105 protein-coding genes and 1 pseudogene (1 of these 106 cut by a window edge) are annotated in these 115,343 nt (G+C 38.5%); 69 read left to right on the top strand and 37 right to left on the bottom strand.

All coding sequences use genetic code 11. The annotated features are described in order from the left end of the window. The 3 genes from C7J88_RS10655 to C7J88_RS10430 form a co-directional block, all read left to right on the top strand. Nucleotides 1–12, top strand: partial view of a hypothetical protein gene (locus C7J88_RS10655; protein WP_268233732.1) — the 3' end only. Its footprint begins 117 nt before the window's first position; only the last 12 of its 129 coding nucleotides appear in the window; its start codon lies off the left edge, out of view; it ends in the stop codon at nucleotides 10–12. Between the two features lie 120 nt (nucleotides 13–132). Further along, nucleotides 133–519 (top strand): hypothetical protein, encoded by a 387-nt coding sequence (locus tag C7J88_RS06645; protein ID WP_095117983.1) that lies wholly within the window; start codon nucleotides 133–135, stop codon nucleotides 517–519. Nucleotides 520–614: 95 nt separating this feature from the next. Continuing rightward, nucleotides 615–761, top strand: coding sequence for a hypothetical protein (locus C7J88_RS10430; protein WP_157728711.1), 147 nt, complete (start codon nucleotides 615–617; stop codon nucleotides 759–761). A gap of 47 nt (nucleotides 762–808) precedes the next feature. On the opposite strand, the gene C7J88_RS06640 is transcribed toward C7J88_RS10430, so the two are convergent. Next, complete coding sequence (locus tag C7J88_RS06640) at nucleotides 809–2,818, bottom strand: glucosaminidase domain-containing protein (RefSeq protein ID WP_095117982.1); 2,010 nt, start codon at nucleotides 2,816–2,818, stop codon at nucleotides 809–811. A gap of 193 nt (nucleotides 2,819–3,011) precedes the next feature. Between C7J88_RS06640 and C7J88_RS06635 the strand changes: the two genes are divergently transcribed. Beyond that, nucleotides 3,012–6,140 (top strand): YhgE/Pip domain-containing protein, encoded by a 3,129-nt coding sequence (locus C7J88_RS06635; protein WP_095117981.1) that lies wholly within the window; start codon nucleotides 3,012–3,014, stop codon nucleotides 6,138–6,140. A 51-nt stretch (nucleotides 6,141–6,191) separates the two neighbouring features. Here the strand turns inward: C7J88_RS06635 and C7J88_RS06630 are convergent, their stop codons facing one another. Beyond that, entirely contained in the window at nucleotides 6,192–6,707 is a 516-nt protein-coding gene (locus C7J88_RS06630; RefSeq protein ID WP_095117980.1) for a hypothetical protein, read from the bottom strand. Between the two features lie 154 nt (nucleotides 6,708–6,861). Here C7J88_RS06630 and C7J88_RS06625 point away from each other — a divergent pair, with 154 nt between their 5' ends. Further along, nucleotides 6,862–7,080: a YozE family protein gene (locus tag C7J88_RS06625; RefSeq protein ID WP_095117979.1), complete on the top strand. Its 219-nt coding sequence runs from the start codon at nucleotides 6,862–6,864 to the stop codon at nucleotides 7,078–7,080. A gap of 113 nt (nucleotides 7,081–7,193) precedes the next feature. After that, nucleotides 7,194–7,934 carry an epoxyqueuosine reductase QueH gene (locus C7J88_RS06620; protein ID WP_095117978.1) on the top strand — a complete coding sequence of 247 codons (741 nt, stop codon included), beginning with the start codon at nucleotides 7,194–7,196 and terminating at the stop codon, nucleotides 7,932–7,934. A gap of 47 nt (nucleotides 7,935–7,981) precedes the next feature. Here the strand turns inward: C7J88_RS06620 and C7J88_RS06615 are convergent, their stop codons facing one another. Beyond that, a complete protein-coding gene (locus C7J88_RS06615; RefSeq protein ID WP_095117977.1) occupies nucleotides 7,982–8,419 on the bottom strand; it encodes an Rrf2 family transcriptional regulator in 438 nt (145 codons plus the stop codon). A 169-nt stretch (nucleotides 8,420–8,588) separates the two neighbouring features. Here C7J88_RS06615 and C7J88_RS06610 point away from each other — a divergent pair, with 169 nt between their 5' ends. Then, nucleotides 8,589–9,227 (top strand): NAD(P)-dependent oxidoreductase, encoded by a 639-nt coding sequence (locus C7J88_RS06610; protein ID WP_095117976.1) that lies wholly within the window; start codon nucleotides 8,589–8,591, stop codon nucleotides 9,225–9,227. A gap of 263 nt (nucleotides 9,228–9,490) precedes the next feature. Next, complete coding sequence (locus C7J88_RS06605) at nucleotides 9,491–10,414, top strand: NAD-dependent epimerase/dehydratase family protein (protein ID WP_095117975.1); 924 nt, start codon at nucleotides 9,491–9,493, stop codon at nucleotides 10,412–10,414. 784 nt (nucleotides 10,415–11,198) lie between these two features. Here the strand turns inward: C7J88_RS06605 and C7J88_RS06600 are convergent. From C7J88_RS06600 to C7J88_RS06580, 5 genes are all read right to left on the bottom strand, one after another. After that, nucleotides 11,199–12,509: an ISL3 family transposase gene (locus tag C7J88_RS06600; protein ID WP_059108181.1), complete on the bottom strand. Its 1,311-nt coding sequence runs from the start codon at nucleotides 12,507–12,509 to the stop codon at nucleotides 11,199–11,201. 268 nt (nucleotides 12,510–12,777) lie between these two features. Further along, the gene (locus C7J88_RS06595; RefSeq protein WP_095117974.1) at nucleotides 12,778–14,421 is read right to left on the bottom strand and encodes a phospho-sugar mutase; all 1,644 of its coding nucleotides are present in this window, start codon (nucleotides 14,419–14,421) and stop codon (nucleotides 12,778–12,780) included. 17 nt (nucleotides 14,422–14,438) lie between these two features. After that, the gene (gene galU, locus C7J88_RS06590) at nucleotides 14,439–15,302 is read right to left on the bottom strand and encodes a UTP--glucose-1-phosphate uridylyltransferase GalU (RefSeq protein WP_095117973.1); all 864 of its coding nucleotides are present in this window, start codon (nucleotides 15,300–15,302) and stop codon (nucleotides 14,439–14,441) included. Between the two features lie 156 nt (nucleotides 15,303–15,458). Further along, nucleotides 15,459–16,919 carry an N-acetylglucosamine-specific PTS transporter subunit IIBC gene (nagE, locus tag C7J88_RS06585; protein ID WP_095117970.1) on the bottom strand — a complete coding sequence of 487 codons (1,461 nt, stop codon included), beginning with the start codon at nucleotides 16,917–16,919 and terminating at the stop codon, nucleotides 15,459–15,461. A 155-nt stretch (nucleotides 16,920–17,074) separates the two neighbouring features. Beyond that, nucleotides 17,075–17,260, bottom strand: a complete 186-nt coding sequence (locus C7J88_RS06580) for a VraH family peptide resistance protein (protein ID WP_095117968.1) — start codon at nucleotides 17,258–17,260, stop codon at nucleotides 17,075–17,077. 210 nt (nucleotides 17,261–17,470) lie between these two features. Here C7J88_RS06580 and lip point away from each other — a divergent pair, with 210 nt between their 5' ends. Then, nucleotides 17,471–19,270 carry a YSIRK-targeted triacylglycerol lipase gene (gene lip, locus C7J88_RS06575; RefSeq protein WP_095117966.1) on the top strand — a complete coding sequence of 600 codons (1,800 nt, stop codon included), beginning with the start codon at nucleotides 17,471–17,473 and terminating at the stop codon, nucleotides 19,268–19,270. A gap of 126 nt (nucleotides 19,271–19,396) precedes the next feature. On the opposite strand, the gene C7J88_RS06570 is transcribed toward lip, so the two are convergent. Then, nucleotides 19,397–20,059: an NAD(P)H-dependent oxidoreductase gene (locus tag C7J88_RS06570; RefSeq protein WP_095117963.1), complete on the bottom strand. Its 663-nt coding sequence runs from the start codon at nucleotides 20,057–20,059 to the stop codon at nucleotides 19,397–19,399. Nucleotides 20,060–20,188: 129 nt separating this feature from the next. Between C7J88_RS06570 and C7J88_RS06565 the strand changes: the two genes are divergently transcribed. Further along, nucleotides 20,189–21,046, top strand: a complete 858-nt coding sequence (locus tag C7J88_RS06565) for a fructosamine kinase family protein (protein WP_095117960.1) — start codon at nucleotides 20,189–20,191, stop codon at nucleotides 21,044–21,046. Then, entirely contained in the window at nucleotides 21,039–21,491 is a 453-nt protein-coding gene (locus tag C7J88_RS06560; RefSeq protein WP_095117958.1) for a DUF1648 domain-containing protein, read from the top strand. The genes C7J88_RS06565 and C7J88_RS06560 overlap by 8 nt, the downstream gene beginning before the upstream one ends. Before the next feature lie 124 nt (nucleotides 21,492–21,615). Here C7J88_RS06560 and C7J88_RS06555 read toward each other — a convergent pair whose 3' ends face one another. Beyond that, nucleotides 21,616–22,227: a YIP1 family protein gene (locus C7J88_RS06555; protein ID WP_095117956.1), complete on the bottom strand. Its 612-nt coding sequence runs from the start codon at nucleotides 22,225–22,227 to the stop codon at nucleotides 21,616–21,618. A gap of 171 nt (nucleotides 22,228–22,398) precedes the next feature. On the opposite strand from C7J88_RS06555, the gene C7J88_RS06550 reads away from it, so the two are divergent. The 5 genes from C7J88_RS06550 to C7J88_RS06530 all read left to right on the top strand — a co-directional run bounded on the left by C7J88_RS06550 (nucleotide 22,399) and on the right by C7J88_RS06530 (nucleotide 26,992). After that, nucleotides 22,399–23,457, top strand: a complete 1,059-nt coding sequence (locus tag C7J88_RS06550) for an efflux RND transporter periplasmic adaptor subunit (RefSeq protein ID WP_095117954.1) — start codon at nucleotides 22,399–22,401, stop codon at nucleotides 23,455–23,457. Beyond that, nucleotides 23,454–24,140 carry an ABC transporter ATP-binding protein gene (locus tag C7J88_RS06545; RefSeq protein ID WP_095117952.1) on the top strand — a complete coding sequence of 229 codons (687 nt, stop codon included), beginning with the start codon at nucleotides 23,454–23,456 and terminating at the stop codon, nucleotides 24,138–24,140. Before C7J88_RS06550 ends, C7J88_RS06545 begins: the two co-directional genes overlap by 4 nt. Continuing rightward, nucleotides 24,133–25,308, top strand: a complete 1,176-nt coding sequence (locus C7J88_RS06540; protein ID WP_095117950.1) for an ABC transporter permease — start codon at nucleotides 24,133–24,135, stop codon at nucleotides 25,306–25,308. The genes C7J88_RS06545 and C7J88_RS06540 overlap by 8 nt, the downstream gene beginning before the upstream one ends. A gap of 130 nt (nucleotides 25,309–25,438) precedes the next feature. After that, nucleotides 25,439–26,377 carry a cation diffusion facilitator family transporter gene (locus C7J88_RS06535; protein ID WP_095117948.1) on the top strand — a complete coding sequence of 313 codons (939 nt, stop codon included), beginning with the start codon at nucleotides 25,439–25,441 and terminating at the stop codon, nucleotides 26,375–26,377. A gap of 192 nt (nucleotides 26,378–26,569) precedes the next feature. Then, entirely contained in the window at nucleotides 26,570–26,992 is a 423-nt protein-coding gene (locus C7J88_RS06530; protein WP_095117946.1) for a universal stress protein, read from the top strand. A gap of 44 nt (nucleotides 26,993–27,036) precedes the next feature. Here C7J88_RS06530 and C7J88_RS06525 read toward each other — a convergent pair whose 3' ends face one another. Continuing rightward, the gene (locus tag C7J88_RS06525) at nucleotides 27,037–27,411 is read right to left on the bottom strand and encodes a DUF488 domain-containing protein (protein WP_095117945.1); all 375 of its coding nucleotides are present in this window, start codon (nucleotides 27,409–27,411) and stop codon (nucleotides 27,037–27,039) included. Nucleotides 27,412–27,505: 94 nt separating this feature from the next. Here C7J88_RS06525 and cidR point away from each other — a divergent pair, with 94 nt between their 5' ends. From cidR to C7J88_RS06475, 11 genes are all read left to right on the top strand, one after another. Further along, on the top strand, nucleotides 27,506–28,420 hold the full coding sequence (gene cidR / locus C7J88_RS06520; protein ID WP_095117943.1) for a cidABC operon transcriptional activator CidR: 915 nt from the start codon (nucleotides 27,506–27,508) through the stop codon (nucleotides 28,418–28,420). A 93-nt stretch (nucleotides 28,421–28,513) separates the two neighbouring features. Further along, nucleotides 28,514–28,906 (top strand): CidA/LrgA family protein, encoded by a 393-nt coding sequence (locus C7J88_RS06515; RefSeq protein WP_095117941.1) that lies wholly within the window; start codon nucleotides 28,514–28,516, stop codon nucleotides 28,904–28,906. Continuing rightward, a complete protein-coding gene (locus tag C7J88_RS06510; protein WP_095117939.1) occupies nucleotides 28,903–29,589 on the top strand; it encodes an LrgB family protein in 687 nt (228 codons plus the stop codon). Before C7J88_RS06515 ends, C7J88_RS06510 begins: the two co-directional genes overlap by 4 nt. A 223-nt stretch (nucleotides 29,590–29,812) precedes the next feature. After that, complete coding sequence (locus C7J88_RS10425) at nucleotides 29,813–29,980, top strand: hypothetical protein (protein WP_157728709.1); 168 nt, start codon at nucleotides 29,813–29,815, stop codon at nucleotides 29,978–29,980. A 266-nt stretch (nucleotides 29,981–30,246) separates the two neighbouring features. Beyond that, nucleotides 30,247–31,215 carry an ABC transporter permease gene (locus C7J88_RS06505; protein WP_095117936.1) on the top strand — a complete coding sequence of 323 codons (969 nt, stop codon included), beginning with the start codon at nucleotides 30,247–30,249 and terminating at the stop codon, nucleotides 31,213–31,215. Continuing rightward, nucleotides 31,205–32,164 (top strand): iron chelate uptake ABC transporter family permease subunit, encoded by a 960-nt coding sequence (locus tag C7J88_RS06500; RefSeq protein ID WP_095117934.1) that lies wholly within the window; start codon nucleotides 31,205–31,207, stop codon nucleotides 32,162–32,164. The genes C7J88_RS06505 and C7J88_RS06500 overlap by 11 nt, the downstream gene beginning before the upstream one ends. Further along, nucleotides 32,161–32,982: an iron ABC transporter ATP-binding protein gene (locus C7J88_RS06495; protein ID WP_095117931.1), complete on the top strand. Its 822-nt coding sequence runs from the start codon at nucleotides 32,161–32,163 to the stop codon at nucleotides 32,980–32,982. The genes C7J88_RS06500 and C7J88_RS06495 overlap by 4 nt, the downstream gene beginning before the upstream one ends. After that, nucleotides 32,982–34,022 (top strand): ferrated catecholamine ABC transporter substrate-binding lipoprotein SstD, encoded by a 1,041-nt coding sequence (locus C7J88_RS06490; protein WP_095117929.1) that lies wholly within the window; start codon nucleotides 32,982–32,984, stop codon nucleotides 34,020–34,022. Before C7J88_RS06495 ends, C7J88_RS06490 begins: the two co-directional genes overlap by 1 nt. A gap of 134 nt (nucleotides 34,023–34,156) precedes the next feature. Beyond that, nucleotides 34,157–35,041 (top strand): hypothetical protein, encoded by an 885-nt coding sequence (locus tag C7J88_RS06485; RefSeq protein ID WP_095117926.1) that lies wholly within the window; start codon nucleotides 34,157–34,159, stop codon nucleotides 35,039–35,041. Between the two features lie 133 nt (nucleotides 35,042–35,174). After that, entirely contained in the window at nucleotides 35,175–35,804 is a 630-nt protein-coding gene (locus tag C7J88_RS06480; protein ID WP_095117924.1) for a nitroreductase family protein, read from the top strand. A gap of 129 nt (nucleotides 35,805–35,933) precedes the next feature. Continuing rightward, entirely contained in the window at nucleotides 35,934–36,638 is a 705-nt protein-coding gene (locus C7J88_RS06475; protein ID WP_095117921.1) for a GTP pyrophosphokinase, read from the top strand. Between the two features lie 48 nt (nucleotides 36,639–36,686). Here C7J88_RS06475 and C7J88_RS06470 read toward each other — a convergent pair whose 3' ends face one another. The 3 genes from C7J88_RS06470 to C7J88_RS06460 form a co-directional block, all read right to left on the bottom strand. After that, on the bottom strand, nucleotides 36,687–37,247 hold the full coding sequence (locus tag C7J88_RS06470) for a M23 family metallopeptidase (protein WP_095117918.1): 561 nt from the start codon (nucleotides 37,245–37,247) through the stop codon (nucleotides 36,687–36,689). Between the two features lie 159 nt (nucleotides 37,248–37,406). Next, nucleotides 37,407–38,252, bottom strand: a complete 846-nt coding sequence (locus C7J88_RS06465) for a CHAP domain-containing protein (RefSeq protein WP_095117916.1) — start codon at nucleotides 38,250–38,252, stop codon at nucleotides 37,407–37,409. 346 nt (nucleotides 38,253–38,598) lie between these two features. Beyond that, the gene (locus tag C7J88_RS06460; RefSeq protein WP_095117914.1) at nucleotides 38,599–39,309 is read right to left on the bottom strand and encodes a transglycosylase SLT domain-containing protein; all 711 of its coding nucleotides are present in this window, start codon (nucleotides 39,307–39,309) and stop codon (nucleotides 38,599–38,601) included. Nucleotides 39,310–39,805: 496 nt separating this feature from the next. Here C7J88_RS06460 and C7J88_RS06455 point away from each other — a divergent pair, with 496 nt between their 5' ends. The 8 genes from C7J88_RS06455 (at nucleotide 39,806) to C7J88_RS06420 (ending at nucleotide 48,862) form a co-directional block, all read left to right on the top strand. After that, nucleotides 39,806–41,224, top strand: a complete 1,419-nt coding sequence (locus C7J88_RS06455; RefSeq protein ID WP_095117912.1) for a phosphate--AMP phosphotransferase — start codon at nucleotides 39,806–39,808, stop codon at nucleotides 41,222–41,224. Nucleotides 41,225–41,330: 106 nt separating this feature from the next. Next, complete coding sequence (locus C7J88_RS06450) at nucleotides 41,331–42,206, top strand: alpha/beta fold hydrolase (protein WP_095117910.1); 876 nt, start codon at nucleotides 41,331–41,333, stop codon at nucleotides 42,204–42,206. Nucleotides 42,207–42,472: 266 nt separating this feature from the next. Continuing rightward, on the top strand, nucleotides 42,473–43,087 hold the full coding sequence (locus C7J88_RS06445; RefSeq protein ID WP_095117908.1) for a cyclase family protein: 615 nt from the start codon (nucleotides 42,473–42,475) through the stop codon (nucleotides 43,085–43,087). A 32-nt stretch (nucleotides 43,088–43,119) separates the two neighbouring features. Beyond that, nucleotides 43,120–44,334 carry a Bcr/CflA family efflux MFS transporter gene (locus tag C7J88_RS06440; RefSeq protein ID WP_095117906.1) on the top strand — a complete coding sequence of 405 codons (1,215 nt, stop codon included), beginning with the start codon at nucleotides 43,120–43,122 and terminating at the stop codon, nucleotides 44,332–44,334. Between the two features lie 645 nt (nucleotides 44,335–44,979). Further along, on the top strand, nucleotides 44,980–46,128 hold the full coding sequence (locus tag C7J88_RS06435) for a dicarboxylate/amino acid:cation symporter (protein WP_106904259.1): 1,149 nt from the start codon (nucleotides 44,980–44,982) through the stop codon (nucleotides 46,126–46,128). A gap of 94 nt (nucleotides 46,129–46,222) precedes the next feature. Beyond that, on the top strand, nucleotides 46,223–47,104 hold the full coding sequence (locus C7J88_RS06430) for an SDR family oxidoreductase (protein ID WP_095117902.1): 882 nt from the start codon (nucleotides 46,223–46,225) through the stop codon (nucleotides 47,102–47,104). Nucleotides 47,105–47,261: 157 nt separating this feature from the next. Further along, entirely contained in the window at nucleotides 47,262–48,419 is a 1,158-nt protein-coding gene (locus C7J88_RS06425; RefSeq protein WP_229709439.1) for an FAD/NAD(P)-binding protein, read from the top strand. A 56-nt stretch (nucleotides 48,420–48,475) separates the two neighbouring features. Beyond that, nucleotides 48,476–48,862 carry an NUDIX domain-containing protein gene (locus tag C7J88_RS06420; protein ID WP_095117898.1) on the top strand — a complete coding sequence of 129 codons (387 nt, stop codon included), beginning with the start codon at nucleotides 48,476–48,478 and terminating at the stop codon, nucleotides 48,860–48,862. 58 nt (nucleotides 48,863–48,920) lie between these two features. Here C7J88_RS06420 and C7J88_RS06415 read toward each other — a convergent pair whose 3' ends face one another. Then, the gene (locus C7J88_RS06415) at nucleotides 48,921–49,322 is read right to left on the bottom strand and encodes a hypothetical protein (protein ID WP_095117896.1); all 402 of its coding nucleotides are present in this window, start codon (nucleotides 49,320–49,322) and stop codon (nucleotides 48,921–48,923) included. A gap of 22 nt (nucleotides 49,323–49,344) precedes the next feature. Further along, nucleotides 49,345–50,091, bottom strand: a complete 747-nt coding sequence (locus tag C7J88_RS06410; protein WP_095117894.1) for a sugar diacid recognition domain-containing protein — start codon at nucleotides 50,089–50,091, stop codon at nucleotides 49,345–49,347. Nucleotides 50,092–50,542: 451 nt separating this feature from the next. Here C7J88_RS06410 and C7J88_RS10775 point away from each other — a divergent pair. Both C7J88_RS10775 and C7J88_RS06400 read left to right on the top strand, forming a co-directional pair. After that, nucleotides 50,543–50,654: pseudogene (locus C7J88_RS10775) on the top strand (YSIRK-type signal peptide-containing protein); the annotation flags it as partial. A 1,280-nt stretch (nucleotides 50,655–51,934) separates the two neighbouring features. Continuing rightward, nucleotides 51,935–56,074, top strand: coding sequence for a Rib/alpha-like domain-containing protein (locus C7J88_RS06400; protein WP_095117890.1), 4,140 nt, complete (start codon nucleotides 51,935–51,937; stop codon nucleotides 56,072–56,074). 115 nt (nucleotides 56,075–56,189) lie between these two features. Here C7J88_RS06400 and C7J88_RS06395 read toward each other — a convergent pair whose 3' ends face one another. Beyond that, nucleotides 56,190–57,170: a YeiH family protein gene (locus C7J88_RS06395; protein ID WP_095117888.1), complete on the bottom strand. Its 981-nt coding sequence runs from the start codon at nucleotides 57,168–57,170 to the stop codon at nucleotides 56,190–56,192. A gap of 597 nt (nucleotides 57,171–57,767) precedes the next feature. Here C7J88_RS06395 and C7J88_RS06390 point away from each other — a divergent pair. Genes C7J88_RS06390 through trpA form a run of 7 tightly spaced genes read left to right on the top strand, consistent with a single transcriptional unit; the run spans nucleotide 57,768 to nucleotide 64,093 of the window. After that, a complete protein-coding gene (locus C7J88_RS06390; protein ID WP_095117886.1) occupies nucleotides 57,768–59,171 on the top strand; it encodes an anthranilate synthase component I in 1,404 nt (467 codons plus the stop codon). Next, nucleotides 59,168–59,722, top strand: a complete 555-nt coding sequence (locus C7J88_RS06385; protein WP_095117884.1) for an anthranilate synthase component II — start codon at nucleotides 59,168–59,170, stop codon at nucleotides 59,720–59,722. The genes C7J88_RS06390 and C7J88_RS06385 overlap by 4 nt, the downstream gene beginning before the upstream one ends. A gap of 13 nt (nucleotides 59,723–59,735) precedes the next feature. Next, on the top strand, nucleotides 59,736–60,740 hold the full coding sequence (gene trpD, locus C7J88_RS06380; protein ID WP_095117882.1) for an anthranilate phosphoribosyltransferase: 1,005 nt from the start codon (nucleotides 59,736–59,738) through the stop codon (nucleotides 60,738–60,740). Next, nucleotides 60,737–61,519, top strand: coding sequence for an indole-3-glycerol phosphate synthase TrpC (gene trpC / locus C7J88_RS06375; RefSeq protein WP_095117880.1), 783 nt, complete (start codon nucleotides 60,737–60,739; stop codon nucleotides 61,517–61,519). Before trpD ends, trpC begins: the two co-directional genes overlap by 4 nt. Continuing rightward, on the top strand, nucleotides 61,520–62,149 hold the full coding sequence (gene trpF, locus C7J88_RS06370; RefSeq protein ID WP_095117878.1) for a phosphoribosylanthranilate isomerase: 630 nt from the start codon (nucleotides 61,520–61,522) through the stop codon (nucleotides 62,147–62,149). Then, nucleotides 62,149–63,366 (top strand): tryptophan synthase subunit beta, encoded by a 1,218-nt coding sequence (trpB, locus tag C7J88_RS06365; RefSeq protein ID WP_095118155.1) that lies wholly within the window; start codon nucleotides 62,149–62,151, stop codon nucleotides 63,364–63,366. The genes trpF and trpB overlap by 1 nt, the downstream gene beginning before the upstream one ends. Beyond that, entirely contained in the window at nucleotides 63,359–64,093 is a 735-nt protein-coding gene (gene trpA, locus C7J88_RS06360; RefSeq protein ID WP_095117875.1) for a tryptophan synthase subunit alpha, read from the top strand. Before trpB ends, trpA begins: the two co-directional genes overlap by 8 nt. 45 nt (nucleotides 64,094–64,138) lie before the next feature. Here trpA and C7J88_RS06355 read toward each other — a convergent pair whose 3' ends face one another. After that, nucleotides 64,139–64,564, bottom strand: a complete 426-nt coding sequence (locus tag C7J88_RS06355; protein WP_095117873.1) for a 6-pyruvoyl trahydropterin synthase family protein — start codon at nucleotides 64,562–64,564, stop codon at nucleotides 64,139–64,141. A 214-nt stretch (nucleotides 64,565–64,778) separates the two neighbouring features. Here C7J88_RS06355 and C7J88_RS06350 point away from each other — a divergent pair, with 214 nt between their 5' ends. Further along, on the top strand, nucleotides 64,779–66,569 hold the full coding sequence (locus tag C7J88_RS06350; protein ID WP_095117871.1) for an ABC transporter ATP-binding protein: 1,791 nt from the start codon (nucleotides 64,779–64,781) through the stop codon (nucleotides 66,567–66,569). Next, nucleotides 66,553–68,340, top strand: coding sequence for an ABC transporter ATP-binding protein (locus C7J88_RS06345; protein WP_095117869.1), 1,788 nt, complete (start codon nucleotides 66,553–66,555; stop codon nucleotides 68,338–68,340). The genes C7J88_RS06350 and C7J88_RS06345 overlap by 17 nt, the downstream gene beginning before the upstream one ends. 53 nt (nucleotides 68,341–68,393) lie before the next feature. Here C7J88_RS06345 and C7J88_RS06340 read toward each other — a convergent pair whose 3' ends face one another. Together C7J88_RS06340 and C7J88_RS06335 are read right to left on the bottom strand one after the other, a co-directional pair. Then, nucleotides 68,394–69,779: an alanine/glycine:cation symporter family protein gene (locus C7J88_RS06340; protein ID WP_095117867.1), complete on the bottom strand. Its 1,386-nt coding sequence runs from the start codon at nucleotides 69,777–69,779 to the stop codon at nucleotides 68,394–68,396. Nucleotides 69,780–70,204: 425 nt separating this feature from the next. Beyond that, on the bottom strand, nucleotides 70,205–72,160 hold the full coding sequence (locus tag C7J88_RS06335) for a fructose-1,6-bisphosphatase (RefSeq protein ID WP_095117865.1): 1,956 nt from the start codon (nucleotides 72,158–72,160) through the stop codon (nucleotides 70,205–70,207). Nucleotides 72,161–72,607: 447 nt separating this feature from the next. Between C7J88_RS06335 and C7J88_RS06330 the strand changes: the two genes are divergently transcribed. From C7J88_RS06330 to C7J88_RS06310, 5 genes are all read left to right on the top strand, one after another. Beyond that, a complete protein-coding gene (locus tag C7J88_RS06330) occupies nucleotides 72,608–73,879 on the top strand; it encodes a pyruvate MFS transporter (RefSeq protein WP_095117863.1) in 1,272 nt (423 codons plus the stop codon). 142 nt (nucleotides 73,880–74,021) lie between these two features. Beyond that, nucleotides 74,022–75,215 carry an MFS transporter gene (locus tag C7J88_RS06325; RefSeq protein ID WP_095117861.1) on the top strand — a complete coding sequence of 398 codons (1,194 nt, stop codon included), beginning with the start codon at nucleotides 74,022–74,024 and terminating at the stop codon, nucleotides 75,213–75,215. A gap of 90 nt (nucleotides 75,216–75,305) precedes the next feature. Beyond that, nucleotides 75,306–75,893 (top strand): class A sortase SrtA, encoded by a 588-nt coding sequence (srtA, locus tag C7J88_RS06320; RefSeq protein WP_095117859.1) that lies wholly within the window; start codon nucleotides 75,306–75,308, stop codon nucleotides 75,891–75,893. 130 nt (nucleotides 75,894–76,023) lie between these two features. Then, entirely contained in the window at nucleotides 76,024–77,172 is a 1,149-nt protein-coding gene (locus C7J88_RS06315) for a glycerate kinase family protein (RefSeq protein ID WP_095117857.1), read from the top strand. A gap of 14 nt (nucleotides 77,173–77,186) precedes the next feature. Then, a complete protein-coding gene (locus C7J88_RS06310) occupies nucleotides 77,187–77,741 on the top strand; it encodes a tubby C-terminal domain-like protein (RefSeq protein ID WP_095117855.1) in 555 nt (184 codons plus the stop codon). 56 nt (nucleotides 77,742–77,797) lie between these two features. On the opposite strand, the gene scdA is transcribed toward C7J88_RS06310, so the two are convergent. The 5 genes from scdA to C7J88_RS06285 all read right to left on the bottom strand — a co-directional run bounded on the left by scdA (nucleotide 77,798) and on the right by C7J88_RS06285 (nucleotide 81,741). Beyond that, the gene (gene scdA / locus C7J88_RS06305; protein ID WP_095117852.1) at nucleotides 77,798–78,472 is read right to left on the bottom strand and encodes an iron-sulfur cluster repair di-iron protein ScdA; all 675 of its coding nucleotides are present in this window, start codon (nucleotides 78,470–78,472) and stop codon (nucleotides 77,798–77,800) included. 295 nt (nucleotides 78,473–78,767) lie between these two features. Then, entirely contained in the window at nucleotides 78,768–79,457 is a 690-nt protein-coding gene (locus tag C7J88_RS06300; RefSeq protein WP_095117849.1) for an amino acid ABC transporter permease, read from the bottom strand. 13 nt (nucleotides 79,458–79,470) lie between these two features. Further along, complete coding sequence (locus C7J88_RS06295) at nucleotides 79,471–80,151, bottom strand: amino acid ABC transporter permease (protein ID WP_095117847.1); 681 nt, start codon at nucleotides 80,149–80,151, stop codon at nucleotides 79,471–79,473. A 1-nt stretch (nucleotide 80,152) separates the two neighbouring features. Further along, complete coding sequence (locus tag C7J88_RS06290) at nucleotides 80,153–80,995, bottom strand: transporter substrate-binding domain-containing protein (protein WP_095117845.1); 843 nt, start codon at nucleotides 80,993–80,995, stop codon at nucleotides 80,153–80,155. Beyond that, nucleotides 80,992–81,741: an amino acid ABC transporter ATP-binding protein gene (locus tag C7J88_RS06285; protein ID WP_095117843.1), complete on the bottom strand. Its 750-nt coding sequence runs from the start codon at nucleotides 81,739–81,741 to the stop codon at nucleotides 80,992–80,994. The genes C7J88_RS06290 and C7J88_RS06285 overlap by 4 nt, the downstream gene beginning before the upstream one ends. A gap of 167 nt (nucleotides 81,742–81,908) precedes the next feature. Here C7J88_RS06285 and C7J88_RS06280 point away from each other — a divergent pair, with 167 nt between their 5' ends. Continuing rightward, the gene (locus C7J88_RS06280; RefSeq protein WP_095117841.1) at nucleotides 81,909–82,979 is read left to right on the top strand and encodes a PTS sugar transporter subunit IIC; all 1,071 of its coding nucleotides are present in this window, start codon (nucleotides 81,909–81,911) and stop codon (nucleotides 82,977–82,979) included. A 103-nt stretch (nucleotides 82,980–83,082) separates the two neighbouring features. Here C7J88_RS06280 and pflA read toward each other — a convergent pair whose 3' ends face one another. After that, on the bottom strand, nucleotides 83,083–83,844 hold the full coding sequence (pflA, locus tag C7J88_RS06275; protein WP_095117838.1) for a pyruvate formate-lyase-activating protein: 762 nt from the start codon (nucleotides 83,842–83,844) through the stop codon (nucleotides 83,083–83,085). A 108-nt stretch (nucleotides 83,845–83,952) separates the two neighbouring features. Beyond that, nucleotides 83,953–86,202: a formate C-acetyltransferase gene (gene pflB / locus C7J88_RS06270; protein WP_095117835.1), complete on the bottom strand. Its 2,250-nt coding sequence runs from the start codon at nucleotides 86,200–86,202 to the stop codon at nucleotides 83,953–83,955. 352 nt (nucleotides 86,203–86,554) lie between these two features. Between pflB and C7J88_RS06265 the strand changes: the two genes are divergently transcribed. Beyond that, complete coding sequence (locus tag C7J88_RS06265) at nucleotides 86,555–87,676, top strand: hypothetical protein (protein ID WP_159031408.1); 1,122 nt, start codon at nucleotides 86,555–86,557, stop codon at nucleotides 87,674–87,676. Between the two features lie 117 nt (nucleotides 87,677–87,793). Here C7J88_RS06265 and C7J88_RS06260 read toward each other — a convergent pair whose 3' ends face one another. The 4 genes from C7J88_RS06260 to C7J88_RS06245 form a co-directional block, all read right to left on the bottom strand. After that, on the bottom strand, nucleotides 87,794–88,051 hold the full coding sequence (locus C7J88_RS06260) for a hypothetical protein (RefSeq protein WP_095117829.1): 258 nt from the start codon (nucleotides 88,049–88,051) through the stop codon (nucleotides 87,794–87,796). Nucleotides 88,052–88,260: 209 nt separating this feature from the next. After that, nucleotides 88,261–89,160: an L-serine ammonia-lyase, iron-sulfur-dependent, subunit alpha gene (sdaAA, locus tag C7J88_RS06255; RefSeq protein WP_095117827.1), complete on the bottom strand. Its 900-nt coding sequence runs from the start codon at nucleotides 89,158–89,160 to the stop codon at nucleotides 88,261–88,263. Between the two features lie 18 nt (nucleotides 89,161–89,178). Further along, nucleotides 89,179–89,856 (bottom strand): L-serine ammonia-lyase, iron-sulfur-dependent subunit beta, encoded by a 678-nt coding sequence (sdaAB, locus tag C7J88_RS06250; RefSeq protein WP_095117825.1) that lies wholly within the window; start codon nucleotides 89,854–89,856, stop codon nucleotides 89,179–89,181. 14 nt (nucleotides 89,857–89,870) lie between these two features. After that, nucleotides 89,871–90,902 (bottom strand): PTS sugar transporter subunit IIC, encoded by a 1,032-nt coding sequence (locus tag C7J88_RS06245; protein WP_095117822.1) that lies wholly within the window; start codon nucleotides 90,900–90,902, stop codon nucleotides 89,871–89,873. Nucleotides 90,903–91,305: 403 nt separating this feature from the next. Here C7J88_RS06245 and C7J88_RS06235 point away from each other — a divergent pair, with 403 nt between their 5' ends. Continuing rightward, nucleotides 91,306–91,485 carry a hypothetical protein gene (locus C7J88_RS06235; RefSeq protein ID WP_095117817.1) on the top strand — a complete coding sequence of 60 codons (180 nt, stop codon included), beginning with the start codon at nucleotides 91,306–91,308 and terminating at the stop codon, nucleotides 91,483–91,485. Nucleotides 91,486–91,946: 461 nt separating this feature from the next. Here the strand turns inward: C7J88_RS06235 and C7J88_RS06230 are convergent, their stop codons facing one another. Continuing rightward, nucleotides 91,947–93,473 (bottom strand): SLC13 family permease, encoded by a 1,527-nt coding sequence (locus C7J88_RS06230; protein ID WP_095117814.1) that lies wholly within the window; start codon nucleotides 93,471–93,473, stop codon nucleotides 91,947–91,949. A 305-nt stretch (nucleotides 93,474–93,778) separates the two neighbouring features. Here C7J88_RS06230 and C7J88_RS06225 point away from each other — a divergent pair, with 305 nt between their 5' ends. Continuing rightward, on the top strand, nucleotides 93,779–93,961 hold the full coding sequence (locus tag C7J88_RS06225; protein WP_095117812.1) for a hypothetical protein: 183 nt from the start codon (nucleotides 93,779–93,781) through the stop codon (nucleotides 93,959–93,961). 62 nt (nucleotides 93,962–94,023) lie between these two features. On the opposite strand, the gene C7J88_RS06220 is transcribed toward C7J88_RS06225, so the two are convergent. Further along, nucleotides 94,024–94,842 (bottom strand): formate/nitrite transporter family protein, encoded by an 819-nt coding sequence (locus C7J88_RS06220; RefSeq protein ID WP_095117809.1) that lies wholly within the window; start codon nucleotides 94,840–94,842, stop codon nucleotides 94,024–94,026. Nucleotides 94,843–95,004: 162 nt separating this feature from the next. On the opposite strand from C7J88_RS06220, the gene C7J88_RS06215 reads away from it, so the two are divergent. The 14 genes from C7J88_RS06215 (at nucleotide 95,005) to nreC (ending at nucleotide 111,872) form a co-directional block, all read left to right on the top strand. Next, nucleotides 95,005–95,550 (top strand): GNAT family N-acetyltransferase, encoded by a 546-nt coding sequence (locus tag C7J88_RS06215; protein ID WP_095117806.1) that lies wholly within the window; start codon nucleotides 95,005–95,007, stop codon nucleotides 95,548–95,550. A gap of 172 nt (nucleotides 95,551–95,722) precedes the next feature. Then, on the top strand, nucleotides 95,723–96,472 hold the full coding sequence (locus C7J88_RS06210; protein WP_106904258.1) for a sirohydrochlorin chelatase: 750 nt from the start codon (nucleotides 95,723–95,725) through the stop codon (nucleotides 96,470–96,472). Continuing rightward, nucleotides 96,444–96,905, top strand: coding sequence for a precorrin-2 dehydrogenase/sirohydrochlorin ferrochelatase family protein (locus C7J88_RS06205; RefSeq protein ID WP_095117804.1), 462 nt, complete (start codon nucleotides 96,444–96,446; stop codon nucleotides 96,903–96,905). The genes C7J88_RS06210 and C7J88_RS06205 overlap by 29 nt, the downstream gene beginning before the upstream one ends. Next, nucleotides 96,898–99,303, top strand: coding sequence for a nitrite reductase large subunit NirB (gene nirB / locus C7J88_RS06200; RefSeq protein WP_095117802.1), 2,406 nt, complete (start codon nucleotides 96,898–96,900; stop codon nucleotides 99,301–99,303). Before C7J88_RS06205 ends, nirB begins: the two co-directional genes overlap by 8 nt. 5 nt (nucleotides 99,304–99,308) lie before the next feature. Then, nucleotides 99,309–99,617 carry a nitrite reductase small subunit NirD gene (gene nirD, locus C7J88_RS06195; RefSeq protein ID WP_095117799.1) on the top strand — a complete coding sequence of 103 codons (309 nt, stop codon included), beginning with the start codon at nucleotides 99,309–99,311 and terminating at the stop codon, nucleotides 99,615–99,617. Beyond that, nucleotides 99,608–100,552 (top strand): uroporphyrinogen-III C-methyltransferase, encoded by a 945-nt coding sequence (gene cobA, locus C7J88_RS06190; protein WP_095117796.1) that lies wholly within the window; start codon nucleotides 99,608–99,610, stop codon nucleotides 100,550–100,552. Before nirD ends, cobA begins: the two co-directional genes overlap by 10 nt. A gap of 172 nt (nucleotides 100,553–100,724) precedes the next feature. Further along, nucleotides 100,725–102,968 (top strand): 5'-nucleotidase C-terminal domain-containing protein, encoded by a 2,244-nt coding sequence (locus tag C7J88_RS06185; RefSeq protein ID WP_095117794.1) that lies wholly within the window; start codon nucleotides 100,725–100,727, stop codon nucleotides 102,966–102,968. 260 nt (nucleotides 102,969–103,228) lie between these two features. After that, entirely contained in the window at nucleotides 103,229–106,900 is a 3,672-nt protein-coding gene (locus C7J88_RS06180) for a nitrate reductase subunit alpha (RefSeq protein WP_095117791.1), read from the top strand. Then, a complete protein-coding gene (gene narH / locus C7J88_RS06175; RefSeq protein ID WP_095117789.1) occupies nucleotides 106,890–108,446 on the top strand; it encodes a nitrate reductase subunit beta in 1,557 nt (518 codons plus the stop codon). Before C7J88_RS06180 ends, narH begins: the two co-directional genes overlap by 11 nt. Further along, nucleotides 108,439–109,014 carry a nitrate reductase molybdenum cofactor assembly chaperone gene (gene narJ / locus C7J88_RS06170; protein ID WP_095117786.1) on the top strand — a complete coding sequence of 192 codons (576 nt, stop codon included), beginning with the start codon at nucleotides 108,439–108,441 and terminating at the stop codon, nucleotides 109,012–109,014. Before narH ends, narJ begins: the two co-directional genes overlap by 8 nt. Next, nucleotides 109,007–109,684: a respiratory nitrate reductase subunit gamma gene (gene narI / locus C7J88_RS06165; protein WP_095117784.1), complete on the top strand. Its 678-nt coding sequence runs from the start codon at nucleotides 109,007–109,009 to the stop codon at nucleotides 109,682–109,684. The genes narJ and narI overlap by 8 nt, the downstream gene beginning before the upstream one ends. Before the next feature lie 15 nt (nucleotides 109,685–109,699). Beyond that, nucleotides 109,700–110,164 (top strand): nitrate respiration regulation accessory nitrate sensor NreA, encoded by a 465-nt coding sequence (nreA, locus tag C7J88_RS06160; RefSeq protein WP_095117781.1) that lies wholly within the window; start codon nucleotides 109,700–109,702, stop codon nucleotides 110,162–110,164. Next, entirely contained in the window at nucleotides 110,161–111,210 is a 1,050-nt protein-coding gene (locus C7J88_RS06155) for a sensor histidine kinase (RefSeq protein WP_095117779.1), read from the top strand. Before nreA ends, C7J88_RS06155 begins: the two co-directional genes overlap by 4 nt. 11 nt (nucleotides 111,211–111,221) lie before the next feature. Next, a complete protein-coding gene (nreC, locus tag C7J88_RS06150; protein ID WP_095117776.1) occupies nucleotides 111,222–111,872 on the top strand; it encodes a nitrate respiration regulation response regulator NreC in 651 nt (216 codons plus the stop codon). Between the two features lie 127 nt (nucleotides 111,873–111,999). Here nreC and C7J88_RS06145 read toward each other — a convergent pair whose 3' ends face one another. The 4 genes from C7J88_RS06145 to C7J88_RS06130 are packed head-to-tail and all read right to left on the bottom strand — an operon-like array spanning nucleotide 112,000 to nucleotide 114,952. Further along, the gene (locus tag C7J88_RS06145) at nucleotides 112,000–112,458 is read right to left on the bottom strand and encodes an LPXTG cell wall anchor domain-containing protein (RefSeq protein WP_095117774.1); all 459 of its coding nucleotides are present in this window, start codon (nucleotides 112,456–112,458) and stop codon (nucleotides 112,000–112,002) included. A gap of 31 nt (nucleotides 112,459–112,489) precedes the next feature. Continuing rightward, nucleotides 112,490–113,050, bottom strand: a complete 561-nt coding sequence (locus tag C7J88_RS06140) for a hypothetical protein (RefSeq protein WP_095117772.1) — start codon at nucleotides 113,048–113,050, stop codon at nucleotides 112,490–112,492. Between the two features lie 31 nt (nucleotides 113,051–113,081). Next, complete coding sequence (locus C7J88_RS06135) at nucleotides 113,082–113,651, bottom strand: hypothetical protein (RefSeq protein ID WP_095117770.1); 570 nt, start codon at nucleotides 113,649–113,651, stop codon at nucleotides 113,082–113,084. 14 nt (nucleotides 113,652–113,665) lie between these two features. After that, nucleotides 113,666–114,952, bottom strand: a complete 1,287-nt coding sequence (locus C7J88_RS06130; RefSeq protein WP_157728707.1) for a trypsin-like serine peptidase — start codon at nucleotides 114,950–114,952, stop codon at nucleotides 113,666–113,668. Nucleotides 114,953–115,343 lie beyond the last annotated feature (391 nt).

The raw sequence follows: 115,343 nt of genomic DNA, 5'->3' as shown, positions 1-115,343 counted from the left end.
GTTCCAAAGTAAAGTGAATCAACAGAAAAAATTAATGATGAAGCACACGAATCAGCACAAGATAATCAACAAAAAGAAGAACAAGATAAAATACCAAGTTTTGAACAGTTAAATGAACGTGAGCGTGTCGCATTGCTCTTTTTTGCAGATGATATTGGAGACAAGTCTGTCACAGCAGAAGATATCATTAAAGGCCAATATCAATTTGAAGGATTTAAAACTGAAATACGTGACTTAAATCAAGTAACAGTAAAACCCATTGCTGATATGATGAACCAGCCAGAAGGTATGAAATTTTACACACTTGAAACACCAAAAAGTAACTTTGTGACAGTGGTGGGCATATCTGATGAAAAAGGTATGGTTGGTGGTACACAAGGTGCATTGATGGATTACAAAGAGTTAGCAGAAACGTCTGTTGAATTTGAGTTGGCACCTATTTATGAAGAACAGAAAAAGAGTGAAGATTTTCGAACAGTCATGAAAAAGCTGAAATTCCAATCGGATCATAGTCAATAAGGTGAAAAAACCACGTATATGACACGCTATCGTTCACAAATCTATGATGAAATTAATAAATTCGAAGGACAACCAATTGATACGGAAAATTACGATTGGGATCCCTCATTGCAAGTGGAAAAAGATGGACGATTACATTTCGTGATAAACAAACAGGGGATGTTGCCGGTTACTATACAGTAAAAGACGGCAATGTCGTAAAATTAGATTCACGTGGTATGCAAATAAAACCAGCACAATAACAATAAGGGTTGGAAGTAACGACTTCCAACCCTTATTTATAAGATTTCTAGCGTACGATATAGTCTAAAGATTGTGCACTTGTCGCATCAATGGTGCGGTATGAAATCACGCCAAGCCCTTTTACGTTAGATTCTGAAATGACAACTGAACCATCATCACGTACTTGTTCTACAAAGGCAACGTGTCCATAATAATTGTTTGCGCCTAGTTGACCAGGGTGGAAAACAACAGCGCTATGTTTCGTCGGTTGGCTAGTCACTTTGTACCCTTTTGCATGTGCAGTGCTTGTCCATTCTCCAGCGTTCCCCATGTTACCTGCAATCGATTTGCCAAATTGTGCCATGCGATGGTACACATACCATGTACATTGTCCTTGTGGATACGGAGAGCGGCCTGATGTGTAAAATGTTTTGAAGCCATTGCCGCTAACATCTTTGCCATTTGAGACAATACTAGATTCTAACAGTCTAGGCATTTTTTTCTGATCAAAGCGTGTTAAGTCATACGTTTGAATGAGTTGTTTTAGCTTCGTATCATAGTTTGGATCTGTTGCATAAGTTCCAACAAGTTCTGTCACAGCTGTACGATAGCTACTACTTTCACTTTTCCAGACACCTTTATATATCGTTGGATTTCCATCTATACCCCCTTTGATCAATCGCGCATAGTCTTCAAGAGAGGCTTTTTTATTTGGATATTTACGGAAATCTGCCTGAATTTGATACATATTGTGTCCATTTGATTCCAGTGTGTTAAAACCTGCTTTTTGTCCGTGATAAGCCCCTTTAATCCCAAATAAATTGTGGTTTGGTGACTGAGCTAAGGCACTTCGTCCAGAATCCGACTCTAAGATAGCTTGTGCAATCATAATGGAAGCATACAAATCTTCTTCTTGACCGATGCGATGTGCATCTTCAGCAATATCATTAATAAATTCACGTGTAGATTGATTCGGTGCTACACGAATGTCTGAAATTGTGCCAGTATCCGCTCCACGTTTCGCAGGTGAATACTCTTGGAACCAAGTTGTTTGTCTTGCTGGTGAACGCTTCGGCAAATCATCAAATGTTTGAGCCGGTGCTTGTTGACGTGAGCCAGTGTAAGTATCTTTCGACGGGATTTGTGGATTGTGCGTATCCTGCTTGTTACTTTGTGTCTGTTGCTGCTTGGCTTGTGTCTTCTCAGCTTTGTCACTATATTCATCTAACAAAGCTTCGATCATAACATCATCCTTCTTAGATGTCTCGCCTTTCTGAGTCACCGCATTCGTATCATCAGTTGGCACATCTGTTATATCGTTCTTATCGTCAGATTCGGTATCATCGTTTGTTATGTTATTCGAATCATCTGAATGTGCGTTATCATCAGTTGTTTCACCTTCATCAGTTGTTTCACCTTCATCAGTAGGGGTTTCATCCACGTCATCCGTTTCATTCTCTTGCGTTGTGTCTGTCTCATCGTCGACGATGTCTGTTTCTGTCGTATCATCGTCTGTTTGCATGTCGTCTACCATGTTATCATCTTCGGAAATGATATCGTCAAATGGCGTTTCTTCATTCAAAATGGTGTTGAGATTATCGAAAAAGTCACGTTCATCCGTAGAAAGTCCCTCAGTTGGTGCAGGTGAGCCACTTATCGAGGATGCATGTTCTGTGTCTACGTCAATATTTTGTGGTGATGCATGTTGTATATCTGAGTTGTCTGTGTTACTTGTAGATGAACTTGGGCTACCTATTGCTGTTTGATAGAGCCATTGATCAAAAGCATCCATCATGAGTGACGAATCTATCGTGTTGTCGTCTTGTGTCACAGATGACTTTTCTCGTTTAGACATTTTAGAGTCTTGATCTTCTTTTTCGTGTGATGTGTCATTATTGTCGTCATCCGGTACCATATCTAAAGGAGAGTCTGTCGGTGCGTCGTCTAAACGCTGTGTCTCATCTTGTTCAACTGCTGTTTGCGCCTTTTGCGTCACAGCTTCTGCAAGACCACTTGTTGTAGGAGTTGCAACAAGTGCTGTCGATAATAAAGCGGTACACAATGCTTTGCCTTTCATATATAACTGCCTCCTAAATTGAACTACTTCTCATTATATTTTAAAAATGGTCTGAGTGTACAAATGAGATGTGAAATTGTATACTATGTAAGGTTACCTAGTTAGTTGATAAGTGTCAACTAAAAATCACTATAAAAAGAGACGTATTTTTAGAATAGGTGATAAGATGAATGTTGAATAGAGGTGTCAGAAGATGAAACAAGCATTCAAGCTGTTTTTAACGGATTTAAAAGGAATTGGAAAAGCGCCGGGTGCATTGATATTGTTAGCAGGACTTGCTATTTTACCTTCATTTTATGCATGGTTTAACCTTGAAGCAACATGGGATCCATATTCTAACACAGACAATATTAAAATTGCGGTCGTCAATGAAGATGAAGGGGATATGGTACGCAACGAGAAGATTAATGTAGGGAATAAAATTGAAGAAACTTTGCATAAAGATGATCATTTCGATTGGCAGTTTGTCAGTCGTGAAGAAGCGGATAAAGGGCTATATAAAGGGAAGTATTATGCCGCACTCTACATTCCTAAACAATTTTCTCATCAGATTACAGGTACATTAAGAAAAGACCCCCAACAAGCAAAGGTCACGTATAAAGTGAATCAAAAGCTGAACGCGATTGCACCTAAGATGACAGATGCAGGAACGAGTGAAATTGTTAAAAAGGCAAATGAAAGCTTTGACAAGGTTGTCACGAAAGTATTATTAGAAGAAGCGAATCGACTAGGCATCAAACTTGAAGAACAAGTGCCAACGTATGAAAAAATTCGGGACGGCGTCGATACGGCATATCAAGCACTACCTAAAATTGAAAAGTTCCGTAAAGCCATTATATATATTGATGAAAACCAAGATAAGATTGACCAATATGCCGATCAATTTCGACATCTAGGCAGTTATAAAGATGAAGCAATGACTGCTGCGGAGAAACTCAACCAGTTGAATGCAAGTATCCCTGCAATTAACGAGCGTGCCAAGTTGATATTGAAACTCAACGAATATATGCCGGAAATCGAGCGAGTGTTACAAGTTGCGAGTGGTGTGCCAGATCATTTTCCACAGATCAATCAAGGTGTCGACACAGCGATTACCGGTACAGAAAAAGGCATGCAAACATTGGATACAGCGAGTCAATTGTTGCCGACGATTGAGCAAAGAGTCAATGTCTATGAAGAAGGTATTGATCAGGCAAGAACAATTAATCAAGACTTCGCAGACAACTTGACGCAACGCCAAGAACAGGATGTACAAGGAAACGTACCGTCAAGTGGGGGTAACCTTCAAAACTTTGGAGATAATTTTACCCGTAATCAAGGACAAGGAAACCAAGGTGCGGCACAGAGAAATGATTCTAACAACCAGACATCTACACAACCACACAGACAAACGAATTCAACAGCACCTCAGCCAAATACAAATCAACAAGAGAGCGGTCAGACATCTTCATCAGCACCATCATCAAACGAAAATAGTTCGGGTGCTGAAACGCAGCCAGCAGAAAATAGTGAAACGAATGAAACGGGGCATGTCGAAACGGCACAACAAAGTGCAAAAGGGACACGTTATGATACGCTTCAGACGAGTACACAAACGGAGCAAGATGTCACGCCGTTACCAGACGGTCAAGTGATAACACAAGATGAAGCACACCAAATGGGGAACGACTATGGGCATGCATTGAATGGTGTCAATGACACGATTGCTTCACAATTAGAAGCGACACAACAAGATCTTGATGCGGCGAAAAATATAAGTTACGGTATTTTAGGTAGTAATCAACCGGATACCTTTGAACAACCGTTGGCACACTTGATAGCACGTATGAATCATGCGAGCAAGACATTGCGTGATTATCGTGATTGGCTAACAGAGATTGAACAGTCGGAAGGCATTGATTTAACAAATGAACAAGAGAAGTTGAAAAATACGCAACAAGAGATTAAAGCGATGACGAAGCGTTTGAATGACTTACAAGATGCGATTACTTCTGGGAATACAGGTAAGGCAGAAGCGCAAGATGTGATTGATGCGTTGGATGCTTTGCGACAACGTTTAGCTGATGCGAATACAACGGTTAAAAATGATATTACACAAGCATTGCTGGAAGTTTCAAAACGTGTAGATGCTTCACTTGAACAAGGTGCTGCAACAATAGATACAGTACAAGAAAAGTTGCAGACAACGAAAGATATCGTACGCAAAGGACAAGTTATTTTGTCTGATGCGAATGCAAGATTGACGAAGTTACGAGACGTATTGCCTACTGTCGAAGCGAAATACAATAAAGCAATGTCTATTGCGCAGGCATATTTCCCTGAATTTAAACAAAGCGTTGCACGTGCATCTGATTTTATTAGAAATGACTTGCCAGAATTAGAAGCTAACATTGCGAAAGCAACAGACACAGTGAACGCTAAGCTGCCAGAAGCCTTCGAGAAATATGATACATTGAATGCACTGTTGGATCGTAACCAACCGAAAGCGAAACGTGCGTTGTCGAACTTAGCAGACTTCGCACGCAATGATTTGCCAACGGTGGAACAAGATTTAATTAAAGCAGAAAAAGTTTTTAAAGAGTTAGATGAAGAAAATACGCTAGAAGACTTGATTAATTTATTACGTAACGACTTGAAGAAACAAGCCGGTGTCATTGCACATCCAATTGAAATTGATCAACACAATGTTTTCCCAGTGAAAGATTACGGATCTGCAAGTACACCGTTCTATACAGCACTTGCAATATGGGTTGGAACATTGTTACTCGTTAGTTTGTTAACCGTACACAACAAACATGAAGAACTAAAACCATATTTAACCATTCGTGAAACATATCTCGGTAAAATGGGACTCTTCATGATGATGAATATGATTCAGGCCTTCATCGTTTCGGTGGGAGATATTGTGATACTCAAAGCATCTGTTGAATCTGTATCACTGTTCATTGCAGTGAGTGTTTATTCGGCGATGATTTTTACAACAATTGTTTACACACTTGTATCTGTATTAGGAAATCCAGGTAAAGCTTTAGCTATTGTTATTTTAGTACTACAAATTGCAGGGGGTGGTGGAACATTCCCAATTGAAGTGACACCTGAATTTTTCCAAAAGATACATCCATTTCTGCCGTTCTCATATAGTATTGATGCATTGAGAGAAGCGGTAGGTGGACCTGTACCAGAAATACTCATGCATAAATTAACGATGCTGACAGTCTTTGGTATTGTGTTCTTCTTAATTGGTATCATTGGTAAGCCATATTTAAATCCAGTGGTACATAAATTGGCGGAAAGAGCAGAGAAAAGTAATCTGTTTGAATAGTATTAGGATAAAAGCCCTATTGGATCGACGTCCAATAGGGCTTTTATCATGTTATGGTGTGGTTGTATCATTTTGATCATCACTTGATTCGGATGCATCGGATGTCGCATCCGTTTGTTGTTCATTTTTCGTGTCATTAGCATCATTTTGTGATGGTTGCGATTGGGAAGGTGCACGATATTGTGGTGCGGTGTAAGTAGGTGCCTGTTCAACAGGTTGTGCATATGATGTATCTGGTTGTTGAACATTTTGTACTGATTGTTGTGATGAATCTGTCACATCTTCAGTAGGTACCGCATATGATTGTGTTGTATAAGGGTCTTCTTGTGTTGCCCCAGTATCATATACCGGTGTTTCATCTACCACTGTTTCTTCGTTGTTCGTTTTTTTAGGTTTTTCTTTTTTCTCTTTATCCTTATCAGAATTTGCCTTTTTCTCTTCTTTTGTTTTTGATTGAGACTGTTCTTTTTTAGGTTCCGAATCATTATTGGTAATTGCTTTGGCTCCGAAAAAAACCATGCCAATCAAAATGAGCAGGATGACAAGGATGTTGATTAATTTTTGCATATTGAGCACCTCTTGCTAGTATGGTTTAACCATAGTATAGCGTTTTGTCGGCTAAATACAAGTGGTAGTCGATATGTGAACCTAAAAAATAATAAGTCAAAGATTATGATTGTGATATAATATTGATTAGCTCGTGAATGAGGTGAAGTTTAACTTGAGCTTTTATGAATATATGCAAATTTACATTGGTGATGATACCCCATTAGGTGATTTGGCGAGATGCATTCATGTAGATTCTCAATTTCCTAAGGAGCTTCATAATTCCGATGAGATATTAGCGTGGTTTCGTGAAGGCTCTCGTCTCGGTCAATTGAATTTAGCGGACATTAAACGAGCAATTGCGATTTATACGCAATTTGGTGCCGCTAAGTGACGACCCAGCATAATCACATAAGTGAACATGTGTCACCTGTATAAGGCGTCTCCTACTACTCAAGTTGGGGGGCGTCGTATTTTAATATGATTTTGTTAATAGGTAGGGATATGATGATTCAAGCAGATACAATATTAGAGAAAATGAAGAATCAAAAGATTAACTATGATAAAGTTTTGCGCAAAATGATTGTGAACTGGACACGCAACGAAGAACGACCTAGTATTTTATTACATAGTTGCTGTGCACCATGCAGTACATATACATTAGAGTTTTTAACAGAGCATGCAGATGTAGCAATATACTTTGCCAATCCAAATATCCATCCGAAAAATGAATATTTACGTCGTGCGCGTGTTCAAGAGCAATTTGTGAGAGACTTCAATGAACGCACAGGAGTAGATGTGAAGTATATAGAAGCGCCTTATAAGCCGCATGAATTTATGAAAATGGCAAAAACACGAGGCCTTACAGATGCACCTGAAGGCGGAGAACGTTGCTCGGCATGTTTTGGTATGCGCCTAGAGATGGTAGCAGAAGCCGCTGTTGAATTAGGCTATGATTATTTCGGCAGTGCCATCACGTTGTCACCGAAGAAAAACGCACAGCTCATCAATGAAATTGGGCTCGATGTACAACAACTTTATGATGTGAATTACTTGCCTAGTGACTTTAAAAAGAACAAAGGTTATGAGCGTTCAATCACGATGTGCAATGACTATAACATTTTCCGTCAATGCTACTGTGGTTGTGTATTTGCAGCACAACAACAAGGTATCGACTTTAAAGAAGTGAACCAACAAGCGAAGGCATTTTTGGATGCATTAGCAGAAAAAGACAACGTGCAATCGTAAACAAAACCACCTCTTTCGTCAGTGTGACAAGAGGTGGTTTTTAGCGCTTAATTTAACTGTTTTTCACGTGCTTGGATATCTTTGACAATCGCATCAATTGTGACGTTCTCAAGCACTTGTTCTAACGCATTTTGCGCTAGGTGAAAGATAGGTTCAATGGTCGCTTGAATATTTCGCCCAACATGACAATTTGGACTAGGGTTGTCGTGTATATTGAATAATGCATCATCTTTGACTACACTCACTGCCTTGTATACATCTAACAAAGTAACCTCCGTTAAATCCTTCGCCAGTCGTGCACCGGCAACACCTGGACGCACATCAATCAGTTCAGCCTTTTTCAACATCCCCATAATTTTGCGTATCATTGCTGGATTGGCATTAACACTGCCAGCGATATATTCAGATGAGATGACTTCATCTTTAGTTGTTTCAATCAATGTTAAGATATGAATTCCGATAGAAAAGCGACTACTAATAGACATCATGAACCTCCTTCCATTTTTAGACATGTAATATTATTAGTTACAAGTACAGTATAACGTAAAAAGTTTTAATAACAAATCATCAATATTATTGACAAGTACCTTTCCTGTAACTATAATGATTACAAGTAAATGGATTGGTTACAAGTTGGATAAGGAGGCTTTAATGATGAAGCTAGGAATTATTGGTGCAAGTGGAAAATTAGGTCAGTTGATCACAAAAGAAGCGATAGATAGAGGGCATGAAGTCACAGCGATTGTACGTAATAAAGCGAAAGTGACTAACGATAACATTGCAGTGATTGAGAAAGATATTTTTGATTTAACACAGAATGACTTTAAAGACTTTGATGTTGTTGTAAATGCATTTGGTGCGCCATTAGGTGAAGAACAAATTCACGTAGATGCAGGGAATGTCTTGATTGAAGCAGCAAAAGGTATAGATACACGATTGATTGTTGTTGGTGGTGCGGGGAGTCTGTTTGTAGATGAAGCAAAAACGACACGCTTACTCGAAACACCCGAGTTCCCAGAAGTATTCAAACCAACAGCAGTCGGTTCATTGCGTAACTTAGAAATTTTAGAAAAAACGACTGGCCTGACATGGACATTTTTAAGTCCTGCTGCTGACTTTGACTATGAAGGGAAGCGTACAGGTACGTATCAATTAGGCAAAGACAACGTGATTGTGAATGCAAAAGGAGATAGTTACATTAGTTATGCAGACTATGCGATTGCACTTGTAGATGAAGCAGAATATGGGCGATTTATCAATACACGCTTTACAGTTGTTGGTGAAGCGGAATAAGATATTTATACACTTTTAGACATGAAACTACTTATTTTTCAAATAGAGAATAGGTAGTTTTTATTATTTTTAAAATGAAAATTAATGGTAAAATGAAATATATACTCTTCAATAAGTATGCGTAGTATGGCGGTTAAACGGATTGTATCACGTATCATTGAGTGATATGATGTTACTAACCGTGACGTCGTAATAATCAGTGTTATATAGGAAAGCTATATGGCATTTAGAAATAAAAAATATAGTTAAAGGATTGAGACAACATGAAATTATTAATAACTGGAGGAGCCGGATTTATCGGTTCACATATTGCAGATCATTATCATGCAAAATCACATGAGGTATTTGTATTAGATAATTTAGCGAGTGGTCATAGAGAAAACATCCCATTTATCGATGAAGATCACTTTTTTGAAGTGGATGTGTGTGATACAGAAAAAGTCACTGACATTATTAAATTACATCAATTCGATGTTGTAATTCATCTTGCAGCAGTCGTGAGTGTTGTTGATACTGTTAATCAACCTGTGAAGTCGAACAAAGTGAATATCGATGCGACACTTAATTTATTAGAAACGAACCGTGAACATAATCCACAACTTAAAAAATTTGTTTTTGCTTCTTCTGCAGCAGTATATGGTAATAACCCACAATTACCAAAGACAACGCAAAGTATTGTACAACCAGAATCACCATATGCGGTGCAAAAATATGCTGGAGAACAATACACGAAAATGTATCATCATCTTTATGATTTACCAACTACTGCACTACGTTTCTTTAATATTTATGGTCCGAAACAAGATCCAAACTCACAATATTCAGGTGTTATTTCTATTATGAAACGCAAATTTGACAACGATGAAACATTTACGTTCTTTGGTGATGGTGAACAAACGAGAGATTTTGTTTACGTAAAAGACTTAGTCAATGCGATTGCACTTGTCGTTGAAAATTCTGAGACGAATGGTGAAGTATTAAATGTTGGTACTGGTAATCAAACATCATTGAAAGATATCTTTAGTGCTTTTGAATCAAGCTATCAAAAGACAGTAGATTATCAGTTTGAACCTGCTAGAAAAGGTGATGTAAAGCATTCAGTTGCAGATGTTACACCACTGAAAGAGATTGGATATGAACCACAGTATACAATTAATACTGGCTTAGAAGAATATCTAAATAGTTAATAGAATATATAAAGTTGAGCTGGCTTGTTTTGAGAAGAGGGAACGATCTTAACAAAGTGATGAAGTACACCGCATATTTCAAAAGAAACAGATAGAGCTAACTTATATTATATATCAATCAACAGGTAACCAACGCAGCCTTTAACTTTAGAAAGGATCATACAGGTTGATTTATCCATGCATATATTGTTGTTGAAGGAACTTCTTTCTTCTCAAAACATTGTTACTTATATGTATACACCATTACTGATGCAGGAGACCGATGTTTCTTTCCCATAAGTTAATCGGTCCAAGAAATAAATAAAGTGTGAATGTTTCCTTTATAAAGTTGACCTAGTAATGAAAAATAAATGTGCGTCGCATTTTTCATAATTAATTGCTTGTGTTGCACGTCTTAATTCATGCGATTTTTTTGTTTACACGTGACTTAGTTGATTACAAATTACACTTTTCTATTATATTTAATAAAGGATGTCCATCTTTTGTGGTGGGCAGATAATTAAAAGTAACTAATTTTATATTTAACTTAATCATAACACGTAGTAATCACTACATTCATTTAAGCGTACAGTTATTCATTAATTGTACGCTTTTTGAGTACTATCATTTCTTTAATACTCACTTGCCAAGGCGCCTCACTTCAACTAATTTTGGCTTTATTGAATAAGTGAAGCCAAAATGGATTTTCAGTTCGGCTTGTTGCCTTAGGCGTCTCGTATTAGAAATGATTTTACACCATACAGTTATATGAGCGTTTGTGACATGTTAAGTTACGAGGTAATCTTTATGCAACACAGCTTAATAGCTCTTGCTTTTTAGAACGTTGATACAGCTTAAAAATGATGAGTATTCTCGCTTTAAAGTTATTAAAGTTGCGATAGCCATATGATACACGTTTAATAAGCTTAATTTTATTATTGATACCTTCAATCGCTCCATTGTTAAACTTCGGGTACTTGATTGTTGAGTAAAGGACATACTCGTATTTCTTATAGAATCGAATGATACGCCAAACACCACGTGATACATGCTTCTTTTCGACACCCATTAAAGTTTCTTTGAAACGTAACCAGTCACATTGTTTCAATGCTTCACGAAGTTGATGAACTAACATATAAGTGTCATAGAGCTGCTGATCAAGACTTAGTAGATATGTTAAAACATCTCTTGATGTTGTGTACGTTTTGAAAGACTTCGACCAAAAGTATTCATAACTATTAATATCCTGCCTGTCAGAAAGAAAGAGTTTCCAGTGCTTTTTCATTTTCGTGTAATCTGTTGATGATCGATAGCGATAAGCATTCATTACAGAAATACGTTGCTTATTTAATTCACGATTAAGGTGCTGAACAATGTGAAAGCGATCAAAGATCAAAATCGCATTTGGAAATACTTCATGAATGAAGTTGATGTATGGTTCATACATATCAGCAGTTACAGTTTTAACAGCTAATCGTTCACGTCGATCAAAGCGATAGAAGTACTCTTTGAGTTTATGAATACGTCTATCTTCTAAGATATCAATAATCTGATTCGTTTCATTATCTATAAACAAAAAACTCATCGCTGTTGTCACGTTCTTAACGCTTTTAAACTCATCTATGGAGATATGTTTTGGCAATCCAGATGAAGGTTTGACTATTAATGATTGTGAGAGTTGATGAATACATCTTTTAACTGTACTCGGTGAAACACTACAATCATGAGCGATATCTATCTCACACTGTACACGTGTGAGTTTATCCTGAATCGCTAATTTCACACGGTTGGTAATAAAGCAGTTACTATCAACAATGTTTGTTTGAGCCGTAAAAGTCTTTAAACAATGTAGACACTTAAAGCGTTCTTTCGCTAAATTAAGATAAACATTGGATTCTTGAGATTTTAATAGTGTTAAACGCGAAACGCGTTTACCATGCTTATGGATTTGCCCATCATTGACACAACCACACTTCATACAAGCTTTGGGTGTATAAGAAAGTGTTCCATAAACAACCGTAGAAAGCCGACCACGCACTTCTACATCTTCTTCCACCTTAAGAACTTGAATATTTTCATCTTTTATTTTTAGTAGTTTTAATATATCATTACACATAGGCGCATCATGTCTCCTCTTTATTTTTTTGTTTAGTCACTTAAAATTATAGAGGCGTGAGCGCTTTTTTTGTATCCAAATGATTTAAAACATAAAAAAGGCGGGATAGCATTTCATGCCATCCCACCACAAAAGATTAAGACCCTTAATAAAGACCACTAAAATTCTTAGAATGAATTTTAGTGGTCTTTGGCTTGTGAAATTACAGAGATTTGAGATTTATACAGATAGGTTATTAATTTGACATGTAAATCACAAATAAATAATACTACAAATCAAATTGTTTACAGAATGTATTAATCACATACTCTAAATCAGGGACATTAAGTGAAAAGTAAAGTTTCATTTTGGGTTCTGTACCTGATGGTCGAACAGCAATAAATCCTTCTTTAAAAATAAATTTGATAAGATCTGTTTTTGGTAAATGAATGGTAGTTTTTTCATTTGTATTTAAATCAAGTGATTCTAATGTATCATAATTTTCGATGTACAAAGGTGTAAGATTGGCTATTTCAACCGATGTTATTTGTTTGAAATGTGCCATAAGTTGTTCTATTTTTTTACGACCTTCTGCACCCGCAAAAGTTGGTGAGAGCGTTCTGTCTTGATAGTGCCCATGTTGCTGATAAATATCGGTTAGAACATCTTTTAATGTTTGGTTATCTTGTGCCAATTGTTCTTTATATTTGATGAGTAAGGCAGCAATATGGATGGCATCTTTGTCTCTTGAAATATCTTGGACTAAGTAACCGTGACTTTCTTCATAGGCAAGCACAAGTTGAGATGGTTGTTCGGACATGTCTTTGAGTAGTGCTGAGATATATTTAAAACCTGTTAGTACATTCATGACGTCTATATTAAGAGATGTTGCTAATCGATCACTTAATGCACTTGTAACAACTGATTTGAGCATGTATAAGTCTTCTGTTGTATTGAGTTGTTGATATCTTAACTTGAGTAATAGTAAGCCGATTTCATTGCCATTAAAGTATCTTGTTGAACCATCTTCATATCTTTCAACAATACCGATTCTGTCTGCGTCAGGGTCTGTTGCGATGATAAGTTGTGCTGATTCTTGAGCAGCCAATTGTTTTCCTAAATCAAATGTATCTTCCACTTCTGGATTGGCGATGCCTACTGTTGGAAAGTCGCCATCTGGAATAGATTGTTTTTGTTCAATGACATAATTGGTATATGAAAGTTCTGTTAAAATATCAGACAAAAGTGGAAGACTCGTCCCATGTAAACTTGTTAGGACTGTTTTTGTTTTGGCTGTGTGTATCGGACCTACTAATGCTTTAACAGCTTGTTTATACGCATGGGTTACTGTTTTTGCTAACGGTAAGATTAAATGTTGTTCTTGCAATGTATCAAAATCTAATGTTGGAATGTTTAACGGGTCTTTTATAGCTTCGATACATTCACTCAACGCTATGGATGGTGCAGTTAATAATTGGCCACCATCAGCACCATAGACTTTGATTCCGTTATAATTTTTAGGGTTATGACTGGCTGTAATCATAATGCCTGCTGTTGTTTTTAAGTGACGGACTGCGAAAGATAGTTCAGGCGTCGACTTGAATGTGTCAGGTAATACGACTTGTACTTGGTTTGTCGCTAATACTTTAGCAACTTCTGTGGCAAATTCTTTAGATAAATGCCTTGTGTCATAATGGATGACAACAGTTGGATTCTCTGTACTAGCAAGTAAATAGTTGGAGAAACCTTGTGCAAATTGTTGTACTGTAAATTTATTTAAACGACCAGGTCCTAGCCCAAAAGTACTTCTGATACCAGCTGTACCAAAAGATAAGGAGTCTGAAAATCCTTCGTCAATTTCTGCTTGTGTCTGCATATTATAAAACGGTTCGATAAGACTTTCAGAAAGTTTTTGTTCCCATTGTACTTTCAAAATGTGTGCCTCCTTATCTATAAATCTAAAGACTGAATATATTTTTTGATTTCTTCTTGCATTTCTTGATCTTTTAATGCGTATTCTATCGTTGTTTTGACAAAACCAATTTTTTCTCCTACATCATAGCGCAATCCTTCAAAATCATAAGCAAAAACCTTGTCATCTTGATTCAATCGTTCGATGGCATCTGTAAGTTGAATCTCACCACCGCTACCTTCTTTTTGTGTTGCTAAATAATCAAAAATCTTAGGTGACAAGACATAGCGCCCCATAATAGCAAGGTTAGACGGTGCAGTTCCCTGTGCAGGTTTTTCGACAAATTTAGCAACATCGTATAAACGACCATTGTTCGATTGAGGCGCAATGACACCATATCGATGTGTTTCTGAATCAGGAACAGTTTGTACACCGATTACGGATTTTCCAGTTGTTTCGTATTGCTGAATTAATTGTTGAATGGCAGGTGTTTCTGAATCCACAATGTCATCACCTAATAATACCGCGAATGGTTCGTCGCCTATAAATTGCTTGGCTGTATAAATGGCGTGACCTAGTCCTTTTTGCTCTTTCTGTCTAACGTAAAAAATATTTGTCAAATCTGTTGGATATTGTACTTTGTCTAGTAAGTCTAATTTTCCTTTTTCATAAAGGATTGTTTCGAGTTCTTTTTGTGTATCGAAGTGGTCTTCGATTGCGCGTTTATGCTTCCCAGTAACGATAATAATATCTTCAATACCTGCTTTAGCAGCTTCTTCAACAATATATTGAATGGTTGGTTTATCTAATATCGGCAACATTTCTTTTGGCATTGCTTTTGTAGCGGGTAAAAATCGCGTTCCTAACCCTGCTGCAGGTATAATTGCTTTTCGTATTGTCATTTTATTCACCTTTCTAAAACAAGTTACTACTTAAAATAATTGTATATGGTGTTTGGAATGTATGTGGAAAGAGATGAGTGTTCAGTTTCTATACCACATATAAAGTTTGATTCAAACATTGATATACTCTCTTGGTTTATTATAAAAAATTTTAATTTACTCTTCCAATTGACGTTCCATTTCGTCTGCTACTTGTTGCACATGCGTTCCAATGATAATTTGTGCAGCGTGTTGTCCATTTTTAATGACACCTGCAGCCCCCGCAGATTTAATTTGTGCTTCGTTTAACTTTGTATTGTCTGCCACTTCTAAGCGTAAACGTGTTGCGCAATTTGTAAGAGACGTAATATTCTCTTTTCCGCCAAGCCCTTCGATAATCGTTGTTGCTGTTTGTGTGTACTTACTTACTGATGTTGATTCAGTTGTTGAGGCTGTATCTGTAACTTGTGATGTTGGAATATTCGTTCCACGTCCAGGTGTGTTTAAGTTTAACTTAACAATAAGGAAGCGGAAAATCACATAATACAGTACAAAGAATACAAGTCCTTGAACGATAAGCATAAATGGATGATTGGCAAACGGATTGATCAATGATAAGACAAAGTCAATCAATCCGGCACTGAATGCAAACCCTGCAGTCCAGTGGAACAATGCAGCGATAAACAGTGACAATCCTGTCAACAATGCATGTACAACATACAATAATGGTGCAACAAACATGAAGACAAATTCGATTGGTTCAGTAATCCCTACAATGAATGCAGAGATGGCACCTGCAAACATAATACTACCAATTTGTTTTTGGTATTTTGTTTGTGCAGTATGATACATCGCAAGTGCAGCTGCTGGGATACCGAACATCATGATTGGGAAGAATCCAGCCATGTAGCGTCCTGTGATGCCTTTTGTACCCGTTTGTGATTGGAAGTTTGCAACGTCATTGATGCCTGCAATATCGAACCAGAATACGGCGTTAAGCGCATGGTGAAGACCGAGTGGAATGAGCAGACGGTTCGCAACACCATAAATTCCAGCGCCAATTGCACCTAAGTCAATGATACTCTTACCGAATGAAACAAGTGCGCTGTAAACGAAAGGCCAGATGAAAAGTAATAAGAATGCAAAGATAACTGAGAACAATGCGGTCATAATTGGAACGAGACGTTTGCCACTGAAAAAGGCAAAGGCATCTGGTAATTCGACAGATGAGAACTTGTTATAAGAATGTGCTGCAATTAGACCAACAGCGATTCCAACGAAGACGTTACCAAAGCCGATATTTGCAAATCCAGGGTTGACTGCTTTTTCACTTATCCCTAAATAGACTGCAATATTGGCTGGATCTAACAGCTTATCAACGACTAAAAAGCCAACGATTGCTGCGAGTGCTGTGGCGCCATCATTTTTCTTCGCCATACCAATTGCGACACCAATTGCAAAGAGCAGACCTAGATTTTCAAGAACACCCATTCCTGCATTGAAGAAAAAGGCATAAGCTGCGTTTTGTCCGATTGTTGCATCAATGATATTGGCAATTGCAACAAGGATTGCTGCAGCAGGTAAAACAGCAACAGGCAACATGAGTGATCGTCCGATGCGTTGTAAGTAATTAAGCATAAGAAAACTCCTTTTCGTATAATATTTATAGTTTGTATTATTGTGCAATAACATCATATATCATTATATAATACTTTGTAAGAGCTTACAGCCTTTTGTAAAAAAATAAAACCTACAAGAACTTGATTATTTAAGTTCTTGTAGGTTTTATGTCATCAATCATTTAATTTATTTTCAATAAGCCAACCAGAGCATAAAAGGCCGACTGGAATGCCTAAAAATGGTGTCATAACTGAGCTTGCAAAGAACGTAATAACCCCAGTGATGATAAGGTTTTTAGCATTAACTTTCATGTTTAAAAAGTCATCAAAAGCATTTTGAATTACATGTTTCAAACGCATGTGAAGCACTCCTTTATCAAATTGATCTTAATTTCAGTATAAAAGAATGAGTTAAGTATGTCATCCAACTGCAGGCGTAACTTTATATATCAGTTGAATCTGCGACAGTTAGGCACTGAAAACGAACAGTTACGATATGGTGCACGCATTTAAGAGCGTATTTGCTATATTAGGAGTAAACGATTAATCCAAAAGTTGGGAGATGAATTTATGAAAAAACAAGATAATCGCTTTTCCATTAGAAAGTCTGTGTATGGCGCAGTATCTGTTGTTGTCGCAACGTGTTTCTTTGTCATTGGCGCACCTCAAGTCCAGGCTGAAGAAACAGTACAAGCAGATGCATTGTCACAACACGTACAGGTGGAAAATGTTTCACAACAAGATCAAACGCAACAGACACAAGAGCAAGTGGCATCACCTGTCTTAGAAAATAAGGCATCGATAGAAGAAAGTCCATCTGAAGAACAACTAAGTCAAAAGAATATAGAAGAAACGTCGCAACATAACAATGTTGTATTGTTAAAAGAAAACAAGCAAACATCAGATAAGAATGTTCAGCAATCTGATAGTGAAGTTGTACCTAGTCTTGAGAACAAAGAGAAACAATCAGTAGTTGATCATAAACCAGAACCTATTCCAGCGCCAGTGGATAATTCAGCAGATATACATAAAGAGACACAAGCAAAAAATACTGAGACCGATGTATCACGATTGGAAGATAAGGATCAAGAGAAAGTAACTTCTTTGGATGCGGTAGAGACATCAGAAGCTAAAGAAAATACTAAGCAAATGGATCAAGCACGTGTATTAAGCAAAGCAGAAACACCTGTTCAAACAGCAAATCCAGAACAACCACAAAACCAACACCCATTTGTCTTTGTACATGGATTTATGGGATTGGTCGGAGATGTCGCACCTAAAGGAATGAACTATTGGGGTGGGACAAAAGCAAACTTACAAGAGTACTTGCGTAACAAAGGCTATGAAACATATGAGGCGAGTGTGAGTGCCTTGGCAAGTAATCATGAACGTGTGGTTGATCTGTATCACTATATTGTAGGTGGGCGTGCAGATTATGGTGCAGCACATGCGGAGAAATATGGACATGAACGTTATGGTAAGACGTACAAAGGCATTCTACCTAACTGGCAACCTGGTCATCCGATTCATTTAGTGGGTCATAGTATGGGTGGACAAACTATTCGCTTATTAGAACATTATTTGCGTAATGGTAATCAAGATGAAATGGCGTATCAACAGCAACATGGTGGTACATTAAGCCCACTATATCAAGGTGGTCATGAAGATATGATTACATCCATTACAACAATCGCCACACCGCATAATGGCACACATGCTGCAGATCAACTTGGAAATACACCATTCATTCGTCATTTGTTATATGGCTTTACCCGTACATTTGGGAATCATTTAGGCGAACTTGATTTAGGAATGTATCATTGGGGATTTAAACAGCGTGAAGGCGAGTCGCTGATTGATTACGGAAAACGTGTTGCTAAAAGCAACCTTTGGGATTCCGAGGATACAGCACTTTATGATCTGACAACGACAGGTGCTGAAAAGTTGAATCAACAAACAACGGTCAATCCAGATATTTACTACAAAACATTTAACGGTCAAGCGACACATAAAACGCTATCTGGCAAGCACATGATTGATTTTGGTATGGCTTTTGCCCACGTGCTGACAGGGAATTTAATTGGCTCAGTGAAGGATAATATGTGGCGACCGAATGATGGTTTAGTATCAGTTGTTTCAGCACAACATCCAACAGGAGAGGCGCATGTTGATGTGACTGCGACTTCACCAATAAGAAAAGGAATCTGGCAGGTCATGCCAACAATGATGGGATGGGATCATAGTGATTTTACAGGCAATGATGCCATTGATACAAAGCATACTACGAAACAATTAACTGATTTTTATGATGAGATTACGACGTATCTTATGCGTATTGAAGCGGAAGAATCCAAAGCTCAAACAGCTTAAATAGCTATAAAAATAACCCCATTCATGTATAGAATCGCTTCTAAGTATGAATGGGGAACATTGTTTTGATGGTTAAAAAGGCTTAGGTTCTGCTCAAGTCCTAGCTGATTCTTCACAATCTTGTTATTAGATCCATTGTACGACGTCTTCAGCTGGGCGACGTGTTTTTGCATGCTTTGGCTCTGCGTCACGATAGCCAAATGCGACCATGACAGATGGCCAGAATTCGTCTGTATCAAGGTAGCCTTTGTCAGCTAACACCTTAGCAACATCTTCATATTGGAAACCTTCAATTGGACATGAGTCGATGCCTAAGAATGCTGCGGCAGTCATCATGTTGCCAAGTGGGATATATGTTTGTTTGCTCGCCCAGTCCCATAACGCGCGATCGCTCTCATAAAGATGAAGATTGTCTCGCTGGAAGTTGGCTGTTTTTTCAACCATAGCAGACACCATTTCTTCCGACATATGTCTAATTTCACGGACGTGATATTGGAAGTAAGGTGACTCAGGGCGAACATTTTTACGTGCTAATAGTATGACGAAGTGGCTTGCTGTATCCAGTTGCCCTTGAGCACCCCAGCTGATCGGTTTTAATGCTTGACGTAACTCAGGGTCCTGTACAACAAGGAACTTCCAAGGCTCTAAGCCGAGTGAACTTGGTGACAGACGACCTGTTTCTAAGATAGTTTCAAAGTCTTTATCGTCAATTTTTTTGTTAGGATCAAAGCGTTTTGATGCGAAACGATAGTTGAATGTGTCTAATAATTGTTGACGTTTATTTGTCATAATAGCGCACTCCTTTACGATATTTGATACAAAATAAGTATAGCGAATTGACTAGGCGTTTCAAACCAATATGATTGTTTAGTTAGTCAGTAGGGTATGGTGAAGATAAGAACCGAATGAGGTGATTTTATGAAACAGCAATGGTATGAACAATTACCACTTGAAGACATTACAACAATTACATCAGTCAGTGGGGGTGATGTGAATCAAGCGTACCGTGTTGAAACAGCGCAAGATACGTATTTTTTACTTGTACAGTCACAGCAACCGGCTGAATTTTATGCGGCAGAAATCGCAGGATTAAACGCTTTTGAACGGGCGGACATTACAGCACCGCAAGTCATCGCAAATGGTTGCATCGAAGGGGATGCGTATTTACTGTTAAGCTATTTGGAAGAAGGTGTGACGGGAAGCCAAGAAGCATTGGGACGTTGTGTGGCAAAGCTTCATCAAGTGATGAGTCCAAATGATCAGTTTGGTTTTGAGTTGCCATATCGAGGCAGTGCGATATGTTTTGACAATCAGTGGCGAACGTCTTGGCATGACTTGTTTTTGAATCAACGTATAAAGCCGCTTGTTCAGCGTATTGAAGCAGAAGCGTTGTGGTCTACAAGAGATGCATCAAACTTTGAACAAGTGTACGACATCATGAGTCAAACGTTGAAGGTGCACAAGAGCGAGCCATCGCTGTTACATGGTGATCTCTGGGCAGGAAATTATATGTTTTTGACAGATGGCACACCTGCACTTTTTGATCCTTCTCCGCTATATGGAGATCGTGAGTTTGACTTAGGTGCCACTAAAGTGTTTGGTGGCTTTGATCGAGATTTTTATACGGCTTATGATAAAACTTACCCTCTCAAAGAAGGGGCCACATTTCGGATCCGATTTTATGAATTGTATCTATTACTCGTTCATCTTGTGAAATTTGGAACGGTGTATCTACCTGCAGTAAGAGAAAAAATGGAGGGGATTATCAATGAATAAAGTTAACTTATGTATACCAATTTTATGGTTAGTAGCTGTGATTTATTTAACAGTTGTCTACGGGAATATCCCAAATCAAGTGGGAACACATTATGGCTATCAAGGAATGCCTGACCGATATGGTGCAAAATCATTTTTATGGAGTTTGCCACTGATTTTCATGTTAGTTTGGGTGCTTATTACAACGCTACTTCATTACTTACCACGTCTTGAACGTAACGTGAAAGGAAAGAATGAATCACAAACAACTTCCCACGCGACGGAGATGCTCACTACGTTAATCATTGTTGAAGTGGGTGCTTTGATTATCTTTGTGACAAACGTCTATTATTTATCACAAGGTAAGAGCTATTTACCACCTTATCTATTAACGGGTATGCTCAGTATATTATTAATCTATTTTATCTGGCTATTCGTGAAGCGTCTTATGCGTGCAAGAAATTAAAAAAGGGAGTCGGACAGAAATCTTTGTCACTATAAAAGACTTCTAGTCACCTACTGCCATTGTAATGATTTCTATATTCAAAAGGAAAGGGCTGATTACTATGTATCAGCCCCTGTAACACAAACTAAACGAGTGCAAAAATAAGTGGTAGCCCTATAAATAAGAGCAAATAAATGAATGTGAAAATCAATGACCAACGTTTATGAATATGCATTGTTGAATGAAGTGTTACGCCAAATAACCATGCAGAGACAAGTGTTGTCAGGCTGATTGCCTTTAAAGCTTCGTTATCAGGGTCAAAGACATTCAATGAAGTGATTGAATACTGCATTGCATCTAACCCAACAATCCATTGAATGATCATTGCGACAAGTCCAATCACTTGAATGACGATAGCACGTAAAAGGACAGAAGCAAAGATACTCTTCGGACGTGTTTCAGATTTGAAAATTTTATCAATAATGAATAAGACAAGGAATATAAAACCAAGTGCGAAGAGTGCGCCGATCACGCTACCAATTAACGCACCGTATTTTGTATAGGTTGCAAGTTGTTCGGAATCAACACCTTGAACGTTGCTTTGTTCTGCGATGAGTGCGTTGAAATCAATCGCAAATGCAGAAACGGCTGCGCTCGCTGCGAGAATGATAAGAAGGATTAAAAATTTGATTCCTACTTTAGGCTCGAAACGTTGCTTTTCAAAACTTTCAATATGTAATGGTTTAAAAAATTGCATAAAATAAACACCCCTTTCAAAGAATAATGTCATTATAACATAATAAAAAATCCCAAAAATGTTTGTATTCGAATACAAATATGCGATATAACTGGAGAAGGGAATGTAACATAGAATTTTTTAGAAGTTGTTTTAGAATGATATTCAAAAAATATTCAGGAGGTTATTCCATTGAAAAAACGCACGTTGATCATTTTAGCGGTCGCCGGTGTTGTCTTACTGTTAGGCATTGCTTTGGCAGTGAAGGCATTTGGCGATAATAAGACAGAGAAAGACGGTTATGATACATATCAAGTGAAAGAGGATAAACCAATACGAGTCACAGGGAAGGTGTCACCTCATACGATTAAAACATATCAAAACAATAGTCAGCTAGGAGACTTTGTGAGCGTGCAAGTAGAAGATGGTCAGTATGTACAACAAGGTACGCCGTTGATTAACTATGCAATTGATAGCACGCAACGTCAGTCGCTTGTTGATCAAGTGAATCAAGCGCAAGCACAAGGCGATCAGAATGCGATTGATAAGGCGTGGCGCCAATTAAACCGTTACGATGGACAAGTGAACAATAGCATTTATGCAACGTTCCCTGGTACAGTATCTCTTCAAAATTCAGAGAACGTAGGTGACGGAGAAGCGATTTTACAATTGATTTCTGACAATCCTGAGATTAAAACAACGGTATCAGAATACGACTTGGATAAGCTCAATGTTGGCGATAAAGTGAATGTTGAAGTGAATAGTACAGGCAAAAAAGGAACAGGTAAAATCGTTAAAATTAATGAATTGCCAACAAGCTATCAACAACAAGATAGTGGCGCAGCACAAGCGGGTGGAGCAGGTGCGCAAGTTGGTGGTGAAGAAGGCGAAGAAGGGGGAGCATCATTAACGACGAGCAACCCAATTCAGAACAGTCCATCGGGTGGCAATGCGAATGAAACATCTAAATATGAAGTGGTAGTCGGTGACTTAGACTTCAAAGTACGCAATGGTTATTCAGTAGAAGCAAGTATCCCGCAAGACACATTAAAATTGCCAAAATCTGTTTTAACGAAAGATGATCATGTGTATGTAGTTGATAAGCAAGGCAAAGCACATAAAGTAAAAGTGGAACACAATGAAGAAAATGACACACTGATTGTAACAAAAGGTGTGAAGAAAGGTGACAAGCTCATTAAAAACCCCGACAGCAAAGTGCAAGATGGCAAAAAAGTTGAGGTGTCTGAATGATAGAACTAGTAGATGTGAATCGTCACTTCAAGAATGGTAACGAAACGAATCATATTTTAAAGGATATTAACTTGCGCATAGAAGCGGGAGAGTTTGTAGCGATTATGGGGCCATCTGGTTCGGGTAAGAGTACTTTGATTAACATTCTTGGTTTTATCGATCGTGGCTATGATGGTGACTACCAATTCGGAGGTGCCAACTACAAAGAAAAATCAGACAATGCGTTGGCTGAGATTCGAAATGAAACAGTTGGCTTCGTCTTTCAAAACTTCAAATTGATTCAAAATAATACAATTTTGGAGAATGTTAGTATCCCGTTATTGTATGCCGGGTTAGGTGCACGTCAGCGGAAGCAACGTGTCATTGACGTGTTGCATCAAGTTGGACTGTATGACAAAGAGAACCTTGTTCCAAACAAGCTCTCAGGTGGGCAACAACAACGTGTCGCCATTGCACGTGCGATTGTTAATCAACCGAAGTTTATTATTGCCGATGAACCGACGGGGGCATTAGATTCCAAAACGTCTCAAGACATTATGGATTTATTTTTACAGCTGAATAAGGAACGTGGAACGACGATGATTGTCGTGACGCATGATCCTAGAGTGGCAGAACAAGCAGATCGTGTGATTCATATTTTAGACGGCCGGATTCAGCGAGAAGAGGTGAACCAGCATGAATAGTTTAGCGAATATCATTCATGTATCTCTGTTATCAATTATGAAGAATAAACGGCGCAATATTTTTACGATGATTGGGATTATTATCGGGATTGCAGCCGTTATTACGATTATGTCGTTGGGGAATGGTTTCAAGAAGACGGCGAATGAAGAGTTTAGCAATGCTGGTGCGTCCAAAGGGGCAGCATTGATCAATTACTTTGCGAAAGACCCGAATGCGCCGAACCGTGATCCATTTACGGAAAGTGATATGGAGTTGGCACGCCAAGTGAAAGGTGTCAAGGATGCTCGTGTGAAAGAAGACGACACGTTTGGCTTGTCTTCTAAGGCTAGCACTGAAAAGAAAGAAACAGACATTGCTGTCGTGAAGAAAACATCTGTAACGAGCCCAGAAGAAGGGGAAGGTTTTACAGAAGATGATAATCTGATGGAAAATCGTGTTGCGACGATATCATCGAATGTGGCAGATGAGTTGTTTAAAGGTAACGCAGTGGGCAAGACGATTTATATTGATGGCATGGGATTTGAAGTTGTCGGTATTCAAAATAATGGACAGATCCAAAATGCGGTAAGCATACCGACACGAACAGTGAAGCATTATTTACCGAATCTCAAGCCGGATGCGCCACAGTTAGAAATATTATTTGACGAAAAGCAAAACAAGAAAAAAATTGCCAATCAAGTTGCTAAAAAGCTCAATCAAAGTGGCTCAGCAGCAGGACTCGGTGAATATCAATATACTGACTTAGAAGAAATGATGAAGAGCATTGGTAAAATCTTTGACTCTATCACATATTTCGTCGCAGCTGTCGCAGGTATTTCACTCTTCATTGCAGGTATTGGTGTAATGAATGTGATGTATATTTCCGTTGCAGAACGAACGGAAGAAATTGCGATTCGTCGTGCATTTGGTGCGAAGAGTCGACACATCGAATTCCAATTCTTAATTGAAAGTGTAATTCTCTGTCTCATCGGTGGTATCATTGGACTGCTACTCGGTATCTTGTTGGCATCGTTAGTTGACGCGCTGACACCGGAATATATTAAGAGTGCCGTAAGTCTCGGTTCTATCTTATTAGCTGTTGGTGTCTCGACATTAATCGGTGTGGTTTTCGGTTGGATTCCAGCACGTTCCGCTTCCAAAAAAGAATTAATCGATATTATTAAATAGAATAAAGTGAAAAAGTGGACCGATGAACAGGTTCACTTTTTTGTTTTTGTACTGTCTATTTTAGAGAGAGAATGACTATAATTCCTTGCATTTTGTAGTATAGTAGAAAGTAATAAAAGGAGATGATGATATGGCAAGACATCAATATTTTCATCATGTCGAGCATCGAAAACAACAAACGCATTCTAAGTCGACATTGTGGCTCTCACTCATTATTACGCTCGTGTTTACGGTCGTTGAATTTGTAGGGGGACTTGTGTCCAATTCATTGGCATTGCTGTCGGACTCGTTTCATATGTTGAGCGACGTTGCAGCACTTGGGTTATCTATGGTTGCCATTTATTTTGCGAGTCGTCCACCAACGTCACGTTACACATTTGGTTTTTTACGCTTAGAGATCTTGGCAGCCTTTCTCAATGGATTAGCACTTGTATTAATCTCACTGTGGATTTTTTACGAAGCTGTTATTCGAATGATTTATCCAAAGCTAATCGATAGCCAGCTAATGCTAGGTGTAGCAATAATCGGTTTGCTTGTGAATATCATTCTAACAGTGATCCTCGTACGTTCACTCAAGGCGGAAAATAACATCAATATTCAAAGTGCACTTTGGCATTTTATAGGGGATTTGTTGAATTCAGTAGGCGTTATCGTAGCTGTGATCCTCATTCATTTGACGGGTATTCAATTGATTGACCCCATTTTAAGTATTGTCATCGCACTCGTTATTTTACGTGGAGGCTATAAAATTATGCACAATACATGGCAAATTCTGATGGAAGCTGTACCAGAAGGATTGGATATTGATGATATTATCGATACGATGACGTCGGTTGAAGGAGTGTTAGATGTCCATGAATTTCATCTATGGTCTATTACAACGGAGCATCATTCGTTAAGTGCGCACGTTGTATTGGAAAGTCTTGATAGTATCGATGCTTATGAAACAATTAATGAACTCGAGCAGTTGCTGAAAGAAAAATATCATTTGGCGCATACGACGTTACAAGTAGAACATCTCGACATCAATCACCTTGATGCACAATATTTTGAACATATGCGACAATAGCATGAGAGAGCGACAGGCAACCACCTATCGCTCTTTTGTTTTGACTTATATTGGAGATAGCATCAGTTTCAAGCGGAATTTGTGAAAGTGTTTTCAAAGTGTTACAATAGAAGTGAGAAGATAAGTATTACAAAGGTTTATGGCGTACACAGTCATGGATTAACAGTTCGAAATATTTGAGGAGGAATTGCTATGTATAACAACATTCTTGTACCATATGACTTTGGAAATAGCTTCAAAAATGTACCAGAACAACTCGTGAACTTAACGCAAGCGAATGACAAAAGTAATATTGTCATCTTCAATGTTATTTCTGAAACAGAATTAGCAAATTATGTACGTTATCAAGGCAAACATTTTGATGATGTGGTTAAAGAAAAAGAAGAAGAACTAAAGCCTTTCTTAGATAAGCTCGAAGCATTGAACTTGGCTTATAAAGTTAAGTTCACAACAGGTACAGCAACAAAAGAAATTGTTACCGAAGTTGAACAAGGCGATTATGACCTTGTTGTGATGAGTAATAAGCGTTCAGAAGTGGACATCAAGCACGTTTTAGGACATGTGACGCACAAAATTGCGAAACGTGTGAATATCCCAGTATTGATCGTTAAATAATGAGATAAGCCTGTTAAAAGAAGCGCAGTAGACACATTCAATGTCTATTGCGCTTTTATCGTGTTGTGTTCTAAACAATCACGTAAGATGATGGCATGATTGTATGTTGTATCTTTGGCAGCATAAAGTAGGATTGGTGTTTCGTCAGTTGAACTAATCATGTCTACAAGTTCTTGGTATGCGGCATGTTGCTTGTCGTTATGTTGAAGTTCGGAGATGTATTTTTCTTTAAATGACTCAAACTTATCAGGATCATGATCGAACCACTGCCTGAGTTCTTTAGTAGGGCCTACTTCTTTGAGCCATTGATCGAGTTGGGCTGCTTTTTTCGATACACCACGTGGCCATACACGGTCTACTAAAATACGCAAACCTTTGCTCGGTTGCTTGTTGTAGATACGTTCAATTTTGATTGTCATTGGAACGCTCCTTTCACAAAATAAATAGCATAAAGCTGTGCATACCTTTATTATAGAATAGTTAGGACATAATAGTCACAAGTGAGGTGGAAAGATGGATATTAAACAGATGACGTATTTTGTAGAAGTTGTGAAACAAGGTGGCATGACACGTGCGGCAGAGACTTTGTATATCGCACAGCCAACCATCAGTAAGGCGATTAAAGAATTAGAAGCAGAGTTGGGTGAGCCACTCTTTGATCGAACGAAGCGACAATTGAGTTTAACGGATGTAGGGCGTGTATTTTTCGATAAAGCATCTGAAATTTTGTTGCTCTACGAAAACTTACCGAGTGCAATTCAAAGTATATTAGGTGTTGAAACAGGTCATATTTCGATTGCGCTATCTGCTATTATGGACATGCCACGGTTCACAGAAGTGCTAGGACTCTTCCACCAAAGATACCCGAATGTGACATTCAATCTTGTAGAGAATGGTGGAAAAACGATAGAAGCAAAAGTGTTTAACGGGGACATTAACTTAGGTGTTACATCACTTCCAGTTGATAGTACACGTTTTGATGCTTTCCCGCTCTATGCGGAACGATTCCAAGTTGTTGTACATCGGTCACATCGTCTCGCACAACAAGAAGTTGTGTCGCTCGTTGACTTGCAAAATGAAGACTTTATTCTTTTCAATGAAGATTTCTATTTGAATGATCGCATTATTGCTGCGACACGAAAAGCAGGGTTTGTACCGAATATTGTGTCCCGTATTTCACAATGGCATTTTATCGAACATTTATTAACTGCAAAAATGGGCATTAGCATCTTACCAGAGACGATTTGTCGTATTATTCGTCAAAATGAAGATGTGCGTGTGATTCAGCTGGAAGACGAGACGTTGCATTGGGAAATGGGTGTGATTTGGAAGAAAGGAACACCACTCAATCATGCAGCAAAGACATTTTTAGATTACTTAAATATTCACTTGCCATTAACAGAAGGCGTACAAACAGACGATATATAGCTAAAAGTAATAGGTTGTATGAAAAAGATGTATTTTCATGATGAATCTATCAACGCTATAATGTATGTATCGAAACGAAGAGAGGTGAGTTGGATGACTGTATTGAAGTACTTAAATGTGATATGGCAAATTTCCCTGATTTACGGTATCACACGTCTAGGTAGTTGGCTTCAAACTTTTTTCCATGTGCCTTTAGCAGGAAGCATTGTAGGACTCATCCTATTCTATGTATTACTGCAACTCAAAATTGTTCGCGTATCGTGGGTAAAAGATGGTGCAAATTTCCTACTCGCAACAATGGTGTTTTTCTTCGTTCCATCTGTGATAGGTGTGATGGACGTCATCACTAAGATTGATATGAACTTTATTATCTTTTTCGCATTAGTTGCCATTGGTACGATACTCGTCGCATTAACTTCAGGAATAGTGGCTGAAAAGATGACGATGGGTAAAGTCTTCGATAAAGGACCCCATCGACATATATGACAACGTTGCAAACCATAACAATGATTGCGCTCACAATCGTTATGTATATCATTGCGAAAAAGCTTTATAACAAGTTCAAGTCACCAATCTTGAACCCCGCGTTGGTGGCATCTCTTGGTGTGATAGCCATACTTCTTCTATTCCAAATAGACTATCATACCTACATGGTTGGCGGTAAATGGATTAATCATTTACTGAGCTGTACTGTGGTATGCCTGGCATACCCGTTGTATGTAAACAGACATAAGATCGTAAAAAACTTTAAAACTATCTTCATGAGTGTCGTAACAGCAGTCATTTTGAACTTTTCCCTGATATTTTTCTCACTCAAATTACTCGGTTACCATCGTGAAGAGATTGTGACACTATTACCCCGTTCGATTACCGCAGCAGTCGGTATTCAAGTGTCACATCAACTCGGCGGTGAAGATACCATCACCATCATGTTCATCATCGCCACTGGCTTACTCGGAAGTATGTTAGGTGCCTTTTTAATCCGCATGACACATTTCAAATCTGCCATTGCGCGTGGTATGACTTTTGGAAATGCTTCTCATGCCTTTGGGACTGCCCGAGCCCTAGAGATGGATTTGGAATCTGGTGCATTTAGTTCGATAGGGATGATACTCTCTGCCGTATTGAGCTCAGTCATGCTTCCCGTATTATTAATGTTGTTTTATTAAATGATTCGCATCACCATGGCAATCCCCCAAGTTGCTATGGTGATTTTTTGTTTTATCGATAACAAAATTGATTTTGTCACATTTTATACATATTTTAATGAGATAATATCCTTGTTTTATGGACAAAAGGGAAATTCGATTGACAGTAATATCAGTCCCATTTCTTATGTTTTTATGATAAGATAATCGAGATAATCTTCAAAATGAGGAGTGTGTAGATGGCATGACAGTATTATTGATCATCTTAGCGATTGCTGTTGTTGTCAGCTGGGTCATTGCAGTGCGTTCTTTGGTGAAAGCAACAAAAGGCGACAATTCAACAAACTTAGTGATAGTAGCAGCCATTTTAACAACTGTATATTTAATGTTGTTATTTATTGGAAGAGGTTAACAAATAAAAAAAGACGAAGTGTGAAATTGTGTACATCAATTATTAGTTATGTACATAGTTTCACACTTTTTTTATTGCTATGAAAATGGATAGAAAGTCAATATTATATTTAGATAAATTTGAAAATAAGTTTTGGCAAAATAAGAGATCGCACAATAAATAATGAAAAAATACGATTGCGATTTGAGGGTATTGATGGTAAAATTCAATTGATAATGATTTTCATTTACATTATCATTGATTGTTTGTTAAAAGGAGACAGAGTGATGCGTAATTTAATGAATGGCTATGTGTTGTTTGCAGTACTCTGTGTTCTGACTGTGTGTTCATTGTTTATTGGTGTGAGTAGTGTGCCGATTAGTGCGCTATTTACATTCAATGACCATCAACTTAATATTTTGTTCGCAAGTCGAATCCCACGTACGGTGAGTATTTTAATCTCAGGAAGTACGTTGGCACTTGCAGGTTTGATTATGCAACAAATGATGCAGAACAAGTTTGTGAGTCCAACGACTGCAGGCACAATGGAATGGGCAAAGTTAGGGATACTAATCTCACTGCTGTTTTTCCCATCACAACATATTCTTGTGAAACTCGGTTTTGCAGTTGTGTGTAGTGTAGGTGGAACATTCCTATTCGTCCAAATGATTCAACGTATTAAGTTTAAAGATGTCATCTTTGTTCCGCTGATCGGGATTATGTTAGGTGGAATCGTTTCAAGTTTTTCAACATTTTTAGCATTGCGTACAAACGCAGTTCAAAGTCTTGGAAACTGGTTAAACGGCAACTTTGCAGTGATCACGAGTGGTCGTTATGAGATTCTCTATCTCAGCATCCCGCTACTCATACTTACATATGTTTTTGCCAATCAATTTACCATTGCGGGTATGGGACGTGACTTCAGTAGAAACTTAGGATTGAATTATGATCTTATCATGAATATCGGTTTGTTTATTACGGCGACAATTACAGCATTAGTTGTAGTAACGGTCGGAACATTGCCGTTTTTAGGGTTAATCGTTCCGAATGTTGTGTCTATCTTTCGTGGAGATCATTTGAAGAATGCATTGCCACATACAGCAATGCTCGGTGCGATATTCGTATTATTCTCGGACATTTTAGGACGTGTCATCGTGTACCCATATGAGATTAATATCGGCTTAACGATTGGTGTTTTCGGGACATTCATCTTTATCATCATGTTGATAAGGGGGCGACGTCATTATGTCCAATAAACCATTACAAAAGCTACTCATCTTAGGGGTGGTGACACTTGTTGTTGCGCTAGGTTATTTGTTAATCGGTATTGATTTTGAAATATTTGAATACCAATTGGCGAGTCGTCTGCGTAAATTCATATTGATTATCCTTGTAGGCGCTGCAATTGCGGCATCCACGGTTGTTTTCCAAGCGATTACAGTCAATCGTTTACTAACGCCGTCAATCATGGGATTAGATGCAGTTTATCTATTTAGTAAAGTATTGATATTATTTGTGTTTGGCACAGGTTCCATCTTCGTTACAAACTTTTATTTAAACTTTTCAATCTCACTTGTCGCTATGGTTATTTTTGCGCTGATATTATTCGAAGGGATTTTCAGAGTTGGACAATTCTCTGTGTATTTTATTCTCTTAATTGGTGTCATACTCGGGACATTCTTCCGTAGTATTACAGGATTCTTTGAGTTATTAATTAACCCAGAAGATTTCCTTGTCGTACAAAGTGCGATGTTCGCCAATTTTGATGCATCGAATCCGAAACTTGTAACAATTTGTGGTGTGATTCTTGTCATATTACTGATTGTGACACTCATTATGATGCCTTACATGGATGTATTGTTGCTCGGACGTGCGCAAGCGATAAACTTAGGGATTTCATACAGTAATCTGACACGTTTCTTATTGATTATCGTGGCGTTGATGGTTGCGATTGCGACTGCTTTAGTGGGTCCAATTACATTTCTCGGATTGCTGACAGTGAACTTGGCACATGAGTTGATGAAAACATTTGAACACAAATATATGTTACCAGCGACGGTATTTATTAGCTGGATTAGCTTATTTATTGCACAGTGGATCGTAGAGAATCTCTTTGAAGCAACGACGCAAATTAGTATTTTAATTAATTTAATTGGTGGTATTTACTTTATTTATCTATTGATGAGAAGGAGGACAACAACATGATTAGCATTCGAGGATTGAATCAATCAATTGATAACAAACAGATATTGACGGATATCAATGTCGATGTACATAAAGGTAGACTCACTTCACTCATCGGGCCGAATGGAGCAGGTAAGAGTACACTGTTGTCAGCGATCAGTCGTTTGAATGATTATGATTCAGGTGATATCAAAATTGAAGGGAAACGCTTAGAAGATTATGGTGATAATGTTTTAGCGAAACAACTTTCGATTTTGAAACAAACGAATCATACAGAGCTGAATATTACGGTTGAACAGCTGGTGAACTTTGGACGCTTCCCTTATTCAAAAGGCTATATGAAAAAAGAAGATAAAGAAAAAGTGAATGAAGCGATTTCGTTGCTCAAGTTGGATGAGATTCGCCATCGATACTTGAAGACGCTATCAGGCGGACAGCGTCAACGTGCTTACATTGCGATGACGATTGCACAAGATACGGATTATATCTTACTCGACGAACCGTTGAATAATCTAGATATGAAACACTCTGTACAAATCATGCAGACGTTACGTGAATTAGCTGCTTTTCATAATAAAACGATTATCGTTGTTTTACACGACATTAACTTTGCATCTGTTTATTCTGATGACATTGTCGCATTGAAGGATGGCAAAATTGTCAAAGCCGCAGATAAACGAGATGTGATTCATTCATCTGTTTTAAGAGAATTATATGAAATGGATGTTAAAATCGAAACAATTCGAGGACAACAAATTTGTATTTATTTTGATGAATTACCATGTATGTATCATCAAATTCAAAATAAAAATTTAGCTGAGTTAACAGGAGGAAAATGATGAAAAAGTTAGGTTTATTAGTTGTATTCGCAATGATGCTTATTTTAGTGGCATGTGGTAATAACAATAGCAGTGATGAAAAATCAGAAAGCAAAGATAGTAGTGAACCAAAAACAGTCGAAGTTAAAAATGACTTTATGATTGCTGGTGAAGCAGAAGACGGCAGCGAAGACAAAGCGTATAAAGATACAGTGAAAGTACCAGTGAAACCTAAAAAAGCAGTTGTATTTGACTACGGTACAGTAGATACAATGAAAGAATTAGGTTTACAAAGTAGTATTGCAGCATTACCAAAAGGTGAAGATAATGCATCATTACCTGACTTTTTATCAGAATTCAAAGATGAGAAATACGAAAATGTAGGTAGCTTAAAAGAAGTGAACTACGATGCAGTAGCAAAAGTAAAACCAGACGTCATCTTTTTATCATCACGTACAGCAAACCAACAAACAATTGATGAGTTAAAAAAAGCAGCACCTAAAGCAGCGCTTGTATACATGGGTGCAGATTACAGCAAGTATGTAGATTCAATGAAAATGAACGCTGAAACACTTGGTAAAATTTATGACAAAGCAGACGATGTTAAAAAGTTAAATGAAGATATGGATAAGAAAATTGCTGACATGAAAAAGAAAACAAAAGACTTAGACAAGAAAGCAATGTACTTATTAGTGAATGAAGGTGAATTATCAACATACGGTACAGGTGACCGTTTCGGTGGTATCATCTATGACACATTAGGTTTTAAACCTGCTGATAACAACGTTAAATCAAGTGGACATGGTCAAAACGTAACGAATGAATATGTGAGCGAGAAAAATCCAGATATCATCTTTGCGATGGACCGTGGACAAGCAATTGGTGGCAAATCAACTGCGAAACAAGTACTTGGTAACGATGTCTTAAAAGATGTTAAAGCCATTAAAAATGATGAAGTTGTAGAAGTTGATCCGAAGTTATGGTACTTCGCATCAGGTTCAGTAACAACAACAATGAAACAAGTTGATGAACTTGAAAAAGGTTTAAAATTAGATAAATAAGATGATAAAGGCTAGGACGACATCGTTCTAGCCTTTTTATGATATACCGAAGTTATAATGGCTGATGGAAGAGTGTATTTACAAATTTTGTTATAATGAAGACAATTAATTGATGAGATGAGAGTGTGAGAGAAATGATAAAAGTACTCGTTTTAACAGATGGTCGTGCGTTTACAGATCGTTATGTCAATACATTGCTTTCAAAAGGACATGATGTTTATGTCCAAGTGGCACCCGGGGTCACACAAACAACAAGAGGTACAACCAAAGTCATTGATTTATTCAATACAGCTGACATACAACAAGCGTTAGAAGATGTGTCATTTGTAGCCATCATTGGCGAGCCAATACGTTCTTATACGGCATTGACACAAGTGCGAAAACAAGACAGACAGCAACTGGTATATGACAATCTCGCACAAGCAATCAGTCAATCTCATGTTCAGCACGTCCTTGTTATGCAGTCAAAGCCTGTGAAGCGATTAAAAGAAATATTTGAGACCTATCATATACCTGTTACATATGAGTTACGTCATAAAAACTACTTGCAGCAAGGTCGCAATGTGCTGTCACAAGTGTCTAGGGACATCCATACAGTTCGTTCAGTACAAAGTCTTACGATACCCGAAGGCATTACAATGGAAGGCGCACTGTCTTTCTATGGACGTTTTTTGAGAACTTTAAATGGTCGACTGATCAATGGTGTTTATGATGGTGAAAACTTCACCATTTTATTGGCACCGTTTAATATTCCACTCATTCGAATGAGACATGCACAACAGAGCAATCGTATGAATCGTGTTGTGATGAATATTACGGGTGGTTTAATGGTAGGAGCCAGTATGCGTCAACCACGATTTGAGATCCGACGCTGCCCACAAGATGCAACACAATGCCTGATTGGACTGCATGATTTCGTTCCACGTCTACCATGGGGTGTTTACAAACACACGCAAGCCCCAATACACGTCGTCGTATCATACTTGTTCGGAAAGTACTGGGAGAGATTTCAACAATAACATGCATCACGTCTTGATACCTTTTTCTAATTGAATGTCGAGTTGTTATGTAAGCTTTATATTTGAATGTGTCAACTGCATAAAATATAATATGAGCATACTTAGATTGTGATAAACAAAAGGAGATAACATCATGACAGTGAAAAATGATTTTGAAGATATATTAATGGGTCGACGTTCTGTAAAAGTATTCGATCCAGAAGTGAAAATTCCACATGAAGAAATGGATGAAATCATCCGAAAAGCAACGAAAGCACCCTCTTCAATCAACATGCAACCATGGCGTTTTGTTGTTGTTGAATCTGAAGAAGGGAAAGATAAGTTGCGTCCACTCGTTCAGTTTAATACACGTCAAAATGATACATCTGCAGCGATGATTGTTATTTTTGGCGATATGTTAAATTATGAATATGCCGAAGATATTTATGGTGCGGCAGTAGAACAAGGTTATATGCCACAAGAGATTAAAGATGATCTTGTAGGTCGCTTTGTAGAAATGTACAAGCAACTTACACCGGCACAAATGAATGACATCGTCAAAGTTGATAGTAGCTTAGCAGCGATGCAACTGATGCTTGTAGCTCGTCAATACGGTTACGATACAAATCCAATTGGTGGTTTTGATCATGCAAGTATCGCTGAAACATTTGGATTAGATCCAGAACGTTACGTACCTGTTGTCATTGTAGCAATAGGTAAAGGTATGGAAGAAGGTAAGCGTACATCACGCTTACCAGTCGAAAAGATCCGCAGTTATCACTAATGCAGACATAAAGAGTCATTAACGTATGCGACGTTAATGGCTCTTTATTTGGCATAATCAACACGCTTTCATATTAGTACGTTACATAGTAAGCTAGAGAAGAATAGATGAAAGATTGGAGTGAATGTCATGTTTGTTGAAAAAACAGTCCCACTTAACATTGAAAATTTGAAGAAAGAAATTGCCGCTTATTCTCATCAAAGTCTTGAGATGACAGATAGCTTTGAACAAGTCTTGCAGTTTGTGGAATTAGAACATATCTATGGTGCAGCTTTGGAAGAGATCAGTACGAAGTTGCGCATTCTCGATGAAGACTTTCAATTAAAAACAGCCCATAACCCTATCCATCATATGGAGCGTCGTGTAAAAAAGCTACCAAGTCTCATTCAAAAACTAAAGCGCAAAGGGCTTGAACTTACGGCAGACACAGCAAAAGAAACAATTCACGACATAGCAGGCATCCGTGTGATTTGTAATTACTTAGATGATATTTATACGGTAGAGAAGCTTTTACTGCAACAGTCAGACATTAAGCTACTAAAACGTAAAGATTATGTGGCGCTACCTAAAGAAAATGGCTATAAGAGTTTACATCTTGTTGTCACAGTACCGTTGTTTTTAACAGATGGCGTCGTAGAAACACCTGTTGAAATTCAACTGCGTACGATTGGAATGGATATGTGGGCGAGTTTAGAACATAAATTACATTATAAAACAGATAAAAACACAGATAGTTACCGACATTTACTGAAAGAATGTGCCGATGAGATTGCGAGTGTTGAGGATAAAATGCAACGTGTGCATATAGAAATTCAAGAAGACAACCAGTATTAAAAAAATCAAAGCCCTTATCAACTGTAAACTGATAAGGGCTTTGATTTGTCACCATTCAATATGAAAGAGACTGTACTGTTTATCTGGAAGAGATTCTACATAAGGTTCTGGATCAATTGCATAGTCATTACCAATTCCACCTTTCATACGTTGAAAGTGCAGGTGTGGACCTGTGGTGAATTCTCCAGTATTGCCAGACTTACCAATGATGTCTCCTTGTCGCACAGTATCTCCTTGTTTAACCGAAAAAGTGTTCAGATGGCCATACCATTGATAGTGTGTATGATCGGCTTCTTGCAGTTCAATCATTTTACCACCATAACGTTCATTCATTGTTCGCGTAATCGTACCGTCTGAAGCAGCTAGAATTGGTGTATCCTCGGGTAAGTGATAATCCACACCATAATGGTGGTTGTCACCGTTGAATGAGAGACCATTTTTATAGTGCCCAAATGGTTGGGTTTGTCGGTCAAGCTTCAGCAGATGGCGTCCTGTCTCTTCGTACCATTCTGTAACAGGTTTGAAAAGCTGCTCTTGGTATTTATATGCGAAGAAAATGAGCATAGAGAAGCTACATATATAACAAAATACGATGATGATTCGTTTCATAGAGAGTTCCTTTATTTATCCAGAGAAAGTAATGTAATACGCGCTTTATTGTAGCGGTATTGTAGCACAAAGACAAATGAATCGCTTGTAAAAAGGGGGAGACAAACAAAAAAAAGAGAGTGACGTTAATCACTCTCTTGGATAATTTATGTTATTAGATTAGTGAATGAAGCTGTGTGAAGCTGCTTGGCTTGCTGATAAAGTACGTGTGCTTACTTGACCAACACCAGTGTAGTTCATTTCAGAAACTGTTACTGAACCGTTAGCACCAACGTTTTCAACGTAAGCAACGTGACCATAACCACCAGCTGTTGTTTGCATGATTGCACCAGCTGCAGGCGTGTTGTTTACTGTGTAACCAGCTGAACGCGCAGCGTTAGCCCAGTTATTTGCATTGCCCCAAAGTGAACCTACACGGCCACCTGAACGCTCGTATGCGTAGTAAGTACATTGACCTGAAGTGTAAAGGTTACCTTGGCCACCTTTACCGTATGTTAAACCAGTTGCTGCAGGCGCACTTGTAGTTGTAGTAGTCGTTGTTGTTGTGTAGTTGTAGTCTGAGTTGTTTGTTGGTGCAGCTGCAGGTTGTTGTGTGTAGTTAGCCGTAGTTGTTGTGTAAGGAACAGCTTCTACATAGTTTGCTGATTGTACGTTGTAGTCAGCGTTGTTTACAACAGGTGTTGCAACTGAAGTGTTTTGAGTTGCATAGCTGTAATCAGCGTTATCATTTGAATAATAGTAGTAGTTGTAAGTACCGTTTTCATCAACAACCCAGAATTTGTATGATTCGTTGTTGAACATTGACGGATCCCAGTTACCATCTAAAGTGTGGTGTTTGTTACCGTTAACGTCAACAGTTACGTAGTCACCAGTAGCTTCAGAATATGTAGTTGTATATTGAGAGTTTAAGTTAAGTTGTTCAGCTGCTGAAGCGTCATCTGCAGTAGCAGCACCAAATGTAACTAAGCCTAAAGTAGCGATTGTAGCAGTAGTTAATTTTTTCATGATTAAAAAGTCTCCTCTTGTCGTTTCTTTTTTTTCATATTGTCTGAAAGCATCATAGCATATAACATTTCCGAATTGAACAGTTGTAAACATTTTTACGTCTGAATGTAACATAATTGAAATAAATGCTAATAGACTGACTTATTTTTTATATGGAATGTTTGTTTGCTAGATGTTCTTATGTCGTCGTGTCAAAGCGGCGGGTTACAATAAATAAGATCAGCACACGATGATGTATGTCAGACTGTGCTGATAACCTTACTTGTTTTATTCATTTAGGGGATAAAACCCATAAAAAAAGAGCCTCTATCACGAGACTCTTTTAAGTTTTTAATAGTTCTTTAGACTAGAAGCCCCAAGCACTTAAACCTTGTGCGTTGTAAGCTTTTGTTGCAGCAGCAATTTGTTGATCATAAGTGTTTGTATCACCCCAACCAGGCATTGTTTGGAATAAACCTGAAGCACCTGATGGGTTATATGCGTTCAATTGACCGTTAGATTCACGAGCAATGATTGCTTCCCAAGTTGATGCTGCAACACCTGTACGTGAAGCCATTTCTTGAGCTGCACGTGATCCAACAGAACCAGCAGTGTTACCGTTTGCTAATCTTACACTAGAAGTTTGTGCAGTGTTGTAGTTGTATGAAGGCGCTGCTTGAGCCGCTGGTTGGTTTGAATATGATTGTTGTTGTGTTTGAACGTATGATGCATTGTTTGATTCAGATTGAGTCATTGCAACGTTGTTCACATCAGCAATTTCAGTTGGTTGTGCCATTGAAGATGCTGTTTCTACATTACCGTTTACATTGTATTCATAACCGAAGTAAACACCATCTGACCAGAAGTGGTAGTTTACGCCATCTAATGAGAATTTGTAATCATATGCACCAGCGTGAATAGCACTTTCGTTTAATGATGCATCATTGTTTAATGCTAATTGCGCTAATTCAGCTTTGTTAATTTGTTCTTCAGCTGCATGTGCGTCTGTTGTATGTGTAGCAACTCCTGTTGCTCCGATTGCTAAGGCTAATGATGAAGCTAATAATGTTTTTTTCATAGTAAATAAGTCCTCCAATAATAGTTGCTTATTTTCATTTTCAAAAAATCACTTGTAAAAAATTCAACAACCACACTCTACCAAGCGAAAAGCTTTTTGTAAATGACGGGCAAGTAACAAAAAATTACAGTATGATGTCATTGACTGACTTTGTAATATGTACGTCATATATTTTTAGGATTAAAAATTATTTTAGATACTGTTTAATTGATTGATATGAAGGGATTTTGCAATCTTCGTCTGAAATATCAGTTATATTACAAATATTACGAAGGAGAGTTGAATTGTAATGTAAAAAGTGATCAAAAAAGCTGTAAATTCATTGGGCATTTGCAAAAAGTTAATGAAAATAACCGAATCTTAATGTTGTAAAATCACCTTTAACTGGACAATATCTTTATATGGAAGACCTTAATATTTGCCGTAGAGTGGATTTGATTCGTCGTTGCTAAGCTGATTTTTAATTCAGTATAATAGAAGTAATAGGGGTGAAATCATGAGTGAAAAAATTGAAAGACTACAATTGAAAGCAGCAGAGTTAACACGGAAAACACATGTATTAGGAATTCCGGTAATGATTGTTTTTGAAGGTGTACCTGCATCAGGGAAAACAAGACTTGCCAACGAACTTTTATTAACATTAGATGCCAAGTATACACATTTTATTGCGACTAAAACGCCGTCCGATGAAGATTTGCGCTATCAGTTTTTACAGAAGTTTTGGGATACACTACCATCTAAAGGGGATATCAATATCTATTTCCGAAGTTGGTATGCACAGTATATCGATTATAAAGTGCATGGCATCAAACAGAAAGTGTTGAAAGACTATGATCATTTATATGATGATATACAATCGTTTGAACAAATGCTTGTTGATGATCGTCATGAAGTGATCAAGTATTACATCAATATAGATGAAGAAAAGCGTCAAGAACATATTGCGCAGATGAAAGAAAACCCACTGACGAATTGGAAAGCACAAGAATATGAAAATGTTGTACCATCAGATGTATACCAAAAAAAGTTTGCGCCACTGCTAAGTTCCGATTGGAAAGTAATTGACTATACAGAACGTGAAGTCGCAATTGAAAAGATGTACAAACATTTCATTGCACGTTTAGAATCTGCAATCGCACATCATGAAAAGCGTGAACGTGTGGTAGATGGAGCATTCACAAAAAACTTCCACACAGATTTGTTCAGCCCGGTAGAGACAAAAGTGAAAAAACGTACTTACGAATCAATCATAGAATCGTTACAGTTGCGTTTGAGAGAGTTGCAATTTGCACTTTATGAACGTAAAATTCCGCTCGTACTTGTCTATGAAGGAATGGATGCGGCAGGAAAAGGCGGCAATATTAAGCGTGTGCGTGAATTGCTCGATCCGACAGGGTATGAAGTGAATACAACAAGTGCACCAACGGATGTCGAGTTGAATCATCATTATTTATGGCGCTTTGCGAAAGTGATGCCAAAGAGTGGGCATATTAGTATTTTTGATCGCAGTTGGTATGGTCGTGTCCTTGTTGAACGTGTGGAAGGTTTTGCAACGAAGGATGAATGGTCACGTGCGTATGATGAGATTAATCAGTTTGAAAAGATGTGGACACATGACGGTGCCATTGTGTTGAAGTTCTTCTTGTCACTTGATAAAGATGAACAGTTAAAACGCTTCGAAGACCGTCAACAAGATCCGACGAAACAATGGAAGATTACAGATGAAGATTGGCGTAATCGTGAGAAGTGGGATGTGTATTTGGAAGCGAGTCATGACATGATCAACAAGACGAATACAGCACACGCACCTTGGCTCATTGTACCAGCTGATCATAAAAAAACAGCACGTATTCAAGTGTTAAAATATATCATTCAAAAATGTGAAGAAAAGCTTTGGGGCGTCAAACAATATTAACAATTACACCTCATGTACCATTCTCAAAATGACGTGTATCTACTATAATATATGAGTGTTATAATTATTGAAAACAACCATATTTAGAATAGTAAGAGGATAGAATATGTCACTAAACAATTATGAACAGACAGTTATGACATTAAAAGATCATGAAGATGCACAGTTAGAGATTGTGACAATGGGAGATATGACATCAGATAAGGCAGTCGTATTGATACATGGTGCGGTGATGAATTATAAAATAATGACGGTATTTGCCAAATATATTCATCATGTAAGATTGATTTTTATCAATTGTCCAGGGCGTGGTGAGAGCAGTGAGTTAGCACGTGCATCACACAGCTTAGTTGATTATGCGACACGCATTAATGAAGCATTGGTATCGATTGTCAACGAGACAAAACTTCAAGAGCTAGCGATCATTGGGTATTCAATGGGTGGATTGATTGCGACGAAGCTTGCAGGTTATAATACGTTACCAATCAAACAGTTGGTGTACCTTAATAGTGCTGCTAAAATTGATATTAAAGAATTACGCATTTCTAAGCTACTGATGGAACTCGTTAAAGATATGAAGTCGGACAATCAAGATGGCATGATCAAGAGTATTCCAGAGTTAGTATTAGATCAAGGTATCTCTAAGAAACATGAAAACAATACGAACTTTACCGATTACTTTGCACCAGTCGATGCAATGGTAACAGACTTGTTATATACGCTCGGATCAGATTATCTTGCGGATATTGACGAGATTGCCGATATGCCTGATGTGTTGTTTTTATTAGGGGAAGATGATGTGATCTTTCCGAACAAAGACTCTAAAGAAACACTTGAAAAGTTTGAGTCACTTGGAGCAAGTGTGAAAAGTGTCATATATCCAGAAGTCGGGCATTTAGACTTTTTACGTGTGCTCGATAAAACGCATGATGGTGCGTTACAAAGTATTGAATCGAATATTAATGATTGGCTACACATATAAATACATTTCAATGTATAGAGAACAGTGATGTACTACAACAGGTTAGATACCGCAAATGAGAATGAGTTGAACGACAGAGATGTGCAAAAAATCAACGGTACATAGACGTAATTGATGCACAAGCGGTTTCTTTGAGCAGAGATCAATAATGGCTCAACCTTTGCAGTGCATCTTCTTTATATTAAATTTTTAAAAATTTGTATTGTCAATCTGTCTATTGACGTTTACGCTTATTAAATAAGATGTTTGAGACAAGGGTGGTAACGATGTGGATAGATATTACACATACATTGCATGAAGATGTGGCACCATGGCCGGGAGATCCTGCTTTTAAGCTGCAATATTTTACAACCAAAAAAGAAAATGGGAGTGCAAACATTGCGCACATCTCTGGTAGTAACCATATCGGCACACATATCGATGCAGCCAAACACGTCTCAGATAACGGATGGACTGCTGATGAAATAGATATTCAACGTCTTATTGGAGACGCAACGATATTGGTATTTACTGATCAAACACATATCACACGTGAAGATTTGGAACGCACACACATAGAAGGAACGATATTATTGCTGAAAACACGAACTGTATCGCAACCAACGGTGTTTCCAAATGAGATTACAGTGTTGACTAAAGATGCGATTGATTATCTTGTGACATGTGGGATTCAAGTCGTCGGTGTAGATGTCCCTTCAGTCGATGAGCTTGACTCTGAAACATTGGACAATCATCATCAGCTTGCACAACATCATATGTATCATATTGAGAACCTACGTTTAGATGATGTCACAGAAGGACAATATCGTTTTATAGGATTGCCACTGAAGATTCAAGGTGCAGATGCGGCATATTTACGTGCAGTTGTGGAGAAAAAGTAACATTATATTAAGAGAGATATGGGGAACTTTATATGACAAAGACAAAGATTGATCTATCACATTTATCATTCATTATTTTATTAGGGGCGATGACAGCATTTGGACCGATGTTGTCAGATATGTATAGTCCTGCTTTACCACTTGTTCAAAAAGACTTAGGCACTTCTACGTCACAAGTACAATTAACATTATCAATCGCGATGATTGGTATTGCATTCGGTCAATTTATATTCGGCGTTATTGCGGATCGTGTTCCGCGTAAAACGTTGGTATTGACGATCTTATCGCTTGTTGTCATTGCATCGTTAGCCAGTGCAATAAGCAGTAGTGTCAGCTTATTTATTGTGGCACGTTTAGTACAAGGATTAGCGGGTGGCGGAGCAATTGTGATTGCCCGTGCAACAGTTGCTGAACTGTATCACGGCGAAATTCTGAGTCGCTTTTTCACTGCTTTAATGGTCGTGAATGGTATCATTTCAATCTTAGCACCATTAGTGAGTGCATTGATCCTAACAGTGGCTGAATGGAGAGCGATCTTCGTTGCACTTGCAGTGATTGGTGCAGTGATGTTCTTAGTTGTATTGACGCACCCGAAAATGAAGACATTGAATACAACACATGAGACACATGACAACTTTGGCGCAATCTTCAAAGACTTTGGTCGTTTATTGAAAACACCACACTTTCTCGTGCCAATGTTTTTACAAGGTGTTACTTATATTATGATATTTAGTTATGGAGCAGGGGCGCCGTTCATTACACAAAATGTTTACGGCCTATCACCACAAAACTTTAGTATGTTGATGGTATTGACGGGAATTGGTCTGATTATTTCGAGCCAATTAGCAAACATTCTATTGCGTTTTTACAATCAATTGAATGTATTAGCAGGCTTCATCATTGTACAAGTCATTGGTGCAGTGCTTGTAATGGTCGTATTGTTATTACACTTGCCACTTGCTGTGCTGATTATCGGGTTTATGCTTTGTGTGGCACCAGTCACAGCAATTGGACCATTGGCATATTCACTCGCCATGCAAGCGAGAACAGGTGGAAGTGGTAGTGCATCAAGTTTACTCGGACTGTTCCAATTTGTCTTAGGGAGTTCTGTTGCACCACTGATTGGTATTCAAGGGCCTGACAGCGTTATTCCATACAGCGTTGTACTTGGAACGACTATTGTCTTACTATTAGCATTGATGTTTTTAACACGTATTTTATTGAAAACAACATTAAATAAAGCATAAAGAAAAAACCGTACATTTGACGATTGAGTCAAGATGTACGGTTTTTTAGTTGAGAGAAGTTGGAAGTCATCAAGACCCAAAAATTGCACACTGCTTCTTGAGAAATGAAGATATCTTTTGTTTCAGCAAATACAATAAAACTGTCATCTTCTAGATAGTTTGCAATCAAAAAGAGAATGCCAACAGCTAAGGCAACTTTTATGAATACATAGTACGGGGCTGAGACATAGTGCTCGGTTCCTTCCTTTTGAATATAGATATAAGTATAGTGGCAGTAGGTGTCTGAAGTGAAAATGCGTTTTTGAAAACTTTTTTCACTTCTAGTCACCCTTGCCGGGGTGGGACGACGAAATCTTTTATAGTAATAAAGATTTCTGTCCCACTCCCAGCGTATCCAACATAGGATCTATCACAAACAAAAGAAGGATTTATAACATAACGTATACTTCTATATAATAGTAGTTTCATTCTAAAAAGGTGATATGTAATAAAAGTGATCTTAAACTGAGACTAAAAATAAAGTATCATAAAATTATTTTAAAAAATATATTGATTTTTCAAACTAATTAATGCAATATATAATGAAAGCGCTCATATTAGGGGAGAGTTTTGATTCGATTATAGTGTTATGGAGGGGACAGACCGATGAAACTAATTGGAAAGTTATTATTAGGGATTATAGCAGGTATTTTACTAGGGATGTTAGATGTCGACATTCTCAATAAAGTACTTGTAACAGTGAAGGGCGTCTTCGGGCAAATCATCAATTACATGATTCCGTTGATTATCTTTTTCTTCATTGCTTCTGGTATTACATCACTTGGCAAAGGTTCAGGAAAACTTGTTGGTATGACAGTAGGTGTCGCTTATACATCAACAATTTTAGCAGGTTTAATGGCATTAACTGTTTCTTATAATTTGATGCCAGTGATTGCATCAAATGGTAAAGTGCCTGGGGAAGCACCTGAGATTGCACCATTCTTTTCTTTTGAATTCGATCCGTTAATGGGTGTATTGACAGCATTGATTACAGCGTTTGCATTCGGTATTATTGCGCACAAAGTTGAAGCATTCACGATGATTAAATTAATCGATGAAGGTCAACGTATCGTAGAAGTATTAATTGAAAAAATTATTATTCCATTCTTACCATTCTACATTGCGACAATCTTTGCGGAAATGACAGCACAAGGAACAGTTGTCAGCATCTTAAAAGTATTTGGTATTGTATTGATTATTGCGATTGTGATGCATTGGGTATGGTTAACAGTACTCTATGTGATTGCAGGTGTATTGAACAAGAAAAGTCCAATTACATTGCTTAAAACGATGTTACCATCTTACTTCACAGCATTAGGTACGATGAGTAGTGCGGCTACAATTCCAGTCACATTGAAACAAGCGAAAAAGAACGATGTAACACCGGCTGTTGCAGACTTCAGTGTTCCATTGCTTGCAACAATTCACTTATCAGGTTCTACAATTACATTAGTGAGTTGCTCAGTTGCAGCGATGATTGTTTTACCAAGTCTATCATTAGTAAGTGTGCCAACAATGATTGGATTCATCTTTATGCTTGGTGTCATCATGATTGCAGCGCCAGGTGTTCCGGGTGGATCTGTAATGGCAGCAAGTGGTATTTTAGGTTCAATCTTAGGATTTAACGAAGCGGCCATTGGCTTGATGATTGCGTTGTATATGGCGCAAGATAGCTTTGGTACAGCAACGAACGTAACAGGTGATGGTGCAATCTCAGCGATTGTAGATCGTTTAGGTAAAAAGTATACAGAATAACCACTGAACTCAGAAGGGCAACATGTTTTGCTTTTCTGAGTTTTTTTGCTACTTTTAAGGAGAACATTATAGGAAGAGAAGAGAGGTTTTAAATATGTCTAGCCAAAATCCATTAACACAATATTTCCATGATACGTATGAAAAACAACCCCAACCTTACCCAGGTATTCAACGTGAAATGACACCAGTTCCAGACTGTGGTGAAACATCTTACCGTGGTGCCGAAAAGTTAGTTGGTAAGAAAGCACTTGTGACAGGTGGCGACTCGGGCATCGGTCGTGCGGCAGCTATTGCTTATGCAAGAGAAGGAGCAGATGTTGCGATTGCATATCATCCCGATGAACAAGTAGACGCAGAAGATGTGAAAGAAATCATTGAAGCAGCAGGAAGAAAAGCAGTCTTGTTACCAGGAGACTTGCGTGATGCAGACTATGCACGACAAATGGTGAAAGATGCCCACGAACAATTGGGCGGTCTGGATATTTTAGTACTCAATGCTGGGATGCAACAGTTTGAGTTTGACATTCAAAAGTTGGATCCAAAACAGCTAACAGATACATTCGAAGTGAACGTATTTTCAACTGTATATTCAATTCAAGAAGCGTTAAATTATCTCGAAGCGGGTGCGAGCATTATCTTAACGTCATCTATTCAAGCAGTGAAACCAAGCCCACAATTATTGGACTATGCGATGACAAAATCTTGTAATGTATCGTTGGCGAAAGGATTGGCTGCGCAGTTAGGGCCTAAAGGGATTCGAGTCAATGCTGTTGCGCCAGGACCTGTCTGGACACCACTACAAATTTCAGGCGGACAACCACAAGAAAAAATTCCTAACTTTGGTAAAAACCAACCGTTACAACGTGCAGGACAACCTGTTGAGTTAGCGGATATTTATGTATTACTTGCATCTGAAGGTGGTAGCTTCATTACAGGTCAAGTGTACGGTATTACAGGCGGTGCACCGATCGTTTAGTTATACAACGATAAAGAATTCGATAAAGAGCCATTTACTGAATCATCGGTAAGTGGCTTTTTTAGTGGAAAATTTCTCTCATGTTCTTACTTGTATTCTCTAGCTATCTTTATTATTATAAAACGTAATTATTACGATTTGTACGGAGGCGACTATTATGTATGAATGGCTAATTATCGGTGGAGGTGTTCATGCGACAACAATCGGGTTGCAATTACGTTATTTAGGGCTTCCTGTTGAACAACTGGCACTTGTCGATTCACATGAGAAATTAATGGGCAACTTTAAAATGCAGACTTCAAGACTCAGCATGCCTTATTTGAGATCTCCACTTGTACATCATTGTCATCCAGAGCCGTTTGATCTAAAAAAGTTTGCGAAGCATCATCAATATGCGCAGGCAATGATTGGACAGTATCAACGGCCACGATTGGATATGTTTTTTGATCATACGGAGCAGTGGATAGAGACATATTCATTAGAAGATACACATATTCAACAAGATGCAATAGATATTGAACAAAAGGATAACCATTGGGAAGTCACACTTGAAAATGGACAGTTACTACAAGCACGTCACGTTGTATTGGCGATGGGGACACATCGTACACCGAATGTTCCTGACATGTATGCAGAACAACCGGATGTCCAACATATTCACCAAAAAGAAATAGATATACATACGCATGCTTCCCACGTAATCGGTAGCGGCATTTCTGCTGCGCATTTAGTCATCAAATTATTAGGTGAAGAACGCAGTGAACCGATTCATTTATGGGTGAAGAAACAATTAGAAGTTTTTGATTTTGATGCTGATCCAGGCTGGTTAGGCCCTAAAAATATGCGCGGCTTTCAGTGTGAAAAAGATTTGGCAAAGCGTGCGGAAATTAACTGCAACGAACGACATAAAGGTTCAATGCCAAAAGAGATGTATATGAAGTTGATGCATGCACAAGAAGCGGGCAATCTTATCATACATGAAACACCTATCACAAAAGTTGCGCATCATAAGATTTATACAGAACATGAATCAGTTGATTACGATGGTATCTACTTGGCAACTGGATTCAAAATGGATTTAATGCAACAACCACTGATTCAGTCAATTATACAGCGTAAAGATGCGCAGATGGTGTCAGGCTATCCTGTGCTCACTACGTCTCTTGAGTGGGTAGATAATCTCTATGTGTCAGGTATGTTGGCTGATTTAGAGTTGGGCCCCTTTGCACGCAACATTATGGGTGGACGTATGGCAGCACAACGCATTGGTGAAGTATTTGTAAAAGAACAAGCTGCGTTGAAAAAAGCGATGTAATTTCGATATGTTATCCTAATACAAGGACGTAGTCATTAAATGGAGGGGATAACGAGATGATTCGTTGTGTATGCTTAGTAGAGAGAAAAGAAAACTGCTTGCGATTAGTTCAAGTACGAAATAGAGAGAAATGGTACTTTCCAGGTGGCAAAATAGAACAAGGCGAGTCGCATAAAGCAGCGCTTGTTCGTGAATTGAAAGAAGAGTTGCAACTAGAATTAACCGAAGATCAACTCGAGTATATCGGAACGGTTGAAGGGCCTGCATACCCACAAGAAGGTCAACTAACAGAACTGAATGGCTTTCGCTCCAATAAACCAATCGATTGGTCCACTGTTCAGATAGATGCAGAGATTACGAACATGGGTTGGGTAGAAATGTCTGATCCAGTCAGAATTGCACCAGCAGTTTGTCGGTGGATTGAAAAGTTTGAATCAGAGTAAAAAATAATGACTGATATGAAAACCAGATGATGGGTGTTTCATATCAGTCATTGAATTGTTAAGGTTGTTTATCGATTCGGTATAAGTTTGGGTGTACACCAAATTGTGGAAAGTCAAATCCAACCGTGTATACTTTTACTTTTTGGCCTTCTCGTAACGACTGATGAATGTCTTTACTGTTAAATTTTGCATGCAACAAAATATCAGTATTTTCAATGGTTGTTTTTGTTTGTCCATGTTGAACAACAATATAATGTGATGTGCCAGTCGTCATCGCATGATTCTTAGTATATTTCTCGATGATTTTACCTTCGTAGATTGTACGATTCAGTTCGGGAATGACTGTTCCCAGCGCTAAAAATAAAATGAGAAGTATGCCACCGATGACAAATATCGTATGCATCAGGTGTTGTCCAAGTCGGTCAAATAACTCATAAAAGAATTCGTTTAATTTTTTCATATGATCGCTCCTAATAATCGTATTATAACGAAAAAAGGATATTCATCATAGGAAATATACTGTGAGGTGATGAACCTAACAGTATATTAACATTCGCATTTTGTATGAAATGTTTAAGTTCTTCTTGCGTATTACCACGATGGGTATTGGCTTTGAAGATGAAGATGAGTTCCTGTGGTGTCAGTTCGAGTAAATCATCATCGTGTAGTTGCCAATTGCTCAAAACACTTTTTAATGCACTGATTTTTGACTTGCTCGTGCTATGAATAGAGATAGTCGCAACAGCTAATCTACTGTTCAAACCGAGTGCTTCCACAATTTGTTTGCGATTGTAACTATGTACAGAATGATCACGATTGAATAGAAGGTTAGAAAGTGTTTGTGTTCGAGACATCTCATTTTTTAAGCGGTGAGAACGCTCGAATTCTTGCTCGATAATAAACTCTGCCGTAATTTTAAGAATATGAGAGAACTCTCTAACTTCTTCGGGTGGACCTGAGATAATAAGTGCACCATATGTTTTTTCATTATATTCAAAAGGCAAAATAATGCCCGGTGCTTTCACCTTCCAAAAGTTAAGATCTTGTTCTTCAATCTCAATCGGTAGATGACGCTCGATAGAATGCAGCGCTGCACTATGAATTTCACCTAGTCTTTTAGAGTTAGATGTCGCAATAATTTGCCCGCTTTGATTTGTGACTTGTACGTTCCTTTTAATAATTGTTGCTACTTTTTTTACTACTTTTTGTGCCCAATGTTGGTTTACCATTACAAGCTAGCTCCCTCTAGAAATTAGTTATCGCTATGATTGTCTTTTTGCACATGATGTATTGTGATGTTGCATTTACTAGATGCCTGCGCTATCTATGAATGTCTGATGCCATACGACCATACATTTTATATACCCAATTTATAACACACAACAAACTTAATATAAATATTAATTATATTTTGTCATTTTGACTTGTGCATATGAACAAATATAACGATGATTTAGCACGTTAAAGTAAAGTGCTGAAATGCACTCATGGCGCAATTTTTTGTTAAATAAATCACAAAAAAATATCAATATTTTCAATTCTAAAAGAAAAATAATGAGATAAAGCATAATTAGTTTAAAAATAATATGTTAGAATTTTAATTGTAGTGCTCAATGTAACTTAAAATATAAGATATATTGAGTGGAAAAATTATATATATATTGTTAAGGGAGTAATGAAATGGCTAACAAAAAATCAAAAAGTTCAACGCGTTTCGACTTTTTGCCTAATAAGCAAAACAAATACTCGATTCGTAAATTCACAGTTGGTACAGCCTCAATCTTAGTAGGGGCAACGCTTGTATTCGGCGCATATAATGATGCACAAGCTGAAGAATTAGATGGGAAAACAACAGAAGCAGCATCTACAACAGATGAAGAAGCATCTTTAGATGAAGCAACTGCAACAGAAGCTGACGCACCAGTAGCAGAAGAAACAACTACTGAAGAAACAACTACTGAAGAAACAGCACCTGCCGAAGAAACAACAACAGAAGAAGCGGCAACAGAAGAAGCAGCTGATACACCAGCAGTAGAAGAAGAAGCTACTGAAGAAACAGCACCTGTTGAAGAAACAACAACAGAAGAAGCGACAACAGAGGAAGCAACAAGCGCAACACCTGTTAAACCAGCTAATGAAGTGAAAGCAGCGGATCCAGTTGAAACGCCAGCAGCAACAACAGAAGCAGTCGCACCAGCAGAAACGACTCCAGCTACAACAGCTACGGAAACAACACCAGAAACACCTTCTAACACACCTGCGGAAGTACCTGCAACAGACATCGAAACTGTTCAAGATGAAACAACAGCAGCAGATTATTTAGCAACTGAGAAGAACATCTCAACAGAAGAAGCGAACAAAATTGCAAGTAACTTAAATGCAAACTTAACAGAAGTAACACCTGAAGCATTGCAACAAGCAATTGTTGACTATTTAGCTAATGAGCAAAATAAATACAATGTTGACGGTACATTAGCAGCAGTGCGTGAAGAAACAGCATTAACAAATGAAGATGTTGTAACTGAAGAACCAGTAGCAGCAACAATGTTACGTTCAGTACCTACTGCAACACGTGCAGCAGACGATACAGTTGCCACTTCAACACGTGCGCAAGACAGTCAATTACAAAAAGACGCACAAACTGGCGCAATCTATGCACCTGGTACAGAAGGACAAAAACAAAGCTATGCAGGTAAAGCATGGGTTTACAGAGAAGGAAACATCAGTAGTTTCAATGATAAAGAACCATTAGCAAATGCGAAAGTTTACTTACAATGGGTAAACGGTAAAGGTTTTGTATCACCAGTTTATTACACAACAACAAACCCAGACGGTTCTTACGTATTTGATTTAAGTTAAAAACTAACAGATCCAGCTGGAGTAGAGCATGAATTCCAATTAGCAGGAGATGCTAAATTCGCAGTAAGAACTTGGGTAGAAAATCCAGACCCGTCAAAATACAATGTTATTAAACATGGTGACCAAAAATATGGTTTCCACACACGTACAAGCCGTACGAATGAATCTTGGGACTTCACAGCAGGAATCAACCGTATCGTTAACGGTCAAGTAATGGTTCAAGAAATTCCACGTCAAAACGACTGGTTAATGAAACCTGAAGATCAATGGACAACTGCACCAACTTCAGATGGCGTATGGCCTAATGAAGGAGCTTACGGTAAGATTTCAGGTAACGTATGGTATGAAACAGGCGATCCAAGTGGTTCAGATGCGCGTGCGTGGAAAAAAGACTCGTATGATGTGAACGCAACAGGTGTGAAGGTGGTTGCTTCATACGTAAATGATGAAGTTACACGTCAATTCGATGCATGGAAAGAAGCAAACAAAGGTTACACTGTTGAAGACTTCAAAGCAGCACAACAAGAAATCGTGAATGCTTACCAAGCGGAAAATGGTCAAGGTTCTCACATCGCTGAAACAGTAGTAGGTACAGTTGAAGCAGATGGTTCATACTATATCCCATTCAAAGGGTTATATGGTGTGAGTGCAGATCGACAAGGTAGCAAAACGACTGATGAAGAATACGGTAAGGTAGTAGCAGATGCAGATGTAAACCATAGTAGTTTGATGCAGTGGAATGGTACACTCGGTCAAAGACACCGTCATATTAACTCTGACTATATGTATGTAACTGCACTTATCGATGACTATGCAATTTGGAGTAATAACTACCAAAACAACATGTTCACAACGGCAGATGCAGGCCGTGATATTCATGATGCACAAATGTTGACATCTGCTAACGGAAGCAACCAAAACTTCGCAGCATTAGCACCACAACCAATGCACGATGTTTTAGATTATGATTCTGATAAAAAATTTGCGATTCCTGGTGATGAAGTTCAATCTAAATCAGGTGGTTTATTACCATCACGTGAATACCAAATTCAATGGTTTAAAGACGGTGAGCCAATTGGTGACCCAGTGACGAAAACATCTAACGTTGACGGTACAATCGGTTCAGTACCTATCACAGTACCAGCAGACTTAGAGAAGAACGCAACATACACATCAGCAATCTTCCAACCAAATCAATCTACATCTAACTTATCTGATGCGTTAGCAGTAGACTCATTTACAGCAGTTGTTGATGACAATATTATCAACGAACCAGCTTATGAAGATACAACAGTTGCAGCAGAAGAAGAAGCGAAAGTAACACCAACATTCACTGACAAAAATGGTGAAGAAGTTGCAACAGGTGATGTTCCATTATCATCAGAAGCACCATTCATTCTTGATCCTAATGCAACTGACGTTCCTGAAGGTGTAACAGTAGATCCAAAAACAGGTGAAATCACATTCAAACCATCAGCAGATGACATTGGTAAAACAATCACAGTACCAGTTGTTGTAACTTATGAAGATGGTACAACTGAAACAGTTAAAGCGAAATTCACTGTAACATCACAAGCTGACAAGTATGACCCAACTGCAAAACCTGAAGAAGTAGTAAAAGGTGGAACAGTAGACTTAACAGACAACGTAGATTTAACTAAGTTACCAGAAGGTACAACAGTTAAAGATGTAACACCAGAAGGTGATGTTAATACAGACAAAACTGGAGACTACACAGGTAAAGTAGAAGTAACATATCCAGATGGATCAAAAGATGTTGTAGACGTACCAGTAACAGTAAAATCATCACAAGCAGATGAAAATGATCCAACTGTAACGCCAGAAGTAGTGGAAAAAGGTGGAACAGTAGACTTAACAGACAACGTAGATTTAACTAAGTTACCAGAAGGTACAACAGTTAAAGATGTAACACCAGCTGGAACAATTGATACAAATAAACCTGGAGACTACACAGGTAAAGTAGAAGTAACATACCCAGATGGATCAAAAGAAACAGTAGATGTACCAGTAACAGTTAAAGAAAAATTAACAGATGCTGATAAAAATGATCCAACTGTAACGCCTGAAGAAGTAGTAAAAGGTGGAGAAGTTGACTTAACAGACAACGTAGATCTCACTGATTTACCAAAAGATACAAAAGTTGAAGATGTAACACCAAAAGGTACAATCGATACAGATACACCTGGAGACTACACAGGTAAAGTAGAAGTAACATATCCAGATGGATCAAAAGAAACAGTAGATGTACCAGTAACGGTAAAACCATCACAAGCAGATGAAAATGATCCAGTAGTAACACCTGAAGTAGTAGAAAAAGGTGGAACAGTAGACTTAACAGACAACGTAGATTTAACTGACTTACCAGAAGGTACAAAAGTTGAAGATGTAACACCAGAAGGTGACGTTAATACAGACAAAACTGGAGACTACACAGGTAAAGTGGAAGTAACATACCCAGATGGATCAAAAGAAACAGTAGATGTACCAGTAACAGTTAAAGATAAGTTAACTGACGCTGATAAAAATGATCCAACAGTAACACCTGAAGTAGTAGAAAAAGGTGGAGCAGTTGACTTAACAGACAATGTAGATTTAACTGATTTGCCAAAAGATACAAAAGTTGAAGATGTAACACCAGAAGGCGATGTTAATACAGACAAAACTGGAGACTACACAGGTAAAGTAGAAGTAACATATCCAGACGGATCAAAAGAAACAGTAGATGTACCAGTAACAGTTAAAGATAAGTTAACTGACGCTGATAAAAATGATCCAACAGTAACACCTGAAGAAGTGGAACAAGGTGGAGAAGTTGACTTAACAGACAACGTAGATTTAACTGAGTTACCAAAAGGTACAACTGTTAAAGATGTAACACCAGAAGGTACAATCGATACAGATACACCTGGAGACTACACAGGTAAAGTAGAAGTAACATACCCAGATGGATCAAAAGAAACAGTAGATGTACCAGTGAGCGTACAAGATACAAAAGCACCAGAAGCGCCAACAGTAGACCCAGTAGAAGCTGGAGACAAAACTGTAACAGGAACAGGTGAACCAGGATCAACAATCACTGTTAAATTCCCTAACGGAGAAGAAGGAACAGCAACAGTAGATGAAAATGGTAAATGGACAGTGGACGTACCAGAAGGTACAGAAATTAAACCAGGTGACGAATTAGATGTAACAGCAACAGACGAAGCTGGCAACACATCAGACGTTACAAAAGTAAAAGTACCAGATACTGAAAAAGATATGGAAGCACCAGATGCGCCAACAGTAGACCCAGTGAAAGCTGGAGACAAAACTGTAACAGGAACAGGTGAACCAGGATCAACAATCACTGTTAAATTCCCTAACGGAGAAGAAGGAACAGCAACAGTAGATGAAAATGGTAAATGGACAGTGGACGTACCAGAAGGTACAGAAATCAAACCAGGTGACGAATTAGATGTAACAGCAACAGACGAAGCTGGCAACACATCAGACGTTACAAAAGTAAAAGTACCAGATACTGAAAAAGATATGGAAGCACCAGAAGCGCCAACAGTAGACCCAGTAAAAGCTGGAGACAAAACTGTAACAGGAACAGGTGAACCAGGATCAACAATCACTGTTAAATTCCCTAATGGAGAAGAAGGAACAGCAACAGTAGATGAAAATGGTAAATGGACAGTGGACGTACCAGAAGGTACAGAAATCAAACCAGGTGACGAATTAGATGTAACAGCAACAGACGAAGCTGGCAACACATCAGACGTTACAAAAGTAAAAGTACCAGATACTGAAAAAGATATGGAAGCACCAGAAGCGCCAACAGTAGACCCAGTGAAAGCTGGAGACAAAACTGTAACAGGAACAGGTGAACCAGGATCAACAATCACTGTTAAATTCCCTAACGGAAAAGAAGGAACAGCAACAGTAGATAAAGATGGTAAATGGACAGTGAACGTACCAGAAGGTACAGAAATCAAACCAGGTGACAAACTTATCGTAACAGCAACAGATGAAGCTGGTAACACATCAGAACCAACAGAAGTTATCGTTGAAGGTATGACAGATAACGGTATGGCTGATATGGATCAAAACGGTAAAGACATGGACGACATGGGTAACATGGATAACAACATGAAAGACATGGATGCAATGCCTGGAATGAAAGATGACATGAAAACATCTAAAGATATGAACAATAAAGGCAAAGAAATGAAAGAATTACCTGAAACAGGTAACGAATCAACAAATGCGCCATTGTTCGGTAGCTTAATCGCTGCACTTGGTTCATTATTCTTACTTGGCAGACGCCGTAAGGAAAATGAAGAAAAATAATAAACGATCTTTCGTTTAGGAGAAGGACTCGAGTATTTTACTCGAGTTCTTTTCTTTTGTGGAAAAAACTATGAAGAACACCCTCATGATGAAATGTCATGAGGGTGTTCTTCATTTAAGGTAACATAGAATTTAAGATAATTAAGCTAACAATTGTTAGGCTGATCCATAAGAGAAGGCCGAATAATACAGGTTTGAAGCCAGCTTGTTTGAAATGTCGAAATTTGACAGTTAAGCCAACACCTGCCAGTGCGATTGTGATTAAGAAGTGTGCGAGTTGTCGGAATATGGCGATGATAGAATCTGAGAAGTGAAAGATAGAACTGATCAACGCAGCGACTAAAAACCACAGAATAAACTTAGGAATCGCACGATACCAAGGTTGTTTGGAATGTTGTGTGGCCGATTGTTGTTTGGCCACCCAAAGTGCAAGGCCTAGTGTGATCGGAATGATAAATAATGTGCGTGTCAGTTTCACAATTGTTGCAACTTCTAATGCTTTAGGACCGTATACAGCACTTGCTGCGACAACACTGGATGTATCATTAATGGCTGTCCCTGCAAAAAATCCGAATGTTTCTTGGCTCATATGAAAGAGATGACCGAGCGGTGGGAAGATGATGACACCGAGCAAATTGAATAGAAAGACGGTTGATAAGCTCAATGCGATGACTTCTTCTCTTGCCTTGATGACAGGGCTTGTTGCAGCAATTGCAGAACCGCCACAGATAGATGTACCAACACCAATTAAAATACCGAGTGAGGATTCAATTTTTAATAGTTTTATCAACAGAATACTTGCGATAAGACAGAACAATAAAGTAATCATTAATATCGGTAAAGATTTTAAACCAATGGTACCGATAGCATGAAAGCTTAACGTAAAACCAAGTGCGATAATACTATAATGTAACACTTTTTTACTGCTGTATTGGATACCTGGCCGGAATGAATCAGGTAAGTTGATGATATTGTTGATAATCATCCCTAGTACAATTGCGAAGACGGCACTACCTATAATAGGAAAGGACATCCCCATAACAGTCGCAATCAATGCAATGACGACAGTGAGCAGTAATCCTTTAATGTATGTCATAGAAAGACTCCTTTTTGATATGTTAGCTCAAGTATAAGCATCTCTATTCGGTTGTGCAATAGACCAAAGACAGTCAATAGAAGGAATGATTTCACTAAAAAGTGTTGACATGTATATAAAACGACTGTATAGTATGAATTATCAAAAAATTAATGCGATTGATAAGTAGTGTTTGTAGCGTGTAGCATATAGAAAACTAACGGGTGATGCAAGTTAGTACACGACAAAGATGAATTGGGCAATCGTTGAAGACAAAAGAATGATGTTAAAGAGAACATGTGAATCATGTTAATTAAGGTGGCACCACGGTAACGCGTCCTTAGCAATGCGTTTTCTGTGGTGTTTTTAATTTGTAATGAACAATTCTGTGAGGATAAAGGAAGTAGTCTTTAGTCTTGGTAGTGTCAGAAAGTGAACGGGTGATGTGAGTTCACACCAGCTAATGATGAAATGGGTTTGTCTATAAGCAGCCAACTAAATAACTGTATGAGTGGATAGCTGAATGTAGGCTATCAAGAGAGGTGGTACCGCGTGTAAACGTCCTTTTTTAGGATGTGACATGCGGTTTTTATTTTGTAATGGGAAGGAATGATAGAGATGGAAATATGTTATCGCGTCATGGATGCACCTGTTAATCCAGAAACATTGGCTCGACATAAGCAGCATAAAATTTTGTTTGAGAGTGCGACGACGAAACAAACGAAAGGGCGATTTTCAATTCTTGCATTCGATGTGTATGGTGAGATGATTTTGACTGATAGTGCATTGACGATTAAGACGCCACAACGCACAGAAGTGGTTGAACAGAATCCATTTCAAGCGTTGAAAGAACGTGTGGCACAACAGAAGGTATCACTGGAAGACGAACAATTGGCATCATTGCCATTTATATCGGGTTATATGGGAACGTTTAGTTTTGACTTTGTACGCCATGCTTATCCCGTGTTACAACAATACCCGATAGAAGGTTCCAGCTCAGATGCGCAACTTTATATGGTGGAACAAGTGTATGTTTTTGATCATTTTAAAGAAAGTGTGTATGTTATTGCGACGAACTTGTTTTCAGGTATTGGAACAGAAGTGCTGGAACAGCGTGTTGAAAAAATGATTGCGGAGTTTGACAATATAGCGTTATTCGAGCCGCCATTACCCAAAATATTGTCGGACAAAGAGATTAAAACTTCTGTGGATGATGAGACTTTTAAACAATATGTGGCAGACTTTAAACGCTATATTTGTCAAGGAGATATGTTCCAAGCGGTACCATCCCGTATTTATCGCTATACACATCATTTTGGTGATCAACGTGATCAGTTGACTTTCCGATTGTTTCAAAGATTAAAGCGTAACAATCCGAGCCCGTATTTATTTTATGTGAATATGGGAGAAGATATATTGGTGGGAAGTTCTCCAGAAAGCTTTGTGAAGGTGAATGGATTGGAAGTGTTGACGAATCCGATTGCAGGCACGATACGTCGTGGACAAGATGTGCGAGAAGATGAGCAGCTTGCGGATACGTTACTGACTGATGAAAAAGAATTGAGTGAACATCGGATGCTTGTCGATCTTGGACGTAACGATATTTTAAGAATTGCAGAACCGGGTTCACTCAAAATACCACAATTGATGACAATTGAACGGTATGAACATGTCATGCACATCGTCAGTGAAGTGACAGGACGTTTACCACAAGATTATTCGCCGATTGATGTCATCGCTAGTCTACTACCGACAGGCACTGTATCCGGTGCACCAAAGCTGCGAGCCATTCAACGCATTTATGAACAACAACCTATTCGACGTGGTGTATATAGTGGTGGTGTAGGTTACATTAACTGTAATCATGATCTCGACTTGGCATTAGCGATTCGCACGATGGTTATTGATGACACAGATGTCCATGTTGAAGCGGGATGTGGTGTTGTGTATGATTCGATTCCAGAAAAAGAGCTTGAAGAAACACGCTTAAAAGCCAAAAGTTTATTGGAGGTGGAACTATGATACTGATGATTGATAACTATGACTCGTTTACATATAACTTAGTTGATTTGTTAAGGAAGCATGACGAAGTAGTCATCGTGTATCCCGATGACCCCAAAATCTATGATTATGAACCATCAGCTGTCGTATTGTCACCAGGGCCAGGACATCCGAATGACAATGACTTATTGCGACGTATTATTGATTGCTATCATGACTGTCCTATTTTAGGGATTTGTCTTGGGGCACAAGCGCTCTATGATTATTATGGTGGTGTAGTGGATGTCGGTGAACGCATCGTTCATGGTAAGATTGATCGGCTCAAATTTGAAGCACCATCTATACTATACGAAGATATATCAGAATATTCCGATATTATGCGTTATCACTCACTCATCTGTCAGGAAGAAACGTTACCTGATGCATTAATAGTGACGGGACGAACATGTGACAGCATCCAATCTTTTGAGCATCGTAACCATCCACACTTTGGCGTGCAATATCATCCTGAGTCATTTGCGAGTCCGAATGTTGCAAAGGTTGTCTCAAACTTTATAAATAGGGTGAAATAGGGGGAACGAAAAAATGACGTTACTTAAAGATTTAATACAGCACCAACAATTAAACACAAGTCAAATAGAGCAATTCACAACGACACTGTTATCTGACTCAACAGAGCTCGCTGAAAAGTTAGCATTACTGACTGCATTTACGATGAAGGGTGCGACAGCGGATGAACTTTATGATCTCAGTCGTGCGATGATTCGAACGATGTATCCTGAACAACCACATTTAACAGATAGTATTTGTGTTTGTGGAACAGGGGGCGATGGTTCGAATAGTTTCAATATCTCGACGACAGTCGCTTTTGTAGTCGCTGCGGCAGGGGCTAAGGTTGTTAAACATGGCAATAAAAGTGTCACGTCACAATCGGGGAGTGTCGATATTTTGCAAGCGTTAGACGTTCCAATCACACAAGTCACAGATGTGTCGCAACAAGTTGCATCTACTAATCTTGCTTTTCTAAATGCAACGAACACATATCCTATTATGCGTCATTTACAACCAGTACGTCAGCAATTGCCGGTGCCAACTGTGTTTAACTTACTCGGTCCGATTATTAATCCCTTTGCACTTGATTATCAAGTCATGGGTGTGTATGACAAAACGAAAATGCAAGATATTGCTGAGACCTTGTATAAGCTTGGGCGTCAACGTGCATTGGTCGTACATGGTGCCAATGGAATGGATGAAGCAACTTTGTCAGGAGATAACGTCATTGTCGAAGTAAACCAAGATACAGGTATTCGTACATACACGTTGAATGCAAATGAAGTAGGGTTACGTTATGCCGAAGATACGGAACTAGTAGGTGGTACACCTGAAGAGAATAAAGAGATTACATTAGGCATTTTAAAAGGAAAAGACATGTCGTGTCGTCGAGATGTGGTATTGCTGAATGCAGGCTTAGCACTGTACGCCGCAAAGCGTGTCGAAACGATTGAAGCGGGTGTCACTCTCGCACGTCAAACGATTGATGAAGGGCATGCATATGAACAGTATGAGAAGAATAGGAGTGTAGCAGTATGATGATCTTAGATGACATTGTTATATACAAAAGGAAGTTGTTAGAGTCCGGATATTATGAAAAGCTACAAGAACAGTTACCACATGTCGATGTCACTCATAAAACGACATTGGCATCATTGATTGCACAGGATGAGCGGATTGCTGTCATCGCTGAAGTGAAGTCGAAAAGTCCATCGGTATCAGATATCCCATCTCGAAACTTGGAAGATCAAGTAGCGGCTTATACAGAAGCGGGTGCATCAGCGATATCAATATTGACAGACGAACAGTATTTTGGTGGGAGCTTTGAACGCTTAGTGACATTGACACAACAAACGTCATTACCTGTGTTGTGTAAGGATTTCGTGATAGATAAGCAACAAATTGATGTCGCTCATCAAGCGGGTGCGTCGATTGTATTATTGATTGTTAATATTTTATCTGATACTGAACTTGCTTCTCTTCATGAATATGCGCAAAGCAAGGGGTTAGAGGTACTTGTAGAAGTGCATGATAGAGAAGAATTATCAAGGGCTTTGAAAGTGCAGCCAACTTTTGTAGGTGTCAATAATAGAGATTTAAGAACATTTAAGACAGATGTTAAACATACAGCAGATATTTTAATATCACGTCAATCGGGAATTCATTATATTTCAGAAAGTGGTATACGCACAGCAGATGACGTATCTCAAGTGGCACGTGCTGGTGCAGAAGGGATATTGGTCGGTGAAACATTGATGAAGGCGGATGATGTAGGTGAAACACTGCGTAGCTTGAAAGTGATGAAGGGAGCGAACTAAATGTACATAAAGTACTGTGGGTTTACTCGACTACAAGATGTAGAAGATGCATGTGCTTGTGGAGTGAATGCGATTGGTTTTGTCATGTATCCACCAAGTGCACGTTACGTTAATCTGGCAATGGTTAAAGCATTAACAATGTCTATTCCAGAGTCGATTGATCGCGTGGCAGTGACAGTTAATATGCCGTTTCACATGTTAGAACAACTCATTGATGACACTCGTATTAATACGATTCAACTGCATGGTGACGAACCGATTGCATATATCAAACACTTGCGGACAATACGTCCTAACGTACAAATATTCAAAGCGATTCACGGAACGGAAACACTACAAAAACAAGTTACACAGTTTGCACCATTTGTAGATCGAGTCATTATCGACACACCGTCAGAAGCATATGGGGGTGTAGGTACGCCATTTGATTGGCGTGTGTTACAAAATCTTTCGTTGGACGATATTGTTATTGCAGGTGGATTGAATCAAGAGACACTCCCCGTACTACTTAAACAAGTACCTCACGTGAATGGAATAGATATTGCTAGTGGCATTGAACGTGAACGAAAAGGACTTAAATCAAAAGATAAAATGATTGTGATTAAACAGTTAATAGGAGGCAGTTTATGATGACAAAAATACAATTACATGCAGATGAGCAAGGGTTTTTCGGGCGTTATGGTGGGCGTTATGTCCCGGAAACATTGATGCCAGCAATTTTAGAATTGAAAGAAGCTTACGAAGCAGCAAAAGCGGATGAGACATTTCAAGCGGAATACTATCGCTACTTAAAAGAATATGTCGGACGTGAATCACCGCTCACTTACGCTGCATCGTTAACCGAGCAATTGGGTGGTGCGAAGATTTATTTGAAACGTGAAGATTTGAATCATACTGGTGCACATAAAATTAATAATGCACTCGGACAAGCATTGCTGGCAAGACGAATGGGCAAGAAGAAGCTTGTCGCTGAAACAGGGGCCGGTCAACACGGTGTGGCGAGTGCGACTGTGGCTGCTCTATTTGATATGGAACTGATCGTTTTTATGGGAGAAGAAGATATTAAACGTCAGCAGTTGAATGTTTTTCGTATGGAGTTACTTGGCGCAAAAGTGGTTTCTGTCACGGATGGGCAAGGAACGTTGTCTGATGCGGTGAACAAAGCACTTCAATATTGGGTGGCACATGTGGACGATACGCACTATTTATTAGGGTCAGCGTTAGGACCTGATCCATTCCCAACGATGGTGCGTGACTTCCAACGTGTCATTGGAGATGAGATTAAAACAGCGGTGCAAGAGCGAGAAGGACGCTTGCCAGATGCAGTTGTAGCATGTATTGGTGGTGGTTCCAATGCGATTGGGACGTTCTATCCATTTATTGAAGATGAAGATGTGAAGCTGTATGGTGTTGAAGCAGCGGGTGAAGGTGCAGATACAGGACGTCATGCACTTGCTTTGAACTGTGGAGATGTCGGCGTGTTGCATGGTGCGAAAATGTATCTTATTCAAGATGATAATCATCAAATTGCACAGGCACACTCTATTTCAGCCGGATTAGATTATCCAGGAGTTGGGCCTGAGCATAGCTATTATCATGAAATTGGACGTGTGGATTATGTTTCGGCAACGGATGATGAAGCGATGCAAGCATTGATTCGCTTCTCTCAAGCGGAAGGTATTATTCCAGCTATTGAAAGTGCACATGCAATAAGTTACGTAGAAAAGCTTGCGTCACAAATGTCTAAAGAAGAGATTATCGTAGTGACGGTTTCCGGACGTGGTGATAAAGATATGGAGACGATTCGAACATATATGAAAGAACAGGAGGCGAATAAGCATGCGTAAACAATTTGTCGCTTACATCATGGGTGATTCAAATTTTGTTGAAAACTTGAAAACATTAGAAAGAGCGGGCGCTGATTTTGTAGAAATTGGCATTCCATTTTCAGATCCTGTGGCAGATGGACCGATCATTATGGCAGCTGGCCAGCTTGCGATTCAACAAGGTATGACGGCACAACGTATTTTAGAAACACTAAAGACAGAACAACATAACTTGCAAGTGAATTACTTGTTGATGACGTATATGCACACCATTGAAGCATATGGTGAAGCGAACTTTATGCGTGATGCAGAAGATGCTGGTGTCTATGGACTCATCATTCCTGATATGCCGGCAGAGTATATTGCCGACATGAAATCACGCTACCCTAAGCGTAAAGTGAAGTTGATTTCGTTGATTGCAATGACAGCGAATACGGAACGCATCGAGACCATTGCACGTCAGGCGGAAGGCTTCATTTATACTGTGACGATGAATCAGATAACGGGGCAGAATGGAGAATTTCATCCTGAACTGAAAGAAAAGTTAGCGCTTATCCAACAAAATAGTTCGGTTCCTGTGTTTACAGGATTTGGTATTCGGACGCCAGAACAAGTCAAACAACTTGCGGCATTGGCAGATGGTATTATTATTGGAAGTGAAATTGTACGTCGTTTTGAGACGGAAGTACGAACGGATACGGAAAGTTACTTGTCGAGTATTCGTCACGCATTGGATGAAATACAATAGAGCACAAAAGAGACCTCGATTTGAAGGTCTCTTTTGTATGTTCGTTTAGGATAGCATGTCGTGTGTCAGTTTAACGCCTTGTTCAGGTTTTTCATATAATACCAATGTGTGAAGTGACACATCATGCGGTAATACACCCGTCAATTGCTCCCATATCCAGTAGGCGATGTTTTCAGCAGTTGTACTCATCTCTGGAAGTGTCTCGTTTAACAATTGTCCGTCTAAATAAGGTGAGAGATGTGTATGGTAGAGCTTGTCAATGTGATGGAAGTCGACTGCAATGCCTTGTGCATTCGTTGTCGCTTGTAGTGATAGTTCGAGATGATACGTATGGTTAGACAAGTCAACGTGAGCTGTTTCTGTAAAATAGATACGGTTATCACAGGTGAATTGATAGTGTTTGATTACGTGAACAGATGACTGACGATATGCAAAGGTCCTAGGTGCTTGAAGATGATCGAATTGAGACATCGTACACTCCTCCTTTTTATTTAGACTATCATATTTTGGTAGATTTAAGATATTTCAACAAAATTCAAAATAATATGACAAAATCGTGAAAAATTAAGCGTCAAATACTTTTTCTGTTGATATATTTTGTATATGATAGTATACAAAGGTTATTTTTTGTAACTTTACATAAAAGTAGAAAATAACATAAAACAAAGAATGGTGGTGATGCACCTTGAAAGTATTTCGAGATTTGAGTTGGTTTTTTAAACAGGAGAGAAAGAGATATGTGATAGCACTGGTGGCAATGCTCATTACAACATTTTGTAGTTTAGTACCGCCAAGAATGATTGGTTTTGTGATTGATCATATTACAGAAGGAACATTAACACCACGTTTGTTAACCATCTGTCTACTCATCATGATTGGTTTAGGTATTGTAATCTATCTTTTGCGTTTTGTATCTCGTATGCAATTGTTTGGTGCAAGTGCAAAGTTAGGACGTATTTTACGTGAACGTCTTTATGAGAAATATACGTTGATGAGCCCATCATTTTATCAACAATATCGTACCGGAGATTTGATGGCACATGCGACAAATGATATCCGTGCAGTTCAAAGTTCAGCTGGTATCGGTGTGATGACAATTGGTGATGCGTTGATTACAGGAGGAATGACGTTATTGATGATGGCAATCACCGTCAGTCCCAAATTGACATTGATTGCGATTATTCCATTGCCGATTCTCGTTTTAGCGACGAACTATTATGGTCGTTTGTTACATGATACTTTTAAGAAGGCACAAGGGGCTTTCAGTCAATTGAACGATAAGACACAAGAAAGTATTTCGGGTATCAAGGTAACGAAGTCTTTCGGTTATGAAGAAGATGATGAAGCGGACTTCAGAGAGTTGAGTGATGAAGTTGTAGGGAAAAATATGCGTGTTGCAAAAATCGATGCGCTTTTCGATCCAACCATACAGTTAGTGCTAGGAACGAGTTATCTGTTAAGTATGATCTTTGGTGCTATGATGATGCTTAATGGAGAAATAACGATTGGTGATTTGGTGACATTTACAACATATCTTAATATGCTCGTATGGCCGCTGTTAGCGCTCGGTTTCTTTTTCAATATTGTACAGCGTGGACATGCATCATATGATCGAATTCGTCAGATTGAAAGTGTTGAAAATGACGTCAAGTTGGTAGCGAATATTGCAACGAAGCCTACTGGGGATATCGTATTTCAAATGGATGCATTTCAATTTCAAAATGAACAATCCGCACGTCTACACGACATTCACTTTACATTAAAACAAGGAATGACGCTCGGTATTGTCGGAAGTACAGGGTCGGGCAAAAGCTTGATGTTACGTCTATTGTTACGTGAATTCGATACCGATCATCCAGATGATATACAATATGGCGGTCGAGCAATTCGTTCGTATGGCATCGACCAGTTACGTGCACAGTTTGGTTATGTGCCACAAGAACACTTTTTGTTTTCATCAACAATCCGAGCTAACATCGCCTTTAGCCAACCGGATATATCGGATGAGGCGTTATATCATGCGAGTCAGATGAGTCACATTCATCGAGATATTATGGGATTGCCAGAAGCATATGAGACGGTAGTTGGTGAACGTGGGGTGTCGTTATCAGGCGGACAAAAGCAACGTATTTCAATCGCACGTGCATTGATCAAAGACCCGGACGTGCTCATTTTAGACGACGCACTATCAGCAGTAGATGCTGAAACGGAAGCGGCGATACTTCATAACTTGAAAGAGACACGTCGAGGTAAGACAAATATTATTACTGCACATCGTATGAGTGCTGTGATGCATGCGGATATGATTCTGGTTATGCGTGAAGGTACCATTGTTGAACGTGGTACGCATGATGTATTACTTGCGCAAAATGGTTGGTATGCAGAAACGTTCCATGCACAGGCCATGCAGGCACGTTACGCAGAAGATTTAACGGAGCAAGTAGAAAGAGGTGGTCAACATGACGAGACATACTAAAGAAGTCATCCAATTATCTGCCAAAGAGCAATTACATGTACTTTTACGACTACTTCGCTATACGCTACCGTTTAAAAAGTTAATTGTTGTATCATTGTTGACACTCAGTATTTCTATTGCTGCAAGTATGAGTATTCCTTATATTGTTAAAGTTTTTATCGATGAATATCTATTACACTCAAGATTGTCAAATCAACAAGTAATCGGTTTGTTAATTGCTTTTATCATTATTCAAATTGTGGGTGCAATAACGACCTATTTAAGTGTGTATTACTTAGAATATCTAGCGCTGAAGGTGATCCAACAACTAAGGATTGATGCATTCCATGATATTACACGATTAGGTATGGCGTTTTTTGATGAAACGCCAAGCGGGAGTATTGTATCAAGGTTGACGAATGATACAGAAGCAATTATTGAGATGTTTACAGGCGTTCTAACATCCTTTTTACAAGCCTTTTTAATGATTATTGCAAGCTTTGTCATGATGTTTGTATTGGATGTTCGTGTCGCATTATTTGCATTGCTGTTTGTACCGGTTATTATCGTGATACTTGCATGTTATCGTAAGTTTGCATCTGTGTACTTTAACGAAACGCGTCAGCGATTATCGGATTTGAATGCGAAGTTGGCTGAGTCAATTGAAGGTATGAAGATTATTCAAGTATTCAATCAACAACAGCGTCTACGAGAAGAGTTCGGGGCAATCAATGCTGCACATTATGACAAGTCTATGAAGACAATTCAACTGGACAGTCTGATGTTACGTCCTGCGATGACGATGTTAGCCACATTTGCGACGGTGATGATTTTAGGGTATTTTGGTATTTTAAGCTTTAGTGAGACTGTTACAGCGGGTGTAATTTATGCGTTTATTCAATATATGCAACGCTTTTTTGAGCCGATTAACCAAGTGAGCCAGAACTTGAATATCTTTCAACAGGCGATTGTATCAGCGAGTCGTGTGTTTAAAATGATGGACAATGAGACACATGCACCGACACAACAAGAAGATGAAACAGCGACGATTCAACAGGGACGCATTGAATTCAAAAATGTGAGCTTTAGTTATGACGGCACACACGATGTGTTACATGATATTTCTTTCGTAGCGGAACCAGGACAAACAGTGGCATTGGTAGGTCATACAGGATCAGGTAAAAGTACGATTGCGAATTTATTTATGCGCTTTTATGAGTTTGAACGTGGAGATATATTGATTGATGGTAAATCAATCAAGTCCTATTCACAACAGACCTTGAAGCAGAGTATCGGACTCGTGTTACAAGATCCGTTTATTTTTTATGGAACAGTTGCATCAAACATCCGACTGTATCATCCGACGATGACGTTTGAACAAGTGGAAGCGGCAGCGAAGTTTGTGCACGCACATGATTTTATTATGCAGCTATCAGACGGTTATGAGCATCAAGTAATTGAACAAGGACGTGCATTCTCTAGTGGACAACGTCAATTGATCGCCTTTGCACGTACGATGGCAATGGATCCGAAAATTTTGTTGCTGGATGAAGCGACGGCGAATATTGATTCTGAGACAGAAGAAGCCATTCAGAAGTCATTGGCAAAAATGAGACATGGACGCACAACTTTAGCGATTGCGCATCGCTTGTCTACGATTCAAGATGCAGATCAAATACTTGTGTTGAACAAAGGGGTCATTGCAGAAAGAGGGACACACGAAACGTTGATTGCACAACGAGGTATTTACTATAACTTGTATCAGTTACAGTTGAGAGGCGAGTTATTGTAAGGAAAGAACAGAAAAGCGACCATCGCAAGACTGCGATGATCGCTTTTTGTATTTTATGATACTTTACGTAAGGATGGTTTGAAGTAATCTTCTGTTTCTTCCTTAACAACTTTGTACAACAGTAAGATACCGATTAAGTTTGGAATCATCATCATCGCATTGGCAACATCAGCGAAAAGCCATACAGTACGCAAGTCTGCAACAGTTCCTAAGAATGTCGCTGCAACATAAATGACGCCATATAACATCACATACTTTACGCCGAATAAGTATTCGAAACATTTCGCACCGTATACGAACCATGCAATAATTGTTGAGAAACCGAAGAAGATAACAGAGAGTGATACCACGTATTCACCTAACATGCCTAGACTAGAACCGAAGGCAACGCTTGTTAAAGCACCTGCTTCAAGTTTTGGATCGTGTGACACGCCTGATAATAAACCACCACTCGGATCCCAGTAGCCTGTCACAAGTAATACAAGTGCTGTCATCGTACAAACAACAATTGTTACGATAAATGTTCCTGTCATCGCAACGAGTGCTTGAATGGCAGGATGACCTGACTTCGCATTACCTGAGATTAAGGCAACAGTCCCTAAACCAGCTTCGTTTGAGAATATTCCTTTTGATACACCGTTTTGAACGGCTTGCATCACCATAATACCTGTAAAGCCCCCTGCAGCTGATACAGGTGTGAATGCGTATTGAAAGATTAATCCAAATGCTGGAATGATTTTGTCATAATTAATCAAAATAATTGTGACTGCGGCACCGATGTAGAAAATTGCCATCATCGGTACAAAGACACCAGCGACGTTACTAATACGTTTAAGGCCACCGAAAATAATCAATGAGATAAGAATGGCTAAAATAATCCCTGTGATAAAGCCACTCACATTGAATGAATTCGTCATTACGTCAGCGATGGTATTAGATTGAACACTGTTTCCGATACCAAGTGATGCAAAGGCACCAAACATGGCGAAAGCCACCGCCAAGAACTTGTAGCGAGAACCGAGTCCCTTTTCGATATAGTACATCGGACCACTTGAATACTCGCCATTTGCATTTTGCTCACGATACTTCATCGCTAGTAAAGCTTCGGCATATTTCGTTGTCATACCGAGTAAACCAACGACCCACATCCAGAATACAGCACCGGGACCACCTAGAGTAACGGCTGTCGCGACCCCAGCGATGTTTCCGTTACCGATCATTCCGGCTAGTGATGTCATGAGTGCTTTAAAGTTACTGATGTCTCCTTCACTATCATCTTGGCTCTTGTCTGGAACGAAAGCCAGTTTGAATGCATGAAGCAACTTCGTGAACTGCATGCCTTTCAAGACAAAGGTTAAAAATAAACCTGTCCCAGATAACAAAATTAAACTTGGTGCTCCCCATAAAACACCATTAATTTTTTCTAGGATTTCTAACACACATAACCCCTCCAGTATATTCAATTCATAAGTAAACGCTTTCATTATTATATTGTATAAATGCACTAGATGTAAAATCTTAGCTAGGATGTTGGAATAGTACAATGTGTTCAAAGCCTATTGGCACAAGCGACATTGTATCCCGAACAATTCTCAACATAGGCATCTGTGATAAAGATGCGCTTCATTATGAAATGGTACGATTTAATATTGGTATCGCACTCTAAAATTTTACATCTTTCATGATTAAAAAGCTACTTAAAACTAAAAAATAATATTGGTATTTTCAAATGAATAAAGGGTTTTGTTTTTCTTTTATACAAAAGAATTCAAAAAGTTTTTATCATTTATATAAGCGTGAATACCTAAGAAAAAAACAGCAAAACCTATTGTGAAAATAGTGTTTTGCTGTTTCTATACATATGCTATTTCATATAGCGATATGTCATCAGTTCTTTCAACATATCAATTTCTTTTTGTAATTCACGGCCTTTATTTGTGTCACGGATAAGCTTGCGTTCTAACTCTTCATCTACGACACGACGAATTGATAGCTCGTCTTCACCCGTTTCAAGGACATTTTCTTTTGAGTTGAACTCTTGATGGGCTACAAGTTGCATCCCGAATGAGTTATATAACAAAGTGTAACCGGCAATCCCTGTTGTAGATTGGTAGGCTTTAGAGAAACCACCATCAATAACAAGCATTTTGCCATTCGCCTTGATTGGGTCCTCGCCATCACGCTCTTTGACAGGGGTGTGGCCGTTGATAATACGACCTTGTTCAGGATCCATATCGAACTCTTTTAACATTGATTTGACATATGATTCTTGTTCGCGCAAGTGATAATAGGGATTCTTCTCTTCTTTATGCGTTGATTTATCTTTGATGAAGTAACGTTCAAATGTTGTCATCGCACGTTTTCCGAAGAGTGATGAATATTTCCCAGTCCATAAGTACCAAATCAAGTCGGTAGAAAGGTCATCTTGTTCATCTAAGTGTTCATAAGCATGACGTACGTGTACTTCGAACGCATCAATGAGTGCACGACCTGCTGCATATTGCCCGTCAATAATCATACCTTCCATTTCACCGGATTCATCAACTGGAATACAGCCGTGGATGAGTAGGTTACCATTATAGCGCAAATAGAGATTCCCTTTTTTCATTAAAAAGTCGATATGACGGCGTAATTTTTCAGATTCTTGGAATGCGATGATGAGTCGATCCATTACTTCTTGTTCTTCTTCCAAAAGAGCTGTTGGATTACGTGGATCGACCGTTTTGAAACATGTATTTTCTAATGGATAAACCGTACCATTCAGTTCGAGTGTTTGTTCACGGTAGTTCACTTTGTCTAATAGTAGACGTGCATCCATGTCGAATTCTGGACGGCGTTTAATAATAGGGCCTTCAAGTTTGAACTGAATCATCGCAATCGCTTGATGAATTTTTGTGATTTGTAACTGCTCAGATGCAGACGGTGTTTTTTCGGGATGTTTTTTCGGACGGAAAGCAGGGTTGTCGTCATAGTATTTTTCAGCCAATGTAAGAAGTGGACGTAAGTTAATACCATAAGCATCTTCAATAATATCTAAGTTGTCGTAACGTGCACAAATACGCAATAAGTTAGCGAGACAAACTTTTGAACCTGCATATGCACCCATCCATAGCACATCGTGATTTCCCCATTGAATATCAACCGAATGATAGTCGATCAGTGTATCCATAATTTTGTCGGGATGTGGCCCACGATCATAAATATCACCGACAACATGCAAATGATCGACAACAAGTCTTTGAATGGTATTAGAGAGCCCGATAATCAATTTATCGGCTTGATTCAATTCAATGACTTGATGAATAATTGTTGAATAATAATTGCTTTTATTGTTGTAGCGGTTTGTTTTATATAACAATTCCTCAATAATAAAGACAAATTGTTTCGGTAAAGCTTTTCTCAATTTTGAACGTGTATATTTTGAAGAAGTGAATGTGACGAGCTCTAGTAGTTGATGAATCGTACATTGATACCACTCATTGCGAGCTTCTTTAGAGTCAAAGTTCGCCTTGATACGTTTCACTTTATCTTCGGGATAGTAAACTAAAGCAATCAATTCATTGATATCATCTTCAGAAAGACGCTCATCAAAAATATCATGAATTTTTGATTGGATATTCCCAGAACCATTGCGCAATACGTGCTGGAACGCATGATATTCACCGTGCAAATCACTGACAAAATGTTCTGTCCCTTTTGGTAACTCTAAAATAGACGCCAAGCTGATCAGTTCTGTTGCAACTTTTTCTTCTGAATCGTATTTTTCAGCGAGCAAGTCGAGATACTGCTTCTTGAGTTCTGTTTCTTTTGCTGAATGCATGTGATAGACACCTCTTACTCAATCATTAATTTTATTTTAAGCGCTTCCATCTCTATTAAACCACATTATTCATGTTACGTTAATAAACAACATTTGAACTTTGAATGACTCATCATGATGCAAGACTTACAGGGGCAAAAAGTACTGAAATCATTAGAAAAAAATAATGTAGATGAGCATATATATTAGAAAAAGTTTTTAGATATTTCGCAAAACACGATTACTATTTTAAAATAGTAATTGTGTTGGGACAACGCTTAATTTATAAGGGCTTTTAAACGCCTTGATGATGGTCTATGATACTAGTTTAATTGTGATAAAATGCACAAACTGAAACCGGTTTCTATACCATTGAAAATTTTCTTGTAAACGTTTTAGACCTGTGGTATATTCAAGTTGCTAATTTGAAAGGTCATCTGATGACCTAATGAAAGCGGGGTAAAAATCATGACTAGAAAGAAAACAAATGTCCGTTGGATGTTTGCAGGGTTTTTCTTCTTAATCGGGGTTATTGCTTATATGGACAGAGCGAACATCTCATATATCGCTGTTCCGATGATGGAAGATTTAAATTTAACAAAGACGCAATTCGGGTTCTTAGCGTCATTCTTCTCACTTGGTTATGCATTAATGCAAGTACCTTCAGGGCTGTTAGCTGAGAAGTTCGGACCGAAAAAAATGATTTCGGTAGCTTTAATTTGGTGGAGCGCATTCACAATCTTAACAGGATTAGTGAAAAACCACGGTTTACTATACTTAGTACGTTTCTTATTCGGTGTTGGGGAAGCACCGATGTATCCATCAAACGCTGTATTCAATACACATTGGTTTGGTAAAAATGAAAAAGGACGTGCATCAAGTGCGTTATTAGCAGGTTCATACTTTGGTCCTGTATTAGCACCATTCATTACAGTAGCAATCTACACTACTTTTGGTTGGCAAGCTGTATTCTACATTTTCGGTGTAATTGGTTTCTTAATTGCATTATTATGGATGATTATTGCAAAAGACTTACCTGAACAACACAAAATGGTAAGTGAAGCGGAAAAACAATTCATCATGGAAAATCGTGATGTTGTAGCAACTGATAAATCATCAGCACCATGGGGCATCTTCTTCTCACGTTTTAGTTTCTATGCGATTGCAGCACAGTACTTCATCGTACAGTTTGCGATTACATTATTCTTAATATGGTTACCATCATACTTAATGGAAACATTCCATATCGATAACTTAACAATGAGTAAAATCGCAGGGATTCCATGGTTTATGATGTTTATCGTTATCATGTTAGGTGGCGCAATTTCAGATAAGATTTTAAGTGCTGGAAAATCACGTTTCGTCGCACGTGCATCTATTGCGATTGCAGGTTTCGTTGTTTTCGGTGTGGCACTGAACTTCGCTGTAAGTGCACAAACATTAACAATGAACATTTTCTGGATGTCATTCTGCTTAAGTGGTATCGGCTTATCAATGGTAATGAGCTGGGCATCAGCAACTGACTTAGGTCGTAACTTTGCTGGTACAGTATCTGGCTGGATGAACTTATGGGGGAACATTGGAGCGATGTTAAGTCCAATTCTTGCAGGTTACCTTGCAACAATTATGGGTTGGCCTACGACATTACGTTTAATGTTGATCTTAGTAGTCATCGCAATCATCTTATGGTTCTTCGTAAAACCAGACCACCCATTGATTAAAGACGAATCAGAAGTTTAATCATATATGAATTTGAGAGTCAGGATACGCGCAATATCCTGGCTTTTTTGTATTCCAAATTATAAAAACGGATTGAGTAGTTTGATAATTTGGAATACAATTTTGTTATATATTTTATAATTACATACAAAGGGGGGACTATATGTATAGATTGTCGAATAACTTCAAACATCTATATTATAGTCAATTGTTTGCAAACACAGGGGATATTATTTATATTGTGGCGTTAATTGCTTATGTTTATCATTTAACAGGAGAAGCACGGTATTCAGCCCTTATACCCATATGTGTGACGACTTTTTTATTTTTAAGTGGATTGGTTGCAAATTATTGGTATATCAAATTTAATGAGTTACAGGTAATGCGTTTTTCACAGATGCTCAAAACATTTATGATGATTAACGTTCTATGCGTCATCTCTTTGAATATAAGCATAATCGTTCTGTTTTTATGTATATGTATTAATTCTTTTTTGGATGGACTGATTAATCCAGTCAAAAATGCGATGATTCCAATGATTGAAGACAAAAGTAATATTGTATTGGCGAACTCAAAAATAAACGTCATGAACAATACGATACAAGTTGTTTCTTGGGCGTTAGGTGGGATATTAATAGCGTCAATCGGTTATCAACATGTCGTACTCATTACAATTGTGACTTATGCATTGTCTGTCTATTTTATTTTCAAAATTAAAATAAACACAATTCCCGATAGGGTGTCCAATAGTCTGTTTCAATCTTTTTCAGAGATGATACGTTTTAATCGAAAAAATATACATAGCATTTATTTGAATACGACGACTATGGTCGAATCATTCGCACACAGTGCATGGATTTCTGCGATTCTGTTAGTATTTGTTAAAGAGTTTTTGCAACGTGAAACATATATATTTGGTATGATCAACTCGGTCTTTTTTGCGGGGATTATTTTTGCCGGATTGATTGTATCCAAGTATAGTCGCACGATTGAAGAGAAAACGAAAATCATTTTAATATTTGGTGCAATAATCTGCGCAGTTTTAAATATGTTGTTTGGTATGAATAAATGGATTGTGATTGTTTTACTTATTTCATTTGCATATGGATTCTTTGATCAATTGCGTGCGATTACGATGCATTCAACGATACAAGTGAACCTAGAAGAAGTACATATTGTAAAAGTTTATACATTGAATAATATGGTGTATTCCGTAGGGTTTTGTATCGGCACACTTTGTATCTCGCATATTGCAGATGAGATTAATGTCACAACCGTCTATTTTGTAGCGGGTTTTGCATACTTATTGAGTGCACTTGTTTCTCTGGTTTATACCAAACGTCGAACGGCTCGTTAACATGTCGCACGAAACGAATTCGTATAGGTATTTGTGCTGTTGTATGGTAGAATAGTGCTACATATTTTAGAGTAAAAGAGGAAACGAATCATGAAACAATTGAAGAATATTTTAGTACCGTTACTTGGTGTCGTGCTTATTTTAGGCGGATTATATTTGGTATTCAAACCGAAAATCGATAGCTATTTTGCACAACAAGAGACTGAGCAAAAAATTGAACAATATGAGGCTAAAAAGCAACATGCGAAACAAGAGATTCCAAAAGACAAGTCTCAAGTGGTGGGTGTGTTGACGGTGCCATCGGTCGATATTAAAGAAGCGGTTTATCCGGGTGCGGCAACGCCTGAACAGTTGCAACGTGGGTTGGCGTTTGCGGAAGAAGATGAATCATTGTCCGACCAAAATATTTCAATCGCAGGTCACACAGATTATAACTTATACAATCAGTTTACAGATTTGCATAAAGCGAAAAAAGGTGATGCGGTCACATTCAAAGTTGGGGATGAAGAGCGTAAATACAAGATAACGTCGATTAAAAATGTTGATCCAACTCAAGTAGAAGTTTTAGACGAAATGAATAAAGAGAAAGATCAACTGACATTGATTACGTGTGATGATTATGATCCGAACACAGGACAATGGTTGAAACGTAGTATTTATGTTGCTGAAGCGGCATAAATCAACTTGATAGAATGGCTTATGAGCAGTGAGATGTTCATAAGTCTTTTTTGATTGTCATTAGAAAAGTATCATGACTATTTTAGAGATATAATAGAGAGAGATGATAAACATAAAGAGGTGTGACAACATGAAAAAAAGATTAGTCATTGCGCCTGATTCGTTTAAAGGGTGTATGACAGCAATGGAAGCAGCCAAGGCGATTGAAGCAGGATGGCGTTCAGTCATGGGAGACACATGGTCTTATGATAAAGTACCTATGGCTGATGGTGGAGAAGGAACAACACAATCTTTACACGATGCGCTAAATGGTGTGTGGAGAACGATAAAAGTGACCGGACCACTCGGGGAGGCTGTTCATGCGTCTTATAGTATCGCATTTGAAGGGACAACGGCAATTATCGAGATGGCAGCTGCGTCTGGCTTAGACTTGTTAGCACCAGAAACACTGAATCCACTGATGGCCACAACGTTTGGAACAGGTGAAATGATAAAAGATGCACTAGATCAAGGGGCCACAAAGATCATTCTAGGTATTGGTGGAAGTGCGACGAATGATGGCGGTGCAGGCTTATTACAAGCGTTAGGCGTGGCGTTATTGGATGCCAAAGGGAAACCTATTGAACGTGGTGGTGCCGCATTACAACATTTAGCACATATCGATATGACGAAGATGGATGCCCGTTTGATGGATGTGACATTTGAAGTTGCGTGTGATGTGACGAATCCCTTACTAGGTAAGATGGGAGCTACGGCAGTGTATGGTGCACAAAAAGGTGTGACAGATGAGACATTCCCAATTCTTGAACATGCGCTCACACAGTACCACAATGTGATCAAACAAGATTTACATAAAGATGTTGCGGATATTCCAGGTGCAGGTGCAGCGGGAGGCCTAGGTACGGGTTTACTTGCGTGTTTGCCTGTATCGTTGCGCAGTGGTGTAGAGATTGTATTAGAAGTTACGAACTTTAGACATTACGCATTGAATGCCGACTTGGTTATTACAGGAGAAGGACGTATCGATGGGCAAACAGCATTTGGTAAAACGCCAGTTGGTGTGGCACAAGCAGCGAAAAAATATCATAAGCCTGTCATTGCCGTAGCAGGTAGTATTGGTGAAGGATATGAGGCGGTGTTTAAACATGGGATTGATGCGGTATATAGTTTACTATCAAGGCCTTGTTCTTTAGACATTGCCTTAGCTGAAGGACCAGTATCTTTAAAACGCTGGGCAGAGAATATGGCACGTTTTTATCAAATAGCAGAGCGACATTAAAGGAGGGGAGAGGCATGAAAAAATATCATTATAAAGAAAATTTCTGGGAAGGATCGACGAAAGAAATTGCTGTATTGAATGAACAAGACAAACAAGTGATGTCACTGCGCATCTTAAATAAAAAGAAGCGTAGTAAATTTTCATCTTGGTTAAGTGCGATGAAACAAGAATATGAGATTACAGATGGAAAAGACTTGTACGAAGTACGCCGAGAAAGATCACTGCGCACGCTATTCCTTCCTGCTTGGCAAGTTTATCACAATCATAAACCAATCGGAGAACTGAAAGCGAGTTTTAGTTGGGTGAAATCTAAGATGCGATATACAGATATGCAGGCAAATGAGCTCAAGTTACAATCAGGGATTTTATCGCATAGCATCATTATAAAAGATGAACGTGAAACGGAACTATTAAAGTCAAAATCAAGTTACTTCAAAATTAGAACAGAACATGAAGTAACCATAGATACAGATCAATATCCACCTTTATTGCTGATGTTACTATTCCAAGTGGCATTTGAATACTTTGAAATGATGCGAGAAAGTGCTGCTTCAAGTGGTTCGGGTTAAAATAAGAAAGTACAAAAATAAGACTGGCAGTACGCCAGTCTTATTTTATATTGTGACTATGCACTTACTTTTGGGAATAATACGTGATTCTCAAGGTGAACATGTGCGTGTGTTTCTTCTTCCAACGCTTCTAAGCGGTTGTAAACAAGGCGCCATGTACCACATGCTTCTGCTGGTGGTTGGTAACCGTTTGTAAGTTCACGCATTTTTTCAAGTAATGCACCTGTACCTGTGTGGTCATCAACAAGTGATTGTACTGCTTCTTCTAGATCAGGAACTGTTTCCCCATTATGCGCTTTGATTAATTTAGGGAATGTTTCTTTATCTTCTTCATCAGTATGAGTTAACATACCTGATTTGTATGTGTCGTAAAGTTCTTTTAACTCTACTAAATATGGGTGGCTAGGACCGTGAACACGTGCTAACTTCGTCACGTAAGGTGTTAATTGTTTTAACTCTTCACGTAATGTTTCGTGGTAACGTGCTTCGATATATTGAATCAGTGAAGGTACATCTAGGTAGCTTGGATTGATACCTTCTGCTTGGATTTTGCTTGCTTCTTCTAGCTCTGGTAATAATGTATCTAACTCTGCACGTTTGCTACTTGCAGCTGCTTCATCGATTGAGATTTGACCACCACAACAAAAGTCGATGCCATACTTACGGAAAACATCAGCCGTTTTTGGATATTTTGTAACAGCATCTGCTACTTTTTCTGTTGATTGAATCATTTTGGAACATCCTTTCCCTATATGAGTGATATCTCTAGTATACGCCTATTGTGATAATTTGAACATTAGGGAAAAGGCTAAGTTTGTGACGGGAAAATGACTAATTGATTCTCATTCTCAAAAAATGATTGCGAAAACGAAGAAGTAAGGAAGGAATGAAAGTACTTTATTTTCAAAGGTTTGAACTATGGTATGTAACAACGGACTTTATTCTAAATGAGAATATATCTAAAAAAGAGACGCCATAGAATTCTCAAAAAGTTTGAGATTTCTACTGCATCTCTTAATAGGGGACTTACGCACGAAGATAGCGTGTGGTATGTCCTTCGAGTCGATGGAACAAATATTCTAATACAATCGCTAATACCCAATAGAAAACAACAGCAATCGTGTAAACTTCAACAAAGCGATAACCTTCGTTGGCGATAACGGCACTTACACCCATAATTTCCGGGATTTGTATCGCAAATGCAAGGGATGTTCCTTTGATGAGCATAATGAATTGATTTTCAATATTTGGGAGCGCATAACCATAAGCTTGTGGCAAAACAATACGTGTATAAAGATGCCATTTGCTCAATCCAATCGTTTGTGCTGCTTCATATTGATCTTGCGATACGGCTAATAATCCCCCTTTAATACTTTCTGAGAGATATGCCACAGCATGTAAAGAAAAGGCAATAAGCGCAATGACAAGTGGATGGAACATGTCTGGGTTCAACTTCCAATGAAATTGTGCATTTAGCCAGAGAATAAGTGCAGGTAAGCCGTAATAAAAAATAAAGAGTTGCACAATCAGTGGTGTACTGCGCATAAATGAATTATAGACGATGATAATCTGTGAAAGCACAGGGATACGTCGAAATTGAATAAGTGCAAAAAGGCTTCCAATCAACAAACCGACGATAATCGCAACGACTGCGACCGCAATGGTATAAGGAACGCCTTTTAAGACTTCTGTAAAAGCTTCAATCATAAATGACATAGGTGATTCCTCCTTATACTTGATATGGGTGGCTTGAACGATGAGCAACGAATGCCAATGCACCTTGAACGATAAGTGCGAGTGCCCAGTAAATAATTGAAATAACAACATAAACTTCTAACATACCGAGTCCATAGTTGTTGCCGATGATGAGTTGTACTTGTCCCATCATGTCAATAATGCCAATCGTAAAGGCAAGTGATGTATCTTTGATCAGTTCGATAATTTGAGTTGTCAAGTTCGGTAAACTATTGCGCAATGCTTGTGGCACGATAATACGGCGTACGACTTGCGGATATGTTAAGCCGACAGTTAGACCAGCTTCTACTTGTGCGTATGGGACGGATTGATAGCCGGCACGAATGACTTCTGACAGATAAGCACCTGAGTGTAATGTGAATGCTAAAATTGCGAAGAACAGGCGACTCCATTGGTTAATGTCGATGCCGATAAAGAGCAACACTTGAGGCAGTGCAAAATATACAAGAAAGAGTTGCAAGACAAGTGGTGTGCTACGGCTAAATGACAAAAAGATACGTACGATTGGATTGAGAACAGGAACTCGTCGAATGCGAATGATAGCAAGAATCAATCCAAGAATGAGTGCAAAGAAAAGGGCAGTGACAATCATTACGAGCGTGATGGGTAATTGTTGTAATACTTGTTGGAATAAACTTGGCCAATCAATGTTCATGTTACTGCACCTCCAATGCGTCGATATGTTGGTTGATTGTGTCTAAATCTTGATAAATATCAATGTCAAAGTAGCGGTGTGACAGTTCTCGTAACTTACCTTCTTCTTTGAGCTCTTTTGTGGCACGATCAATGTCGTCGTGCAATTGTTTGTTTTCTTTGTTATAGACGATGTGAAGTGGCTCTTTAGTTACGATACCACCAATTTTAACGTCTTGATTCAATTCCTTTTGGATTGCCGTATACGTGTTCCAATTGATAAACATTGCATCACGACGGCCTTGTGATATCATTTTCAAGTTATCACCGTTAGAAGGTGAATGAATGGTATCGATGTCGATTTGTTCTGTATGTGATTCGTTATAGCGTGATAAGATAGAATACAACCCACCACTCGGTGCCATTGGTGTGAGTTGATGATCCGTCATATCGTCTAGACTATGAATCGTATTGTTATCTTTATGTACAGTCAGCATAGTCAGTGAATAACTATAAGGTTCGTTTTGATATAAGAACTTTTCTGCACGTTCAGGCGTCTTGAAGAACCAGTTAATAGCCATGTCGAACTTACCTGCGCCGAGTCCTACTAAGTTTGCTTCTTCTTCTCCAATTTCATATTGAAAATCATATTGTGGTAACTTTTTCTCTAATAGCTTCATATAGTCCATGTCTAAGCCAATAAACTGATTGTTTTTGTCTGTATATAAATAAGGTGGATTGACTTCGGCAGAGACAGCTACTTTTACAACCTTCTTCTGATTTTGTGATGTATCATCAGATTGACAACTTGCGAGTAACGTTGCAAGGCCAACGACTAAGAAGAATTGGAACAAGCGTTTGATCATACAATCACCTGCTTCGTATCAACACGCTCTAAAAATTGTTGTAGGCGTGGATGTTCACGATTATGTAAAACTTGTTCTGGAGAGCCTTGCGCAATAATCTCCCCATGATCAATAAAGATGATTTGATCTGCAACAGCTTCAGCAAATTGAATTTCATGTGTAACGAGTGTCATCGTCATGCCTTGTTGCGCAATCTTCTTGATAAGCGACAGAATGCCTGTGACAGATTCTGGGTCTAATGCAGATGTCGGTTCATCTAACAAGAGCAACTTCGGATTCAGTGCCAGTGCACGTACGATACCGATGCGTTGACTTTGCCCACCAGAGAGTTGAATGGGATAGTGGTTTGCATGTTGACGTAAGTTCACTTCGTCTAAAAGTTCATAAGCGATCTTTTCAGCATCCGCTTTTGAATATTTTTGCCCATAAATCAAGCCTTCTGTAATGTTTTCTAATGCTGTTTTGTTACTGAAAAGATTATAGTTTTGAAAGACCATTGCTGATTGACTGCGCAGCTGTTTGATACCTTGCTTTGTTGTATGTTCAAAGTCAACTGTGACATCATTGATTGAAATACTTCCTTTTTGTGGTTGTACGAGTGCGTTTAATGTACGTAATAGGGTTGTTTTACCAGAACCACTTGGACCAATGATAGCAGTGACTGTACCTTGTGGTTGTGAAAATGAGACGTTGTTAAGTACGGTTTTTTCATGATATTTTTGGTGTAAGTTTTTAACTTCTAACATGTGGACTCCCTCCTTGAACATTAAAATACTACATAAATCCTTATCGGTAAAGTCGGAATTTAGGAAAGTTATCTTTTTCATAATTTTGTCGAAATGTTCTAAAAAAATAGTGTGTAATAGCGTATAATAGCTAACAAGATGTATCACACATCTAAGGAGGTCAAATGATGGAAACAATGGAAAATGAAAAAATGACGTTTAAAAAGTTTACGTTTAATGTATTAAATGGATTAGCCGTTGCAATTGTTGTCGGGTTAATTCCGAATGCAGTATTAGGTGGACTGTTTCAATATTTAGGGAAGTCGGTACCATTTTTCGAAACATTACATCATGTTGTGTTAGGCATTCAATTTGCCTTACCTTTAATGGTAGGCGTGCTCATTGCATTTCAGTTTAAGTTGAATCCGATGGAAACAGCAGTTGTTGGAGCGGCAGCATATGTTGGCTCAGGTGCAGCACAAGCGACTGAAGCGGGTTGGCAAATTGTCGGTATTGGTGATTTAATCAATACGATGTTAACAGCATCAATCGCTGTTTTAATGGTACTTTGGTTGAGTGGACGATTAGGAAGTTTAACAATCATTTTGCTTCCTATTTTGGTAGGGGGTATTCCGGGGGTTATCGGTCTTTTAACATTGCCTTATGTTAGCAAGATTACACTAGCAATTGGTAACGTAGTGAATACACTCACAACGTTGCAACCTATATTGATGTGTATGTTGATTGCGATATTGTTTTCATTCATTATCGTATCACCTGTATCAACAATTGCGGTTGGTTTAGCAATTGGCATTTCAGGCCTTGCAGCAGGTGCAGCAGCAATTGGTGTTGCAGCGGCAGCAGTCGTTCTATTTATCGGTACATTACGTGTCAATAAGCTGGGTGTCCCAGTGGCAATCATTCTAGGTGGGATGAAGATGATGATGCCAAATATTATTCGTTATCCAATTCTGTTATTACCAATTGGATTAACAGCAGGTATTACAGGAATTGTCGGTGCACTCGTAGGTATTGAAGGGACAAAAGAATCTGCAGGATTTGGTATCGTAGGGCTTGTAGGGCCGATCAAAGCATTAGAATTTTTACAACATGGAACGATGATGAATGTATTATTGGCAGGATTCGTATTCATCGGTGTACCTTTAGTCGTAGGCTTCATCGTCAATACATTATTCTGCAAAATACTCAAGTTGTATCAACCAGACATTTATCGTTTCACAGCGAATGAAGAAGCGTAACTTGTCTTTCTACAAAATATTAAAGCTACACGCTCAGGGGTTTGCGTGTAGCTTTTTACGTTCTTTTAATATATATAGGTAGGAGTATGTGAATTATATGTTTTTAGCCAACCGGTGTTAAGGGGGTCACACCATTAAAGTTAACCAATCGATATGCTTCTGCGACATCTTCATCTGTTGGAGGGGAGACATCCGTTAGTTCATATGGAATGCCAAGGGCTTGCCATTTATGAACGCCCAGCTGATGGTAAGGAAGCAATTCGAACTTCTCAACGTTACCTAGCTGGTTGATAAATTCACCAAGTGCACGTAGGTCTTCTGGGGCGTCAGTCAAACCTGGCACTAGGACATGTCGTATCCAGATTGGTTGCTTTTTATCGGCTAAGTATTGAATATACTTTAATATATGAGTGTTTGGTTTTCCTGTTAAGCGTTTATGCTTTTCATTATCAATATGTTTAATGTCGACCATTAATAAATCTGCATGGGGGAGTAGCTGGTCGAAATGTTTTCTAAAAGCTTCTGAATCATTGGCACATCCAAGTGATGTATCAATACACGTGTGGATGCCATGTGCTTGAAGCTTTTCAAATAATTCTTCAATAAACGGCATTTGGAGAAGCGGTTCGCCACCACTTACTGTGACACCGCCTCCAGATGCTTGGAAGTAAGGGAGATACGGTGTAATTTCGGCCACAAGTTCATCAGATGTTGCAGTTCTTGACGGTTCGTTTACTTTCCATGTGTCGGGGTTATGGCAATATAAGCACCGTAATAAGCAACCTTGTGTGAAGATAATGTAACGTAGACCAGGGCCGTCCACAGTACCTAAGCTCTCTATTGAATGAATGTGACCTTTTAACATAGTATATCCCTCTATTTCCTTTCATTAATTCGTGTTTGAGAAGTCATTAGCGCATTTGAGATTTTAGGGGTCTGCTCAAATTCTAAGCGCTTCTCTCACACCTTCTTCTTACATTGATTCGTGGAATGTACGTGAAATAACATCTAGTTGTTGTTCGCGTGTTAACTTGATGAAGTTTACAGCGTATCCAGATACACGAACTGTCAACTGTGGATATTCTTCAGGGTGTTCCATCGCATCTAACAATGTTTCACGGTTGAATACGTTGATGTTAAGATGGTGACCGTGTTGTAATGCATAACCATCTAAAATGCTGACTAAGTTTTGTTCTTGTGTGTGATCTTCTTTACCAAGTGATTTTGGAACGATACTAAATGTATTTGAGATACCATCTTTACAGCAGTCATACGGTAATTTTGCAACTGATGAAAGTGATGCTAAAGCACCGTTTTCATCACGGCCGTGCATTGGGTTTGCACCTGGTGCAAATGGTTCGCCAGCTTTACGTCCGTCTGGTGTGTTACCTGTTTTCTTACCATACACAACGTTAGAAGTGATTGTTAATACACTCATTGTATGTTCAGAGTCACGGTAAGTTTTGTGTTTACGTAACTTTCTCATAAAGCTTTCGACTAATTGAACTGCAATGTCATCGACACGAGGGTCGTTGTTACCGTATTTAGGGAAGTCTCCAGTTGTTTCAAAGTCTACAACAAGGCCGTTTTCATCACGAACTGGGCGAACTTCTGCATATTTGATTGCAGATAATGAGTCAGCTGCAACTGAAAGACCTGCGATACCTGTTGCCATTGTACGGTGAACATCTGTGTCATGTAACGCCATTTCAATGCGTTCATAGCTGTATTTGTCATGCATGTAATGAATAACGTTCAATGAGTTAACGTATACACCTGCAAGCCATTCCATCATTTCATCAAATTGTGCATACACTTCGTCGTAATCTAAAACATCAGATTCGATTGGTGCAAATTTTGGTGCGACTTGGTTACCAGATTTTTCATCTTTACCACCATTGATCGCGTATAATAATGTTTTGGCTAAGTTTGCACGTGCACCGAAGAATTGCATTTGTTTACCAATTCTCATTGCAGATACACAGCATGCAATACCGTAGTCATCGCCATAGCTTTCACGCATTAAGTCGTCATTTTCGTACTGAATAGAGCTTGTTTTAATACTCATCTTCGTACAGTAGCGTTTGAAGTTTTCTGGTAAACGTGTAGACCATAATACTGTTAAGTTTGGTTCAGGTGCAGGACCTAAGTTGTCTAAAGAGTGTAGGAAACGGAATGAGTTTTTCGTAACCATTGGACGTCCGTCGATACCAACACCACCGATAGATTCTGTTACCCAAGTAGGGTCACCAGAGAAGAGTGCGTTGTAATCAGGTGTACGTGCGAATTTTACAAGGCGTAATTTCATAATGAAGTGGTCAATGATTTCTTGAACTTCAGATTCTGTAATTGTACCTGCTTGTAAGTCACGTTCTGCATAGATATCTAAGAAAGTAGAAGTACGACCAAGACTCATTGCAGCACCGTTTTGTTCTTTGATTGCTGCAAGGTAAGCTAAGTATAACCATTGAACAGCTTCTTTAAAGTTTTCTGCTGGACGGCTCAAATCGAAGCCATAGCGTTCACCAAGTTCTTTTAATTCTTTAAGTGAACGGTATTGTTCAGAAACTTCTTCACGTAAACGAATGACATCTTCAGACATTGTAGTCGAAAGATCGTTGAAGTCACGTTGTTTTTCTGCCATTAAGAAGTCAATACCGTATAAAGCAACACGACGATAGTCACCGATAATACGACCACGACCGTAAGCATCAGGAAGACCAGTGATGATACCTGCTTTACGGCAAGCTAACATTTCTTTAGAATATGCATCGAATACACCTTGGTTGTGTGTTTTACGATAGTCTGTGAAGATGCGTTCAGTTTCTTCATCTAGTTCATAACCATATGCTTCACATGCTGCTTTTGCCATACGAATACCACCGAATGGTTGCATCGAGCGTTTGAATGGTTTATCTGTTTGAACGCCGACGATTTGTTCTAAGTCTTGATTTAAATATCCTGCATCATGAGAAAGGATTGTTGAGACAACTTTCGTATCCATATCCCACATGCCACCACGTTCACGTTCTTCTTTCGATAGTTGCATGACTTGATCCCATAATTTTGATGTTGCTTCAGTAGGGCCTGCTAAGAAACTATCATCACCTTGATATCCAGTGAAGTTAAGTTGGATAAATTCACGCACATCTACGTTACGTGTCCAACGACCTGTTTTAAATCCTGACCATGCATTGTTTTGTTTCTTTGGTTCTTTAATCATGAGTATACCTCCTGTTAGGTTTTGTTCATCATTTCACAAACAGTATATCAACTCTTGTGAACAAAATCACGCAATTATTGTAAGCGCTTAACAGTTGTCAAATTTTAGATTCTAATTGGATATAATTCGGACATAAATTATTGCAGATTTTACATGATATTAGTTGACAAATCATCACATGATGATAATTTTTTAAAAGGCAATTTGAACTTTTGTGTATATGGTTTGAACAAATTGAGTGGGAAATGTGTTAATTCAGTAAAAATGCTTTCGTAAAGGGATGGAACTCTGTAAAATGGAAGTATCATGATCAATGAATGGGTGAGAAAAAATGGTAAGAGATTTCGAAGGGATGTCAGATTTATTATCCGGATTAACGGATGAAGAGAGAGCGCAGTTTGAAGATGCGATGATGAAGCAAGGTATTTTACCTGAGCAACCAAACTCGATTATCGAATTAATGTCTGACTTAACAGTTGGTGATATTAAAAGATTGTGTAAGTCACATGATATAACAGGTTATTCTAGTATGAAAAAAGATGAAATGCTCGTTCACTTTATACAAGAGCTCGTAACCGATTCTTATATAAAAGAAGAAGTAAGTAAGATGAGTAAAGATCAGCGTTTAGCGTTTGCTTTAACACACCATTACAGCAAAGAAATGTTGCCGTTTATTTCTTCAATTACATTCCCGGATTGTTATCTTGTCTTTAATACAGACGAAGAAGACAATGGATTGTCTGTATTGGAGATACCGGCAGAAGTTGCGACGCGTGTAGGTGCGTATATTGAGCAGGAAGACGAAGAATTACAAGCAATGATCTTGAAGTATCGTGTATTTGAAGCAGCAACCAACTTATATGGTTTATATTCATATACACAATTACAAGATGTATTCAAAACATACTTAGATGAAGAGAATACATTGATGGATATTCAGCGTTTTGTTAAACGTTGTGAACGCATTGCACCAGAAAATATAAACTATCGTTTAGTAAATGGTGCGATTGTTTCATTAGGTTTACAACTTGAAGAAGATGAATTTGCACATTTCTTAAAAGATGCACACTACTATATGCCAGAGACAATAGAAGATATGTTGTATTTTGAGAGAAATGTTTTCAACTTGCCAGATGAAGACATGATTGACTTCTTATCTTGGTTAGATCGCAGTGTGAGAAAAGACAATAACTTTAACGCAACGGCAGATCAATTGAACATCGAATTGTTGACGATGATGAAGCATGCGATTTCATATGATATGGTTGCAGACGTCTTGTTATCGATGGTAAATGATGGTATTTTACGTAAACGTGTAACAGAAACACATCAAAACAAGGTAAAACCTGTTTATATGAAGATGCGTAACTGGATTTTCCATGGATATACGTTTGATGAGTATATGCAAATATTAGACAAAGAATACAAATATGATAGTTCAAAAATTATCGATATCAATGATCACAGAGAATAAATAATAAAAATAAGACCAACAATACGTATGAAGTATTGCTGGTCTTATTTTGTGTTTGAGAAAAGTCCCTGAATATAAGATGTTTATTCTATATGTAAGGACTGTATATCAAAATCATTATTGAATGGTCTTGTTTTTGTCTAAGATACCTTTATGGAAAGGTTCATCATCGATTTCTTGGTGAACAGCAGCTGATGAGGATGCTTGATTCTCTTCTAAGCGGAATACGACATAATTATAAACGAAGAAACCAATGATACTGAGTGAAAATGATTGCATGAGCAAGTATTGCCATGTGCCTGCAATTAAATATGTCTCAGCAATGGTCGTTGTAATGACGAGTGCTAGAAACAGTAACGTCAATTTTTTCAACATCTTTCTCAGCTCCTTTTTGCGATGATTAGATTTTGTAAAAAAGTCTTATATAAGTTATAACATTTTTCAAATTAAAAAGATAGTGTTTTTTCAGAAAATTCCGCATTGAATTCGATTACATTTCATAAAGTAGGGGAGAAATAAATAAAAAAAGAAGTTTGAGATGGCTCGATATCTCAAACTTCTTTATCTATTTAACTTAATGTTGTTTATGAGAACATTTCTTCTTTGTTAGAGCTACCAAAGATTTTTTCTTTGATTGCTTGGCCAGTAGGAGTACCAGCAAGACCGCCAATACCAGTTTCACGTAATGAAGCAGGTAAGTTACGACCAACAGTATCCATTGCCATAATAACTTCATCTACTGGAATACGGCTTTCAACACCTGCGAGTGCAAGGTCAGCTGAGATTAATCCGTTACCTGAACCGATTGCGTTACGCATAACACAAGGGATCTCAACTAAACCAGCAACTGGGTCACATACAAGACCAAGTAAGTTTGATAAGCTGATTGCGATTGCATGACCAGCTTGGTCTGGTGTACCACCGAATGTTTCAACTGCTGCAGCAGCTGCGATAGCTGATGCTGTACCAACTTCTGCTTGGCAACCACCGATTGCACCAGCAACTGATGCGTTGTTTGCGATGATCATACCGCACATTGAAGCTGCGAATAAGAATTTAATCATTTGATCATTGTCTAAGTCGTGTGATTGTTCTAATTTGAAGAGTACACCAGGGATTGTACCTGAAGAACCCGCTGTTGGTGTTGCACAGATAATACCCATTGCTGCGTTCACTTCGTTAGTTGCGATTGCGCCTTGTACAGCAGAAATCATATCGCTACCAGAAAGTGCTTTATGTGATTCATTGTATTTACGTACTTTAATTGCGTCTTGACCAGTGTAGCCAGTCACACTCTTCACGCCTTCGCCAGTTGAACCTTTTTCAACAGCGTCGCGCATTGTATCTAAGTTTTGTTGCATTAAACCATAGACTTCTTCACGTGTCATACCGCGTGTTTCCATCTCATGTGCAATCATAATTTCGGAAAATGTTGTGTTATTTTTGTCTGCATACTCTATTAATTCTTTCATTGAATCAAACATGATTATTTTTCCCCCTGATTATTCGATGTAAGAGAAATTAAGATCTTCATATTTCTCTCTCAACGATTCTAATAGTGTTTCGTTCATTGCTTTATTTAAATGTAATGCTAATAGGCAACGTTGGCCGCTCATTGTTTTAATTTCTTCGTTAATATCAACGCCTTGTTCTACAAGTTCATTGATTAAGTGGTTGATTTCAGAAATACCACGTTCACCATCAATTACAAGTAAGTTTGGTGTGTGTGATAATAAGATACACATACCGTCTACATGGATACTTTTCACTTTGAAAGCACCACCACCGATTGAGATACCATTCACCTCTACGTGACGACCGTCTTTTTCAATAATGATTAACGCACAGTTTGGATGCTCACCTAAGCTTGTGCCTTTTTCTTCAATAAATTCGTAAGGGATACCTTGTTCTTTAGCAATTTTTGTTGATGTTTTGATGCGTTCGTCAAAAGTACTGAAGCCAAGTAAACCGCCAACGATTGCTAAGTCTGTACCGTGTCCTTTGTGTGTTTCTGCAAATGATTCGTAGTAATGCACCTCGATAGAGTCAGGTGTACCGCCTAAGACGGCACGAGCCGCCTTAGCGATTTTTACAGCGCCTGCTGTGTGTGAACTTGAAGGTCCCATCATCACTGGACCGATAATATCGAATGCACTTTGAAAGTCTTTCGTACGTGCCATAATGAATTCGCTCCTTAATTAGTTTGATTGTTTAATTTATTTGATTTGAAGTTGAAATTAAAGTTACGTTTGCTAATAAATGTACCAATGATATAGCTTAAGATAATACTGATAACTGCTACAACAATAATTGTAATTACTGTTGGAACTACTTCGTTAAATCCAAGTGCTACGATTGGACCTGCGATAGGTGTTGCCATACCTGGTTGGTCTACAACAATACCCATGTAAGTGATAAATAAACCATTGACCGCACCAATTATTGCGTTTGTACCATATAATTGGATAGGGTATTTTGCGATAATGTCAATTTGTGTTAATGGTTCGATAGCAACCGCAAAGGCTTTACCAGGGTTACCGATTTTAAGTTTTCTGAATAACACAAAGTTAACAAATGAGCTACCCATACAACCGAATGCACCGATTGCCATTGGAATACCTGTTAAACCAAGTAAACTTGTGAATACCATAGAACTTAATGGTGTCATACCAACAACTGGTACGATAGCACCGATTACTAATGCAAGTGCGTAAGGGTTGTTGTCACCAACAGCCGTTACTGCTGTACCGATTTGTTTTAATACTGCGATAACACTTGGTGATACGATAGTTGCAATACCGTATGCAAGTGCAGGTGCTAATAAGATAACAACGATTAAATCTAAACCTTCTGGTACGCGTTTTTCGATTTCTTTTAAACCGAATGCAACAAAGTATGCTGCGATGAATGCAGGTAATAATTTGAAGTCAAATAAGACAAGACCTGTTAATACTGCGAATACTGGGTTAACACCGAATTTTAAACAAGTAAGAATCCCAACTGCAACCCCGCCTAAGCTTCCTGCAATATCCCCAATTTTGACGAAGTAGTCAATGTGGAATACACCGCCAATTGCATATTTTAAGAAAGCTTCCGGTAAGAATGTCGCACAAGCCGCACCCGAGAGGGCTTGTAGACCGAGTTTACCGTTTGGCGCAAACTTTAAGAATAAAGTCATTGCCAGTAATACAACTAGTAAAGTACCAATACCTAAAATGAAATCCATAAACAATTCCTTCTCTCTAAATCTATTTTGTTTTTTTACTCTCTCTCAAAGCACCTTCATCATAGAACCTTTTGAAAGCGTATGCAATACCCTTCTTATTAATTGCATATAACACAAAATTGAATAGTGTAATATATAATAAAATTATTATAGAGATTGTGAAAAGTTTAACCTTCTTAAACGCTGTTAAGCCTTTGTGCGTCAACGATTCTTCACATTAAAGCGTTAAAGAAATCGGGTGAAAAGACAGTTGTGTCCTATTTGTGAACACCATGAAGTTCTAAGATTAATAATTTTCAGACTATAAATATTTGTGAATTGAATCACAAAACGTTGGATATTTGCAATAGTAATGTGTATACTTCGGGTGTATAAAGCGATAAAAAGAATAGGAGTGTTCATAATGAGAAAACTAATCGATAAGCTGATGGCATCAGATACATCATGTTATGATATTTACCAACATACGGGGGTGAATCAAGGCATTATTAATGACTTGAGATCTGGTTATAGAAGCATAGATGATATGTCTTTCCGAGATGTTGAGCGACTTTCGAAGTATGCAAAAACATTACACTTATAAATAGGAAATTGAACAGAATTCGAGCAATGGGCAAAAATGTTACTTGATGTTGATCCATATTTTAGTTATGGGAGCCATGGAATGGATCGTTTATTCTATGAGAAGGTTTGTACACTTTTTAGGGGAGAACTACAAAAACTTCTATAAAAACGAACCGATTTGTTTTATTACAAGCTCAGACGATAGACTGATAGAAAGTTCAATCTCATGTCTGATGTGAACGGTGAGAAAGAAAGGTATGATATAGACAGAGGTTAGGACATGTAGATGTCACCTCGAATCAATAGTAATCTTGGAGAACATACAAGTTTACTGAAGTAGGAATAAGATTCTATTCCCATATGGATCAAGTGAAAGCAGATAAAACAATCCCTAAACCTTATACCCGAAAACACCTCCTAACTGAGATGTTAAATGAAAACGCACGAACATGTTTCCCCCATGTTCGTGCGTTTATCATTTTATAGAAGGCCGAGCCATTTCCAATATGTCATACTGAAGAGAATGATAAGAACATAGCCGGCGATAGTTAGTGGTAAGCCAACTTTTAAGTAATCTTTGGCTGTAAACGTCTCTGTTCCATATGCCAACATACCTTGTGGTGAACTGACAGGTAATAAGAACCCAAAACTAATTACAAATTGTTGAATTAATACGAATCCAATCGTGTGATCACCCAGATGTAATGTTGTGGCTAAAGATATAAAAACAGGAATCAGTGCAGATGATAGACTCGTTGCACTAGCAAATCCTAAATGAATAAGAATGTTGAATAATGAAATCAAAGCAATTGTCGCAATGATTGGCAAGTGTTCTAGACCCATTAGGCCGAATGTTTTGTCACTTAACCATTGTGCAGCCGTTGTTTGTAAAAGTACATTCCCTAACGAAATACCCACACCAAAGACGATGATTGTGCCCCACGGAATTTTACTTTCGGCTTCTTTCCAACTCATAATACCGATTTTCGGTGTTAACATGATTGCTAAGGCGAGTAATGTAATAGAAGAAGAGTCAATCGGGTGTAAGATTTTTTCGGTTGACCATAGCACCAGTAGTGCAATAGAAATAGCAATTAAACGCCATTCTCTAGGTGTAATCGGGCCTAATTCATCAAATTGTTGTTTTACAAGACTGCTACCGCCTTGAATATGATCTTGCTCGGGTGGGATGACTTTTAAAACAACAAAATAAAGGACTACTGACATAAGCACTGACCATGGAGCAGCATATAAGAACCATTCACCCCATGATACGTCGTGCCCGAGCTGGTTGTTAATAAAGTTGATAGCTACGATGTTTTGTGCGGCAGCCGTTTTAATCCCAACACTCCAAATTGTGACAGCTTGTACAGCTGTGATGACCAGTAACGCAGCAAGGCGACTGTTTTTACTTGCGCCAAATGCAGCGACCATACCGAGTAAGATTGGCACAATGGCACCAGTACGGGCTGTTGCTGATGGAACGAAGAATGCCAAAATAATCGCAACAGCAATGGCACCAATAACAATATTACGTGTTTTGTTGCCAACAAGTGACAATACCCACAATGCAAGGCGTTTGTGTAAGTGAGTGATTTGCATGGCAGTTGCTAGGAATAAAGCGGCAGCAACTAATGCAACAGCACTTGATGAGAAACCACTAAATGCGAGTTTGAGTGCGTTGCTTGTGCCGAAAGCAGTATCTCCTGAGATGGGCTCGCCTCCTACCTTTGGGTTGCCAAGAGATTCTGCTAAATTTTGTACTGGGCTGAAACCGAGTAAAAGAATGATAAGGCTGATAATAATGGCAGCAGAAACGGGGTAGCTAACTGCCTCTGTAACCCATAAAATGACAGCGAAGGCTAGAATGGCTAATGCAGCTTTACCCATAATTGGTAAGCTTGCAGGGGTTGGAATAAGTAATATGGTGATTAATGCAACAAATGCCAAAATGAACCATAGTGGTTTAAAGTGGCTTGTAGATTGTTTTTTCTTAGGTGTCCCCATATTGAAACGTCCTTTCTATTTTTAAAGTGTTTTTATTTTAACAAGCAATAATTTAATACATAATTATATATCTTTAATGTTCATAAAATAGACAAAAAATAATATGTATTTTAAAAAGTACTTGAACATCTAATATGTTTGTGAAAATAGGGCGTAGGTCGTTCAATAATTTGTCAGAATTCCAATAGTAATAAGATATGTAGTCAGTGGTACAATGAATTTGATGTCTGCTGACGTGCAAGCGTTATCGGGACACCGATATGCCATAATATGCTTTTATCATTCATTTATAAGGAGATGTTTATATGAATAAACGTTATGTCAAAGTATTAGGATTATATGTTGCAAGTACTGCAGTACCAGTATTATTGAATAAAGTTTGCAAGTTGGATGGCGTAATCAAGTGGGCAGTACAAACAGCATTAGGATATAGCATTTTTGCATATGGCTTGAAGGTCATGACACGACGCAAAAAAGCTGCACAATAAATGAAAAAAGCGATTTGAACACTTTCAAAATGTTCAAATCGCTTTTTATGTGCGTTCATCACTTATAGTTTTTTAGGTGTACCATTTAGGTAAGCGTATAATAAACCAATCATCAAGCCACCACCGATGTAGTTACCAATAAAAGCAAAGATGATGTTTTTAAGAACGCCAAGACCGCTTAATGCATCTAGGTTATAGAACAACATACCGACGAATAAGCCAGCATTATAAACAACGTGTTCATAACCCATAAATACGAAAATAATTACGCCGATTGCAATGAAGAATGTTTTTGTCATACCTTCTTTAAACATCAGTGATACATAAATACCAATGTTAATAAAGAAGTTGGCGAAGATCGCTTTCACTAAAATAGCATGCCATGTTGGCTCAATTGTTTTGGCAGCAACTGTTTTAGTCAGTGCTTCGATCATTTCTGGAGTCATGACTTGTGTGCAAATCAATAAGCCGAATAAAACGAAGGCACCTAAAATATTTCCTAAGAAACAAACCGCAAACAACCACATTGATTTTGCGATAGAAATTGTGCGGTAGTACATACCGATTGTTAGGAACATAAAATTACTTGTTAATAACTCTGAGTGTGTCAGTACGATGAATACTAAGGCAATACTGAAAGCAATTGCTCCCATGAGATTGACGACACCTGGTAAGGCACCAGCCATTTGTGTTTTCATAGCTAACATAAATACAGTCACGATTGCGAGTAGAAAGCCAGACATCATCGATTTTAAGATGTAGCGTGGCATTGTGCGGTCCAACATGATCTCTTTCATCGCTACGCTGTGGATAATGCCTTCAACGATAGAACGAGATGAATACGTATCCTGAACCGCTTTTGTTGGTTTTTCAATAGACACTGTAATCCCTCCATAAAATTTTTGTGATTTAATTAACAATTATATTTTACTTTATTATTAATAGAATAAATAGGGGTATTTTAAAATAATGAGCCAACTATTACAGATTGTACACGACATTCTGATAAAATAGCGAAAAAAGTATAGAAAGGATGTGTCACGATGACACAACAATTTCGACTTGCAACACTTGAAGATACCGATGCTTTACATGAGCTGATGTATCGTTCTTTCACCCCATTACGTGAAGTGGGGATTAACTGGCCGTCTGTCAATGCAACACCTGAGATGATTGCAGATAATATTCGAGATAATGCTTGTTATGTATTGGAAGTTGATAATCGCATCGTATCAACGCTGTCTATCCGTTTCCCTTGGGAGTCAGACACACCTGTCTCCAAATACCCATTTGTATGGTGGTTAGCCACAGATCCAGAAATGAGTGGCAAAGGCTACGGAAGTCAAATGATGCGTTATGTGGAAGAAGTCATTTTACGAGATACATTGAAAGCCCCGGCAGTTGTACTCGGAACATCTGCACGCAAAATGGCTTGGCTTGAAGATGTCTATCAACGACGTGGTTATGAGACGTACTTCGAAATGGAAGATGAAGAGTCAGGGGACAAAGGTGTCATGATGGTGAAAGTACTTATTCCAGAGCGATATGATGACAAATTATTAGCGCCACCACCATGGGGTGAAGCGTAATACACCAGTAGTTGGCCTAGGTTATAAATGGTATAAAATAGTTGAATAAAATCGATGATAGGGAATCCCCTTGTGAATAGACTAGGGGGTTCCCTATTTCTGTTTCTGACTGTGAATGGAATCACAAAAAGTATGTGAAATATATTACAATATAAAGGAGGGGGTGAAGCAGTTGCAGAAAACGATTTTAATTGTACATGGCATGCGTAAAGGCAAGTTGAATGAGACGCTTGAACAGTTTGTACATGAACTATTTAATGATACATCGATTGATTATGATGTGGCGTTTTTGGAGTCGGAAGAACAATCTTTAGACACTGTAATCGAAGCAACGGTAGAACAAGGGTATCAAGCAGTGAATTTAATGCCGTTGTTACTCTTCACGGCATCGCACTATTATGAAGATATTGCAGATCAAATGAAGGTATGGACAGAGCAATATTCTCAAGTTCATTTTGAACTAGCAGAACCACTCGGGACGCATCCAGCAATGGCGGATTGGGTGTCGAAACAACTGGTGCGTTATGAGCATGAAATCGATGATACAACAGGTATTGTGATTTTAGCGCATGGCAATGCACGTTTTGATGAGCCTGATGTGGCGTTGACGCGATTAGCCGAACAGCATCCAAATGATCAGTTTCAGTGTTATCCGAGTATGGTATATGGCAAGTTGAAGTTCAAAGATACATTACTACCACTCGCAGAGCAGTATGATAAGTTGCTCGTCATTCCATTTTTCTTTTACGACGGTTATCTCGTCAATAAAACGAAGCGACAAATTGCGGAAATGATGTTACCAACGGAAATCGTCTATACGACTGCAATTAACTTTGACCCAGTATTAAAAACGATTATTTTAGCGCGTATCGCGTCTTGTCAGGAGGCACGTCATGTATCCAATACAGCTGAACTTGTGTGATAAGCAAGTTGTGATAGTTGGTGGGGGGAAGATTGCATGGCGGAAATTCCAAGGGTTGATTCATGAAGACTGCCGAATTGATGTAGTGAGTCCACAATTTCATGAAGGGTTCACGTCAAAGCAATGGCCATCATCAGTCAGATTATTATACAAAGACTATGAAGCGGATGACATTGCAGCAGCCGACTTAATCATTGTGGCGACAGATTGTTCTGACGTCAATGATCGTGTGGTTCGTGATGCGACAGATAGCCAATGGGTGAACCATACGGGAGACAGACATCAGTCGGACTTCTTCAACACTTTGAATGTTAGGCATGATGACATGACAATTAGTATCAGTTCATCAGGACAATCCATTCGAAAGACACAAGCTTACGCAAAAAAAATAAAGGCATATTTAAAAACGTTAGAGGAGGATATCCATGAGTAAAACGAAACTATTAATGATCGGTAATGGTATGGCGGGGGTTCGTACAATTGAAGAAATTTTAGATCGTGACCCTGATAAGTTTGACATTACAATTATCGGTAAAGAACCTTATCCGAATTACAACCGTATTATGTTGTCAAACATCTTACAAAACAAAATGACAGTCGAAGAGACAATCATGAATCCATATGAGTGGTATGAAGAACATAACATTCAATTGATTACAGGTGACAAAGTCATCAAGATCAACCGTGAAGAACAAAATGTTGAAACAGAAAGTGGTCGTGTTGTGTCATACGACCAAATGATTATCGCAACAGGTTCTGATTCATTCATCTTACCAATCGACGGTTCACGTTTAGATGGTGTTGTTGGTTTCCGTACAATTGATGATACAGAAAAAATGCTTGAAACAGCGAAAACGAAGAAGAAAGCAATCGTTATCGGTGGTGGCTTGTTAGGTCTTGAATGTGCACGTGGTCTCGTTGATCAAGGCATGGATGTAACAGTTGTTCACTTAGCGGAATGGTTAATGGAAGTACAATTAGACCGTAAAGCAGGTGGCTTGTTAAAAGCAGACCTTGAAAAGCAAGGCATCAAGTTCGAATTACAAGCAAATACGCAAGAAATTATCGGTGAGAGTCATGTAGAAGGTATTCGTTTATCAGACGGACGTGTCTTAGATGCAGACATGGTCGTAATGGCAGTAGGTATCCGTCCAGTAACGAAAGAAGCACGTGCAGCTGGCTTAGAAATCGGTCGCGGTATCGTAGTAGACGACTTCATGAAAACAAGTGATCCTAACATCTATGCAGTTGGGGAATGTGCGGAACACCGTTCTAAAGTATACGGTCTTGTTGCGCCACTTTATGATCAAGGTAAAGTATTGGCAGACCATATTACTGGTAAACCAACAGAAGGTTATCAAGGTTCTACAACATTTACATCATTAAAAGTATCAGGCTGTGACTTATTCAGTGCGGGTCGCATTACTGAAAATGAAGATGTACGTGGTATCGAAACATTCAACGGTGTAGATAATATTTACAAAAAAATCTTTGTTCAAGATAAAAAAATTGTTGGTGCGGTCCTTTACGGTGATACAGAAGAAGGTAACCGTTTCTACAATATGATGAAGAAAGGCGATACAATCGACGAATACACACTTGTATCTATCTTGCATAAAGCAGGTGAAGTAGATGCGATTAGTGTTGCTGATATGGATGATGACGAAACAATCTGTGGCTGTAACGGTATCTCTAAAGGTGTGATCGTTAATGCGATTAAAGAGCACGGTTTAACATCAGTTGCAGACGTAACAAGAGTGACAAAAGCAGGTAACTCTTGTGGTAAATGTAAAGGTCAAATCGGTGAGTTATTAGAACATACATTAGGTGGAGACTTTGTTGAAAGTGGTCCAACAGGTATTTGTGAATGTACAGACTTATCACGTGACCAAATCGTTACGCAAATCCGTGCAAAAGGTCTAAAAACATCTAAAGAAGTACGTCACGTATTAGACTTTAAAAACAAAGGCGGTTGTCCGAAGTGTCGTCCGGCAATCAACTACTACTTAAACATGGTATATCCACATGATCATGAAGATGAAAGAGCATCACGTTTTGCCAACGAACGTTACCATGCGAACATCCAAAACGATGGTACATTCTCTGTTATCCCACAAATGCGTGCAGGTGTAACAGATGCGGATCAATTAATCCGTCTTGGTGAAGTGGCTAAGAAATATGATGTACCACTCGTTAAAGTAACAGGTTCACAACGTATCGGTTTATACGGTGTTAAAAAAGAAGAATTACCTCAAGTATGGGAAGATCTAGGCATGCGCTCAGCATCTGCTTATGCGAAGAAAACACGCTCAGTTAAGAGCTGTGTAGGTAAAGAGTTCTGCCGTTTCGGTACGCAATATACAACAAAACTTGGTATTCGCCTTGAAGAAACTTTCGAATACATCGACACACCACACAAATTCAAAATGGGTGTATCTGGATGTCCACGTAGCTGTGTAGAATCAGGCGTAAAAGACTTCGGTATCATCGGTGTTGAAAATGGCTTCCAAATCTACGTTGGTGGTAACGGTGGTACAGATGTTGTGAAAGCTGAATTCTTAACAACAGTAGAAACAGAAGATGAAGTAATCAAATTATGTGGTGCATACATGCAGTACTACCGTGAAACGGGTGTTTATGCTGAACGTACAGCACCATGGTTGAAACGCATGGGCTTTGACCAAGTGAAATCAGTCGTATTAGATCCAGAAAAACAAGAAGAACTGTATAACCGTATCATGGAAGCGAAAGCAGCAATTCCTGAAGAACCATGGAACGATATTACAAGTGATGATATGAAACGTAAAATTTTCGAAGTGGAGAAGGTGTAAGACAAATGGCAGAAAAAGTAAAAGTGGCACATATGTCAGAAATTGAACCATTAATTGGTAAGAAAGTCATTGTTGGAGACAAACAAATTGGATTATTCTTAACGGAAGATGGCGAACTTAAAGCAATCAACAACGTTTGTCCACATAAACAAGGGCCATTATCTGAAGGGACAGTCAGCGGTCATTATGTCTTCTGTCCACTTCATGATCAAAAAATTGATTTGAATACTGGTGAAGTTCAAGAGCCAGATGAAGGCTGCGTTGAAACGTATGAAGTAGAAATTATCGACGATGAGGTATATTTATGTCTGTAACAGACAGCCCCTCAAAAGTATATTTAGTAGGAGCAGGTCCGGGTAACCCGTGCCTGCTCTCAAAAAAAGCGGAACGTTGTATCCAACAAGCAGACGTCATTTTGTATGATCAGCTCGTACATCCATTTATCTTACAACTATCACGTCCAGATGCAGAATGGATACATGTTGGAAAAACACCATACACACGCTACATTAGACAAGAACGTATTAATGAGTTACTCGTTGAAAAAGCGGGTGAATATCAGCGTGTTGTTCGCTTAAAAGGTGGCGATCCTGCCATTTTTGGTCGTGTGACGGAAGAAGTGGACACACTTCGTATACATGGGATTGATTTTGAAATCGTCCCAGGCATTACTGCGGCTAGCGCAGCGATTAGTCAATTGGGTCGTGGTTTAACAGAGAGACAAGTATCAACAAATATTACATTTACAACGGGTCATTTTAAAGATGATGTTGAAAATGAAATTGATATTACAACGCTTGAAAATGGTGGTACTTTGGCAATCTATATGGGTGTTAAGCGCCTACCAGTATTGATGGATGAAATTATGACAAAAGTTGGTATTGATTATCCAGTTGCGGTGATATTCAATGCAACACGTCCGAATCAACAAGTCATTGGTGGGACTGTAACAACGATTGCCGATAAAATCGCACAATTACCTGAGCGTCCAGGGCCAGGTGTTACCATTGTAGGTGAAGTTGTCCGTGATGTTGAAACGATTAAGCCAGCAGTGAATAACATGCCAGAAATGGTCTTGTTGACAGGAGAACGCACACGTTGTATTGATATCGCATATGATATTTTTGAAAATGGTGGTGCGGCATTAATTGATGATCGTGAAGTGTCAGAGCTACATCCAAGCCAACATGAAATTTTGACAGCATGGCTCGAAAATTATGACTTCACATCAGAACAAATCATTGAATAATAACCAATAAACATCGTACAAGGGATGAATTAATGAATTCTCTCGCTGTGCGATGTTTTTATAATGCTTTCAATTTTTGGTATTTGTTAATAAAATTATTAGAAAATTAATAAAATGCTTAATTTGTTTGTGCTACGATAGAACTGTAAGTCAAATTAAAAGGAGGGTCCAAATGAAGCAAACAGTTTTTCGATGGGTGGCAGTATTTGCCTTGATTTTAGGTTTTTGTGGGATTGTCACTCTTGGTACAGCACATGCAGAAACAACAGATGTGACTGATTCTGAATCGAACCAAGCAGTAGAAATGATTGCAGCAGACACAGTGGAAGCGACACCGACATCGGCTGATGAAATGAATGGTGACAATACGAATCATGAGCGTGCAACAGAACAACCGGTCGTTGCCGAAGATGAAGGAATGATGGAAGAATCGCAACCTGAAGCAGTGGCTGAGTCGACAGATTTACAAGATGAGAACACTGTACCACAAGAAGAAATGACAGCGACGAAGAGCGATACTGTTGTTCAAAACGAAGCGCAGTCAACGACACATACAATCTTACATACGAACGATATTCATGGCCGTATGATTGAAGAGAATGACCGTGTTATTGGGATGGCAAAGTTGAAAACTTTGAAGAAACAGCAAAAACCTGACTTAATGGTCGATGCGGGTGATGCATTCCAAGGATTGCCAGTTTCTAACTTGTCAAAAGGGGAAGAAATGGCAAAAGCGATGAATGAAGTAGGTTATGATGCAATGGCAGTTGGGAACCATGAATTTGACTTTGGTTATGACCAACTGAAGAAATTGGAAGGCATTCTGAACTTCCCATTACTGAGTGCCAATGTGTATAAAGACGGTAAGTTAGCATTCAAACCATCAACGGTTGTTAATAAGAATGGTTTGAACTACGGCATCATCGGTGTCACAACACCTGAAACAGCGACAAAAACAAGTCCAGAAGGCATTGTAGGTGTGACATTTGCAGATCCACTTGAATCGGTGAAACGTGAAATGACGAAGTTGAACAATCAAGTGGATGCCTTCGTTGTATTGTCACATCTCGGTATTGATCCATCTACGCAACAAAAATGGCGTGGTGATTACTTGATGCAACAATTGAATGCAGTGAAAGATTTCAAGCATCCGATTGTTGTGATTGACGGTCATTCACATACAGTGTTGGAACAAGGACAAACATTTGGTAAAGATGTATTAGCACAAACTGGAACAGCTTTAGCGAATGTAGGAAAGGTGACATTTGACGTAAAAGATGGACAGTTAAGCAATGTGAAAGCGGCATTAATCAATGTGAAAGATGTGGGCGATTTAACACCAAATGCAGCGTTGAAAAAGCAACTTGATAAAGCAAATGCAGATTATTTAGAAGCAACATCTGAAGTAATCATCCCGAATAACAAAATACACTTCAACGGTGAACGAGATGATGTACGTACGCAAGAAACTAACTTAGGAAATGCAGTAGCAGATGCGATGGAAGCATACGGTCAACATGGTTTCAGTACACCTTCTGACTTCGCCGTCACGAACTCAGGTGGCATTCGTGCTTCTATTGCACCGGGGACAGTGAAATTGAGTGATATTATTACAGTATTGCCATTCGGTAACACCATTGCTCAGATCAAAGTAACAGGTGAAAACGTATTGAAAGCATTTGAACATAGCTTGAGTGCACCGACACAAACCATTGACGGTAAAACACAATTCACAGCGAATGGTGGATTGTTACAGATTTCTAATGGTGTCCGTGTTTACTATGATATGAACAAGGCACCCGGACAACGTGTGAACGAAGTACAAGTGTTGAACAGAAAAACAGGTCAATATGAACCGCTAGACTTAACACGTGTCTACAATGTTGCAACGAACGACTTCACAGCGTCAGGCGGCGATGGTTTTGACATGTTTGGCGGACCACGTGAAGAAGGTGTGTCACTTGATAAAGTCATGGCGGATTACTTGAAAACGGCTGACTTATCGCAATATGACACAACGGAACCGCAGCGCATGATTATGGGACAACCGGTCAAAGGTGAAGATGCAGTGACGACTCCACCTGCGACAGAAGTACCAAATAATCCAACGCAAACACCACAGCCAACAGTACCGGGTGAAGTGATTCCATTCCCGACAACACCGGAACAGCCAGCTGTAACGGGAGATAACGATGTAGTGGCAGCGGCAATGTCAACAACGGATATGCCACATAAATCGCTGCAAGCGAACGTTGTGCATATGCCGATGACTTTGCAAGAACAATCTGTAATGATGGCTGGAAATGATGGAGATATGTTGCCAGCGACGGGTGGAACGCCAGCGGATACGACGGCACTTGGTTACTTGTGTATTGGTGTAGGTTTATATGCGATGCGACGTAAACGAGTAGCGTAATTTTTTATAATATAGTCACAATGGACAGCACTCTTAAAAAGGGGCTGTCTTTTTTTGTATATCGGAGTGTATTTTGGGGATTTGAAAAAGAGTGAGAAGCGTTATCAACTAGTCGTATCAAGGGATACAAGAGTTTGTGAAAAAATTAACAATTAGGGAATATGGAGATATAAATAGGCAAATCCCTAGTATCGTGAAAAAAATAGCAAAGGTACAATAGACATAATAAGGAAAGCCTATGTCTATTGAGGAGGATGAATATGGCAAAATTTGGATTAAACTTCTTTAAGCCGACTGAAAAGTTTAACGGTAATTGGTCAGTTTTGGAACATAAGAGCCGTGAATGGGAAAAAATGTACAGAGAAAGATGGAGTCATGACAAAGTCGTACGTACAACACATGGTGTTAACTGTACGGGATCATGCTCATGGAAAGTGTTTGTAAAGAATGGTGTCATCACTTGGGAGAACCAACAAATTGACTATCCAAGTTGTGGACCAGATATGCCAGAATTCGAACCTCGTGGCTGTCCACGTGGTGCGTCGTTCTCATGGTATGAATACAGCCCACTACGTATTAAATATCCATACGTAAGAGGTAAATTATGGGAATTATGGAAACAAGCATTAAGTGAACATGAAGATCCGATTAAAGCATGGGCGTCTATCGTTGAAGATGAGAAGAAAACACGTATTTATAAATCAGCACGTGGTAAAGGTGGCCATGTGCGTGCAAACTGGAGAGACGTAGCGCAACTTATTTCAGCACAATTAATCTACACAATTAAGAAAGATGGTCCAGACCGTATCGCAGGATTCACACCAATTCCAGCGATGTCTATGATCAGTTATGCAGCTGGTGCACGTTTCATCTCATTACTTGGTGGAGAAATGTTAAGTTTCTACGACTGGTATGCGGATTTACCACCAGCATCTCCACAAATCTGGGGTGAACAAACAGACGTACCAGAATCAAGTGACTGGTACAATGCAGCATACATCATGATGTGGGGTTCTAACGTGCCATTAACACGTACACCAGATGCCCACTTTATGACAGAAGTTCGTTATAAAGGTGCAAAAGTTGTTTCAGTAGCACCTGACTATGCAGAAAACGTTAAGTTTGCGGATAACTGGTTAGCGCCAAACCCTGGTACTGACGCAGCGATTGCACAAGCAATGACACATGTTATCATGCAAGAATTCTATGAAGATGAACCATCTGAAATGTTCATAAACTATGCAAAACAGTATTCAGATATGCCTTTCGTAATTCGTTTGGATAAAGATGCAAATGGCTACAAAGCTGGTCGTTTCTTACGTTCAAGTGACTTCGGCAGTACATCTGAAAACAGTGAATGGAAACCAGTCGTATTCGATACGTTAACAGATACAATTCAAGTGCCAAACGGTACAATGGGTCAACGTTGGGAAGAAGGCAAACAATGGAACCTTAAGTTAGAAAACGAACAAGGTGAAAAAATTGATCCAGCTATGACAGTAGCAACAGGTGAATATGCGCTTGCAACAATTCAATTCCCTTACTTCGACAACGCAGGTAACGGTGTATTCGAACGTCCAATTCCAGTGCGTAAAATGACATTGGCAAATGGCGAAGAAACACTTGTTACAACAATCTATGACTTAATGGCATCACAATATGGTGTGAAACGTTTCGGTCATGAATTAGAAGCAAAAGGTTTTGAAGATGCAGAATCGTTCTACACACCTGCATGGCAAGAAAAAGTAACAGGCGTGAAAGCAGACGTTGTAACACAAGTTGCACGTGAATTTGCACAAAACGCAATTGATACAGGCGGCCGCTCAATGATTATCATGGGTGCAGGAATCAACCACTGGTTCAACTCTGATACGATTTATCGTGCAATCCTTAACCTTGTTGTTTTATGTGGTTGTCAAGGTGTGAACGGTGGCGGCTGGGCGCACTACGTTGGACAAGAAAAATGTCGTCCAATTGAAGGTTGGAGCACAATTGCATTTGCGAAAGACTGGCAAGGTCCACCACGTTTACAAAACGGTACAAGCTGGTTCTACTTTGCAACAGATCAGTGGAAATATGAAGAATCTGGTGTAGATCGTCTTGCATCACCACTTGCAGAAAACATCAAGTTACAACACCCTGCCGACTACAATGTTCTTGCAGCACGTAACGGTTGGTTACCTTCATACCCACAATTCGATCGCAACAGCTTATTATGGGGCGAAGAAGCACGTGATGCTGGTGAATTCACAAACGAAGCAATCTTAGCACGTGCTTTAGAAGACGTGAAATCACGTAAGACGAAGTTTGCGGTTGAAAACCCAGGCTTGCGTAAAAACCATCCGAAATCATTATTCGTATGGCGTTCAAACTTAATCTCAAGTTCTGCCAAAGGTCAAGAGTACTTCATGAAACACTTATTAGGTACGAAGTCAGCATTAATGGCTGAACCGAACGAAAGAGACAAACCAGAAGAAATCGAATGGAGCGAAGATACAGTTGGTAAGTTAGACTTACTTGTTTCTTTAGACTTCCGTATGACTGCAACACCATTGTACTCAGACGTTGTCTTACCAGCTGCAACTTGGTATGAAAAGCATGACATTTCATCAACTGACATGCACCCATTCATTCATCCATTCAATCCAGCAATCGATCCATTATGGGAATCACGTTCTGACTGGGATATCTTCAAGACATTGAGTAAAACATTCTCAGATATGTCTCGTACACATTTAACAGGAACATACAAAGACGTTGTGACAGCGCCATTAGCACACGACTCTAAACAAGAAATCTCATTATCATATGGTGAAATCAAAGACTGGACAAAAGGTGAAGTTGAACCAATTCCTGGTAAAACAATGCCAGGATTTGCGGTTGTAGATCGTACTTATACAGATGTACACGATAAGTTCATCTCAGTAGGACCATTACTAGAGAATGGTAAAGTCGGTGCACACGGTGTCAGCTTCTCAGTTAAAGAAGAGTACGATGAGTTACGCAGCATGGTTGGTAAATGGGAAGACGATACAGTGAAGAATGACAAACCACGTATCGATACAGCACGTAAAGTAGCAGACGTTATCTTAAACGTATCTTCTGCATCAAATGGTCGCGTATCACAAAAATCATACGAAGATCTTGAACAGCAAACTGGTATGGAATTAAAAGATATTTCTGCAGAACGTGCATCAGAAAAGATTACGTTCTTGAATATCACATCACAACCACGTGAAGTGATCCCAACAGCGGTATTCCCAGGTTCTAACAAACAAGGTCGTCGTTACTCACCATTCACAACAAACATTGAACGTCTCGTACCATTTAGAACATTGACAGGTCGTCAAAGTTACTATATCGACCACGAGGTATTCCAACAGTTCGGTGAAGCATTACCAGTATACAAACCAACATTACCACCAATGGTATTTGGTACGAAAGATAAAGAAGTCAAAGGTGGCGTTGACGCACTTGTATTACGCTACTTAACACCACACGGTAAGTGGAACATTCACTCAACATATCAAGATAACCAACATATGTTGACATTATTCCGTGGTGGTCCAACAGTTTGGATCTCAAACGAAGATGCAGCACAACATGGCATTGATGATAACGACTGGTTAGAAGTTTATAACCGAAACGGTGTTGTAACAGCACGTGCAGTTGTATCACACCGTATGCCACGGGGCACAATGTTCATGTACCATGCGCAAGACAAACACATTCAAACACCAGGATCTGAAATCTCTGGTACACGTGGTGGTTCACACAACGCACCAACACGTATCCACCTAAAACCAACACAATTAATGGGTGGTTATGCACAAATTAGTTATTCATTTAACTATTACGGACCAATCGGTAACCAACGTGACGTATACGTTGCCGTTAGAAAAATGAAAGAGGTGGATTGGCTTGAAGATTAAAGCACAAGTAGCAATGGTATTAAACCTAGATAAATGTATCGGATGTCACACATGTAGTGTGACATGTAAGAGCACATGGACAAACCGTCCGGGTGCAGAATATATGTGGTTCAACAACGTAGAAACAAAACCAGGTATTGGTTATCCAAAACGTTGGGAAGACCAAGAGCACTATAAAGGCGGTTGGACACTTAATAAGAACGGTAAGTTAGAATTAAAATCAGGGACACGTATTAACAAAATCGCCCTTGGTAAAATTTTCTACAACCCAAACATGCCAGTCATCAAAGACTACTATGAACCATGGACATACAACTATGAGCACTTAACAAATGCGAAAGACTCAGAACACACACCTGTTGCGAAAGCACACTCAGTAATGACAGGTGAACGTATGGACATCGACTGGGGTCCAAACTGGGAAGATGACTTAGCTGGTGGTCACATCACTGGTCCTCAAGACCCTAACATCCAAAAAATCGAAGAAGAAATCAAATTCAACTTCGACCAAACATTCATGATGTACTTACCACGTTTATGTGAACACTGCTTGAACCCAAGCTGTGTGGCATCATGTCCATCAGGTGCAATGTACAAACGTGATGAAGACGGTATCGTACTTGTAGACCAAGACGCATGTCGTGGATGGCGCTACTGTATGACTGGTTGCCCATACAAAAAAGTTTACTTCAACTGGAAAACAAACAAAGCTGAAAAATGTACGTTCTGTTTCCCACGTGTTGAAGCTGGGTTACCAACAGTATGTTCTGAAACATGTACAGGTCGTATGCGTTACTTAGGTGTATTACTTTATGACGCTGACCGTGTACAAGAAGCAGCATCAACTGAAAACGAACAAGACTTATACGAAAAACAATTAGAATTATTCTTAAACCCATTTGATGAAGCTGTCATCGAACAAGCTGAAAAAGATGGTATTGCGCAAGAGTGGATTGAAGCAGCTCAAAACTCACCAATCTACAAATTGGCGATTGAATACAAATTGGCATTCCCATTACACCCAGAATACCGTACAATGCCGATGGTTTGGTACTGCCCACCACTCAGCCCAATCATGAACTACTTTGAAGGTAAAAACTCTGCGAACAACCCAGACGCAATCTTCCCAGCAATTGAAGAAATGCGTTTACCAGTTCAATATTTAGCAGAATTATTCACAGCAGGTGATACAACAGCTGTGAAAGGATCATTACAACGTATGGCAATGATGAGAAGTTACATGCGTGCTGAAAACACAGGTCGTGAATTCGATATGTCTCGTTTAGAACGTGTTGGTTTAACTGAACGTCAAGCGAAAGATATGTATCGTTTACTTGCAATCGCAAAACACGAAGATCGTTTCGTTATTCCAACATCTCATAAAGAACAATACATGGACACTTATGCAGCGCAAGGTAGTCAAGGTTACGGTGGTGAATACTTCGGTGCAAACTGTGACGGTTGTGGTGTGCCAGTAGGTGCTAGCGACAAGTCAGGTCAAGAGATCTACAATGAAAGTTTCTATGGAGGGATTTTCCGTGATTAATCTTGAAATGCTGAAATACTATAAAGACACATTAGGATTTATGAGTCAGCAATTAAGTTTCCCGGAGAAGTTAACATTCCACCCAAAAACATTTGAAGACGTCTTTAATGAAGAACATCCAGCGTATATGCATGTTATGAAATATCGTGAATTAATGTATGAAAAAAGTTTGTCAGACATTCAATCACTGTACACGGATACATTTGACTTCAACGAAAAAACAACGCTCTATATGACATTCAATAAATTTGATACGCAAAAAGAACGTGGTCAAATGTTGGCAAAACTCAAGGTCTTATACGAAATGTTTGGCCTTGAGATGCCATCTAATGAACTATCAGATTATTTGCCGCTGATGTTAGAGTTTCTCTATGCGGCAAATCTTGATGGTGATAGTCGTGCACAAGAAAACATGCAGTTACTTGTGATGATTATTGAAGATGGCACATACCCAATTATGAAAACATTAGAAGAACAAGGAAATCCGTACAGTCATTTAATTCGTGGTCTACGTGAAACATTGAAGCGCTGTATAGTAAAAGACGATGAGGTGAAGCATCATGTTTAATCAATTTTTATGGGTTATCTTCCCATACCTTTGCCTTGCCATCTTTGTCATTGGTCATATTGCTCGTTATAAGTTTGATCAATTTTCATGGACGGCAAAGTCGAGTGAATTTATCGAAAAGAAGCAGCTTAAGTGGGGCAGCTTGATGTTCCACTTAGGGATTATCCCAGTGTTCTTTGGACACGTTGTAGGGCTTTTAATCCCAGCACATTGGTTAGAAAGTGTCGGTGTTAATAACCACCTTTACCATATCGGTGCTGTGTATATCGGTAGTATTTTTGGTATAATCACGTTGATAGGTATGTTCCTATTAACAGCAAGACGTGTGACGAAACAAAACGTTCGCCGTCTAAGTTCAGCATCAGATATTTTTGTAAACTTTCTATTATTAACAATTGTCTTTGTTGGTTGTTACGCAACATTAGTTACAAATGCAACAGTGCCAGATTTTGATTATCGTCAAACGATTTCAATCTGGTTCAGAGGATTATTTATGCTTAGCCCAGATGCAAGCTTAATGGTTAATGTACCACTTGCATTCAAATTGCACGTATTACTTGGCTTTACAATTATGGCATGTTGGCCATTCACACGTCTTGTTCACGTGTGGAGTGTTCCGTTGACATATGCAAGCCGTAGTTATATTATTTATCGTAAACACAAAAATTAATATGGAGTGATGACCGTGAACCAGATTGATTTTTCTCAACATGATTATCAAGATGAGTTAGATAGATTACGTCACAAATATCAATTTGACTTTGCCGGAATCGCACTACCTACTGAAGATCATGTTGGCACGAAAATCAAATGGAGATACGTGTCAGGTAACTTGAACGAAAGATATCAACGTATTGAATTGCGCTATGGCCGTGGTGTTGCTGGGAACGTTATGAAAACCGGCAAGCCGATGATTATTCATGATGCAAACGAAGAACAGATTCAAGTTGCACTGTTCAATTATCCGATCTTGATAAGTGAACAACTCACTTCAATGGTTGCAATACCGCTTTGGCACAATCATCGTGTCAAAGGGGTGTTGTTATTTGGTCAACGTGATAATTCGCCACTCCCAAAAGTCGTGAGAGATGTCTCAGTGATTAACGGGATTGGTGGCTTAACGAGTGAGGACAGGGTGGTGCGATCATGATACAACAACATAATAAGACGAAAGAACTTTCAACATTTTTGAATGCCTATTATCACCAAACATCAGAGATGATCATTTTTATAGATGGTGAGGGGAAAGTCATTTATATGAATGAAGCGGCTGAGCGTGTCATATCACCGGAGAATGACTTGAGCGGTATCTCCAACACGATATGTGGTCGTTGTGAAGGCTATACGAATGAGCATGCATTACAGACTTGCTACAACTGTTTCCTTAAATCTGAAGACATAGGCAATACAGCTTTTCAAGTATTTATGAAAACAACTGATAACAAAGTAGAGCCTTTCACTGCCACATATCAAACAATTGATGAAGAGAACGATATTAAAGCATTTACACTACAAAATGTAACGCCACAGATTCAAAGACAAGAAAAGCTATACCAACGCAATATGATTCAAAAGACAATTGCAGCACAAGAAAATGAACGCAAACGTATCTCACGTGAGTTGCACGATGGTGTCGTGCAAGAACTCATCAACGTGAGTGTCGAGTTGCGTCTTTTGAAATATCAGCAAGAAATGGGTTCTCTACTAGATGGTGCGAAAAATATTGAAGGCTTAATGACGAAGCTGATTGATGATATTCGTAACTTATCATTGGAACTCAGACCGTCTTCATTAGATGACCTCGGATTAGACGCAGCATTCAAGTCGTATTTCAAACAGTTGGAGTTGAATTACGGATTGATTGTAAATTATCATTTTGATATGATGCCACAGCGTTTCGATAGCGAGATTGAAACGGTCGTCTATCGTGTCGTCCAAGAAGCGGTATTCAATGCGATGAAATATGCTGGCGTCGATTCAGTAGATGTTTATATTAGAAGAACTGAAGACACGTTGTATGCGGAAGTATCTGATCAAGGACAAGGCTTTGAACCGAGTGATTCGCCAAAAGGTTCGGGACTCGGACTGTATGGTATGAATGAACGTGCTGAACTGGTTAATGGACACCTAGATATTGAAACACAAAAAGGGAAAGGTACGATTGTGTCACTTGATGTACCAATTAACCAAAAGTGAGGGGAACAAGCATGAAGATCGTAATTGCAGATGATCACGCGGTTGTACGTACGGGCTTTTCGATGATTTTGAACTTCCAAGAAGATATGGAAGTTGTCGGAACTGCCGCAGATGGGGTCGAAGCGTATCAAAAAGTCATGGAACATGAACCAGACGTGCTGATCATGGACTTGAGTATGCCGCCTGGTGAGTCCGGATTGATTGCAACAAGTAAGATACTAGATAGTTTTCCAAATACTAAGATATTGATTCTCACGATGTTTGATGATGAAGAATATCTTTTTCATGTCTTGAGAAGTGGTGCCAGTGGTTATATATTAAAAAATGCACCTGACGAACAGTTGTTGTTAGCAATTAGAACTGTTTACAAAGGTCAAACATATATTGATCCGAAGATGACGACATCATTAGTGAAAGAATTTGTACAATCTTCTAATGATGATGCGTATTCTAACGATCCATTTAAAATACTGTCTAAGCGCGAATTAGAAATTTTACCGCTGATTGCGAAAGGATACGGGAATAAAGATATTGCCGAGAAACTATTCGTATCAGTCAAAACAGTTGAAGCGCATAAGACACGTATTATGGACAAGCTTGATTTGAAATCAAAACCAGAGCTTGTTGAATATGCTTTGAAGAAGAAGCTACTTGATTTTTAGAATATATAAAGCAATTTTGTCTGTGAAATCACAAACGAGATTGCTTTTTTATTTTGGACAAAAAGAAACCCAATGTGACAAGTGATGTATTATCACTTGAAACATTGGGCGCTCTAGATTGAAAAAATTATAGTTTTGACTTCATAAGCATGGATGTGAGTGGATGATAAACAACAAATGCCCCACCTAATAATAGAAGACTGTATACAGCAAAAGGTGATGTTGAACTCACACCACCAGTGTTAGGTAAAACTATCAGTTGCGTATGTGGCGGTTGCGGTGTTTGAGATGTGCTAGTATTTGATTGGTTTGATGGTGTCAATGTTTTAGATGAATGAACTTTTGTATCATGATCTGTTGGTGTATTTGTATCTTCATCAGGAACAATAATGAAAGGTGGTTGTTCACCGATAGGTATAGCTTTATCTTGTGGGAAATCATAATCTGTTGGCGTAGGTGGTTCTGTTGAATCATTTGCTGTTAGAGTATCATCATCGGAATCATTATTTGTAGCAGCATGTGTAAAATTTCCAATACTTAATAAACTAAATGTAATTAAAGATGTTGATATAAATTTTTTCAACATGGTAATCACTCCTTACTTTAAGTATGACGAATTAAACTTTTGACTTATTTATAGAAGAAAAAGGACGATAAACAACAAGTGCCCCACCCAATAACAGAAGACTATAAATAGCCAAAGGTGACGCTAAACTCACACCACCAGTGTTAGGTAAAACAGTGAGTTGCGTGTGTGACGGTTGTGATGTTTGATTTTGTTGAGAGATTTGTGGTGATGAAGGTTGATTGGGTTGCGGTATTTGAGTTTGTTGAGAAATACGTGATGATGAAGTCTGATTAGGTTGGGATGTATAAGTATTTGGCAGACTTGCTAACAATCGATCGATATCTTTAATATCTTTAAGCCCTTTATACTTTTTCATCAATGTTTTAGCCGTGATTTGCCCTGTGGTATACGGATCAGGTAAAATAGGTTCTTCCGTAGGTTCAATTTGGTCTTGTGGAAGGTCATAATCTGTGGGAGTGGGTGGTTCTATTGAATCAGTTGCTGTAAAAATATCATCACGAGAATGATTGTTTGAAGCTGCATAAGTATAGTTTCCGATGCTTAATAAGCTAATTGCAATTAATGAAGTTGAGATTGTTTTTTTCAACATGGTAATCACTCCTTATTTTAAGTATGACGAATTAAACTTTTGACTTATTTACAGAAGAAAACGGACGATAAACAACAAGTGCCCCACCCAATAACAGAAGACTGTATATAGCCAAAGGTGATACTGAATGTACACCACCAGTGTTAGGTAAAACGGTTAATTGAGTATGTGATGGTTGTGGTGCTTGAGTTGATAGTGGTTTACTTGCATCATTTTGATTTATAGAATTTGCAGTGTCTGCATTAAAATCTTTGTTGATTATAGTAGGATTATTTACAAGATATGGGTTAGTATGACGATCTTGTTTGCTTAATATATCCTTAATACGTGGATCATTTTGTACATCTTCTGAACTTGGAAGGGTATCAAGAAAGTCGAGATATTCTGATGGCACTTCTGTTCTATTACTTAGGTCATGATAATTGCCATTTTGTGGCTCCCAAGCATATCTTTTTGTCTCTTTTTTAATTGGTTTTGCTAAATGATTATTAGCTGGAATAGTAGTATGTTCATCATTATTTGTGGCAGCATTCGTATTGATTGTAAAACTTGCTGTAATAGCTGCAGTTATAAGAGATGAAGCGTATAATTTTTTAAACATGGTAATCACTCCTTTTATTTTGTGGCTTTTATATCAATATAGCCGACCCATTTGTTTTTATTATTGTATAAAGTGTAATATTTCTTTTTGTTTCCAAGCGTATAGAGACCTTTTGCTTTGAAAGTTTTGTTGTAGTATTTGCTTGTTGGCGCAATTTTTCTAGACCAGAAAAAATCTCCCCAGATGATGTCTTTTTTCGAAACAATCTTAACGGTCTTATTTATTTTTGTCGCAATTAAATCTTTTGTATCTACTTTGTCTACGTAACCTATTAAATGATTGTGATTGTCAAATAAAGAAAGATATTTATGACCGTTTAAATGTGTGTAAATATTTTTAGCTTGATAGACCTTACCTAACTTCACATCTTTATTGGAGCGACGTGTGTACAGATTTAAATCTTTCCATATTTTTATGTTAGATTTGGTGATCGTAATGTTTTTGTTATATTTGATAGGCTTTGGATCGGCACTCCACTTCTTGATAAGAGCTAACTTCTCTTTGTTTATTCGTGTCCCATAATTGTAGTTGGAAAATCCATTAGTATGGATACCTATTATTAAGTTTTTGTCATTTAAAATTGGACTGCCACTCTCGCCATTATATGTGTCTACATCATAAAATAAATTATCATTTGTAAAACTAAGCAAAGTACCTTTTCCTGAATATTGAGTGATAGATCCCTTGTCTCCTGGATATCCAGCAATTTGAAGTGTTTGATTGAGAGAAAGATCTTGTGAAAAGGAAAAATAACCAGTTTTGCATCCTAAATTATTGTCTAATTTCAGAATAGCGAAATCGTACTTGGGTAAACCAGTAGTCTCCCATTCTTTTTGGAGAAATTTTTGAGTGACATGAGCTTGCCCTATTGGCAGTTTTGATTTTGATAGACCTGCATAAACTGTTATATTTTTTGCAAATCCTCCTAGTTCTGAAGAGTAAACATTATGTGCAGCAGTCAATACTGTATTCTTATTAATCATTGCTCCAGTACCAGTACCAGTATTATTTTTGAATTTTATATCTAAAAGTACAATTTTTTTATAAGGGTTTTTAAGATAGTCTTTTACAACAGTTCTAGTATCTTTCCCAATTATTTTTTCATTAAAGAGAGAAGAATTATTCTGTATGGCTTTTAATCCTTCTTGTGGAATATCATAGTTTGTTGGTGTGGGAGCTTCAGTAGCATCGGTGGCTTTCAAAACATCATCATTTTGTGCAGATAGTGTATCTGCATTGCCAAACAAGTAAGTTATTGCAAGTATACTTAATGCGAATGTGACAAATCCTTTTCTTAGCATGTATGACTCCTTTCTGACATCACTCATTTCTCTATTAGTGATTTGATAACAATAAAATAATACTTTTCATCTAAGGGGTAAATCTTTTTGTAAAATAGCTTTTGTGTGTAGAAAATTATTTTTACGAAAAATTCATTTGGGTTAAATGTGAGAACAAGAGAAGAAATAACTGGGAGTATAGTTGAAAGTATTGTTTTCATAGGTTTTAGTGATATATTATTTAAGATTTCAATAAATAACTATTGATTCTATTGCATGTTCAGTAGGGTTATCTTTATGCTTATGCACAAGAGGCTATTGGTGAACGATTGTTTTATTACAATAGTGTAATGTCGTTTTAATAATTTGTGAGATGGATGGAATAGATGTTGGTTAAAGTGTGTTTAAGTGA

Source organism: Staphylococcus muscae (assembly GCF_003019275.1).
GTDB lineage: Bacteria > Bacillota > Bacilli > Staphylococcales > Staphylococcaceae > Staphylococcus > Staphylococcus muscae.
Note: the sequence above shows the minus strand (reverse complement) of the source record. Positions and strands in the feature narration are given on the sequence as shown.

Coding starts and splice junctions, on each gene's coding strand:
- C7J88_RS06280 (WP_095117841.1), top strand. CDS start 81,909: ATGGAAACAATGGAAAATGAAAAAATGACGTTTAAAAAGTTTACGTTT.
- C7J88_RS06490 (WP_095117929.1), top strand. CDS start 32,982: ATGAAAAAGTTAGGTTTATTAGTTGTATTCGCAATGATGCTTATTTTA.
- C7J88_RS06605 (WP_095117975.1), top strand. CDS start 9,491: ATGAAATTATTAATAACTGGAGGAGCCGGATTTATCGGTTCACATATT.
- nreC (WP_095117776.1), top strand. CDS start 111,222: ATGAAGATCGTAATTGCAGATGATCACGCGGTTGTACGTACGGGCTTT.
- C7J88_RS06420 (WP_095117898.1), top strand. CDS start 48,476: ATGATTCGTTGTGTATGCTTAGTAGAGAGAAAAGAAAACTGCTTGCGA.
- pflA (WP_095117838.1), bottom strand. CDS start 83,844: ATGTTAAAAGGTCACATTCATTCAATAGAGAGCTTAGGTACTGTGGAC.
- C7J88_RS06465 (WP_095117916.1), bottom strand. CDS start 38,252: ATGAAAAAATTAACTACTGCTACAATCGCTACTTTAGGCTTAGTTACA.
- C7J88_RS06130 (WP_157728707.1), bottom strand. CDS start 114,952: ATGCTAAGAAAAGGATTTGTCACATTCGCATTAAGTATACTTGCAATA.
- C7J88_RS06495 (WP_095117931.1), top strand. CDS start 32,161: ATGATTAGCATTCGAGGATTGAATCAATCAATTGATAACAAACAGATA.
- C7J88_RS06555 (WP_095117956.1), bottom strand. CDS start 22,227: ATGCAATTTTTTAAACCATTACATATTGAAAGTTTTGAAAAGCAACGT.
- nirD (WP_095117799.1), top strand. CDS start 99,309: ATGGCAGAAAAAGTAAAAGTGGCACATATGTCAGAAATTGAACCATTA.
- trpD (WP_095117882.1), top strand. CDS start 59,736: ATGACGTTACTTAAAGATTTAATACAGCACCAACAATTAAACACAAGT.
- C7J88_RS06475 (WP_095117921.1), top strand. CDS start 35,934: ATGTTTGTTGAAAAAACAGTCCCACTTAACATTGAAAATTTGAAGAAA.
- trpA (WP_095117875.1), top strand. CDS start 63,359: ATGCGTAAACAATTTGTCGCTTACATCATGGGTGATTCAAATTTTGTT.
- C7J88_RS06440 (WP_095117906.1), top strand. CDS start 43,120: ATGACAAAGACAAAGATTGATCTATCACATTTATCATTCATTATTTTA.
- C7J88_RS06285 (WP_095117843.1), bottom strand. CDS start 81,741: ATGTTAGAAGTTAAAAACTTACACCAAAAATATCATGAAAAAACCGTA.
- C7J88_RS06610 (WP_095117976.1), top strand. CDS start 8,589: ATGAAGCTAGGAATTATTGGTGCAAGTGGAAAATTAGGTCAGTTGATC.
- C7J88_RS06450 (WP_095117910.1), top strand. CDS start 41,331: ATGTCACTAAACAATTATGAACAGACAGTTATGACATTAAAAGATCAT.
- C7J88_RS06635 (WP_095117981.1), top strand. CDS start 3,012: ATGAAACAAGCATTCAAGCTGTTTTTAACGGATTTAAAAGGAATTGGA.
- C7J88_RS06395 (WP_095117888.1), bottom strand. CDS start 57,170: ATGACATACATTAAAGGATTACTGCTCACTGTCGTCATTGCATTGATT.
- C7J88_RS06425 (WP_229709439.1), top strand. CDS start 47,262: ATGTATGAATGGCTAATTATCGGTGGAGGTGTTCATGCGACAACAATC.
- trpC (WP_095117880.1), top strand. CDS start 60,737: ATGATGATCTTAGATGACATTGTTATATACAAAAGGAAGTTGTTAGAG.
- C7J88_RS06530 (WP_095117946.1), top strand. CDS start 26,570: ATGTATAACAACATTCTTGTACCATATGACTTTGGAAATAGCTTCAAA.
- C7J88_RS06525 (WP_095117945.1), bottom strand. CDS start 27,411: ATGACAATCAAAATTGAACGTATCTACAACAAGCAACCGAGCAAAGGT.
- C7J88_RS06265 (WP_159031408.1), top strand. CDS start 86,555: ATGTCAGATTTATTATCCGGATTAACGGATGAAGAGAGAGCGCAGTTT.
- C7J88_RS06410 (WP_095117894.1), bottom strand. CDS start 50,091: ATGGTAAACCAACATTGGGCACAAAAAGTAGTAAAAAAAGTAGCAACA.
- C7J88_RS06640 (WP_095117982.1), bottom strand. CDS start 2,818: ATGAAAGGCAAAGCATTGTGTACCGCTTTATTATCGACAGCACTTGTT.
- C7J88_RS06245 (WP_095117822.1), bottom strand. CDS start 90,902: ATGGATTTCATTTTAGGTATTGGTACTTTACTAGTTGTATTACTGGCA.
- C7J88_RS06445 (WP_095117908.1), top strand. CDS start 42,473: ATGTGGATAGATATTACACATACATTGCATGAAGATGTGGCACCATGG.
- cobA (WP_095117796.1), top strand. CDS start 99,608: ATGTCTGTAACAGACAGCCCCTCAAAAGTATATTTAGTAGGAGCAGGT.
- C7J88_RS06310 (WP_095117855.1), top strand. CDS start 77,187: ATGAAAAAATATCATTATAAAGAAAATTTCTGGGAAGGATCGACGAAA.
- C7J88_RS06315 (WP_095117857.1), top strand. CDS start 76,024: ATGAAAAAAAGATTAGTCATTGCGCCTGATTCGTTTAAAGGGTGTATG.
- C7J88_RS06390 (WP_095117886.1), top strand. CDS start 57,768: ATGGAAATATGTTATCGCGTCATGGATGCACCTGTTAATCCAGAAACA.
- C7J88_RS06630 (WP_095117980.1), bottom strand. CDS start 6,707: ATGCAAAAATTAATCAACATCCTTGTCATCCTGCTCATTTTGATTGGC.
- srtA (WP_095117859.1), top strand. CDS start 75,306: ATGAAACAATTGAAGAATATTTTAGTACCGTTACTTGGTGTCGTGCTT.
- pflB (WP_095117835.1), bottom strand. CDS start 86,202: ATGATTAAAGAACCAAAGAAACAAAACAATGCATGGTCAGGATTTAAA.
- sdaAA (WP_095117827.1), bottom strand. CDS start 89,160: ATGTTTGATTCAATGAAAGAATTAATAGAGTATGCAGACAAAAATAAC.
- C7J88_RS06135 (WP_095117770.1), bottom strand. CDS start 113,651: ATGTTTAAAAAATTATACGCTTCATCTCTTATAACTGCAGCTATTACA.
- C7J88_RS06620 (WP_095117978.1), top strand. CDS start 7,194: ATGATTCAAGCAGATACAATATTAGAGAAAATGAAGAATCAAAAGATT.
- C7J88_RS06145 (WP_095117774.1), bottom strand. CDS start 112,458: ATGTTGAAAAAATTTATATCAACATCTTTAATTACATTTAGTTTATTA.
- nirB (WP_095117802.1), top strand. CDS start 96,898: ATGAGTAAAACGAAACTATTAATGATCGGTAATGGTATGGCGGGGGTT.
- C7J88_RS06215 (WP_095117806.1), top strand. CDS start 95,005: ATGACACAACAATTTCGACTTGCAACACTTGAAGATACCGATGCTTTA.
- C7J88_RS06580 (WP_095117968.1), bottom strand. CDS start 17,260: ATGCGTTTGAAACATGTAATTCAAAATGCTTTTGATGACTTTTTAAAC.
- C7J88_RS06535 (WP_095117948.1), top strand. CDS start 25,439: ATGGCAAGACATCAATATTTTCATCATGTCGAGCATCGAAAACAACAA.
- C7J88_RS06455 (WP_095117912.1), top strand. CDS start 39,806: ATGAGTGAAAAAATTGAAAGACTACAATTGAAAGCAGCAGAGTTAACA.
- C7J88_RS06415 (WP_095117896.1), bottom strand. CDS start 49,322: ATGAAAAAATTAAACGAATTCTTTTATGAGTTATTTGACCGACTTGGA.
- C7J88_RS06615 (WP_095117977.1), bottom strand. CDS start 8,419: ATGTCTATTAGTAGTCGCTTTTCTATCGGAATTCATATCTTAACATTG.
- scdA (WP_095117852.1), bottom strand. CDS start 78,472: ATGATTCAATCAACAGAAAAAGTAGCAGATGCTGTTACAAAATATCCA.
- C7J88_RS06385 (WP_095117884.1), top strand. CDS start 59,168: ATGATACTGATGATTGATAACTATGACTCGTTTACATATAACTTAGTT.
- C7J88_RS06300 (WP_095117849.1), bottom strand. CDS start 79,457: ATGTCATTTATGATTGAAGCTTTTACAGAAGTCTTAAAAGGCGTTCCT.
- trpF (WP_095117878.1), top strand. CDS start 61,520: ATGTACATAAAGTACTGTGGGTTTACTCGACTACAAGATGTAGAAGAT.
- C7J88_RS06205 (WP_095117804.1), top strand. CDS start 96,444: ATGTATCCAATACAGCTGAACTTGTGTGATAAGCAAGTTGTGATAGTT.
- nagE (WP_095117970.1), bottom strand. CDS start 16,919: ATGCTTAATTACTTACAACGCATCGGACGATCACTCATGTTGCCTGTT.
- C7J88_RS06140 (WP_095117772.1), bottom strand. CDS start 113,050: ATGTTGAAAAAAACAATCTCAACTTCATTAATTGCAATTAGCTTATTA.
- C7J88_RS06155 (WP_095117779.1), top strand. CDS start 110,161: ATGATACAACAACATAATAAGACGAAAGAACTTTCAACATTTTTGAAT.
- galU (WP_095117973.1), bottom strand. CDS start 15,302: ATGACAATACGAAAAGCAATTATACCTGCAGCAGGGTTAGGAACGCGA.
- C7J88_RS06570 (WP_095117963.1), bottom strand. CDS start 20,059: ATGACAAATAAACGTCAACAATTATTAGACACATTCAACTATCGTTTC.
- C7J88_RS06505 (WP_095117936.1), top strand. CDS start 30,247: ATGCGTAATTTAATGAATGGCTATGTGTTGTTTGCAGTACTCTGTGTT.
- C7J88_RS06260 (WP_095117829.1), bottom strand. CDS start 88,051: ATGTTGAAAAAATTGACGTTACTGTTTCTAGCACTCGTCATTACAACG.
- C7J88_RS06545 (WP_095117952.1), top strand. CDS start 23,454: ATGATAGAACTAGTAGATGTGAATCGTCACTTCAAGAATGGTAACGAA.
- C7J88_RS06515 (WP_095117941.1), top strand. CDS start 28,514: ATGACTGTATTGAAGTACTTAAATGTGATATGGCAAATTTCCCTGATT.
- C7J88_RS06355 (WP_095117873.1), bottom strand. CDS start 64,564: ATGTCTCAATTCGATCATCTTCAAGCACCTAGGACCTTTGCATATCGT.
- C7J88_RS06185 (WP_095117794.1), top strand. CDS start 100,725: ATGAAGCAAACAGTTTTTCGATGGGTGGCAGTATTTGCCTTGATTTTA.
- C7J88_RS06565 (WP_095117960.1), top strand. CDS start 20,189: ATGAAACAGCAATGGTATGAACAATTACCACTTGAAGACATTACAACA.
- C7J88_RS06290 (WP_095117845.1), bottom strand. CDS start 80,995: ATGATCAAACGCTTGTTCCAATTCTTCTTAGTCGTTGGCCTTGCAACG.
- C7J88_RS06335 (WP_095117865.1), bottom strand. CDS start 72,160: ATGCATTCAGCAAAAGAAACAGAACTCAAGAAGCAGTATCTCGACTTG.
- C7J88_RS06430 (WP_095117902.1), top strand. CDS start 46,223: ATGTCTAGCCAAAATCCATTAACACAATATTTCCATGATACGTATGAA.
- C7J88_RS06400 (WP_095117890.1), top strand. CDS start 51,935: ATGGTTCAAGAAATTCCACGTCAAAACGACTGGTTAATGAAACCTGAA.
- C7J88_RS06435 (WP_106904259.1), top strand. CDS start 44,980: ATGAAACTAATTGGAAAGTTATTATTAGGGATTATAGCAGGTATTTTA.
- C7J88_RS06500 (WP_095117934.1), top strand. CDS start 31,205: ATGTCCAATAAACCATTACAAAAGCTACTCATCTTAGGGGTGGTGACA.
- C7J88_RS06230 (WP_095117814.1), bottom strand. CDS start 93,473: ATGGGGACACCTAAGAAAAAACAATCTACAAGCCACTTTAAACCACTA.
- C7J88_RS06510 (WP_095117939.1), top strand. CDS start 28,903: ATGACAACGTTGCAAACCATAACAATGATTGCGCTCACAATCGTTATG.
- narI (WP_095117784.1), top strand. CDS start 109,007: ATGTTTAATCAATTTTTATGGGTTATCTTCCCATACCTTTGCCTTGCC.
- C7J88_RS06330 (WP_095117863.1), top strand. CDS start 72,608: ATGACTAGAAAGAAAACAAATGTCCGTTGGATGTTTGCAGGGTTTTTC.
- C7J88_RS06470 (WP_095117918.1), bottom strand. CDS start 37,247: ATGAAACGAATCATCATCGTATTTTGTTATATATGTAGCTTCTCTATG.
- trpB (WP_095118155.1), top strand. CDS start 62,149: ATGACAAAAATACAATTACATGCAGATGAGCAAGGGTTTTTCGGGCGT.
- cidR (WP_095117943.1), top strand. CDS start 27,506: ATGGATATTAAACAGATGACGTATTTTGTAGAAGTTGTGAAACAAGGT.
- C7J88_RS06235 (WP_095117817.1), top strand. CDS start 91,306: ATGAGAAAACTAATCGATAAGCTGATGGCATCAGATACATCATGTTAT.
- C7J88_RS06480 (WP_095117924.1), top strand. CDS start 35,175: ATGACAGTGAAAAATGATTTTGAAGATATATTAATGGGTCGACGTTCT.
- C7J88_RS06460 (WP_095117914.1), bottom strand. CDS start 39,309: ATGAAAAAAACATTATTAGCTTCATCATTAGCCTTAGCAATCGGAGCA.
- C7J88_RS06560 (WP_095117958.1), top strand. CDS start 21,039: ATGAATAAAGTTAACTTATGTATACCAATTTTATGGTTAGTAGCTGTG.
- sdaAB (WP_095117825.1), bottom strand. CDS start 89,856: ATGGCACGTACGAAAGACTTTCAAAGTGCATTCGATATTATCGGTCCA.
- C7J88_RS06225 (WP_095117812.1), top strand. CDS start 93,779: ATGAATAAACGTTATGTCAAAGTATTAGGATTATATGTTGCAAGTACT.
- C7J88_RS06180 (WP_095117791.1), top strand. CDS start 103,229: ATGGCAAAATTTGGATTAAACTTCTTTAAGCCGACTGAAAAGTTTAAC.
- C7J88_RS06485 (WP_095117926.1), top strand. CDS start 34,157: ATGATAAAAGTACTCGTTTTAACAGATGGTCGTGCGTTTACAGATCGT.
- C7J88_RS06295 (WP_095117847.1), bottom strand. CDS start 80,151: ATGAACATTGATTGGCCAAGTTTATTCCAACAAGTATTACAACAATTA.
- C7J88_RS10425 (WP_157728709.1), top strand. CDS start 29,813: ATGACAGTATTATTGATCATCTTAGCGATTGCTGTTGTTGTCAGCTGG.
- C7J88_RS06345 (WP_095117869.1), top strand. CDS start 66,553: ATGACGAGACATACTAAAGAAGTCATCCAATTATCTGCCAAAGAGCAA.
- C7J88_RS06540 (WP_095117950.1), top strand. CDS start 24,133: ATGAATAGTTTAGCGAATATCATTCATGTATCTCTGTTATCAATTATG.
- lip (WP_095117966.1), top strand. CDS start 17,471: ATGAAAAAACAAGATAATCGCTTTTCCATTAGAAAGTCTGTGTATGGC.
- C7J88_RS06325 (WP_095117861.1), top strand. CDS start 74,022: ATGTATAGATTGTCGAATAACTTCAAACATCTATATTATAGTCAATTG.
- C7J88_RS06600 (WP_059108181.1), bottom strand. CDS start 12,509: ATGTGTAATGATATATTAAAACTACTAAAAATAAAAGATGAAAATATT.